The sequence below is a fragment of the Alloyangia pacifica genome (assembly GCF_020524285.1).
GTDB lineage: Bacteria > Pseudomonadota > Alphaproteobacteria > Rhodobacterales > Rhodobacteraceae > Salipiger > Salipiger pacificus_B.
In genome coordinates this window covers 55,480-166,562 of the sequence record NZ_JAIVKX010000015.1, presented here as the reverse complement: position 1 = coordinate 166,562, position 111,083 = coordinate 55,480, and the positions used below count along the sequence as shown (strand labels likewise).

108 protein-coding genes and 1 riboswitch (2 of these 109 only partly in view) are annotated in these 111,083 nt (G+C 67.1%); of the genes, 41 read left to right on the top strand and 67 right to left on the bottom strand.

Features of this window, described 5'->3' with window-relative positions; translation table 11 throughout:
- Positions 1 to 592, bottom strand: the 5' portion of a protein-coding gene (locus LC039_RS19575; RefSeq protein ID WP_226627575.1) for a winged helix-turn-helix transcriptional regulator. It extends 101 nt beyond the left edge of the window; the window shows 592 of its 693 coding nt (coding positions 1-592); the start codon lies at positions 590 to 592; the stop codon falls past the left edge of the window.
- Between the two features lie 97 nt (positions 593 to 689).
- Here LC039_RS19575 and LC039_RS19570 point away from each other — a divergent pair, with 97 nt between their 5' ends.
- Positions 690 to 1,841, top strand: coding sequence for an acyl-CoA dehydrogenase family protein (locus LC039_RS19570; RefSeq protein WP_226627573.1), 1,152 nt, complete (start codon positions 690 to 692; stop codon positions 1,839 to 1,841).
- A gap of 67 nt (positions 1,842 to 1,908) precedes the next feature.
- Here the strand turns inward: LC039_RS19570 and LC039_RS19565 are convergent, their stop codons facing one another.
- Positions 1,909 to 2,766: an epimerase gene (locus LC039_RS19565; RefSeq protein WP_226627571.1), complete on the bottom strand. Its 858-nt coding sequence runs from the start codon at positions 2,764 to 2,766 to the stop codon at positions 1,909 to 1,911.
- Positions 2,767 to 2,855: 89 nt separating this feature from the next.
- On the opposite strand from LC039_RS19565, the gene LC039_RS19560 reads away from it, so the two are divergent.
- The 4 genes from LC039_RS19560 (at position 2,856) to LC039_RS19545 (ending at position 7,347) form a co-directional block, all read left to right on the top strand.
- Positions 2,856 to 3,758 carry a LysR family transcriptional regulator gene (locus LC039_RS19560; RefSeq protein WP_226627569.1) on the top strand — a complete coding sequence of 301 codons (903 nt, stop codon included), beginning with the start codon at positions 2,856 to 2,858 and terminating at the stop codon, positions 3,756 to 3,758.
- A 107-nt stretch (positions 3,759 to 3,865) separates the two neighbouring features.
- Complete coding sequence (locus LC039_RS19555; protein ID WP_226627567.1) at positions 3,866 to 4,660, top strand: class I SAM-dependent methyltransferase; 795 nt, start codon at positions 3,866 to 3,868, stop codon at positions 4,658 to 4,660.
- A gap of 205 nt (positions 4,661 to 4,865) precedes the next feature.
- On the top strand, positions 4,866 to 5,885 hold the full coding sequence (locus LC039_RS19550; protein ID WP_226627566.1) for an LLM class flavin-dependent oxidoreductase: 1,020 nt from the start codon (positions 4,866 to 4,868) through the stop codon (positions 5,883 to 5,885).
- A gap of 184 nt (positions 5,886 to 6,069) precedes the next feature.
- Positions 6,070 to 7,347, top strand: a complete 1,278-nt coding sequence (locus LC039_RS19545) for a solute carrier family 23 protein (RefSeq protein WP_226627564.1) — start codon at positions 6,070 to 6,072, stop codon at positions 7,345 to 7,347.
- 78 nt (positions 7,348 to 7,425) lie between these two features.
- Here the strand turns inward: LC039_RS19545 and LC039_RS19540 are convergent, their stop codons facing one another.
- The 17 genes from LC039_RS19540 to LC039_RS19450 all read right to left on the bottom strand — a co-directional run bounded on the left by LC039_RS19540 (position 7,426) and on the right by LC039_RS19450 (position 25,937).
- A complete protein-coding gene (locus tag LC039_RS19540) occupies positions 7,426 to 8,256 on the bottom strand; it encodes a carbohydrate ABC transporter permease (protein ID WP_226627562.1) in 831 nt (276 codons plus the stop codon).
- Complete coding sequence (locus tag LC039_RS19535; protein ID WP_226627560.1) at positions 8,253 to 9,140, bottom strand: carbohydrate ABC transporter permease; 888 nt, start codon at positions 9,138 to 9,140, stop codon at positions 8,253 to 8,255. The genes LC039_RS19540 and LC039_RS19535 overlap by 4 nt, the downstream gene beginning before the upstream one ends.
- A gap of 79 nt (positions 9,141 to 9,219) precedes the next feature.
- Complete coding sequence (locus LC039_RS19530; protein ID WP_226627558.1) at positions 9,220 to 10,506, bottom strand: extracellular solute-binding protein; 1,287 nt, start codon at positions 10,504 to 10,506, stop codon at positions 9,220 to 9,222.
- 68 nt (positions 10,507 to 10,574) lie between these two features.
- Positions 10,575 to 11,648, bottom strand: a complete 1,074-nt coding sequence (locus LC039_RS19525; protein ID WP_226627557.1) for an ABC transporter ATP-binding protein — start codon at positions 11,646 to 11,648, stop codon at positions 10,575 to 10,577.
- 3 nt (positions 11,649 to 11,651) lie between these two features.
- A complete protein-coding gene (locus LC039_RS19520) occupies positions 11,652 to 13,157 on the bottom strand; it encodes an alpha-N-arabinofuranosidase (protein WP_226627555.1) in 1,506 nt (501 codons plus the stop codon).
- Between the two features lie 320 nt (positions 13,158 to 13,477).
- Positions 13,478 to 14,452, bottom strand: a complete 975-nt coding sequence (locus LC039_RS19515; protein ID WP_226627553.1) for a class 1 fructose-bisphosphatase — start codon at positions 14,450 to 14,452, stop codon at positions 13,478 to 13,480.
- A gap of 122 nt (positions 14,453 to 14,574) precedes the next feature.
- Positions 14,575 to 15,045 carry a 6,7-dimethyl-8-ribityllumazine synthase gene (locus LC039_RS19510; protein ID WP_226627551.1) on the bottom strand — a complete coding sequence of 157 codons (471 nt, stop codon included), beginning with the start codon at positions 15,043 to 15,045 and terminating at the stop codon, positions 14,575 to 14,577.
- Positions 15,046 to 15,111: 66 nt separating this feature from the next.
- Positions 15,112 to 15,242: riboswitch (FMN riboswitch) on the bottom strand.
- Positions 15,243 to 15,375: 133 nt separating this feature from the next.
- The gene (locus LC039_RS26890; protein WP_319003735.1) at positions 15,376 to 18,036 is read right to left on the bottom strand and encodes a Hint domain-containing protein; all 2,661 of its coding nucleotides are present in this window, start codon (positions 18,034 to 18,036) and stop codon (positions 15,376 to 15,378) included.
- Between the two features lie 173 nt (positions 18,037 to 18,209).
- Positions 18,210 to 18,593 (bottom strand): RidA family protein, encoded by a 384-nt coding sequence (locus LC039_RS19490; RefSeq protein ID WP_226627549.1) that lies wholly within the window; start codon positions 18,591 to 18,593, stop codon positions 18,210 to 18,212.
- Positions 18,590 to 19,225, bottom strand: a complete 636-nt coding sequence (locus LC039_RS19485) for a TetR family transcriptional regulator C-terminal domain-containing protein (RefSeq protein ID WP_226627547.1) — start codon at positions 19,223 to 19,225, stop codon at positions 18,590 to 18,592. The genes LC039_RS19490 and LC039_RS19485 overlap by 4 nt, the downstream gene beginning before the upstream one ends.
- Positions 19,200 to 19,844 carry an NAD(P)H-dependent oxidoreductase gene (locus LC039_RS19480; protein WP_226627546.1) on the bottom strand — a complete coding sequence of 215 codons (645 nt, stop codon included), beginning with the start codon at positions 19,842 to 19,844 and terminating at the stop codon, positions 19,200 to 19,202. Before LC039_RS19480 ends, LC039_RS19485 begins: the two co-directional genes overlap by 26 nt.
- Positions 19,845 to 19,861: 17 nt before the next feature.
- Positions 19,862 to 20,872 (bottom strand): ABC transporter substrate-binding protein, encoded by a 1,011-nt coding sequence (locus LC039_RS19475; RefSeq protein ID WP_226627544.1) that lies wholly within the window; start codon positions 20,870 to 20,872, stop codon positions 19,862 to 19,864.
- Positions 20,873 to 20,902: 30 nt separating this feature from the next.
- On the bottom strand, positions 20,903 to 22,294 hold the full coding sequence (locus tag LC039_RS19470; protein ID WP_226627542.1) for an FAD-binding oxidoreductase: 1,392 nt from the start codon (positions 22,292 to 22,294) through the stop codon (positions 20,903 to 20,905).
- Complete coding sequence (locus LC039_RS19465; RefSeq protein WP_226627540.1) at positions 22,291 to 23,460, bottom strand: amidohydrolase family protein; 1,170 nt, start codon at positions 23,458 to 23,460, stop codon at positions 22,291 to 22,293. The genes LC039_RS19470 and LC039_RS19465 overlap by 4 nt, the downstream gene beginning before the upstream one ends.
- 3 nt (positions 23,461 to 23,463) lie before the next feature.
- The gene (locus tag LC039_RS19460) at positions 23,464 to 24,330 is read right to left on the bottom strand and encodes an ABC transporter permease (protein ID WP_226627539.1); all 867 of its coding nucleotides are present in this window, start codon (positions 24,328 to 24,330) and stop codon (positions 23,464 to 23,466) included.
- A complete protein-coding gene (locus tag LC039_RS19455; protein WP_226627537.1) occupies positions 24,311 to 25,126 on the bottom strand; it encodes an ABC transporter ATP-binding protein in 816 nt (271 codons plus the stop codon). The genes LC039_RS19460 and LC039_RS19455 overlap by 20 nt, the downstream gene beginning before the upstream one ends.
- Positions 25,127 to 25,136: 10 nt before the next feature.
- Positions 25,137 to 25,937 carry a creatininase family protein gene (locus LC039_RS19450; protein ID WP_226627535.1) on the bottom strand — a complete coding sequence of 267 codons (801 nt, stop codon included), beginning with the start codon at positions 25,935 to 25,937 and terminating at the stop codon, positions 25,137 to 25,139.
- A gap of 424 nt (positions 25,938 to 26,361) precedes the next feature.
- On the opposite strand from LC039_RS19450, the gene LC039_RS19445 reads away from it, so the two are divergent.
- The 3 genes from LC039_RS19445 (at position 26,362) to LC039_RS19435 (ending at position 31,236) form a co-directional block, all read left to right on the top strand.
- Positions 26,362 to 27,273, top strand: coding sequence for an AraC family transcriptional regulator (locus tag LC039_RS19445; protein ID WP_226627533.1), 912 nt, complete (start codon positions 26,362 to 26,364; stop codon positions 27,271 to 27,273).
- Positions 27,274 to 27,319: 46 nt separating this feature from the next.
- Complete coding sequence (locus tag LC039_RS19440) at positions 27,320 to 29,434, top strand: TonB-dependent siderophore receptor (protein ID WP_226627531.1); 2,115 nt, start codon at positions 27,320 to 27,322, stop codon at positions 29,432 to 29,434.
- A 101-nt stretch (positions 29,435 to 29,535) separates the two neighbouring features.
- The gene (locus LC039_RS19435; protein WP_226627530.1) at positions 29,536 to 31,236 is read left to right on the top strand and encodes an ABC transporter ATP-binding protein; all 1,701 of its coding nucleotides are present in this window, start codon (positions 29,536 to 29,538) and stop codon (positions 31,234 to 31,236) included.
- 170 nt (positions 31,237 to 31,406) lie between these two features.
- Here LC039_RS19435 and LC039_RS19430 read toward each other — a convergent pair whose 3' ends face one another.
- The 4 genes from LC039_RS19430 to fliL are packed head-to-tail and all read right to left on the bottom strand — an operon-like array spanning position 31,407 to position 33,940.
- Positions 31,407 to 32,063 carry a MotE family protein gene (locus LC039_RS19430; protein WP_226627528.1) on the bottom strand — a complete coding sequence of 219 codons (657 nt, stop codon included), beginning with the start codon at positions 32,061 to 32,063 and terminating at the stop codon, positions 31,407 to 31,409.
- Positions 32,064 to 32,068: 5 nt separating this feature from the next.
- On the bottom strand, positions 32,069 to 32,434 hold the full coding sequence (locus tag LC039_RS19425) for a flagellar motor switch protein (protein ID WP_226627526.1): 366 nt from the start codon (positions 32,432 to 32,434) through the stop codon (positions 32,069 to 32,071).
- Positions 32,418 to 33,338 (bottom strand): flagellar motor switch protein FliM, encoded by a 921-nt coding sequence (locus LC039_RS19420; protein WP_226627524.1) that lies wholly within the window; start codon positions 33,336 to 33,338, stop codon positions 32,418 to 32,420. Before LC039_RS19420 ends, LC039_RS19425 begins: the two co-directional genes overlap by 17 nt.
- Positions 33,339 to 33,355: 17 nt before the next feature.
- The gene (fliL, locus tag LC039_RS19415; protein ID WP_226627522.1) at positions 33,356 to 33,940 is read right to left on the bottom strand and encodes a flagellar basal body-associated protein FliL; all 585 of its coding nucleotides are present in this window, start codon (positions 33,938 to 33,940) and stop codon (positions 33,356 to 33,358) included.
- Between the two features lie 147 nt (positions 33,941 to 34,087).
- On the opposite strand from fliL, the gene fliF reads away from it, so the two are divergent.
- From fliF to LC039_RS19390, 5 genes are read left to right on the top strand one after another with little or no spacing between them, the layout of a single operon-like run.
- Positions 34,088 to 35,794, top strand: coding sequence for a flagellar basal-body MS-ring/collar protein FliF (gene fliF / locus LC039_RS19410; protein WP_226627520.1), 1,707 nt, complete (start codon positions 34,088 to 34,090; stop codon positions 35,792 to 35,794).
- Complete coding sequence (locus LC039_RS19405) at positions 35,791 to 36,459, top strand: FliH/SctL family protein (protein ID WP_226627518.1); 669 nt, start codon at positions 35,791 to 35,793, stop codon at positions 36,457 to 36,459. Before fliF ends, LC039_RS19405 begins: the two co-directional genes overlap by 4 nt.
- A 3-nt stretch (positions 36,460 to 36,462) precedes the next feature.
- Complete coding sequence (locus LC039_RS19400) at positions 36,463 to 36,789, top strand: FliM/FliN family flagellar motor switch protein (RefSeq protein WP_226627517.1); 327 nt, start codon at positions 36,463 to 36,465, stop codon at positions 36,787 to 36,789.
- On the top strand, positions 36,786 to 37,637 hold the full coding sequence (gene fliP, locus LC039_RS19395) for a flagellar type III secretion system pore protein FliP (protein ID WP_226627515.1): 852 nt from the start codon (positions 36,786 to 36,788) through the stop codon (positions 37,635 to 37,637). Before LC039_RS19400 ends, fliP begins: the two co-directional genes overlap by 4 nt.
- A 22-nt stretch (positions 37,638 to 37,659) precedes the next feature.
- A complete protein-coding gene (locus LC039_RS19390) occupies positions 37,660 to 38,715 on the top strand; it encodes a flagellar motor switch protein FliG (RefSeq protein WP_226627513.1) in 1,056 nt (351 codons plus the stop codon).
- Between the two features lie 17 nt (positions 38,716 to 38,732).
- On the opposite strand, the gene LC039_RS19385 is transcribed toward LC039_RS19390, so the two are convergent.
- The 7 genes from LC039_RS19385 to LC039_RS19355 all read right to left on the bottom strand — a co-directional run bounded on the left by LC039_RS19385 (position 38,733) and on the right by LC039_RS19355 (position 43,414).
- Complete coding sequence (locus tag LC039_RS19385) at positions 38,733 to 39,554, bottom strand: DUF1217 domain-containing protein (protein WP_226627511.1); 822 nt, start codon at positions 39,552 to 39,554, stop codon at positions 38,733 to 38,735.
- Positions 39,551 to 39,985, bottom strand: a complete 435-nt coding sequence (locus tag LC039_RS19380) for a flagellar biosynthesis repressor FlbT (protein WP_226627509.1) — start codon at positions 39,983 to 39,985, stop codon at positions 39,551 to 39,553. Before LC039_RS19380 ends, LC039_RS19385 begins: the two co-directional genes overlap by 4 nt.
- On the bottom strand, positions 39,954 to 40,391 hold the full coding sequence (gene flaF / locus LC039_RS19375) for a flagellar biosynthesis regulator FlaF (protein ID WP_226627507.1): 438 nt from the start codon (positions 40,389 to 40,391) through the stop codon (positions 39,954 to 39,956). The genes LC039_RS19380 and flaF overlap by 32 nt, the downstream gene beginning before the upstream one ends.
- A gap of 140 nt (positions 40,392 to 40,531) precedes the next feature.
- Positions 40,532 to 41,452, bottom strand: coding sequence for a flagellin (locus LC039_RS19370; RefSeq protein ID WP_226627505.1), 921 nt, complete (start codon positions 41,450 to 41,452; stop codon positions 40,532 to 40,534).
- 112 nt (positions 41,453 to 41,564) lie between these two features.
- On the bottom strand, positions 41,565 to 41,975 hold the full coding sequence (locus LC039_RS19365) for a flagellar protein FlgN (protein ID WP_226627504.1): 411 nt from the start codon (positions 41,973 to 41,975) through the stop codon (positions 41,565 to 41,567).
- Positions 41,972 to 42,289: a hypothetical protein gene (locus LC039_RS19360; protein WP_226627502.1), complete on the bottom strand. Its 318-nt coding sequence runs from the start codon at positions 42,287 to 42,289 to the stop codon at positions 41,972 to 41,974. The genes LC039_RS19365 and LC039_RS19360 overlap by 4 nt, the downstream gene beginning before the upstream one ends.
- Positions 42,290 to 42,301: 12 nt before the next feature.
- A complete protein-coding gene (locus LC039_RS19355; RefSeq protein ID WP_226627500.1) occupies positions 42,302 to 43,414 on the bottom strand; it encodes a flagellar basal body P-ring protein FlgI in 1,113 nt (370 codons plus the stop codon).
- A gap of 183 nt (positions 43,415 to 43,597) precedes the next feature.
- Here LC039_RS19355 and LC039_RS19350 point away from each other — a divergent pair, with 183 nt between their 5' ends.
- Entirely contained in the window at positions 43,598 to 44,362 is a 765-nt protein-coding gene (locus tag LC039_RS19350; protein WP_226627499.1) for a response regulator transcription factor, read from the top strand.
- Here the strand turns inward: LC039_RS19350 and LC039_RS19345 are convergent.
- The 4 genes from LC039_RS19345 to LC039_RS19330 form a co-directional block, all read right to left on the bottom strand.
- Entirely contained in the window at positions 44,330 to 45,388 is a 1,059-nt protein-coding gene (locus LC039_RS19345) for a flagellin (protein WP_226627497.1), read from the bottom strand. The two genes, LC039_RS19350 and LC039_RS19345, sit on opposite strands and share 33 nt — an antisense overlap.
- Positions 45,389 to 45,401: 13 nt before the next feature.
- The gene (gene flgK / locus LC039_RS19340; RefSeq protein ID WP_226627495.1) at positions 45,402 to 46,814 is read right to left on the bottom strand and encodes a flagellar hook-associated protein FlgK; all 1,413 of its coding nucleotides are present in this window, start codon (positions 46,812 to 46,814) and stop codon (positions 45,402 to 45,404) included.
- A 48-nt stretch (positions 46,815 to 46,862) separates the two neighbouring features.
- Positions 46,863 to 48,164: a flagellar hook protein FlgE gene (locus LC039_RS19335; RefSeq protein ID WP_226627493.1), complete on the bottom strand. Its 1,302-nt coding sequence runs from the start codon at positions 48,162 to 48,164 to the stop codon at positions 46,863 to 46,865.
- A gap of 147 nt (positions 48,165 to 48,311) precedes the next feature.
- A complete protein-coding gene (locus LC039_RS19330; protein WP_226627491.1) occupies positions 48,312 to 50,117 on the bottom strand; it encodes a hypothetical protein in 1,806 nt (601 codons plus the stop codon).
- Between the two features lie 144 nt (positions 50,118 to 50,261).
- Here LC039_RS19330 and flgF point away from each other — a divergent pair, with 144 nt between their 5' ends.
- The 5 genes from flgF (at position 50,262) to LC039_RS19305 (ending at position 53,962) form a co-directional block, all read left to right on the top strand.
- Positions 50,262 to 51,008 (top strand): flagellar basal-body rod protein FlgF, encoded by a 747-nt coding sequence (gene flgF / locus LC039_RS19325; RefSeq protein ID WP_226627490.1) that lies wholly within the window; start codon positions 50,262 to 50,264, stop codon positions 51,006 to 51,008.
- A 13-nt stretch (positions 51,009 to 51,021) separates the two neighbouring features.
- Entirely contained in the window at positions 51,022 to 51,807 is a 786-nt protein-coding gene (gene flgG, locus LC039_RS19320) for a flagellar basal-body rod protein FlgG (protein WP_226627488.1), read from the top strand.
- 4 nt (positions 51,808 to 51,811) lie between these two features.
- On the top strand, positions 51,812 to 52,471 hold the full coding sequence (gene flgA, locus LC039_RS19315) for a flagellar basal body P-ring formation chaperone FlgA (RefSeq protein WP_226627486.1): 660 nt from the start codon (positions 51,812 to 51,814) through the stop codon (positions 52,469 to 52,471).
- Entirely contained in the window at positions 52,468 to 53,232 is a 765-nt protein-coding gene (gene flgH / locus LC039_RS19310; protein WP_226627484.1) for a flagellar basal body L-ring protein FlgH, read from the top strand. Before flgA ends, flgH begins: the two co-directional genes overlap by 4 nt.
- Positions 53,233 to 53,317: 85 nt before the next feature.
- Complete coding sequence (locus tag LC039_RS19305; RefSeq protein WP_226627482.1) at positions 53,318 to 53,962, top strand: hypothetical protein; 645 nt, start codon at positions 53,318 to 53,320, stop codon at positions 53,960 to 53,962.
- A 4-nt stretch (positions 53,963 to 53,966) separates the two neighbouring features.
- Here the strand turns inward: LC039_RS19305 and LC039_RS19300 are convergent, their stop codons facing one another.
- From LC039_RS19300 to LC039_RS19270, 7 genes are all read right to left on the bottom strand, one after another.
- Positions 53,967 to 54,641 carry a flagellar hook assembly protein FlgD gene (locus tag LC039_RS19300; RefSeq protein ID WP_226627480.1) on the bottom strand — a complete coding sequence of 225 codons (675 nt, stop codon included), beginning with the start codon at positions 54,639 to 54,641 and terminating at the stop codon, positions 53,967 to 53,969.
- Between the two features lie 15 nt (positions 54,642 to 54,656).
- Positions 54,657 to 55,967: a flagellar hook-length control protein FliK gene (locus tag LC039_RS19295; RefSeq protein WP_226627479.1), complete on the bottom strand. Its 1,311-nt coding sequence runs from the start codon at positions 55,965 to 55,967 to the stop codon at positions 54,657 to 54,659.
- Complete coding sequence (locus LC039_RS19290) at positions 55,964 to 56,704, bottom strand: sigma-70 family RNA polymerase sigma factor (RefSeq protein ID WP_226627477.1); 741 nt, start codon at positions 56,702 to 56,704, stop codon at positions 55,964 to 55,966. Before LC039_RS19290 ends, LC039_RS19295 begins: the two co-directional genes overlap by 4 nt.
- Positions 56,705 to 56,789: 85 nt before the next feature.
- Positions 56,790 to 57,533: a hypothetical protein gene (locus LC039_RS19285; protein ID WP_226627475.1), complete on the bottom strand. Its 744-nt coding sequence runs from the start codon at positions 57,531 to 57,533 to the stop codon at positions 56,790 to 56,792.
- 365 nt (positions 57,534 to 57,898) lie between these two features.
- Positions 57,899 to 58,906, bottom strand: a complete 1,008-nt coding sequence (locus tag LC039_RS19280; protein WP_226627473.1) for a flagellar motor protein MotB — start codon at positions 58,904 to 58,906, stop codon at positions 57,899 to 57,901.
- Between the two features lie 9 nt (positions 58,907 to 58,915).
- The gene (locus tag LC039_RS19275; protein ID WP_226627471.1) at positions 58,916 to 59,362 is read right to left on the bottom strand and encodes a MucR family transcriptional regulator; all 447 of its coding nucleotides are present in this window, start codon (positions 59,360 to 59,362) and stop codon (positions 58,916 to 58,918) included.
- Between the two features lie 145 nt (positions 59,363 to 59,507).
- Positions 59,508 to 59,777, bottom strand: coding sequence for a MucR family transcriptional regulator (locus LC039_RS19270; protein WP_226627469.1), 270 nt, complete (start codon positions 59,775 to 59,777; stop codon positions 59,508 to 59,510).
- Positions 59,778 to 59,894: 117 nt separating this feature from the next.
- On the opposite strand from LC039_RS19270, the gene LC039_RS19265 reads away from it, so the two are divergent.
- Positions 59,895 to 60,578, top strand: a complete 684-nt coding sequence (locus LC039_RS19265; RefSeq protein WP_226627467.1) for a response regulator transcription factor — start codon at positions 59,895 to 59,897, stop codon at positions 60,576 to 60,578.
- On the opposite strand, the gene LC039_RS19260 is transcribed toward LC039_RS19265, so the two are convergent.
- Complete coding sequence (locus tag LC039_RS19260) at positions 60,575 to 61,657, bottom strand: hypothetical protein (RefSeq protein WP_226627465.1); 1,083 nt, start codon at positions 61,655 to 61,657, stop codon at positions 60,575 to 60,577. The two genes, LC039_RS19265 and LC039_RS19260, sit on opposite strands and share 4 nt — an antisense overlap.
- 97 nt (positions 61,658 to 61,754) lie before the next feature.
- Between LC039_RS19260 and motA the strand changes: the two genes are divergently transcribed.
- The 7 genes from motA to LC039_RS19225 all read left to right on the top strand — a co-directional run bounded on the left by motA (position 61,755) and on the right by LC039_RS19225 (position 67,734).
- Complete coding sequence (motA, locus tag LC039_RS19255) at positions 61,755 to 62,621, top strand: flagellar motor stator protein MotA (RefSeq protein WP_226627463.1); 867 nt, start codon at positions 61,755 to 61,757, stop codon at positions 62,619 to 62,621.
- Positions 62,618 to 62,884 (top strand): hypothetical protein, encoded by a 267-nt coding sequence (locus LC039_RS19250; RefSeq protein WP_226627462.1) that lies wholly within the window; start codon positions 62,618 to 62,620, stop codon positions 62,882 to 62,884. Before motA ends, LC039_RS19250 begins: the two co-directional genes overlap by 4 nt.
- A complete protein-coding gene (locus LC039_RS19245; protein WP_226627460.1) occupies positions 62,874 to 63,302 on the top strand; it encodes a flagellar FliJ family protein in 429 nt (142 codons plus the stop codon). Before LC039_RS19250 ends, LC039_RS19245 begins: the two co-directional genes overlap by 11 nt.
- A gap of 110 nt (positions 63,303 to 63,412) precedes the next feature.
- Positions 63,413 to 64,522: an NAD(P)/FAD-dependent oxidoreductase gene (locus tag LC039_RS19240; protein WP_226627459.1), complete on the top strand. Its 1,110-nt coding sequence runs from the start codon at positions 63,413 to 63,415 to the stop codon at positions 64,520 to 64,522.
- Positions 64,509 to 64,817: a (2Fe-2S)-binding protein gene (locus LC039_RS19235; protein ID WP_226627457.1), complete on the top strand. Its 309-nt coding sequence runs from the start codon at positions 64,509 to 64,511 to the stop codon at positions 64,815 to 64,817. Before LC039_RS19240 ends, LC039_RS19235 begins: the two co-directional genes overlap by 14 nt.
- Entirely contained in the window at positions 64,814 to 66,277 is a 1,464-nt protein-coding gene (locus LC039_RS19230; protein ID WP_226627455.1) for an NAD(P)/FAD-dependent oxidoreductase, read from the top strand. The genes LC039_RS19235 and LC039_RS19230 overlap by 4 nt, the downstream gene beginning before the upstream one ends.
- A gap of 272 nt (positions 66,278 to 66,549) precedes the next feature.
- Positions 66,550 to 67,734 (top strand): carbohydrate porin, encoded by a 1,185-nt coding sequence (locus LC039_RS19225; RefSeq protein WP_226627453.1) that lies wholly within the window; start codon positions 66,550 to 66,552, stop codon positions 67,732 to 67,734.
- 283 nt (positions 67,735 to 68,017) lie between these two features.
- Here LC039_RS19225 and LC039_RS19220 read toward each other — a convergent pair whose 3' ends face one another.
- The 8 genes from LC039_RS19220 to uxuA all read right to left on the bottom strand — a co-directional run bounded on the left by LC039_RS19220 (position 68,018) and on the right by uxuA (position 77,234).
- On the bottom strand, positions 68,018 to 69,109 hold the full coding sequence (locus LC039_RS19220) for an NAD-dependent epimerase/dehydratase family protein (RefSeq protein WP_226627451.1): 1,092 nt from the start codon (positions 69,107 to 69,109) through the stop codon (positions 68,018 to 68,020).
- Positions 69,110 to 69,572: 463 nt separating this feature from the next.
- Positions 69,573 to 70,880: a TRAP transporter large permease gene (locus LC039_RS19215; protein ID WP_226627449.1), complete on the bottom strand. Its 1,308-nt coding sequence runs from the start codon at positions 70,878 to 70,880 to the stop codon at positions 69,573 to 69,575.
- Entirely contained in the window at positions 70,877 to 71,377 is a 501-nt protein-coding gene (locus LC039_RS19210; RefSeq protein WP_226627447.1) for a TRAP transporter small permease, read from the bottom strand. The genes LC039_RS19215 and LC039_RS19210 overlap by 4 nt, the downstream gene beginning before the upstream one ends.
- Before the next feature lie 7 nt (positions 71,378 to 71,384).
- Positions 71,385 to 72,350 carry a TRAP transporter substrate-binding protein gene (locus LC039_RS19205; RefSeq protein WP_226627445.1) on the bottom strand — a complete coding sequence of 322 codons (966 nt, stop codon included), beginning with the start codon at positions 72,348 to 72,350 and terminating at the stop codon, positions 71,385 to 71,387.
- Between the two features lie 113 nt (positions 72,351 to 72,463).
- On the bottom strand, positions 72,464 to 73,657 hold the full coding sequence (locus LC039_RS19200; RefSeq protein ID WP_226627444.1) for a LysR family transcriptional regulator: 1,194 nt from the start codon (positions 73,655 to 73,657) through the stop codon (positions 72,464 to 72,466).
- 167 nt (positions 73,658 to 73,824) lie between these two features.
- The gene (locus LC039_RS19195) at positions 73,825 to 74,442 is read right to left on the bottom strand and encodes a GNAT family N-acetyltransferase (protein WP_226627442.1); all 618 of its coding nucleotides are present in this window, start codon (positions 74,440 to 74,442) and stop codon (positions 73,825 to 73,827) included.
- A 123-nt stretch (positions 74,443 to 74,565) separates the two neighbouring features.
- Complete coding sequence (locus LC039_RS19190; RefSeq protein WP_226627440.1) at positions 74,566 to 76,020, bottom strand: mannitol dehydrogenase family protein; 1,455 nt, start codon at positions 76,018 to 76,020, stop codon at positions 74,566 to 74,568.
- Positions 76,017 to 77,234, bottom strand: a complete 1,218-nt coding sequence (uxuA, locus tag LC039_RS19185; protein WP_226627438.1) for a mannonate dehydratase — start codon at positions 77,232 to 77,234, stop codon at positions 76,017 to 76,019. The genes LC039_RS19190 and uxuA overlap by 4 nt, the downstream gene beginning before the upstream one ends.
- 131 nt (positions 77,235 to 77,365) lie before the next feature.
- Between uxuA and LC039_RS19180 the strand changes: the two genes are divergently transcribed.
- The 5 genes from LC039_RS19180 (at position 77,366) to LC039_RS19160 (ending at position 82,040) form a co-directional block, all read left to right on the top strand.
- The gene (locus LC039_RS19180; protein ID WP_226627437.1) at positions 77,366 to 78,064 is read left to right on the top strand and encodes a GntR family transcriptional regulator; all 699 of its coding nucleotides are present in this window, start codon (positions 77,366 to 77,368) and stop codon (positions 78,062 to 78,064) included.
- Between the two features lie 47 nt (positions 78,065 to 78,111).
- Positions 78,112 to 79,089 (top strand): TRAP transporter substrate-binding protein, encoded by a 978-nt coding sequence (locus LC039_RS19175; RefSeq protein WP_226627435.1) that lies wholly within the window; start codon positions 78,112 to 78,114, stop codon positions 79,087 to 79,089.
- Positions 79,090 to 79,196: 107 nt separating this feature from the next.
- Positions 79,197 to 79,697: a TRAP transporter small permease gene (locus LC039_RS19170; RefSeq protein ID WP_226627433.1), complete on the top strand. Its 501-nt coding sequence runs from the start codon at positions 79,197 to 79,199 to the stop codon at positions 79,695 to 79,697.
- 1 nt (position 79,698) lies between these two features.
- The gene (locus LC039_RS19165) at positions 79,699 to 80,976 is read left to right on the top strand and encodes a TRAP transporter large permease (protein ID WP_226627431.1); all 1,278 of its coding nucleotides are present in this window, start codon (positions 79,699 to 79,701) and stop codon (positions 80,974 to 80,976) included.
- Positions 80,977 to 80,987: 11 nt separating this feature from the next.
- A complete protein-coding gene (locus LC039_RS19160) occupies positions 80,988 to 82,040 on the top strand; it encodes an L-idonate 5-dehydrogenase (protein WP_226627429.1) in 1,053 nt (350 codons plus the stop codon).
- A 72-nt stretch (positions 82,041 to 82,112) separates the two neighbouring features.
- Here LC039_RS19160 and LC039_RS19155 read toward each other — a convergent pair whose 3' ends face one another.
- From LC039_RS19155 to pcaD, 6 genes are all read right to left on the bottom strand, one after another.
- Positions 82,113 to 83,324, bottom strand: coding sequence for a M20/M25/M40 family metallo-hydrolase (locus LC039_RS19155; RefSeq protein WP_226627428.1), 1,212 nt, complete (start codon positions 83,322 to 83,324; stop codon positions 82,113 to 82,115).
- Between the two features lie 76 nt (positions 83,325 to 83,400).
- Positions 83,401 to 84,465 (bottom strand): 3-carboxy-cis,cis-muconate cycloisomerase, encoded by a 1,065-nt coding sequence (locus LC039_RS19150; RefSeq protein ID WP_226627426.1) that lies wholly within the window; start codon positions 84,463 to 84,465, stop codon positions 83,401 to 83,403.
- A gap of 85 nt (positions 84,466 to 84,550) precedes the next feature.
- Entirely contained in the window at positions 84,551 to 85,150 is a 600-nt protein-coding gene (gene pcaG, locus LC039_RS19145) for a protocatechuate 3,4-dioxygenase subunit alpha (RefSeq protein ID WP_226627424.1), read from the bottom strand.
- Positions 85,151 to 85,152: 2 nt separating this feature from the next.
- The gene (gene pcaH / locus LC039_RS19140; RefSeq protein ID WP_226627422.1) at positions 85,153 to 85,896 is read right to left on the bottom strand and encodes a protocatechuate 3,4-dioxygenase subunit beta; all 744 of its coding nucleotides are present in this window, start codon (positions 85,894 to 85,896) and stop codon (positions 85,153 to 85,155) included.
- A complete protein-coding gene (gene pcaC / locus LC039_RS19135; protein ID WP_226627421.1) occupies positions 85,893 to 86,276 on the bottom strand; it encodes a 4-carboxymuconolactone decarboxylase in 384 nt (127 codons plus the stop codon). The genes pcaH and pcaC overlap by 4 nt, the downstream gene beginning before the upstream one ends.
- The gene (gene pcaD / locus LC039_RS19130; RefSeq protein WP_226627419.1) at positions 86,277 to 87,059 is read right to left on the bottom strand and encodes a 3-oxoadipate enol-lactonase; all 783 of its coding nucleotides are present in this window, start codon (positions 87,057 to 87,059) and stop codon (positions 86,277 to 86,279) included.
- A 103-nt stretch (positions 87,060 to 87,162) separates the two neighbouring features.
- Here pcaD and LC039_RS19125 point away from each other — a divergent pair, with 103 nt between their 5' ends.
- A complete protein-coding gene (locus LC039_RS19125) occupies positions 87,163 to 88,086 on the top strand; it encodes a LysR substrate-binding domain-containing protein (protein ID WP_226627417.1) in 924 nt (307 codons plus the stop codon).
- A gap of 42 nt (positions 88,087 to 88,128) precedes the next feature.
- Here the strand turns inward: LC039_RS19125 and LC039_RS19120 are convergent, their stop codons facing one another.
- From LC039_RS19120 to LC039_RS19110, 3 genes are all read right to left on the bottom strand, one after another.
- Positions 88,129 to 89,487, bottom strand: coding sequence for an amidase (locus tag LC039_RS19120; RefSeq protein WP_226627415.1), 1,359 nt, complete (start codon positions 89,485 to 89,487; stop codon positions 88,129 to 88,131).
- 93 nt (positions 89,488 to 89,580) lie between these two features.
- On the bottom strand, positions 89,581 to 90,486 hold the full coding sequence (locus LC039_RS19115; RefSeq protein WP_413463851.1) for an NAD(P)-dependent oxidoreductase: 906 nt from the start codon (positions 90,484 to 90,486) through the stop codon (positions 89,581 to 89,583).
- Positions 90,487 to 90,696: 210 nt separating this feature from the next.
- Entirely contained in the window at positions 90,697 to 91,197 is a 501-nt protein-coding gene (locus tag LC039_RS19110; protein WP_226627412.1) for a MarR family winged helix-turn-helix transcriptional regulator, read from the bottom strand.
- A 216-nt stretch (positions 91,198 to 91,413) separates the two neighbouring features.
- Between LC039_RS19110 and ectA the strand changes: the two genes are divergently transcribed.
- From ectA to LC039_RS19080, 6 genes are all read left to right on the top strand, one after another.
- The gene (gene ectA / locus LC039_RS19105; protein WP_226627410.1) at positions 91,414 to 91,950 is read left to right on the top strand and encodes a diaminobutyrate acetyltransferase; all 537 of its coding nucleotides are present in this window, start codon (positions 91,414 to 91,416) and stop codon (positions 91,948 to 91,950) included.
- Positions 91,951 to 92,006: 56 nt separating this feature from the next.
- Positions 92,007 to 93,296 carry a diaminobutyrate--2-oxoglutarate transaminase gene (ectB, locus tag LC039_RS19100; protein WP_226627408.1) on the top strand — a complete coding sequence of 430 codons (1,290 nt, stop codon included), beginning with the start codon at positions 92,007 to 92,009 and terminating at the stop codon, positions 93,294 to 93,296.
- A gap of 4 nt (positions 93,297 to 93,300) precedes the next feature.
- A complete protein-coding gene (locus LC039_RS19095) occupies positions 93,301 to 93,693 on the top strand; it encodes an ectoine synthase (RefSeq protein WP_226627406.1) in 393 nt (130 codons plus the stop codon).
- 3 nt (positions 93,694 to 93,696) lie between these two features.
- Positions 93,697 to 95,124, top strand: coding sequence for an aspartate kinase (locus LC039_RS19090; RefSeq protein WP_226627405.1), 1,428 nt, complete (start codon positions 93,697 to 93,699; stop codon positions 95,122 to 95,124).
- Between the two features lie 251 nt (positions 95,125 to 95,375).
- Entirely contained in the window at positions 95,376 to 96,467 is a 1,092-nt protein-coding gene (locus LC039_RS19085) for a carboxynorspermidine decarboxylase (RefSeq protein WP_226627403.1), read from the top strand.
- A 42-nt stretch (positions 96,468 to 96,509) separates the two neighbouring features.
- Positions 96,510 to 97,745 (top strand): saccharopine dehydrogenase family protein, encoded by a 1,236-nt coding sequence (locus LC039_RS19080; RefSeq protein WP_226627402.1) that lies wholly within the window; start codon positions 96,510 to 96,512, stop codon positions 97,743 to 97,745.
- A 389-nt stretch (positions 97,746 to 98,134) separates the two neighbouring features.
- Here LC039_RS19080 and LC039_RS19075 read toward each other — a convergent pair whose 3' ends face one another.
- From LC039_RS19075 to LC039_RS19060, 4 genes are all read right to left on the bottom strand, one after another.
- Positions 98,135 to 98,296: a hypothetical protein gene (locus LC039_RS19075; protein ID WP_226627400.1), complete on the bottom strand. Its 162-nt coding sequence runs from the start codon at positions 98,294 to 98,296 to the stop codon at positions 98,135 to 98,137.
- A 462-nt stretch (positions 98,297 to 98,758) separates the two neighbouring features.
- The gene (locus LC039_RS19070) at positions 98,759 to 99,454 is read right to left on the bottom strand and encodes a sugar transferase (RefSeq protein ID WP_226627398.1); all 696 of its coding nucleotides are present in this window, start codon (positions 99,452 to 99,454) and stop codon (positions 98,759 to 98,761) included.
- A gap of 727 nt (positions 99,455 to 100,181) precedes the next feature.
- Positions 100,182 to 100,940, bottom strand: a complete 759-nt coding sequence (locus LC039_RS19065; protein ID WP_226627396.1) for a metallophosphoesterase family protein — start codon at positions 100,938 to 100,940, stop codon at positions 100,182 to 100,184.
- A gap of 129 nt (positions 100,941 to 101,069) precedes the next feature.
- Positions 101,070 to 102,167, bottom strand: coding sequence for a transglutaminase-like domain-containing protein (locus LC039_RS19060; RefSeq protein WP_226627395.1), 1,098 nt, complete (start codon positions 102,165 to 102,167; stop codon positions 101,070 to 101,072).
- Between the two features lie 213 nt (positions 102,168 to 102,380).
- Between LC039_RS19060 and LC039_RS19055 the strand changes: the two genes are divergently transcribed.
- Positions 102,381 to 104,900: a cation:proton antiporter gene (locus LC039_RS19055; protein ID WP_226627393.1), complete on the top strand. Its 2,520-nt coding sequence runs from the start codon at positions 102,381 to 102,383 to the stop codon at positions 104,898 to 104,900.
- 104 nt (positions 104,901 to 105,004) lie between these two features.
- Here the strand turns inward: LC039_RS19055 and LC039_RS19050 are convergent, their stop codons facing one another.
- Positions 105,005 to 106,087 (bottom strand): ParB/RepB/Spo0J family partition protein, encoded by a 1,083-nt coding sequence (locus LC039_RS19050; RefSeq protein ID WP_226627392.1) that lies wholly within the window; start codon positions 106,085 to 106,087, stop codon positions 105,005 to 105,007.
- Positions 106,087 to 107,490 carry an AAA family ATPase gene (locus LC039_RS19045; protein WP_226627390.1) on the bottom strand — a complete coding sequence of 468 codons (1,404 nt, stop codon included), beginning with the start codon at positions 107,488 to 107,490 and terminating at the stop codon, positions 106,087 to 106,089. Before LC039_RS19045 ends, LC039_RS19050 begins: the two co-directional genes overlap by 1 nt.
- Before the next feature lie 614 nt (positions 107,491 to 108,104).
- Here LC039_RS19045 and LC039_RS19040 point away from each other — a divergent pair.
- Positions 108,105 to 109,322, top strand: a complete 1,218-nt coding sequence (locus LC039_RS19040) for a replication initiation protein (RefSeq protein WP_226627388.1) — start codon at positions 108,105 to 108,107, stop codon at positions 109,320 to 109,322.
- A gap of 4 nt (positions 109,323 to 109,326) precedes the next feature.
- On the opposite strand, the gene LC039_RS19035 is transcribed toward LC039_RS19040, so the two are convergent.
- Together LC039_RS19035 and LC039_RS19030 are read right to left on the bottom strand one after the other, a co-directional pair.
- Complete coding sequence (locus LC039_RS19035) at positions 109,327 to 110,565, bottom strand: MFS transporter (RefSeq protein ID WP_226627386.1); 1,239 nt, start codon at positions 110,563 to 110,565, stop codon at positions 109,327 to 109,329.
- 161 nt (positions 110,566 to 110,726) lie between these two features.
- Positions 110,727 to 111,083, bottom strand: the 3' portion of a protein-coding gene (locus tag LC039_RS19030; RefSeq protein WP_226627384.1) for a sugar transferase. It continues 333 nt past the right edge of the window; 357 of the gene's 690 nt are visible here — the last part of the coding sequence; its start codon lies beyond the right edge, outside the window; it ends in the stop codon at positions 110,727 to 110,729.

Genomic DNA, 111,083 nt, shown 5'->3' with positions numbered 1-111,083 from the left:
CGTCGGTCTCGTCGCGCAGCTTGGTCAGCCCCATCCACACCGAGGTCATCGCCCGCAGATCGGCGGTCACCAGGATGTCGACCTCGTAGCCGGGGTCGAACTTGCACAAATCGGTGTCGTCGGTGCCGACGACCAGCCACCAGTCGCGCAGGTTTTCCCCGATTTCCGGGTACAGAAACTGAATCGTGCAGCGGCTGTCAGGGCGTGGATCCGGCTCGAAATTCCGCCGGATGTCCCACATCAGCAGCGAGGGATCGAGATTGCGCAGCGACAGGCGCGACTCGACCCAGCGCTGCCCCCAGTTGCCGATGCCCATGACGATCGGGCGCAGCTCCTCTCCGGCGGCGGTGAGGTGGTACTCCTGCGTGCCGCGCTCGGTCTGCACGGTACGGATCACGCCGGCCAGCTCCAACTCCTTGAGGCGTTTGGACAAAAGGCTGGGCGACATCTTCGGCACGCCCTTGCGGATGTCGTTGAACCGGGTCGATCCGCAGAGCAGTTCGCGCACCACGAGCGGCGTCCAGCGCGTGCAGAAGACCTCGGACGCCATCGAGACCGGGCAGAACTGCCCATAGAGGTTGGTGATCTCCATGCGCGGGAGCATAGCAGAGCCGATTCATTTCCTGAACTATCGCTCTGTGTCGACTCTGTCATGCTGGAAGGACGACAGGGAATGAAAGGACCACGAGATGACCGAGATCGAGACACTCGACCGCCCGGCGGCGCGGGACTTCACCGCCATCGCCGAGCAATTCGCCGAGGAATGTGCCAAGCAGGCCATGGCCCGCGACGACGACGACAGTTTCGTTGCCGAGAGCTACCAGAGGGCCAAGCAGGCCGGGCTCATCGACGCCGGCGTGCCGGCGGAGCTGGGCGGCGGCGGCGCCGATGTCCGCGCGCTCTGCGACATGCTGCGCCGGGTGGCGCATGGCTGCTCGTCCACCGCGCTGGCGCTGTCGATGCACACCCATCAGGTCGCCTTCCCGGCCTGGCGCTGGCACCACCAGCAGGCGACGCGTGACAAGACCGAGCCGTTGCTGAAGCGGATCGCCGCCGAGAAGCTGGTGCTGTTGTCGTCCGGCGGCGGCGACTGGATCGGCGGGTCCGGCAAGGCCGAGCCGGTCGAGGGCGGCTACCGGATCACCGCCCGCAAGATGTTCGTCTCGGGCGCGCCCGCGGGGGACCTGTTGATGACCAGCGCGATCTCGCCCGAAGAGGGCGGAACCATCCTGCACTTCCCCTGCCCCATGTCCGCCGCCGAGGTCTCGGTGCTCGACACCTGGCACACGCTCGGGATGCGCGGCACCGGCAGCCACGACGTGATGATCGAGGGGCTTTTCGTGCCCGCCGAGAAGGTGGCGGTGAAGCGTCCGCAGGGAAAGTGGCATCCGCTCTTCTTCATGCTGGGCACCATCGCCTTTCCGCTCATCTACGCGGTCTACCTCGGCGTCGCCGAGCGGGCGCGCGATCTCGCGGTGGAGATTGCCGCGCGGCGTCCCGCTTCGCGCCTGCTGCGCGACCGCGCCGGACGGATGGAGACGGCGCTTCATACGGCCCGGCTTGCCCATGCGGACATGGTAGCGACCTGCGAGCTGAATACGCCCTCGGCCGAGACCGTCGGGCAGGTGATGACCGGCCGGCGGCTGGTCGAGGAGAACGCGATCAAGACCGTCGAGTTGGCCATGGAGCTGGCAGGCGGCGCGGGCTTCTACCGCAAGGCAGAGCTCGAGCGGCTGTTCCGCGACATCCAGGCCGCGCGCTACCACCCGCTGCAGAAGGAGATGCAGGCGGAGTACGTGGGCGCGTTGACGCTCGGCCAGCCGATCGACGAGATCTACTGAAGACAGGCGGGCTCCGGAGGCCACCCCTCACCGGGGCCCGGCGCGGGCCTGCCGTTGAACAGCGTCCTCACGCTGGCGTAGGCAGGTGACCCGCGACGACTTCCTCGAAGGGTGTCGGGGCAAAATCCGGAAGCGCCGCGGCCAGCGCCGCCCCGTCGAGGCTGTGTGGGTGCTCGAAGAGATAGCGCATCTCGGTCAACTCCCGCGCAAGCTCCCAGGCCGGGGAGGCCAGCCGCAGCGCCCACCAGGGGAACCGGGTGATCCGCAGGGATCGCCCGGTTTGCCGTGTGATCTCGGCGGCAAAGTCGCTCAGGCTGAAGGTGTGCCCCGGGAACGGGAACTCGGCAAAGTCTGGCAGGTCCTGCTTGTGCGACAGCGCCACGGCGGCGCGGGCGAAATCCGGCAGGTAGGCATAGGCGCGCGGCACCTCCGGCGGGCCGAGGGCCGTGATCCGCCCCTTCGGCAGCGACTTCAGCATCACCCGACCCATCATCAGCCCCGGCTTGCTGCCATCGATGAAATCCCCGGCCCGCAGAATGGTCACCGGCAGGCCAGAGGCGCGCCACGCGGCCTCCATCTCGTCCCGCACGCGCCCCTTGCGGCTGCAGGGGCGATGCGGCGTCTCGGCGGACCAAGGCGCGGGCTGGCGGCCGTAGACGTAGACGTTGCCCGGGATCAGCACCCGCGCGCCGCTGGCGCGGGCGGCCTGCATGGTCAGTTCGGTGATCTGCGGGATCTGCCGTGCCCAGTCGTGGTAGTCGGGCGGGTTCATCGCGTTGATGATCAGCGCGCAGCCCTGCGCCGCCTTCGCGGGATCGCTGCCGCGTTGAAAGCGGTGCACCTGCCAACCGTCCTCGGCGAAGGCATGGGCGAAGGCGCTGCCGGAATGTCCCGATGCGCCGAGGATGAGAACCTTGCGTGCCATGGTGGCCTCCTGTCTGGTTGCCGCAAAGGTGCCATGGAAAGTTTCGCATGGGGATTGCGAATATCTGCAGGTTGGCCATTCATCGATGAATGGACATGCCGCCCCTCGACTGGTCCCTTCTGCAGAGCTTCCTGCGCGTCGCCGCGGCGGGCTCGCTCTCGGCTGCCGCGCGGGCGAACGGTGTCAGCCAGCCCACGCTCGGCCGGCACATCCGCGCGCTCGAGGCGGCGCTCGAACAGCCGCTCTTTCTGCGCCGCCCCGAGGGGCAGGCGCTGACCGCCATGGGCCACCGTCTGCTGGCCCATGCGCGCGACATGGAAGAGGCCGCCGCCCGGATCTCGCTCACCGCCGCCGGGGCCAGCGCGCGGCTCGAAGGCACGGTGCGGATAACCGCCGCGCGGGTCGTCTCGCATTGGCACCTGCCCCGGCTGCTGGCGCGACTGCGGGAGCAAGAGCCGGGCATCCGCATCGACCTCGTGGCCTCGGACGTGCCCGAGAACCTGCTGCACCGCGAGGCCGACATCGCGCTGCGCATGTTCCGCCCCGAGCGCGGCGACCTTGTGGCGCAGAAGGTCGCCGAACTGCCGCTCGGGCTCTACGCCGCCCGCAGCTACCTCGACCGGGTGGGCCGGCCGGAAACGCTTAAGGAGCTGCAGGCGCTGGACTTCGTCGGCTACGGGCGCTCGGACATGATGCAGCGGGTGATGGCCGAGAACGGCTGGCAGGCCGGACGCGAGACCTTCCCCGTACGCTGCGAGGACCAGCTGGTGAACTGGGCCCTGGTCTGCGCGGGCTGCGGCGTCGGCGGTTTCCAGAGGGTGATCGCGGATGCCGACCCACGGGTCGAGCGCATCGCCGGTTTGGTGCGCCTGCCGGTGCTATCGGTCTGGCTGGTTGTGCCCGAGGCGCTGCGGCAGGTGCCGCGCGTGGCCCGCGTCCGGCAGGCGCTGGCCGCGGAAATGGCCCGGATCGGCGCGGTGTCCCGGGATTGATGGCGCGGCCTGCGCCCGGAATTCTTGACCGTCGCCGCAATGCCTGCCCCCTGCCCTGTGCTATACTCGGCGCATCGATGCTCCGAGGACAGGAGGAGGTCATGGGCATGGAAAAAGCCGACGCCGCCACGGGCCAGATCACGGCAGAGGCGGCAAGGGTCTACGAGTCGTTCTTCGTTCCGGCGCTCTTCGGGCAATTCGCCCCCTGGCTGGTCGAGGCGGCGGGCATTCGGGGCGGCGGCCGGGTGCTCGACGTGGCAACGGGAACCGGCATCGCGGCGCGGGCGGCGCTCAAGCGGGGCGCAAGCGTGTGCGCGGTGGATATCAACGAGGGCATGCTGACCGTGGCGCGCGAACTGGAGCCGCACGTGAATTTCCAGCGGGCCCCGGCCGAGGCGCTGCCCTTCGACGACGATGCCTTCGATGCGGTGACCTGCCAGTTCGCGCTGATGTTTTTCGACGACCGGGTGCAGGCCCTGCGCGAGATGCGGCGGGTGTGCCACCCGGGCGGGCACGTGGCGGTCTCGGTCTTCGACGCCTGGGAGGACTCGCCGGGTTATCGCGATCTCATCCCGCTGCTCGGCGAGATCATGGGCGCGGAGGCCGCGGAGGCGCTGAAGGCCCCCTTCTGCCTCGGCGGCGAGGGCGTACTCGCGGCCTTGCTCGAGGAGGCGGGGTTGGGCGGCGCGCAGCGGGTCCACAAAACAGGGCAGGTCCGGCATGCCTCGCTGGAGGCCTGGCTGGACACGGAAATCGGCGGCTGGACCTTGGCCAGCATGGCGACCCCCGAGATCATGAGCGCGCTCAAGGCGGCGGCGGAGGACAGGCTCGGGCAGTATCGCAACGCCGACGGCACCGTGTCCTTCGAGGCGCCCGCGGTCTTTGCCATCGCCGAAGTTTGAGCCAGCGGCAAGGGCAGGCGCCGGCCCGCGGGGTTCCGCGCGCGGCTGAACGGGGTGCCGCCGCCGGGGCCGCCCGCGCACAGAACCTGCGCTTGGGCAAACAGCCGCGCCGCTTGCGGGGTGCCCCCCCGAATGACTAGCTATGCGCCAAACGGGCCCGGCAGCGGGAGCTTTCCGCTGCGGCCGCAGCCCGAGGAGTATCGCTATGAAGAACATCGGCTTTCTGTCCTTCGGACATTGGTCCCCGCAACGCGGGTCGGCCACCCGCACCGCCTCCGACGCCCTGCTGCAGGCCATCGACCTGTCGGTCGCCGCCGAGGAACTGGGGCTCGACGGCGCCTATTTCCGTGTCCACCACTTCGCCCGTCAGCACGCCAGCCCCTTCCCGCTGCTGGCGGCCGTCGGCGCGCGCACCTCGAAGATCGAGATTGGCACCGGCGTCATCGACATGCGCTACGAGAACCCGCTCTACATGGCCGAGGACGCCGGCGCCGCCGACCTGATCAGCCAGGGCCGGCTGCAGCTCGGCATCAGCCGTGGCAGCCCCGAGCAGGTGATCGAGGGCTGGCGCTACTTCGGCTACGGCCCGGCCGAGGACGAGACCGACGCCGACATGGGCCGCCGCCACGCGCAGGTCTTCCTGCAGATGCTCGAGGGCCATGGCTTCGCCGAGCCGAACCCGCGCCCGATGTTCCCCAACCCGCCGGGCAAGCTGCGGCTCGAGCCACATTCCGAGGGCCTCCGGGACCGCATCTGGTGGGGCGCCGGCTCGAACAAGACCGCCGAATGGGCCGCCATGCTGGGCATGAACCTGCAAAGCTCGACGCTGAAGGACGACGAGACCGGCGAGCCCTTCCACCTCCAGCAGGCGCAGCAGATCCGCGCCTACCGCGAGGCGTGGAAATCGGCCGGCCATTCCCGCAAGCCGCGGGTCTCGGTCAGCCGTTCGATCTTTGCCATCACCAGTGACGAGGACCGGATGTACTTCGGTTCGGGCGGCAAGGAACAGGACTCGGTGGGCTTCATCGAACAGCAGCGCTCGATCTTCGGCCGTTCCTATGCCGACGAGCCCGACAAGCTGATCGAACAGCTGAAGGGCGACGAGGGCATCAGGGAGGCCGACACGCTGCTGCTGACCATCCCGAACTCGCTGGGGGTCGACTACAACGCCCATGTGATCGAGAACATACTCACCCATGTCGCCCCGGCCCTCGGCTGGCGCTGACACCGGCAGGGACATGAGGCATCCGGCAGACACGCCGGGTGCCTCATCTTTCGCAACGCCGCCCTGCGCGGCGCCTGCACATCGGCGCCGCCCTGCGCAAGCCGATCCTCCCTCGCTGACCCCCTGACATCTGCTGCCAAATCGAGCTATGGCGGCGCGCAGAGAGTCTTCCCAGGAGAGAGCGATGTCATATTTCCCGAGGTGGCGCGTGGGCACGGGCCAGGTGATCATGCCGGACGAGCGCCTGCCCGGCGCCGGATCTCTGCCGATGGGCATCCAGCACCTGCTGGCCATGTCCGGCTCGACCATCGTCGCGCCGATCCTGATGGGCTTCGACCCCAACGTCGCGGTGTTCTTCTCGGGCATCGGCACGCTGCTCTTCTTCCTCATCACCGCGGGCCGGGTGCCGAGCTATCTCGGCTCCTCCTTCGCCTTCATCGCAGTGGTGCTGGCGGTGCTCGGGCAGGAGGGCGCGACCATCGCCCATGCGCTCGGCGGCATCATCGCCTGCGGCGCGCTCTACGCGCTGATCGGCCTGATCGTCATGGCGGTCGGCTACGGCTGGGTAGAGAAGCTGATGCCCCCCGTGGTGACCGGCACCATCGGCATCGCCATCGGGCTCAACCTCGCGCCGGTCGCGGTGGACCAGCTCAATGCCTTCGGCAACCCGACGCCCTCGCATCTCACCGTGGCGCTGCTGACGGTGCTCTGCATGGCGATGGTCTCCTGCTACGGCACGGCCCGGACCCGGCGGCTGTCGGTGCTGCTGGCGCTGATCTTCGGCTACGCGCTGGTGCTGCTGCTGGGCAATGGCCTCGGGGTCATGCCGGGCATCGACTTCTCGGCCGTCGGCGCGGCGGAGTGGTTCGGCCTGCCGCACTTCCAGAAGCCCGAGTTCCACTGGTCGGCGATCACCCTCATCGCTCCGGTCGCCATAGTGCTGGTCGCCGAGAACCTCGGCCACATCAAGGCTTTGGGGGCCATCACCGGCAAGGACATGGACCCCTATATCGGGCGCGGCTTCTTCGCCGACGGCGTGGCGACCATGGTCGCGGGCTCGGGCGGCGGCACCGGGGTCACCACCTATGCCGAGAACATCGGCGTCATGGCGATGACCAAGGTCTACTCGACGCTGGTCTTCGTGATCGCCGCCGTGGTCGCCATCTGCCTCGGCCTGTCGCCGAAGTTCGGCGCGCTGCTGCAGACCATCCCGGCGCCGGTGCTGGCGGGCCTGTCGGTCGCGGTCTTTGGGCTGATCGCCTCGGCCATGGCGCGGATCTGGATCGAGAACCGGGTGGATTTCTCGGACCCGCGCAACCTTTTCACCGCTGGCATCGCGCTGATCTTCGGGGCCGGCGACTTCACGCTGCAGATCGGGGCGTTCGCGCTTGGCGGCATCGGCACCTCGACCCTCGCCGCGCTGCTGATCTACCAGCTGCTCGGGATCGGCCGGAAAGCCTGATCCCCAAAAAAAGGGCCCCCACCAGAGATGGCGGGGGCTCAGTCCGGGAACAGGGGCTCCCGGGAGGATGGGGTTTGATCAGCCCTTCACGCCCGACGAGATCATCACCGCCTCGGTCACCCGCTTCTGGAAGATCAGGTAGGCGAGCACCACAGGCGCCGCGGCCAGCAGCGCCACCGACATGATCCGCGCGTAGGCCACGCCGAAGGCGTCGTTGACCTGGGTGATGCCGACCGGGATCGTCATCATGTCCTCGGTGGTGATGACGAGGAAGGGCCAGAGGAAGGCGTTCCAGCTCATGATGAAGGTGATGATGCCGAGCGCGGTGGTGATACCCCAGTTGAGCGGCAGGTAGACCTTGAAGAGCAGCGTGTAGTCGCCGCCCCCGTCGAGCACCACGGCCTCCTTCATCTCCTTGGGCACCGCGTCGAAGAACTGCTTGTAGACGATGATCACCACCGGCACGACGAGTTGCGGCAGGATGATCCCGCCCCAGCGGTTGATCAGGTCGAGGTCGTTCATCAGCACGAACTGCGGCACCACCAGCGCCTGCGCCGGGACCATGAAGCTGGCCAGCACGATGCCGTAGAGCAGGCGGCGGCCGGGGAACTGCATCTGGCTCAGCGCATAGGCGCACATCATGCCGGTCAGCAAAACCACGGCGGTGATGATCACCGAGGTGCCGATGGAGTTGATGTACCAGTCGATCAGCGAGGTGTTGAACAGCGCGTCAACATAGGACGAGAGGTTGAACTCGTCCGGAAAGAGCCCCGCCCCCTCCGAGACCACCCGGTTCTCGGAGCGGATCGAGGTGACGAAGGCCCAGTAGAGCGGGAAGATCCAGATCAGCCCCGCGACCAGCGTCGTGCCCGTGAGGGCGAGGTTCTCGAAACGTCTCTGCCGGGTCATTTGTCTTTCCCCCCGATGCGCAGGATCTGGAATTGCAGCACCGAGATCACCACGATGATCAGGAACAGCACCAGCGAGATGGCCGCGGCATAGCCGCCGTTGTTGAGCTGGAAGGCCTCGCGGTAGACCATCAGCAGCAGCACGTAGCTGGAGTTGAACGGGCCGCCCTCGGACAGCAGGTAGACCTGGTCGAAGATCTTCAGCTGCAGGATGAGCTGCAGGGTCAGCACCAGCGCGGTCACCGGCCAGAGCAGTGGCCATGTCACCTTGAAGAACAGCTGTTTGCGGGTCGCGCCGTCGAGCTTGGCGGCCTCGTAGAGCTCTTCGGGGATGTTGCGAAGACCGGCGAGGAACAGCAGCACGTTGAAGCCGTTGGTCCACCAGATCGTCACCACCGCCACGGCGGGCATCACCCAGAAGGGGTTCTTGAAGACCGGCACCGGCTTGCCGGTGAAGAACTCGATGGCCGGCTGCAGGATGCCGAACTGGAAGTCGAGCATCCAGGCCCAGATCTGCGTGACCACCGAGACCGGCAGCACGTAGGGCATGAAGAACATCACCAGCGCCAACGCCTGCATCCGCCCCGACAGACGGTTCACCGCCAGCGCGATGATCAGCGCGATCACGGTTGTCGGGATCACCGTCAGCAGCACGAAGTAGCCGTTGTTGACCAGCGACGTGTAGAACAGCTTGTCGGACAGCAGTCGCGCGTAGTTGTCGAAGCCGACCCACTCGCCGCCACCGATGAGCGGCGCGTCGGTGAAGCTCATGCGGACCACCTCGATCACCGGATAGGCGAAGACCAGCGCGAAGATCGCCACGAAGGGCAGGATCAGCGAATAGGCCACCAGCCTGTGCCGTGACCGGTTCCGGATCATGGCCATGTCGTCAATTCTCCTCCCAGAGGGGTATTCGGCCCCCGCGCGTCTCCTTGCACGCGGGGGCCACGGCGCGGGCTGCGCCTCAGTTCATCTTGCTTTCCAGCTCGGACTTGACCTGCTCGATCGCGTCCTCCGCCGACAGGTAGCCGTGCATCGCGGGCGAGATGATGTTCTGCGCCGCGTCATAGGCGGGCGAGGCCACGCCGGCGACTTCGCTGCGCGGATCATAGGTCGCACCATCGGCCAGCGACGAGTAGGTCGCGTTCGGCTCCATGGTCTTGAACGCCTCGCTCTCGGCCACCGGCTTGTAGGCCGGAATATGGCCCGCGTCGGCCCATTGGATCGCGTGCTTTTCCATCCAGCCGATCACCTGCATGACCGCCTCGCGCTTGGCCGGGTCCATTTCCTCGTCGCCCTGCACCGGGATCGCCCAGGCGTGGCTGTCGGCCCAGGTGGTCCGGGTGTCCATCAGCTTGGGGATCTCCACCGCGCCCCACTCGAAGCCGAGGTTGCCGTTCTTTTCGAGGTCCTTCATCGTCGGCACTTCCCAGACACCATTGAGCTGGAACGCCGACTTGCCAGAGGTGAAGAGCGCGACCGAGGCCTCGTAGAGCGCCTGCTCGGGCTGCCAGCCCTGGTCGTGCCAGTTGGTCATGATCTCGACCGCCTTCACCGCCTTCTCGGCGCTGTCGCCGGGCAGCACTTCGCCGTCATCGGAAATCAGCGTGCCGCCCTGCTGCGAGAGCAGCGTGTAGAACACGCGGTAGGTGCCGCCGTCGTCTCCGGTGGCGTAGGTCACCGGGCTTTCCGAGCCATTGTCGGCAGCGGCCTGCATGGCCTCCTCGAAGTCGGCAAGGCTCTCGATGCCGGTCAGCTGTCCCTCCTCGTCGAGGAAGCGCGTCCCCTCAAGGTAGGACTTGTTGTAGTAGAGCACGATGGAGTGGATATCGAAGGGCACCGCGTAGAGCGACCCGTCCGGCCCCTTGGCGGCATCGAGCGAGCTGGCGAAGAAATCGCCTTCGCTGAGGCCCGCCGCCTCGAGATCGGCGTCGGTGATCGGGGTCAGCACGCCCTCGCTGAGGCCGAGCGGCATGCGCGAGAGGTGATAGGTCATCAGGTCCGGCCCGCGGCCCACGGCGGCGGACGTGCGCACCTTGGTGTAGAAGGGCACGCCCCATTCCAGCGTGGTACCCTCGATCTGCACGTCGGGGTGTTCCTCGTTGAACTGCTCGATCAGCGCCTTCATGCGCACGCCGTCGCCGCCGGCAAAGAAATCCCACCAGGTGACGGTCTGCTGTGCGAAGGCGGGCATGCCGATGCCGGCAAGCGCCGCGATTGCAGAGACCTGTGCCAATGTCTTCAGTTTCATTCGGTCCTCCTCCTTGACCGTGGGGCGAAAGGCGCCCCGTCCTGTCTTGGTCCGCCCTCCAGCAGACCCTAGCGAAGCCTCGCGCCCTCGGGCGTGAAGGCAAAAACCTTGTCCGGCTCCGCGCCGATGCTGAGCCGCTGGCCCTCGAGCCGGTCGCGGCTGCCGCGCCGTTCGAAGACGATGTCGGCGCCCGAGGCCGAGCGGGTGTGCAGGTAGGAATTGCCGCCCAGCTCCTCGGCCACCTCCACCGTCACCGGCAGGCCGCCGGACTCGGTCGGGGCAAGGTGCTCGGGCCGCACGCCCAGAACCACGCGGCTGCCCTCGGCCGGTTTCGGCCCGCTCAGCGCGGCGCGCAGAACGCCCTCCTCGGCCTGCGCGGTGATGGTCCCTCCGTCGCTACCGGTGACCACGGCGTCGACGAAGTTCATCGCCGGAGAGCCGATGAACCCCGCGACGAAGCGGTTGTCGGGATCGTCGTAGAGATGCAGCGGACGGCCGGCCTGCATGACGTGGCCGCCCTTCAGCACGAAGATGTCGTCGGCCAGCGTCATCGCCTCGACCTGATCGTGGGTGACGTAGATCATCGTCGCGCCGATCTGCCGGTGCAGCCGCGTCAGCTCGAGCCGCATCTGCACCCGCAGCTCGGCGTCGAGGTTGGACAGCGGCTCGTCGAACAGGAACACCTCCGGCTCGCGCACGATGGCGCGGCCGATGGCAACGCGCTGGCGCTGCCCGCCCGAGAGCGCCGAGGGCTTCTTGTCGAGGTGATCCGTCAGCTGCAGGATCCGCGCCGCCTCGCGCACCTTTTCCTCGCGCTCGTGGCGCGGCGCGCGGGCGAGGCGCAGCGAGAAGCCCATGTTCTCGGCCACGCTCAGGTGCGGGTAGAGCGCGTAGCTCTGGAACACCATGGCGACGCCGCGCTTGGCGGGCTCGACATGGGTGACGTCACGCCCGCCGATCTCGATGGTGCCGCCGCTGCTTTCCTCCAGCCCCGCGATCATCCGCAGCAGGGTGGACTTGCCGCAGCCCGAGGGGCCGACGAAGACCCCGAACTCCCCCTTCGGGACCTCCAGCGACACATCCTTGATCACATCATGCGCCCCGAAGGACTTCTTCACGCCTGTAAGCTTCACGCCCGACATGGCTTACACCTTGAGCCGGACGACATGGTACGAAAGCGGCGCCAGAGACCCGCCAAGCGTGCCATCCTCGACCCCCACGCCGCGGCCCTGTGCCGGGGCGATGGGCTCCGAGCCTGGCCCGTTGGTGGCGCGCAGGTCGTGGCCTTCCATCACCTGATGCTCGAGCACCGAAGCGCCCTCGAACCCGGTGAGCGCGAGCCGCAGGTCGGCGGCTTCGGTCAGGTGGCGGTTGACGATGAACAGCGTCACCGTGCCGCCCGCCGCGTCATGGGTCGCCGCCACGTCGAGGTATTGCACGTCGTCGGCCACCGCGCAGTCATAGGTCGGCCCGTCCACCGAAACCCGCAGCGCGGTGCCGCGCCCGTAGAGCGAGGCGAGCTGGTAGGGCCAGTAGATCGTCTGTCGCCAGGCCGGGCCGTCCTTCTCGGCGCGGATCGGCGCGATGACGTTCACCAACTGCGCGATGCAGGCGATCTTCACCCGGTCGGAGCGACGGATGAACTCGTTGAGCAGGCAGGCGACGAAGAGCGCATCCTCGAAGTTGTAGTCCTCTTCCAGCAGCGCCGGGGCCTCCGGCCAGTCCCAGCTCTTCCAGTTCTCGGAGTCCTGCTGGCGCTTGTGGTACCAGACGTTCCACTCGTCGAAGCAGATGTAGACGTCGTTCTTGGCGCGCTTCTTGGCCTTCACGAAGTCGATCACCCCGGCGATGGACTGGATGTAGCGCCCGGTCTCCTCGACCTTGCCGAAGAAGTTCAGCGTGTCGTTGCTGGAATTGCCGAAATACTTGTGCAGCGAGATGTAGTCGACGTTCTCGTAGCACTCATCGAGCACGCCGCGCTCCCAGTCGGGATAGGTCGGCATCTCGTCGTTGGACGAGCCGCAGACGATCATCTCGGCGCCGGGGGTGAGCTGGCGCAGCGCCTTGGCGGTCTCGTCGGCGAGGCGGCCGTATTCCTTGGCCTCCTTGTGGCCGATCTGCCAGGGGCCGTCCATCTCGTTGCCGAGGCACCACATCTTCACGCCATAGGGCTTTTCCACGCCGTGGCTGCGGCGCAGGTCGGACCAGTGGGTGCCCGAGGGGTGGTTGACGTATTCCATGAAGTTGCGCGCATCCGAGATGCCGCGCGAGCCCAGGTTGACCGCCAGCATCATGTCGATGCCCAGCTCCTCGGCCCAGATGGCAAACTCGTTGATGCCGACCTGGTTGCTCTCCTTGCTGCGCCAGGCAAGGTCGAGACGAACCGGGCGATCCTCCTTCGGCCCGATGCCGTCCTCCCAGTTGTAGGCCGAGACGAAGTTGCCGCCCGGGTAGCGGATGGCGGGGATCTTCAGGTCCCGAACCATCTGCGCCACGTCCCGGCGGAAGCCGTGGCCGTCGGCCTCCGGGTGGCCCGGCTCGTAGATGCCGGAATAGATGGCCCGGCCCATGTGTTCGATGAATGCCGCGTAAAGCCTGTCGTCGATCTGTGCGATTTCAAACGCGCGATGGATGGCAGCAGTGACCCGCATCCGACTCTCCTCCTAATTTGTCCTACAAAAGAACGGCAAGGCGGCGCGCTGTCAACAGGTGTTCCACCTCGCCGGCAAATCAGCAGCGAAAGGTCCATGTTTCCTGGGGTTTTCTTTCGAGGCCGCCGGCTGCCGAAAGCAAAACCGAGCCCGGGCTCGCGCTGGGGCATCCGGGGAGCGCAAGCGGTCGCAACCTCAGCCGAGGCCGTGGTTGCACAAAAAACAAGCAGCACAGGCAGAGCCCAATGCTGCTTGGTCCGGAGCCCTGTTTATCCACAGCTCCATCCCCCGTGCGTGGGGAGAACTTGGCGGGTCAGCCCTCAGCCGTGATGGGCGATGTAGTCCTCGATCCGCAGCACCTCTTCCTCCGACCCGAAGATCAGCGGGCAGAATCCATGCGGGCTATCGGGGGCCAACTCGAGGATCCGCCGCCGCCCGTCGGTGGCCCGTCCCCCGGCCTGCTCGACCATGAAGGCGATGGGAATGGCCTCGTAGGCGAGGCGCAGACGCCCTTGCTCGTAGCCCTTGCGCCCGTCCTGCGGGTAGAGGAACGCCCCGCCCTTGAGCATGATCCGGTGCAGATCGCCCACCGCCGCCGCCAGCCAGCGCATGTTGTAGTTTTTGCCCAGCGGGCCGTCCTTGCCGGCGCGCATGTCCTGCGCATAGGCCTGCAGCCCCGGTGCCCAGTGCCGCTCGTTCGAGGCATTGACGGCGATCATCGAGGTGGTGGGCTTGAGACGGATGTTCTCGGCGGTGATGCGGAAATCCCCGGCGCGACGGTCGAGCGTGGCGATATGCACGCCGTCGCCCAGCGACCAGGCGAAATCCACCGAATGGCCGAAGCAGGCATAGCCCGCCGCTACCGCCTCGGTGCCCGGGCGGCGGAAGCTGCCGTCCCCGGCCGGATAGATCACGAAGAGCATGCCGAGCAGCGCGCAGATGCCGATCGAGCCGGAGCCGTCGATCGGATCCATGGCCACATCGAAGTCGCCCTCAGGATCGAGCGTCACCACCGCCTCGGCCTCCTCCGAAAGCACGTGGCGCACGTTGCAGCCCGCGAGCGCCTTCAGCATGTACTCATGCGCGCCCACATCCAGCGCCTTCTGCGCGTCGCCGCTCTCGTTGCCGCCGACGATCTGCGCCGGGTCGCCGGTGAGCAGCCCCTCCGCCAACCGGTCGGCCACCGCGGGAAGGGCCTCGGCGATGTGCCGCACGATGCGGGCGGCACCGGTATCGGCAAGCCGTGCGTGCAACTTGTCGCCGCACGGAGAATGGTCGTTGGGGAGGGTCAGCATGGTCGGTCGTCCTGTCAGTGGCCGCGCGGTCCGCGCACGTCCTCCCGATGTAACGCTGTGTGGGGCCGGGGGAAATGGGCCTCGCCCCCGGCACCCCGATTATGATGGGTCTGGGGGTCCGATCAGGCCGCCGCGCTCACGGCCGGACCGAAGAGCTGCGTGTTCAGCTTGGAGACCTGCACCGCGGCATCCGCCGCCTCGCGCCCCTTGTGGACGAAGTGCGCGTGGTAGAAGCTCTCGTGCTCCCCCTTCGGCTGGAAGTGATGCGGCGTCAGCGAGACCGAGAAGACCGGCACGCCGGTGGACATCTGCGCCTCCATGAGCCCCGAGACCACCGCCTGCGCCACGAAGTCATGGCGGTAGATGCCGCCATCCACGACAAGCGCCGCGGCGGCGATGCCGTCGAAGCGGCTGGTCTCGGCGAGTTTCCTGGCCAGCAAGGGCATCTCGAAGGCGCCGGGCACGTCGAAGCTCTCGACCTCGGCGCCGGGCAGCAGCTCGGCGAGACGCTCGGTGAAGCCCGCGAAGGCTTGGTCGACGATCTCGGCGTGCCAGCGGGCCTTGATGAAGGCGAAGTTGGGGGATTTTGTCATGTCTCTGGTCCTTTCCGAATGACAAGATCCCAGAGCACGTCTGCAGGCGCGCGCCGAAGCGCGTGACCACATTCTCTTCCATCCGGACTTTGACCGTCGGCCCCGGGCTTCCACCGGTGTCTGCTGACCCGCCATGAGGGCGGCGCTCGCGGGCTTTCACCGCCGGTGGGGAATTTCGCCCCGCCCTGAGAACACCGCAGGCTTAGGCAGCGGCGGCGGGGGCGTCAAGACGAGGCAAGACTCGGCAAGACAAGGCGAGGGCCGCGGCAACCGCTGCCGCGCAGCACATTCGCGATCATTGGATCCAGGCCGTTCTCGGGCCCTGTGGTGTCAGCCCTTGGCGCGCAGCGCGACGGTTTCCTCGGGCCCCGGCAGCAGCGGCAGCATCGGGCCATGGCCCTCGCGGACCTCGGCGCCCGGCAGCACCGGCAGCGCGGGCGGCCCGTAGAGATCACTGACCGGCTGCGTGCCCCAGATCGCGGGCGCAAGCTGCGGCATGACGCCGGCCAGCTCGATCTGCGCCCGCACTCCGAGCGCGCGCAGCGCGGTCGGCCCGGGCCAGAGACTTTCGACGAGCAGACCGCCGGCGTTGAGCAGACCGTGCGCGGGCAACAGCAGGTGGTGGTAGCCGACACCGCGGGCACCGCGCGCCACGCGCACCCGCGCGCCACGCCGTTCCGCGAGATGGCCCGCGCGCACCAGCGCCGGACGGCCGGAGCCGGGAACGGTCACCGCGATGCAATGCTGACGCGACAGCCGCAGCTCACCGCGGTTGCCGAAGGCGCCGGGCTGGATCACCACGGGGGCGAGCATCTGGTCGGCCTCGATCTCCTCGAGGCTGACGTGGCGCGCCCCGGCCCAGAGGATTGGCTGCGGGCCGGTCTCGGTCGACACCATATCCCCGGCGCGCAGCCCCTCGACCGCGGTCCAGCCGCTCGGCGTGGCGATGAGAGTGCCGGACACGAGGCAGGGCACCCCCATGGCATAGAGCGTCTCGTCCGCGGTGACACTGGCCGGGGAGACGCCGATCAGCACCACGCTCTCGCCGGTGGGGAAGGTCAGCACCGCATTGCCCGAGCCGTCGTCCGAAACGGTGACGTCCCAAGTATTGACCGTCTCGCCATCCGCGTCGAGCAGGGCGCTGGTGTTGAGCTGGTCCGTGGTCCGCCCCGCATCCAGCGTCATGTCGAAGTCGGTGACCGTGTCGGCGCCCCCGCCCGGGGTGAAGACATAGCTGTCGCTGCCGGCACCGCCGGTCAGCGTGTCATTCCCCGCACCGCCCGTGAGCGTGTCGGCCCCGTCCCCGCCGTCGAGGGAATCCGCGCCGCCGCCGCCGGTCAGGCTGTCATCGCCCGCCAGGCCGGAGAGGCTTTGGTCGCTGTCGCTGGCCGAGGCGTCGAGCGTGTCGCTGCCGGAGCCGCCGATCACCTGTTCGATTTCCCAGAACTGTCCGGTCGAGCCGGCGGCCCCGACCTCGTAGCTGCCGTACTCCCAGCCATCGAAGGTCAGCGACACCGGGTCCGTCGCATAGGTGAAATCGAGCGTGTCGATGTCGGAGTTGTCGGTGTCTTCGCCGCCGTAGATGACGTCGAAGTCCTCGGTATTGGTGATGTAGAAGCGGTCGGATCCGCCGTCGCCCCACATCATGTCGTCGCCGGCACCCCCCCAGAACAGGTCGTTTCCGGCCCCGCCGTTCATCGAGTCGTTGCCGTCCTCGCCGAGCAGGGCGTCGTGGCCGTCGCCGCCCCAGATGGTGTCCGCGCCCGCGCCCCCCCAGAGCGTGTCGTTGCCGGTGCCGCCGTCGATCGTGTCGGCGCCGTCCTCGCCGTAGATCAGGTCGGCGCCGCCGCCACCCTTCAGCACGTCGTCGCCGGTGCCGCCCCAGATCTGGTCGTTGCCGAGCCCGCCCTCGATGCTGTCGTTGTCGGCGTCGCCCCAGACCGTGTCGTTGCCGCTGCCGGCGATGATCGTGTCGTTGCCGGTGCCGCCCCAGATGCTGTCGTTGCCGCCCTCGGCGTCGATGCGGTCGGCCCCGGCATCGCCGTAGACCGTGTCTGCGCTGTCGCCCGAGAAGATCGTGTCGTCACCGTCGCCGCCGTGGAACTCGTTGCCGCCGGTGAGTATCGGGCCGGTCTCGTCGTCGATGCGGTCATTGCCGGCACCGCCGTAGACCGTGTTGGAGCCGCTGCCGGCGTCGATCGTGTCGTTACCGTCGCCGCCCTCGATGTAGTCGTCGCCGGCGCCCCCTTCGATCGAGTCGTTGTCGCCCTCGGCGTAGATCGTGTCGTTGCCGTCGCCACCGTAGATGGTGTCGTCACCCCAGCCGCCGTAGATCAGGTCGTCCCCGGCGCCGCCGTAGAGCAGGTTCGCGCCGTAGTATTGCGAGCCGGAGATATCATCGATGTAGTCGTTGCCGGTGCCGCCGTAGACGGTGTCATTGCCCTCGCCGTAGATCAGCGTGTCATTGCCGCCGCCCCCCGAGATGACATCGTCGCCCAGACCACCGTCGAGCGATTCCGAGAAATCGCCGCCGGTCATGGTGTTCGGATCGTCGCGCTCGTAGGCCTGACTATCGAAGCTGCTGTACGCGATCCCGCCGGCCGGCACCGAGCCCGAGCCGACATAGGTGTAGACCACGCCGGGGGTGATCGGCGCATCGGTGACGTAGCCGACCGGGCTGCCGTAGCCCTCGATCCGCATCTCGTAGACGTGGATCGTGCTGCCGTCGGGCGCGGTGACGATGCTGACGCCGCCGATATAAAGCTTGCCGGTGGCGATGACCGCGCCGCTGGCGTCGGTCGCGGTGGCGGTCTGCTGGCTGCCGTCGAGGGCGCCGCCGCCTGCGGAGAGGCTGGTGTCGTCGTCGGTGACCACAATGGTCACACGTTCGGATTGCTCCCACGTGGGGCGGACGTAGGCACCGCCAACCCCATTTTCGACCACCGTCTGGTAGTCGCCCGTGCCAAAGGCACTTAACGTGTAACTCGCCAAAACACTGCCTCTCAACTGGAAGCGCGGCCGCTGTTTCCCGACCGTTACGTCATCCTTTGGCACGCGCTGCGGAAATTCGCAACGTCAGGCAAGGGGACGTTGCCCGCGGCCGCCGTGCCGCGAGGGGCATGTTGCACGAAAGTGTCTAATGCCGCCTTAAGATCAGGCGGCGGTCAGTTCCGGCGCAGCGCCAGCGCCTCGACCTCCACGAGGAACTCCGGCCGGGTGAAGCCCGAAACGATCATCAGCGTCGAGGCGGGCTTCACCGAAAGTTCGGCACAGGCGCGGTCGCGGGCGGCCATGTAGCCCTGCATGTCCTCGCGCCGCGTGACGAAGGCCGAGAAGCGCAGCACGTCCGAGAAATCCAGCCCATCCTCGGCAAGGATCGCCCGCAGCGCCGCGAAGCAGAAATCGGCCTGCGCCTCGACCCCCTCGGGGATGGTGCCGTCGGGCCGCAGCGCCAACTGGCCCGAGGTCGCCACCACCGGCCCGGCGGCGATGCCATGCGAATACTGCCCGAAAGGGGCGGCGATGCTTTTCGGTGCGAGGGGTTTCATGCCTGGTCCTTGTCGTGGGAGGCTGCCAGTCCGGCGCGGGCGAGAAAGAGCTGCACCGCCTCCGCCGCGATGCGCTCGAAATCCATCTCGGCATCGCCCTCGACCCCGAGGACACGGCGGCTCTGCAACTCGTAGTCCGCGTAGTGCTGGGTCACCGCCCAGATGTTCATCATGAAGAGCAGCGGGTCGACCGGCTTCATCCGGCCCTCGTCGATCCAGCGCTGGATCACCGCCGTGCCCGCCTGCACCGAGGCATGCAGCCCCTCCCACTTGCCGCCCATCTCGGGCGCCCCGCGCCCCAGCTCGTGCAGGAAGAGGCGCGACGCCTCGGGGCAGTCGAGCGACAGCCGCAGCTTGTGCCGGATGTAGCCGGTGATCACCTCGGCCGGATCATCGGAGTCGCCGGAGCCGAAGAAGATGTCGCGCCATTGGCCGATAATCCCGTCGAGCACCTCGCGGTAGAGATCCTCCTTGGAGGAAATGTAGTAGTGCAACTGCGCCTTGGTGATCCCAGCCGCCTTGGCCAGCTGCTGGGTCGAAGTACCCGAGAGCCCGGTGTTGGCGAACTCGCGCAGCGCCGCCTCGCGGATGGCGTCGTGGATTTCCTTACGCTTCAGACGTGCGGCGCTCATCGCCCTTCCCCTTGCTAGCCGGTTCGCCGAACCGGGACAGACGCCTGTCGACCTTCTTGAGAAAAGCCTTCAGGTCCTTTGGCTTGCGGTGGTTCATGTCGTGTAGCTGCAACCAGGTCACCCGGCAACGCGGATGCAGCAGCACGCGAAAGCCGCGGGCGAGCATCGACCGGCCCGGGTCGCGGATCAGCCGCAGCCACCACCAGGGCGAGCCCGAGGTGGTGACCACCGCGAAATGCCGGATGTTTTGCAACCGTCCCGTCGCGCGCTTCTTGTTGGCACTGGCCACCTCGAAGGCGACGCCGGGCAGCCAGACCCGCTCCATCCAGCCCTTGAGGATGGCGGGCGGGCCGTACATCCAGGTGGGGTAGACGAAGACCAGCCCCTCGGCCCGGCGCAGCGCGACCACATGCGGCGCGACCTTGGCGATGAGCCGGTCGGTGTCGGGGATGTAATCGGCCCAGTCCTCGGCAGAGAGGACCGGATCGAAGCCTTCGGCATAGAGGTCGATCACCTCGACCTCATGCCCGGCCCGCAAGAGGCTTTCGCGGGCCGTGGCAAGGAGGGCGGCGCCGTAGCTTTCCCGGCCCGGATGGGCAAAGACGATCAGGACACGCATGGCACCGCCCCTCCGGCTCAGTTGCCTTCGGCGGCGGTCTTGATCTCGATGCCGTGGCGCTTGTTGACGAAGGAGGTGTCGGCCACCTTGGAGAGGTCGAGATCACCCTCTTCGAGGATGCCGCTGTTCACCGCGGTTTCGTAGAAGGCGGCGATGCGCGCGTCGGTCATCGCGCCGATCCCCAGCTCCAGCGCGTCGCCGCTGTCGATGATGCCGAGCTTGGCCATCTGCGCCATCTCGGCGTCCAGCTTCTCGGTGGTCAGCTCGGGGTTGGCCGCGATGATCGCTTCGTAGCCGGCGGTGTGGTCGCCATAGAGGAAGGTGTACCAGCCCTCGATCGAGGCCTCGACGAAGCGTTGCACAACGTCGGGGTTCTCGTCGATCATCTGCTGCCGGGTCTCGATGGTGGTGGCATAGGTGTTCCAGCCGTGGTCCGCCATCAGGTAGGTCGCCACGTCGGCGCCTTCGGCCGCGGCATAGAGCGGCTCGGCGGTGGCATAGGCCTGCTGCACCATTTTCTCGTCGCTGAGGAACTGCGCGAGGTTGTAGCCATAGGGGCGGACCTGCTCGTCGCGGAAGCCGAAGTCCTCGACCATCCACTTCCAGTAGGAGAACTGCCCGTCCTTGGAGAGCAGGATCTCGGGCGCGGTGGTCAGATCCTCCCAGCTCTCGTAGACGCCTTCATGGGCAATCAGCGCCTGCGGGTCCTTCTGGAAGATCGCGGCGACGACGGTGGTTGGGATGCCGTTGCGCACGTTGTCGAACGAGAGCAGCAGGTTACCCGCCATAAGGAAGTCGAGCTTGCCGGCGATTAGCATGGGGCGGTTGTTCACCTGCGGGCCGCCCTGGCGGATTTCGACCTCGAGGCCGTATTTCTCGTAGGTGCCGTCGGCCAGCGCCTGATAGAAACCGCCGTGGCCGCCCTGGGCCAGCCAGTTGGTGCCGAAGACGACCTTGTCGCCGGCGAAGGCGGCAGACGCGGCCAGCGAAGCCGCGAGGGCGGTCAGGGAAATGGAGAGTTTCTTCATGGATTTTGTCCTGTTGGTCGGAGGGTCTTGTTATGCGCTGCGCGCCATTTCGGGGCGCCAGCCCCGGGTCTTGCCCGGGTTCATCAGCCCGTAGGGGTCGGCCAGTTTCTTGAAGTCGATCTGTGCCGTGTCGATCGTTTTCATGCCGCCATCCTCGATGGTGACCACATGCGGGTCGAAGATCGTGCACCCGTCTGCTTCCAGCTCAGCAATGAGAGCGTACATCTCGTCCTTGCCGCGGAAGCGCACCAGCGGCAGCGCGAAGATCTGGATCTCGCCGTCCTGCCGCGCCATCTCGTGGTGCCAGAAGAGCTCGTCGCCGTAGCGGTCCATCTGGCGCATCACCAGATCGATGTCGAAGGGGCGCGGATAGGCGACCTGCAGGTAGGTCCAGCCCTTGTCCACCTTCAGCGCCTGCAGCGTGGTGTGGTTCCAGCCGCATTCATAGGCGGGCTGCAGGCGGTTGGTGTGGATCTCCTCCATGGTCATCGCAAAGGAGATCGTGGCGCCCTCGGCCTCGGCTCTTGCGCGGAAACGGTCCATGTCCGACGGGGCGACCATGGCGAAGACGGCGTCGCGATCTTCGGGGAAATAGCCCTCGAACTTGCGGTAGTAGGGCGCGAAGCGGCGCTCGACCGGGGTCAGCAGGTAGCAGTCGAGCCCGTCCTCCTGCGCGGCGGTGGCAAAGCGCAGCGCCTTGTCGTAGCCATCAAAGAGCGCGGCGGTGTGCAGCCAATCGGTCGAGGGGGTGAGTGCGAGGCCGACCTCCAGCACGATGCCGTTGGTGCCATAGGCGTGGTGCACCTTCTGCACATCGGCGCCGCGCAGTTCGATCACCTGCGGCTCTTCCTCCAGCGTCAGCACCTTGAGATATGTGAGGTTCCCCTCGTCGCGCAGCATGCCGTGGCGCAGCGAGCCGATGCCCCCCGAGCCGCCCGCGATGAAGCCGCCGATGGTGGCGAGGCTGCGGGTCGAGGGGTACATGGTCAGCTCCTGCCCGGTCTCGCGCGCCGCATCGTCGAGCTTCGACATGCGGATTCCCGCCTCGACATGGGCATGGCCGGGGGTGATCTCGAGGATCCGGTTGAGGCGCGTCAGGTCCACGACCAGCCCGCCGTCGAGCGGCACGCATTGCCCGTAATTGCCGGTGCCGCCGCCGCGCAGGGTGACCGGCACCCTGTGGCGCGCGGCGGCAGAGGCGACGCGGATGACCTCGTCCTGGTCCTGCGGGATCACCACCAGCTCGGCACGCTTGTCCTTCAGTTCGGCGTCGAGGATCTGGCTGTACCAGAAGTAATCCTTAGAGCGCGCCTCAAGCGCGCGTTCGTCGTCATAGAAGCGCAGGCCTTCGAGCTCCTGCCGCAAGGCGGCGAGCGCCTCGGCGTGGCGGCCCTGCGGTTCGGCCAGTTGCGTGTCGGTCATGCGAGGTCTCCGGGGGTCTCGGGGATGGGGGCGCCATCGCGCCAGACGGTGCGCACCGCGCGGGGGCGGTTCAGCGCATCGTCGAGGCCGGTGGCGGCGATATGGATGAAATCGGCGGGGGCGCCGGTCTTGATCTCGACGTCCTGGCCGAGCCACTGCGCCGGGGTTTCGGTGACGCTGGACAGCCAGCTTGCCGGGTCGAGGTGCCCGGCGAGCACGGCCATGCGGTAGACGTCGAAGAGGTCGTAGTCGCCCTGCGGGTAGAAGGGGTCGCACACGTTGTCCGAGGCCAGCATCACCGGCATCCCCGCTGCGCGCGCCTCGTGCACCGGCGCCAGCCCGCGCAGCCGCGGAGTGCGGCCGGGGGTGGCGTCCTGCAGGAAGGCGTTGGTTGTGGGCAGGGTACATAGGGCCATACCGGCCTCCCCTGCCCGGCCCAGCAGATCGGCCACCGCACCCTCGGGGCGCACCGAGAGCGAACAGCAGTGCCCCACCAGCACCCGGCCCGCCATGCCACGCGCCTCGGTCTCGTGCAGGATCGCGTCGAGCCCCTGCGCTTCCGGTTCCAGACCCTCGTCCACGTGGAAGTCGAGCTGCAGGTCGTGCTTTTCGGCCAGATCAAAGACCCTGCGCAGCTTTCCGGGGATATCGTCGTTGCGGTAGACGAAGGCGCCCAGCACGGCGCCGGTCCCGGCGATCTCCTCCGCGATCCGGCCGCCAATCTCGGCGAAGGCATCCAGCGGCGTCAGCGTGGCAAGCTGAAGATCGACACTGCCGCGCCACTCTTCGGCCAGCCCGCGCAGCACCGGCAGCGCCTCGGGCATCTCGGCCTCGGTCCAATCCACGTGGGTGCGCATCGCTTTGGTGCCATTGCCAAAGGCGCGGCGCAGCCCGCGCGCCGCGCGCTGGCGCAGGTCGTCCGTCGTCCAGTTCGGTTTATCCCCGGCCATCAGCTCGATCGCCTCGTGCAGCGATTGCGGACGGCTCGGCACGCGGGCGGCGGTGAAGGTCTTGTCGAGATGGACGTGCGCGTCGGCGAAGCAGGGCAGCAGCAGGCCCCCCGCCTTCCCCTCCGACGGGGTGAGCGCGCCAATCCGCGCGCCCTCCAGCGTCACGTCCCAATGCCCCGCGCGCCCGGCGAGGGCGACCCCGTTCAACGTGGTCATCGCTCAGCCCTGCCGCTTGATTTCGCTCTCGTGCCAATGACCGAGCACGGCGCGTGAAAGCCAGGAGGTGGCGAGGAAGATCGCGATGCCCAGCATCGACACCAGCAAGAGCGCCGCGAACATCCGGGGGATCTCGTTGCGGAAGCTGGACTCGAGGATGCGCGAGGCCAGACCGGTGTTCTGCCCGGCTGTGCCGGCGACGAACTCGGCCACCACCGCGCCGATCAGCGCGAGCCCCCCGGCGATCTTCAGCGCGGCCATGAAGTAGGGCAGCGCCGAGGGGATCAGCAGGTAGCGCAGGCGCTGCCACTTGGTCGCGCCGTAGAGCGTGAAGAGGTCGCGCAGATTGTGGTCGGCGCTGCGCATGCCGATGGCGGTATTCGACAGGATCGGGAAGAAGGCGACGATCCACGCGCAGATCAGCAGCGCCGCGAAGGTGCTGTCGACATAGATCAGGATCAGCGGCGCGATGGCGACGACCGGCGTCACCTGCAGGATCACCGCGAAGGGAAAGAGGCTCATCTCGATGGTGCGCGAGAGGGCAAAGACCATCCCCAGCGCCACGCCGCCGATGATCGCAAGGCCGAGCGAGAGCAGCGTCAGCTTGACGGTGAACCACGCGCTCGACAGCAGCGACGGGCCATCGGTCCAGAGCGTCTTGGCAATCAGGCTCGGGGCCGGGATCAGGTAGTGCGGGATCTCGTTGTAGCGCACGAGGAACTCCCACAGCCCGAGCGCGGCGAGCAGCGCGATGCAGGGCATGAGGATGCGCATCCGGCGCTCGCGGCGGGCGGCGCGCAGCGCGGGGTCTTCCGAGGCGGGGGCGCTCTGCGCGGCCATGGTCACGGGGTCAGTGGTTGAGGTCGACATCGTCCATGGTCCCTTCGAGTGCATCGGAGACGAGACGGCAGGTCTCGGCGTATTCAGGCGTGGTGCGGTAGTGCGCGTCGCGCGTGGTGGCATCGGGCAGCGCCATGTCGTGCACCACCCGGCCGGGGCGCGGCGCCATGACCACGACACGGCTCGACAGGTAGACGCTCTCGAACACCGAGTGGGTGACGAAGATCACCGTTAGCCCGTTGCGGCGCCAGAGGTTCAGCACGTCGTTGTTGAGCTTGAAGCGGGTCATCTCGTCGAGCGCCGCGAAGGGCTCGTCCATCAGCAATAGCTTCGGCCTGGTGACCATGGCGCGGGCGATCGACACGCGCATTTTCATGCCGCCCGAGAGCTCGCGCGGGTAGCTGCCGCCGAACTTGGCAAGACCCACCATCTCCAGCGCCTCGGTCACCTGCGCCTCGGCCTGCTTGCGGCTCAGGCCGCGCAGCTTCAGCGGCAGGTAAACGTTGTCGAAGACCGTGGCCCAGGGCATCAGCGTCGGCTCCTGGAAGACGAAGCTGACGTCGCCGCCCTGCACGCCTTTCCCGGGCGCGTGGCCGTTGACGGTGATCTGCCCGGACGAGGGCGCGAGCAGCCCCGAGATCATCCGCAGCGCCGTCGACTTGCCGCAGCCCGAGGGCCCGAGCAGGCTGACGAACTCGCCCTGGCGGATGGTGAGGTCCATGTCCTGCAGCGCCAGCGTTCCATTGTCGAAACGCTTGAAGACGTGGGACATCTCGATCTGCGCAGCGCCCTGCACAGGGGATTTCGCGGTGGTGTCGAGGGGCATGGCGGGCTCCTTACCAGTCGGGCTGCGTGTCGAGGCGCGACAGCGGCGCGCGGTCGATCTCGTCGAAGATCGCGTTGAGCTTCTCAACGGCATTGTCGAGCGTCGCCTCACCCTTCTCGGCGCTGGCCAGATGTGCCTCGCCGCAGGCGCCCGCGCTACTGAGATCCTGCGTCAGCCAGGCTGGCTTTGCCGGGCCGGGCAGCGCGATCGAGGGGGTTTCCTGCGCCCAGTTCTCTGCCTGCGAGGGGAAGTCGCGGGCCCGGGACATGTCGACGTTCTCGGGGTCGAGCGCCAGCATGACCGAGGTTTCCATGTCCCCGGCGTGGATGCCGTGGCGCAGCTCGCGCTCAGAGTAGACGCCTTCGGGCATGCCCGCCGCGAACCAGCTCAGGGCAAAGGCCATCATCTTGTGCTTCTCGCGCAGCTCGCGGGCGACGATGTCCATTGCCGGAATATTGCCGCCATGGCCGTTGAGCAGGACGATCTTGCGCACGCCCGAACGGGCGACACAGGCGCCGATCTCGGTCCAGACCCGCAGCAGGGTCTCGGCCGACAGCGTGAGACTGCCGGGATAGGCGCTGTGCTCGTTGCTCTTGGTGACCGCCTGCGTCGGCAGGAAGACAACCGGGCTGCTGCCCGGCAGATCCCTGGCGAGACGGGCGACGAGCCCCTCGACCGTGGCGGTGTCGACGGACATGGGCAGGTGCGGGCCGTGCTGTTCGATGGCCCCGAGCGGCAGCACCGCGATCAGCTTCTCGCGGTCGAGCGCGGCAAACTCCCGGCTGCTGTAGTCCGCCCAGTATCGTTTCATGCCGTCATCCTTCGCCGTCATCCTTCGACTGTCCCCGCCGCGCCGCAGCGATTTCAGTTTCCATAGCAAGCGATCAAATCAATTGGTATGAAAATGGCGGCGCGATGAAGTGGACCTTGGGTCGGCTGAAAATTTCCCGGAAATCATGCCGCCAATTTGTGCATTTTACCGGGACGCACCCGAGAGGACCGCAGGCGCGACGTGTGGCCTGCCGGTCTCCGGCGTCCGGACGATTCGACGCGACCCCCCATTTCCCACCCTCGGGACTTGCTTGACTAAACTAGTCAGCTTTTCTAGAAGAGCGCATTGATCCAGCGTCTCGCTTCGGCGCGCGCAAGGCCATGTCTGCCGTAACTTCCTGCCGGCACCCGGGTCCGCCACGTCCCGCGGGCCGCGCCTCCCTGCCCGATCGACGCGAGCCGCCATGACCTTCATGCCCCGCATGACATCGCAGACCCGAGCCATCCGCCCCACGCGCCCGCTGCGATGGCGGCGTTGGGGCGGTGCGATTGCCGACGTCTGGCACGTGCGCGGCGAGGCCGGGGCGGGCGGTTTCTACCGTTCCCCCGATCCGCGGCTGGTGGTCTTCCTCGGCGCGCGCCCCGCTGCGCTGCGCCTGCGCACCACAACGGACGGGCCGTGGATGGAGGGGATCGGCGCCTTCTACATTCCCGCCGGCATGCCGCTCTGGAGCGCGCTCCCCGAAGAGCGGGACTACGCGCATCTCGACTTTCACCTCGAGGCCGGCCCGCTGGCGCAACGGCTGCGGGCGGCGCGCGGCGCGCGGCGGATCGACGAAGCGCATTTCCTGACTGACGCGCAACGAACCGGCCCGCTCGCTGCGCTGCTGGCCGAGGAGGTGCAGACCCCGACCCGCCCCGACTTGATGCTCGACGGACTGCTGTCGGCGCTGCTCTGCGAGGTGCTCGACCTCGGCGCAACCGAGGCGGAACCACGGCGCGGCGGGCTGCCGCCGCATGTGATCCGCGAGTTGCAGAGCCATGCCACCAAGGCGCTGCACCGGCGGATCGAGGTCGCCGAACTGGCCGAACTGGCGGGCCTGTCGGAAAGCTGGCTGACCCGCGCCTTCAAGCAGAGCCTCGGCACCACGCCGCAGCGCTGGCTGACGCAACTTCGGGTGGAAACGGCGATGGGGCTGATGACCGACACGCCGATGGGCCTTGCAGAGATCGCCGCGGCCACCGGCTTCTCCGACCAGGCCCATCTCACCCGCGCCTTCCGCGCCGCGCAGGGAGAGACCCCTGGCGCCTGGCGCAAGGCAAGAACGCGCGCGATTGCTTCAAATCACGGCGCTCTCATTCAATCGCGGCATTAAATCCCGAGCTAAACACTCGGAAAAATTTCGTATCGTGGGACGTGACATGACAAGTACTCTCCGCCTGACGCTCCTGGCCAGCGCCAGCCTGCTCGCCCTCACCGGGGCGGCGCAGGCGCAATCCACCGCAGACCTCTTCGACCTGGGCGAGATCGTGCTCGAGGGCGAATATGACCCCTCCGACCCGGTCCCGGGCTATGTCGCCACCACCTCGCAGACCGCCACAAAGACCGGCACGCCGATCCTCGAGACGCCGCAGTCGATCTCGGTGATCACCGGCGAGCAGATCGAGGACCAGGGCGCGACCACGCTCGGCGACACGCTGGGTTACACCGCGGGCCTGCTGGCGCAGCCTTATGGCACGGACCCGCGCTTCGACGCGCCGACCGTGCGCGGCTTCGACGGCAGCAACGCGCAATACCTCAACGGCCTGCGGCTGCTGCGCGACTTCGGCGCCCCGGCCTTCGAGATCTATTCGCTGGAGCGGGTCGAAGTGCTCAAGGGCCCGGCCTCGGTGCTCTACGGCGCGGGCATCCCCGGCGGTGTGATCAACCAGATCCAGAAGCGGGCGCAGCTGCTCAGCTTCGGCGAGGTCGGCGTGGGCGCGGGCGATCCCAAGGCGACCGAGGGCTTCATCGACTACAACCACGCCTTCAGCGACACCTTTGCAGCGCGGGTGACCGCGGTCGTGCGCGACAGCGAGGAAGACGTCGAGGATCTCGAGAACAGCCGCAAGTACCTCGGCCTCGCCACGCTTTGGGAGCCGACCGAGCAGACCACGCTGCAACTCCTCGGCTCCTGGCTGAAGGACAATCCGGTCACCCCCGCCGGCATCCCCTACGACCTGATCGGCGACGCCGACGACGAGGACCTGCGCGACTTCTACGCCGGCGACACCAGCGATGACGAAAGCGAGCGCGAGACCCTTAACCTCGGCTTCGAGCTGAACCAGCAGCTCAGCGCGAACTGGGACTTGGACGTGAACTTCCGCTACCAGAAGTTCGACTGGGACTATACCGGCTTCTACGTCAACAACGGCGTCACCGACGGCGACACCATCACCCGCGGTGCAAACATCACCTCGGAAGACAGCTTCACCCAGAACCTCGACGCCCGGGTGACCGGCTCCGTCGACACCGGGCCCGTGGCGCATACGCTGCTCTTCGGCATGGACCTGCGCCGCTACGGCATCGAGGAGTCCACCGGGTTTGCCTATGCCGATGACATCAGCTTCTCGAACCCGTCCTACAATGGCGCCAACCTTTCGGATGCGTGGTACGTCGAGACCAACGACCTGACCCTCGAGCAGTTCGGCATCTACGCGCAGGACGAGATGGCATTTGGCAACTGGCGCGCGTCGCTGGCACTGCGCCACGACTGGGCCAGCCAGGAAGGCACCAACTGGAACAACTTCGGCGGCACGACCGAGATCGACCAGCAGGACGAGGCGACCACCGGGCGCGCGGGCCTGAGCTATCTCTTCGCCAACGGCGTGGCGCCCTATGTCAGCTACGCCACCTCCTTCGATCCCGAGATCGGCGCCGACAACAGCGGCAACACCTACGAGCCGACCAAGGGCGAGCAGTGGGAAGTGGGGGTGAAATACCAGCCGCTCGGCTTCAACGGCTTCTTCAGCGCGGCGCTCTACGACCTCAAGCAGACCAACCTTCTGACCGCGACCACCGACGCGAACGGCGTGGGCGATTACAACCAGATCGGCGAGGCGCGCTCGCAGGGGCTCGAACTCGAGGCCTCGGTCGATCTCGACAGCGGCTGGAACCTGCGCGGCGCCTACAGCTGGAACGTCGCCGAACAGACCGAGGGCGACAACGAGGGCAACGATCTGCCCAATGCGCCCGAGCACAATGCCAGCCTCTGGGCCAACTACGATTTCGCGCAGGGCACCCCGCTTGCCGGGCTGACGCTGGGCGGCGGCGTGCGCTACATCGGCGAGCGCTACGGCGATGCAGCCAATACCTACGAGATGGACGACGTGACCCTGCTCGACCTGCAGGCGGCCTATGCGATCACCGAGGACATGCAGGTCTCGGTCAACGTCAGCAACCTCACCGACGAGGCCTATGTGGCCAACTGCGGCTCCTTCGGCTGCTACTACGGTGACGGCCGGACGGTGCAGGCCCGCCTGACCTACAAGTGGTGATCCCTTTCACCTGACACGCCGGGGCGCCGCGTCTATGGATGCGGGGCCCCTTTCTGCCTTTGCCAGGCAGGATCGCGCCACGACCCTTGGGAGACCGCCATATGCTGCGCCAGTTCTTCGCCTATTACCGCCCGCACATGCGGCTCTTTTGGCTCGACTTCGGGTCGGCCGTCGCCTCGGGCCTGCTCGAGCTGGCCTTCCCGCTGGCCATCGCCGGCTTCATCGACCACCTGCTGCCGGGCGGCGACTGGACGCTGACGCTGCTCGCCGCGATCGGCCTGGTGGCGATCTACCTGGTCAATGCCGGGCTGATGATCGTGGTCACCTACTGGGGCCACAAGCTCGGCATCAACATCGAGACCGAGATGCGCAGCAAGGCCTTCGCGCATCTGACGAAACTGAGCTGGGGCTGGTACGACCGCGCCGAGACCGGCAAGCTGGTGGCGCGGGTGACCCGCGATCTCGAGGAGATCGGCGAGGTCGCCCACCACGGCCCCGAGGATCTCTTCATCGCCATCATGACCTTTGCCGGGGCCTTCGGTCTCATGGCCTGGATCCACCTGCCGCTGGCGCTGATGACGCTGGTGATCGTGCCGGTGATGGTCTGGCTGGTGGCGGTCTACGGTGGGCGGATGACCAAGACCTGGCAGGCGATCTACGGCCGCGTCGGTGCCTTCAACGTCCGCCTCGAGGAAAGCCTCGGCGGCATCCGCGTGGTGCAGGCCTTCTCCAATGAGGCGCACGAGCGCGCGCTCTTCGAGCAGGATAACCGCAGCTACCGCGAGACCAAGCTCGACGCCTACCGCATTCTCGCGAAGCTCACCGCGCTGCACTACAGCGGCATGCGCATGGTGCAGGTGGTGGTCATGGTCGCGGGCGCGGGTTTCGTGTTCAACGGCTCGCTGTCGGAAGGCGGCTTCGTCGGCTTCCTGCTGCTGGTGAACGTCTTCTTCCGCCCGCTCGAGAAGATCGCTGCGGTGATGGAGACCTACCCGCGCGGCATCGCCGGATTCCGCCGCTACACCGAGCTGCTGGCCACCGAGGCCGACATCGCCGACGCCCCCGATGCCAGCGAGGCCCCGAGGTTCCGCGGCGAGATCACCTTCGACAAGGTCAGCTTCGCCTACACCGGCGCGCGCGGGGTGCTGCACGGCGTCTCGCTCGACATCCACCCCGGCGAGACCGTGGCGCTGGTCGGCCCCTCTGGCGCGGGCAAGTCGAGCCTCATGGCGCTGCTGCCGCGCTTTTACGAGCCGACGGGCGGCGAAATCCGCATCGACGGCGTGCCGATCCGTAAGATGACCCTGACCTCGCTGCGCAGCCAGATCGGCCTCGTGTCGCAGGATGTCTTCCTCTTCGGCGGCACGCTGCGCGACAATATCGCCTACGGCAAGCTCGGCGCCTCGGAGGAGGAGATCCTAGCCGCGGTTCGGCACGCACAGCTCGGCCCGCTGATCGAGACCCTGCCCGAGGGGCTCGATACGGTGGTCGGCGAGCGCGGCGTGATGCTTTCGGGCGGGCAGCGCCAACGGGTGGCCATCGCCCGGGTGTTCCTGAAGAACCCGCCGATCCTGCTGCTCGACGAGGCCACCTCGGCGCTGGACCGCACCACCGAGCGCGAGGTGCAGGCGGCGCTGTCGCGGCTGGCGGTGGGGCGCACCACGCTGGTCATCGCGCACCGGCTCAACACCGTGCGCGACGCCGATCACATCGTGGTGCTGGAGCAGGGCCGCGTGGTCGAGCGCGGTAGCCACGACGCGCTGATCGAGGCAAAGGCCGCCTATTACGAACTGGCCAGCTGAGGCGCCCCGGCTTCAATATCGCTAATTAACCCCGGGGGGACCTGCGCAGCAAACAGGGACAGGCCCCCGGGGCGCTGCCCTAAGGTCGCATCGCACCGATTCCGCCCTCCGCAAATGCAAAAGCACCGACCCGCAGATGCGGGCCGGCACTTTCACGAGGGAACTCTAAGTCAGAGACGGATGTCGTCGAGCCGCTGGTCGCCCGGCAGCTTGGAGCGCTCGAGGATGATCTGCGAGATGGCCCGCGCCCGCACCGGGTTCAGCGCCGCCATGATCGGTGCGGCGTCGCGCTCGTTCATCGTGCCCAGGACCATGACCGAGACCTCGATGTCGAGATCGTCCATGATCGTCGCCGCATCCTTGGGTTTCATGTTCCGGTAGAGCGCCACCAGCCGATCGACGTCGGAGGTATGCGCGGCCTTCACCTTCTCCAGCAGGCCGTCGAGCTCCACCTTCAGATCGGTCAGCCGCTGCTGTTCCACCTCCAGCGTCTCGCGCGCCAGGTCGATCTCGGCTTCGCGCTGCGCGAAGCGCTCCTGCTGCGCCACGAGCAGCTCGCGCTCGGCGCGGATCGATGCCAGCAGCTCCTCGGGACCGCCTTCGCAGAGCATTGCCGGATCCGCCGATGCCGTGCTGGCCTCGGCGGCCACCGGAAGCGCCTCGGGCTCCTCGCTGGCCGCGGCCGAGGCCGCGCCGACGAACAGGGTCTGCTCGGTCCGCGGCGGCTCGGTCATCGAGGCAAGCTTGGGCTCGTTGGCAAGGGTCACGCCGATCTTGCCGATCACGGCCACGGCGAGCCCCATGAGCAGGAAGGTGATGGGACGCATCTGGCTCAGGCCTCGCGGTTGCGCACGGTTTCGAAGAAGCCGCGCACCAGCTCCGACTTGCCCGAGACCGACGCCGTGCCGGTCGGCCGGTTCGGCCGCTCGCGCGTGGTGCGGAAGGAGGGCGCATCCCCGCGGCTGAGCTCCGGCTCACGCGCGCGCCGCGCCCGGCCGTCCGCCGCCTGCTCGCTGGCCGTGCGCAGCGCCGAGACGGCGTTTTCCGACTTGTCCACCGCGGCGGAAAAGCTGCCGATCATCGGCTCGAGCTCGCGCAGCGCCGCCATCAGCACACGCACCCGCCGATCCACCACCCAGGCGTAGGTCAGCGTGCCGACGAGAAGCACCAGAATGGCGATGTCAATCAAGAAGGACATGCGGCAATTCCTCTTCTTCGTACAATTTTTCAGAAACCTTTAGGGCGATCTTGCCGTTCTTGCGGCGTCCGACCTCGGCGCGGGCGATGGTCTTGCCGATCACGCTGAGCGTCACCGGGTCGTCCACCTGCATGCCCAGCTCCAGCACCTGCCCGGGAGTCCAGGACAGCACCTCGCGCAGGCTCAACTTTGTCTCTCCCAGCACGGCAGACACCGGGATATTCGTGGTGCCGAGCTTCTCGGTCAGCTTCTTGCGCCACCCGCTGTCGCCGCCGAGCTGGCCGCCGGTGAACTGCTGCGACAGGATATCGCCGACAGCGTCGAGCGCGGTCGTGGGCAGAAGGAAGACCATTTCGCCAACCCGGTCCTCGATCCTGATCTCGAGGATCGCGCGCGCGCATGCGCTGGTCGGCGGCCCCAGCATCAGCGCCTTGGGGTTGGTCTCGAGATGGCTGATCTCGAAGCGCACCGGCGTCACTTTTTCAAAGGCCAGCGACAGTTCCGACAGCGTGCGTTCGCAGAAGGCCTTGCCGATCCGTTTCTCGATGCCGGTGAAGTTGCGCGTGCTTTGCGGTCTCTCCGGCACGGTACGTCCGCCGAAGGTGATCTCGAGGATCGAGAAGAGCAGTTCCGGGCGCAGCGCGGCGCCGATGGTGCCGCTCCATTCCACCGCTTCGGTCACCCCGATCAGCGAGGGCTCGGGCAGCGAGTCGATGGCGTCCTGACAGGTCAGGTAGTCCATCTTGGTCAGCGTCACGTCCACCACCGATCCGAGGTAGGTCTTCAGCGACTGCGACAGCGACAGGGCGAAGCGATCCAGGACAACCTCGAGCAGCGGCAGGCGAGCATAGGACCGCTTGGCGCGCTCGACGATCAGCTCCTCGACCGCCCGGGTGTCGATCATGACTTGGCTCTGCTCGTTCATTGAATGATCAGGTCCGCGATGAGAAATTCCTGGGGGGCGTCGCTGTCGGTGATCGCACGGGCGCGGCGCAGCAGCTCGGCCTTGAGCCGGGCAAGACCGATCGAACCCTGCAGATCGCTCTCGTTGAGCTGCCGCAGGTAGTCCTGAAAACTGTCCCGCATGAAGATCTGCCGGGTTTCGATCGCCGAGGCCCCCAGCAGGCTGTTGTCGTAGACAAGCGCGAGGTTCAGCTTCAGGAAGCGCGAGGTCTGTCGCCCGGTGGCCGTGGTCGCCGTGATGTTTACGATGATCTCCTGGAACGGCAGCACGATGATGTTCTCGGGCGCCCTCGGCATGTCCATGATCTGCTGATAGCTCGACGACCGGGACGACGTCCCGCCGGTGCCGCCATGGGCGGGCGATCCGGCATCGCGCGCGTCGGAGCCGCCCAGCATCGCGCCGAGTTGATCCGGACCGACCGCCGCGACCACCCCGGCCAGCAGCGCCAGGACGCAGGCGAGCGAGATCGCCAGGCCGATGACCAGCTTGCCCCGCGCGCCGGAGCCATTGGTGCCGTTTTCGGTCGTTGTCGCGTCAGCCATGGACCGTCTTTGAGAGTAGCCGTTAATCTTGCCTCACTATGCGTGGAATCTTCATTCTAAGCAAGCAGAACTTCCGGTATAGTTCTTGATGAGCAAGAACAGTTGTGTTTATTCTTGCATTGGGCGACACGACAGGGCGCAGAACACGTGCAGGCGATACTCGAAAACCTAAAATCGCTGGGATGGCGACGACTCTCGGTGCTGGGCGGGACCGGGCTTGCGCTTGTTATCGCTGTGTTTTTTGGCCTTTCAGTGATCACGACCCCGGACTACGTTTCGCTCTACCGCGACCTGAACCCGGCCGATGCCGCCCGCATCGTCGACTCGCTCGAGACCGCGGGCATCCGCAGCCGCACCGACACCGCCGGCACCGCGGTCAGTGTGCCCGCCGAGGACATGGCCCGCGCCCGCATGGAACTGGCCTCGCTCGGCCTGCCCAGCGAGGGCACGCCGGGCTGGGAGCTTTTCGACGAGCAGAGCGGGCTCGGGATGAACAGCTTCATGCAGCGGGTCAACCGGATGCGCGCCATGGAGGGCGAGCTGGCCCGGTCGATCCAGACCATCGACGGCGTCGAGGCCGCGCGCGTTCACCTCGTGCTGCCCGAGCGCGAGCCCTTCTCGCGCGAGCGCCCCACCCCTTCCGCCTCGGTGATTGTGCGCGGGTCGCGGCAGGTCGGCATGCGGCAGGCCCATGCGATTCGCTCTTTGGTTGCATCCGCCGTGCCCGACCTCGCCCCGGCACAGGTGACGGTGCTCTCCGCCTCGGGCGAGACCATCCTTGCCGATGACGGCGAGGCGGGCAGCGAGGCCTCGCTGCAGTCGGCCCGCGCGCAGATTGAGGATCGGCTCAGCCAGCGCATCACGCAGATCCTCTCGGCCCGGGTGGGTGCCGGAAATGCCCGGGTGACGGTGAGCGTGGACCTGTCGAGCGAACGGCAGGTCGTGCGCGAGCAGACCTACGATCCCGACCAGCGCGTGGTGCGCTCGACCGAGACCCGCGAAGAGACCACGCAGGACCAGCGCGCCGCCGGTGGGGAGGTCGGTGTCGCCGACGACGTGCCCGCGGCGCTCGCCGACGCGGTGCCGGGCAGCAACACCAACAGCTCGAACACCAACAACGAGATCGTCAACTACGAGATCGGCGGCACGCAGGTCGAGACGGTGCGCGAACCGGGCGACGTGCAGCGCATGTCGGTGGCGGTGCTGATCAACGGCATCTACAACGTGCAGCCCGACGGCTCGGTCGAATACGAGGAGCGCAGCGCCGAGGAACTCGAGCGGCTGCAGGCGCTGGTGCAGAGCGCGATGGGCTTCGACGAGGCCCGCGGCGACTCCGTCGAGGTGGTGAGCCTGCGCTTCATGGATTATTCGATGGACGTCGGCGAGCCCGCCGACCGCAGCGTGGCGCAGGTGCTCTCCGAAAACCTCGGGACGATCCTGCGCGGGCTCTTCGCCCTCGGTCTGGTGGCCGCGGTTCTGGCCTTCGGGGTCCGCCCGGCGCTGGCCCGGCTGATGGAAGCAAACGAGCCGGGCGCGGACGATGCGCCGGGCGGGCTGCCCGCGCCCCAGGCCGCCGCCGCCCTGCCGGGCTCGCAGGCCGCGCCCGGTCTTCCGGGACAGTCCAACGTGGCCGCGCTTCAGCCCGGCCAGCAGGCAACCGCGCAGCAGCAGGTGCACAGCGGCACCGTGCTCGACCCGCTGCCCGATGGCAGCGAGGAAATGGTCTCCTTCGCCTCGGTGCAGGGCGGCGTGCAGCGCGGCTGGATCAACACCGTCGGTGAGCTGATCGAGAACGAGCCCGACGATGCGATCAAGGTGGTGAAGGGCTGGCTGGCGGAAGGAACCGCGACATGAGTTTCATCTTCGACCGCAACTTCGACGTCGAAGCGGACGCGCAACTCCGCGGCGAACAGGCCAAGATCGGCGCGATCTACACCCGCGCCGAATTCGACGCAGCGGTGGCAAAGGCCCAGGCCGAGGGCTTCGAGGCCGGGCTGGCGCAGGGGCGCGACGAGGCCTCCTCCGCCGCGCAGCAGAGCACGAGCGCCCGCCAGGTGACTGCCGTCGAGGCGATCGCCCCCGCCCTGCAAGCGCTGTTCGCCGACTCCGACCGTCACCACGCGGTGCTGGAGTCGCAGATGGTCGGCTTTGCGCTCTCGGTGCTGCGGCAGGTGGCCCCGGCGGCGACCGCCGCCCTCGCCGAGACCGAGGCGCTTCAGGAGGCGCGGGGCGCCGTGCGGATGGCGCTCGGCGCCGCCGAGCTGAAATTCCACTTCGCCCCCGAGGTCACCGAAAGCAGCGCCGCCGAGGTCCACCGCATCGCGCGGCAGTCCGGCTTCGGCGGGCGCATCGAGGTCAAGCCGGACCCCGCGCTTGCCACCGGCGACGTGCGCGCGGAATGGGACCACGGGGTGATGCACTACAGTTTCAACGACATCTGCCAACGCATCCTCGGCGCGCTCGAGGACAGCAAGGCACGCATCGACGCGACCGTCGGGCAGGATCAGGCAGGAGAATAAGACATGATGGACGAGGCAGAGACCGCGCAGGCGGAAACCGGAGCCGCCGCCGCGGCCCCCAAGACGGCGGAGAGCGGCCAGGGCATCGACGCGATGCTGAACGTCGGGCTGAACGTGCAGATCGTGCTGGGCCAGACCCGCATGCCGATCGCGCAGCTCCTGAAGCTCAGCCGCGGCTCGATCATCGAGCTGGACAAGAGCATCGGCCAGCCGGTGGAAGTGATGATCAACGAACGGCTCGTGGCGCGCGGCGATCTCGTGCGCCTGCCCGACGACAGGCTCGGCGTCTCGCTGATCGAGATCGTCAAGGACTACGTCTCCGAAGAATGAACCACCGATCCGGCCAGTGGGGAGTTGCACTGACCTGCCTGCTTCTGGCGGCGGGGGTGCTCTTTGCGGCCTCCGGCACGGCGCATGCACAATCGGCGGGCTCGGACCTGCTGGGGGCGATTGGCGACGCCCTGAGCAGCGCCCCTGCCGGCTCGGACGAGCGCGCCTCGCTCTCGGGGCGGATCATCCAGCTGATCGCGGCGATGACCGTGCTGTCGCTGGCTCCGGGGCTGCTGGTCATCATGACCAGCTTCACCCGCTTCGTGATCGTCTTCTCGATGCTGCGCTCGGCGCTCGGGCTCAACCAGACGCCGCCCAACATGGTGCTGACGTCCATGGCGCTGTTCATGACCTTCTTCGTCATGCAGCCGGTGTTCGAGGACGCCTGGGAGGGCGGCGTGCAGCCGCTGATGGAGAATTCGATCACCGAGGAACAGGCGCTGGAGCGGATCGGCCAGCCCTTCAAGACCTTCATGTACGCCAACACCCGCGAGAAGGACCTGAGCCTGTTCCACGACATCGCGGCGCGCAGTGACGCGGGAGGCGCCGAGGTCGAGCCCGGGCCGCTGCCCGCCTCGTCCGAGGCCGTTGGCTGGCGCGAACTGGTGCCGGCCTTCATGATCTCGGAACTGCGCCGCGCCTTCTCGATCGGCTTCCTGATCTACCTGCCCTTCCTAGTGATCGACCTGATCGTCGCCTCGGTGCTGATGAGCGCGGGCATGATGATGCTGCCGCCGGTGCTGATCTCGCTGCCGTTCAAGGTGATCTTCTTCGTGCTGATCGACGGCTGGTATATGCTCGCCGGAAGCCTGATGGAAAGTTATCTGCCGCTCTCCGGAGCGGGCTGAAAGACATGATTGGAGCCGCCAGATGGCTGTAGCGAACGTCCAACGTACCACGACGAGCGACCCTGCCCCGCAGGCGCCGCGGCGCAAGCTCACCGGCCCGCAGAAGGCCGCGATCCTGTTCCTCTGCCTTGGCGAGAAGCGGGGCTCGGCGCTGATGCAGCAGCTCGACGACGACGAGATCCAGCGCGTCACCCGCGCCATGTCGGGTCTCGGCTCGATCTCGGCCGAGACCGTCGAGCAGGTACTGTCGGATTTCGTCGAGGACATGACCAACGGCGGCGGCGTGGTCGGCTCCTTTGCCGTGGCCGAGAGCCTGCTGCGCTCGCTGCTGCCCGGCGAGCAGGTCGAGGCCATCCTCAAGGACATCCGCGGCCCGCTGAAGGAGCGCGATCTCTGGGCCCGGTTCAGTGGCCTGTCCGAGAATGTCATTGCCAACTACCTCAAGGGCGAGCACGACCAGACCATCGCGGCGATCCTCACCAACGTGAAGACCGACGTGGTGGCCAAGGTGCTGCCGCTGCTGGGGCCGGAGAAGATGAATAGCGTCGTCGAGCGGATGATCCGCATGGAGGCGGTGCCGCATCACATGATGCGCCAGATCGAGGAATCGCTGCAGAGCGACATCATCAACGCCGGCGCCCAGCCTACCGCAGCCGAGCAGCACCAGCGCATGGCGGATCTGTTCAACAAGCTCGACCGGGGCGCCTTCGATGCCATGGCGCCGGCGCTCGAGACCTCGATCCCCGACGCCTTCGCCGCGATCAAGGCGAAGATGTTCACCTTCGAAGATCTGGTGAAACTGGAGCCGATGGACCTGGCGCGGATCATGCGCGGGGTACCCGGCAACACGCTGCCCACGGCGCTGCGCGGCGCCAGCCAGGATGCGCGCGATGCCTTCCTCGCCGCGCTTCCGGGCCGCTCGCGCGACATGCTGATCGAGGAGATGGAGACCATGGGGCCGGTGCGCCGCCGCGAGGTGACCTCGGCGCAGGCGCTGATGCTCGATTACGCCCGCACGCTCGCGGACGAGGACCAGATCAGCCTGCCGCTCGGCGACGACGAGGACGAGATGTACTGACGGGCGACCCCGGGGGATCAGCGAACGCGGTAGCCGCTGAACCCCTGGATCGCCTCGATGTCGATGGTCACCGGCACGAAGCTGCCCGACGAGCCGCTGGCGGCGCTGGTCATCAGCTGCACCGCGGCGTTGGTCGAGCTCAGATCGCTGGTGGCATCGCTGATCGCGGCGTATTTCTTCACCAGGGTCTCGACGTAGTCGGGATCGCTCAGCATCTCGATGTCGACGCGCGAGGCGAGCAGCGCGGCCTGCTTGTCGATGTCGCCGCTGGCGATCTCGTCGGGCAGACCGAGCGCGGTGCGGATGAACTGCGCCATGTCCGCGTCGGCCAGAAGATCATAGGCGCTGGTCACGTTTGCGGCCTTGCGGCGGAATTCGAGCGCCATGCCCAATGCCTCGTTGTCCTCGGCCTTGGCGTTGACGTAGGTCGTGTCGACATAGGCCGCGACGATCGTCGCCTTCCAGTCGGCGTCGACGGTGTTGAGGTTGGCCATGCCATCCTCGCTGAAGCCCATGGCGTTGTAGAAGGTCTCGAAGCGGTCGTCGGTGAGCTTGTTCACCAGCGCGTCATCTTCCTCGATGTTGCTCTTGAGGATCTTCTCCATCATCGCCTTGCCGAAGATCTGGTCCTCTAGGTCATAGGCCTTCATCACGAAGCTGTAGAGCTTGTAGTCCGCCATCAGGTCGTCGACCGTCTCGACGCTCTCGATGTTCTCCATGAAGTAGTCGATGGCCCGCTTGTGCTCGGCCTCCTCCTGGATCAGCTCGTGCTCCTTGTCCTCGGTCGCATCGACGATGCGCAGGGCAAGGCCGGTGGAAAGGCCCGAAACGGAGATCATGTTGGTATCCTCGGCAGATCGTCGGGGGATGTCGGGTCGAGACCTGCGGGTCCCAGCACTTCGAGTTCCCGCTTCATCAAAGGACGCAGCTCGCGCAGCGCGGTAAAATATTCACGCTGGCTGACATTATTCGCGGCTTCGAACACATGGGCCGCCAGCTCCGGCGTGAACACTGTGGCAAGTTTCGCCAGTTGTTGCTGCGCGGATTTGGTCAGCGCGTCGCGGCGGTCCGGGTAGACCAGCGCGCTCTGGATCAGGAAATAGGCCGCGCGTACCGGTGTCGCGGCGGCCTCGGGCTTCAGCAGATCAGTCTCGCGGATGATGTCGGCGCGGTTCTCGACGGTGAGCGTGGTCTTGCGCCCGCCGTTGCGCATCATGCAGCCGTTGACGACGATCCGTTCAAAGGGCTTGAGAGTAAGATTGAGCGCCATCTTGAGCCATGCCTGTCGAGGCCGGGCGGGCAGCGGCGAGCCCGGCGAGAATGTTCTGGTTCACGTCGATCAGCGCCGGCAGGCCGGGGCCGCCGCCAAGGACCGTGTTGCTCGTGCGGTCGACCCAGAGCGAGATCGACAGAAGGTTGGCGCGCAGCGCCTCGGGCAGCGCGTTGCGCGAGCTTGCGAGGTCGTCGCGCAACTGCCCCCAGAGCTTCTGGTTCTGCGCCACCGCCTCGCGCAGCCCGCCGGAAAGCACCGCGAGCCGCGCGGATTTCTCGGAGTTGGCCGTCCAGGCCTCGGAATGCTGCTGCAGCGCGCCGGTGACGCGGGCGAAGACGCGGGCCTCGATCTGGCGCGGGGACTCGCTTTCGCGGATCGTGCGTTTGTATGCGGAGATGCTCATTGCCGTTCCTGCCTCTGCTCCCCCGACGTGTTGCGGGGTGACTGTAAACCGGGCCCGGTTTGTCCGATGCTCCGACGGAAAGGGGGCGCCCATGGCGCCCCCTCCTTATGCCATCAGACGTTCTGTCACTTCCAGAGAAATTACTGGAACAGCGACAGAATGTTCTGCGGTGCGGAGTTGGCGATCGACAACGACTGCGTGGCCAGCTGCTGCTGAACCTGCAGCGCCTGCAGACGCGCCGCTTCCTCTTCCATGTCCGCGTCGATCATTGCGCCCACGCCGGAGTCGATGTTGTCGGCCACGGCGGTCAGGAATTCTTGCTGACCCTCGATAGTTGCTTCTGCGAGCCCCAAAGCGGTCGCAGAATCAGTGGCAAGGCTAAGTGCCGCTTCCGCCGATTTTAGTGCCCCACTCAGGAAGGTCTCGCCGGTCGCAGCCTCTGCATTGGCTGCAAACCCGGTTGCAATCGCTTTGAAGTCCGCCAGCGTAGAGGCGAGGTCAACCGTATCGACTGCGGTGGTCGTGACTTCGAGCGAGCCCGAGGCACGAGAGACACCGGTAACCACATTGCGCGTTGAAGTAGTCGTTGCTGTCGGGGTGACGACACCGGTCGTCCCGTCGATGGTCGAGGCCGCGATGGTGTCTGCGTTGGCCGCGTTCACCATGTCATCGCCATTGAAGGTCGATTGGGTGATGGTGGTTTCCATCTCTTTGATGAGCTCATTGAGTTCATCTTCGACTTCTTGATAGCCGCCTTTTGCGCCCTGGGCGAATGCAACACGTTCTTGGAACTGCTGAGAAAGATCTTGGAAGCTCTCGGCGCCAAGGCGCGCGGTGGCGATCGAGTTCTTGGTCAGTGTCAGGCCTTCATTGATGGCCTTGTACATCGACGAGTCGCCGGACATCGTTTCCGAGATTTGGAAGTACGATGCGTTGTCTTTTGCCGACTCGACCTTGAGGCCGGTCGAGATGCGGCCCTGGGTTTCCTCAAGCTGCTTGTTGATGCCGCGGAGGGTCGACAGCGCGTTCATCGCGCTTGCATTGGTATTGATGGAAGACATTGTATCTGCTCCGATTTCTATCGTTGTGCTTCGCCTTTCTGGCGAAAACGGTCCTGCCGTGGGGTATCCGTATCACGAGAGATTGGAACCAGAGGTTAAAGAGAGGTTAACGCTAAACCGACTGATCGTAGCGTTGCGCCTGGGTCACGCATTGTGTCGATTTCGTGCCATCCTTGCCATAAACGCCGCGCAAACTCTGGCGCTCGCGGATCCGGTCGATCTCTTTCGCCACCGCGCCGGTCGCCTCGGTCATCCGGCGCAGCAATGCGAGGTCGCCGTGAATCAGCTCGCGCAGCTCGGACAGGCTCTGGCGCAGCTTCGCCGCCGCCGGATCCTCGCCGCCGAGCAGCGGCTCGGGGTCGGCAAAGGCGGCCTCGATCTCGGCCAGCAGCTCCTGCTTGCGCGGAAAGAGTTCCTCCACGCGCGCCAGTTCGCCCTTGCCGATCACGGCAATCTCCTCGCGCAGCAGGCGCGACAGGCGGTCGATCAGCGCATGGGCGCGGGGGCGGGTCATCTCGGTCATGTCTTGTCTCCACGGCTTGCGGCTCCATAGGCCGACATCGCCTGTTCCAGGTTGCGCGCGATGCCCGCGCCGCCCTGCTCTGCCAGCTCATTGCCGAAGGCCTCGGCGAGAAAGTAGCGCCAGTGCTCCTCGGCCTTGCCACCGCCGAAATCCCCGAGGTCGACCTCGCTCAGCATTTCGTTGACCATCTCGGTGAGGAACATCGCCTCGAATTCCCTTGCCGGGCTGGCCGGGGCGCCCGGCGCCACGGCGCCGGGCTGGGCGATCTGCGCACCGGTGACCTGCAAGGCGGCCATGGAGGTCTTCACGTCCATCGGGTCTCTCCTCTAGATGATCTCGAGATCGGCATGCAGCGCTCCCGCGGCCTTGATCGCCTGCAGGATCGATATGGTCTGCGTCGCGGTGAGCCCGATGGCGTTGAGCGCATCGACCAGCCGCTGCAGGCTGACGTCCGCGCCCTCGAGGATGGTGAAATGGGTTTCCTGCTCGTCGACGCCCACCGTGGTGCGCGGCACGACGACGGTGGTGCCGCCGATGGTGATCGGCTCGGGCTGGCTGACCTCGGGATCCTCGCGCACCATGACCGTGAGCCCGCCCTGGCTGACCGCGACGCGGTCGATGCGGACGTCCTCGCCGATGACGATGGTCCCCGAACGCGCGTCGATCACCACCTTGGCGACCGCATCCGGATCGACGCGGATATTCTCGACGTCCGACAAGATGCCCGCCACGTCACCCTTGCCCGCGCCATGCAAGGCGACCTCGACCGTGCCGGGATCGAGCGCCGTGGCGGTGTTGCTGCCCATGCGCTTGTTGATCGCATCGGCCATGCGGGTCGCGGTGGTGAAGTCGGGATTGCGCAGCGCGATCCGGACGGAGGCCAGCGAGGACAGCGAGAACTCGACCTCGTTCTCCACCGTCGCGCCGTTCTCGATCCGCGCCACGGTCGGAACGCCCTCGACCACCGAGGCCGCCATGCCCTGCGCCGCGTAGCCCGCCACCGCGATCGGCCCCTGCGCCACCGCATAGACCTCGCCATCGGCGCCGGTCAGCGGGGTTACGATCAGCGTGCCGCCGCGCAGCGAGGTGGCATCGCCGAGCGAGGACACCACCACGTCGATCGGCGAGCCGAGCCGTGCGAAGGGCGGCAGCATGGCGGTGACCATGACGGCGGCGGTGTTGCTGGTCTTGATCTGGTCGTCGGACATGTTGCCTACGCCGAGACGCTCGAGCATCGCCTCGATGCTCTTCTCGGTGAACGGGCTGTTGCGCAGGCTGTCGCCGGTGCCGTTGAGCCCGACCACGAGACCATAGCCGACAAGCTGGTTTTCCCGCACGCCCTCGAAGGTCGCGATATCCTTGATCCGGACATCCGACGACGCGGGGAACGCCGCGAAGAGCGCCACGATAGCGGCGCCGAGACAGGCTGCGATACGCATGGGACTCCCTGGGTGCGGTCCTGTGTTTCAAGAATTAAACACCGTATCGCCAATTTCTTCAACGACATTCTCCAAACTAATCATGCTATCCTTGTGTATTGCTTGACCGCTGGAAAAATACTCCTCATGATAAGGCGATCCAGTCATGGATAATGCGTGTCGTCCGGCCATCGGGAGAGCAGTGTGCATATCTATCTTTACGAGCCCCGTTCGAATGCCTTCAGCGGGCTGCTGTCCGAACTGGACGCCGCGCAATGGCAGACGGTCGCGGTCGGCGACGACTTCTTCGAACGCGAACTGGGCCTGCTGAGCGGCGACGGCTACGCGGACAGGCCGGTCCTGCTTTCGGAGCAGCCGCGCACGGTCGAGCACATCTTCCGCCTGCGCAAGTCCGGCTGCCGCAACCCGATCCTGGTGCTGCGCGACCAGCGCGACCCAGAAGCCGCCATGGAGGCCCTGGATGCCGGAGCCGATGACGATATCGTCGGCCCGCTCACCGGCCCCGAGCTGCGTTCGCGGGTGAATGCCATCACCCGGCGCTTCCACGGGCACGCGGCGGGCTCGGTGCAGATCGGCGACATCACGGCCTATTTCGACGGCCGCGATCCGGACGTGGCAGGCACGGCCATGCGCCTGTCGCAGCGCGAGCTGGCGATCTTCCAGCAGATCGCACTGGCCGCGCCGCGCGTGGTGCCGAAATCGGTGATCTACGATGCGGTCTACGGGATGGCCGAGGATCAGCCCTTCGACAAGGTGATCGACGTCTACATCTGCCGCATCCGCAAGAAGATCGAGGAAATGTCGCCCTCTTCGGATCCGCACATCCGCACGATCCGCGGCCGCGGCTACAAGCTGGCGCCCGGCGCGCAAGTCAGCCAGGAGGCCGAGGCACCGCGCCTCAGCCTCGCCAGCACGTCACATGTAGTTCAGAAAGCTAAGCTGGGATAGGCGCGAGGTGACGGTATAGCTCGCCTCCAGCTGCGCCTGCAGCGAGGTGACGTTGCTCGCCGCCTCGTAGGCGTCCACCCCGTCGAGATCCAGCAGTCGCGTCTTGTAGAGCACCGCGCGATCCGCGATCTGTTCGTTCTCCGTCTCGAGGCGCGACGCGACGTTGGAGACCCGAAGCTCCGCATCCAGCAGCCCCGTCATGCCTTCCGAGAGCGCCTCCACGGCGGCGCCCATCCAGGTCGTATAGGCTTCGCTGTCCCCGATATCTGCCGGATCCTGCGCGACCAGCATGGCCAGGCCCTTGAGCACCTGACGGAACGACTCGTCATTCGCCTGAACGCCGTAGGCAACGCTGACCCCATCCCCGAGGTTCGCACGCTGGCGCTCGTTTCCGACCGATCCGTTGTAGAACAGCGACTCGAAGTTGGTGTCCGGATCGGTGGCGCTGTCGGAGAAGATCGCATCAAGCTCGGCCAACACGGCATCGGCATCAGCTGCGGAGTTGAGCCCGCCGGACAGCAGGTTCGTGAACACATCTGCCGGAGACAGGCTGCTGTCGGATTGCGCCGTCTCCCAGGGCTGCAGGGTATTGGGCGTGTTCACCGTCCCGGAAAATAGCCCCATGCCGGCGTAGGACTGCCCGGCCTGACCGATCAGCGCATCGAGCGCCGCCCGCGCCGCGACCTGGACCCCCGAGACCCCGTTCGCCGAGTACTCGGAGTTGGCGACCGCCATGTCGAGCGCCTCCTGCACCGACTCGCGCATTGCGCCCATGCTCTCGGTCATCATGTCGAGCCGCGACAGCATCAGCGAGTTGGCCGCCGATTGCGCCTCGTCCCGCTCGAGCCGCGCGTTAAGCGCGAGCGCTTCGCTGGCACCAAGACCGATCGACTTGTAGATGTCGCTCTTGTAGCCGGTGGAGAGTTCCTGCTCGGCGCGCGACAGCTCGTTCGACAGGTCCGCGTTCTGGTTCCGGCGCAGGAGGCTCGAGTAGAGCGTCGAGGGGCCTTTGCTGAGATAGATCATGTGGGCTCCGGGATCAGAAGGATTCGAGCAGCGTGTCGAGCATGGACATGACCGTGGTCATGACCTGCGCGTTGGCGGAATAGGCCTGCTCGATGGCCACGAGCTGCTGCAGCTCGTCATCGACGTTGACCCCCATGAAGCCCAATCGGGTTTCCTGCACGGTCATCGCTGCCGCGGCACTTGTCTCGGCCTCGGTCTCGGCGCTGGCGCGGGTGGTGTTCTGGCTGGTGATCAGCGCCGACATGTAGTCCGAGAGCGTGGCGCTCTCGCCCAGACCGAGCGCGCCATCGAAACTGGTCTGCGTCGACATGGCATCGACGAAGGCATTGAGCTGGGTGGTCTCGTTGCTGTCGCCTTGCACGGTCGCCGACATGCCGTCGCGGATGCGCCAGGCAGAGCCCCCTTCGTCGGGCACCGCGGCGCTGTTCACCGCGATCCGGGCGGCGAGCCCCGCGGCGACGGGATCGGTCAGCGCGGCGCCCCCGTCGGTGAACAGGCCTGCCTCACCAGCGGTCAGCGAGGCGTCGGATTCTTCGAAGACGCTGATCAGCGCCCGCGCCACCTCGTCGAGCTGGGCGCTCATCTCGGGGATGATGTCGTTGTAGAGGGTGACCTGGCCGGCCAGCGAGCCCTCGGAAATGCCGCGCACCCCCGACACGCCCGGGGTGATGTCGACGCCGCCCGCGCTCAGCACGCCGGTCTGCGCGTCGAAGCTGATCGTCTCGGCGGTCTCGCCCTGCAGCAGTGCGGTGCCGCCGGTGGTGTAGATCTCCATGCGCCCCTTGGAGTCGGTCCGCATGGTGAAGTCGATCTTCTCGGCGAGTCCGTCGAGCGCGGCGGTAATCTCGTCTCCGAGCGCCAGCTTCTGGCTTTCGCTGAGCTTGCCGCTGGCCAGTTGCTCATTCATGTCGGCCAGATCGGCGAGCGTATCGTTGATGCTCGAGATGTCGTTCCGGGCCGCCGACAGCGCGTTCTCACGCGCATCGACCAGGTCGTTCGACGCGGTATTCAGCGACTGTGCGAGCTCCTGCGCATCGGTGACCGCCCCCTGTTGCAGCGAGCTGTCGGAGGGGCTGGCGACCATCAGGCTCAGCGAGTTCTGGAAGTCGGTCAGCTGGGTGAGCAGCGTGACGTCGCTCTGCGTGTCGCCGAGCTTCGACGTGTAGAGCGACAGGCCCGTGGCCACCGCGTCCTGCGTCGCGGTGCGCGACACCTCGAGCCGGTACATGCTGTCGAGCGAGGTGTTCACCGCCTGGGTGATCTCGCTGATCGTCACGCCGCCGGTGCTCCCGGTCACGATGGTCGGATCGCGCCGCGCATAGGAGGCGGTATTGGCGTTGGCGATATTGTTCGAGGTCGTCTGCGCCCAGCGGGAGGTGACGCTCATCCCGCTGCGTGCCGCGTTGAGGGCCGCGGAAAGGCTCATGGTGCGATCCTATCTGGCAAGTCTGTCACCCGGGGTTCCGCCCGGGGATCAGCGCTTGAGATTGACGGTTTCGTTCAGCATCTCGTCGGCGGTCGTGATGATCTTCGCGTTCGAGGAGTAGGCGCGCTGACGCTGGATGAGGCTGGTGAGCTCCTGTGCGATATCGACGTTGGAGCCCTCGATTCCCCCGGAGGTGAGCGTGCCGGTCTCGCCGGTGCCCGCCGCGCCGAGGTAGAAATCGCCGGACTCGCCCGACACCTGGAAGGTCGAGTTGTTCGAGGTCGCGAGCCCGTTGGCGTTGGCGAAGGTCGCCAGCGGCACCGAGTAGAGCACCTTGCGGGTGCCGTTGTCGAAAACGCCCCACACATCGCCCTGCTCGTCGAACTCGACGCTCGTCAGAACGCCGCTCTCGCTGCCGTCGGCATCCACGTTCATCGGGGTGTAGTCGCCGGCGAACTGGGTCAGCCCGTCGAAGGCGCCGGGCGCACCCAGCGACATGGTCAGCGTCTGCGGCGTGGTGCCGTTGTTGACGGTCAGGGTCATTTCCCCGGTCGCGGCGTCGAAGGCAAAGCCGGCGGGGGCCGCGGCCAGCGAGGTGACGTTCGTGTAGCTCGCCGGGGAGCCCGCGTCCGCGCCGCTGTTGTTGAAGGTCATGGTGACGGAGCCGTAGTCGCCGTCCGGGCCCGAGATGGTAACGTCCCAGGTGTCATCGGTGGCGGTGGGCTGGAACGACAGGGTCAGGCGCTCCGCCTCGCCAAGCGCGTTGTAGAACTCGACCGAGGTGGTGAAGGCGCTGCCCGGGTCGGTGACACCGGTTTCCTGCGACGGAAGCGTGCCGCTGATGCCGACTGCGCTGGTGGCCGAGCCGTTGATCGACTGGCTGGCGATGTTGATCGGCTCGAGATCGGCAAAGCTCGAACGGTCCACCGCACCCAGCTCGCCGTTCGCATCATAGGCAAAGCCCATCAGGTAGAGCCCGGCGCCGTTCACCAGGTTGCCGTCCTCGTCCGGCGCGAAGCTGCCGTCGCGGGTGAACATGTTGCCTGTGGTGTAGCCCGCCTCGATGTTCGAGTTGACCACGAAGAAGCCGCTGCCGTTGATCGTCAGGTTCGAAGACACCGAGGTATCCTGGAAGGTGCCTTGGGTGGTGTTGGAATGGGTGATCGTCGTCGCCACGCCGGCCGAGGTGCCACCGGTCGCGGCGGTCGATCCCGAGGTGATCATCTGCGCGAAGCTCCGGCGGTAGCCGGTCGTGTCCGCATTCGCGATGTTGTTCGAAATGCGCTCGACCGCATTGGAGTTTGCTGTGAGGCCGCTGACCCCGGCCGCCATTGCGCTGGAAATGCTCATGTCCGTCTCGCCCTATTGGTCGCAGTGGATCCCATTGCTTACTGGTCACATAGGAAGACCAGATTTCACCATGGTTAAAACCGCTTTTGTTTGTGAGTTCTCAGCGGAGCCCCGCTGAATCTTGCCTGATCTTGCCAAATGTTCCACTCAATTGAGCCGCTCCGTGTCGGGCAGCCCGTCCAGCGTCTCCTGCGCCCTATCGAGGCGCGCCCGTGCCGTCTCTTCGCGCAGCGGCAACAACGCCGGCGCGTCGGAGGTCAGCCCCCGCGCGATTTCCGCCCAGCCCGGCAGTTCGGTCAGGCTGGGGAAGGCCTCGGCGAGTTCCGCCGCCCGCGCGCTGTCGCCGCTGCGGTGCGCCGACAGAAGGTAGCGGATGGCCGACGGTAGCGGCATGTCGCTGCCCTCCCGTGCGCGCAGCTCTTCGTAGGCCGCGGCTGCGGCCACCCATTCGCCGCGCTCGAAATGCGCCAGCGCCCGGAGGCGGAGGATCTGCGTGCTCGCGCCCTCTCCCCCGGCATCCGCAAGCAGTTCCGCGGTCTGCCCGGTCTCATCGAAGTAGCGGGCCGAAACCAGATCGAAGCGCCGCTTCAGATCGGGATCCGTCAGGGTGACCGGCTGCAACAGCAGCGTGCCCAGGGCCTCGAACTGGCCGCCCGCAAGCAGGGTCTCGGCTTCCTTCACCTTGAGGCGCGCCAATTGCCCCTCGTCCGCGGTGGTGATGCCCAGATCCTGCGCCGCCGTGAGGTAGTCGTGAGTGGTGGCATATTCCTCGGCGGCAACCTTGGTTGCGCCGGCCTTGCGGAACGTGTCGGCAAACAGCTCCGAGGCCAGCGCGAAACTCTGCGTGAAGCGGAAGTATCGCGAGATGCGCGCGTGATCCGTCATGAAGCGGCCTAGCGGGATCTCCCCCTCCGCCCCCTTGCGGTAAAGGTCCTCGATCAGCGCCCGCGCCTTTTGCTGCGCGGCGGTCGCCTGAGGGGTGCCAGCGCGGCGCGACACGATGAGCCCGTAGGTCTCGATCGCGTCGGTCTTGCGACCGGCGATCACCTGCAGCGACGCCATCTCGTCGAGCACCTCTCCCGCCGAGGCGTCGCCGCGCCACATCTCGGATTCCAGCTCGAGCAGCCGGATCGCATCCTTCGTGGACAGCGCGTCATGGGTGAGCCCCAGCCGCACCAGCGCCCGCCGCGCGCGGTGCGCCCAGACGTCCTGTCCGCGCTGCACCTGCGCGTAGCTGTCGAAGGCGGCGAGCGGCTTGTCGACCATCTCCGCCGCCTGGCCGAGCAGATAGTGGTAGGCGGCGCCGTCCTTCAGCTCGGCATGGGCGTCGAAGGACACCGCGAGCCCGCGCGCCAGCGGCCACTGACCGGCGTCAATGGCACACTCCAGCAGGCCGGGCAGCACCCGCGCCTGAACAGCGGCGGGGAAGCGGTCAAGACGCGCCACCGCCCGCGCGAGCAAGGGCGCGGCTTCGGCACAGCGCCCGTCGCGGACATGGGACAGGGCGAGAAAGAGCGGCTGGTCCGGCCAGCCCGCATGCGCCGGAGCGAGCAAGGCCTCCGCCCGCGGGGTGAGCGGCAAGTCCCGCCCGTCGATCAGCCCAAGCGCCAACTCGAAGGCCTGCGCCCGCAGCGCATGCGCGGGCGGGACGGCCTCGCCCTGCACGGCGCTCAGAACCGAGAGCCCCTCGGGGGCCATGGCGTGGGCAAAGAAGAACTCGGCAAGGTCGGTCAGGGCGCGGGCCTGCCCGGGCTGCCGATCTCCCGCCGCGACCACCGCCTCCATGAGATGCGCCCGCTCCTCGAGGAACGGCTGCGCAGCCCGGACACCGAGATAGAGCGCGGGCGGATCGATCACCCGAGGCTCGGACAGCACCGCCGGGGTCATCTGTGCAATCTGTTCCGGCCCGGCACGCTCGGCGGACACCGGACAGGAGAGAAGAAGCAGCGCCATCATCGCCACGGACCCTCCCGCAAATGCACAAGGATAAACCACCTCTTACGCCTGCCTCTTCATCATTATGCTTGCGTTATCTTAGCAAAACCCGCATCATCATCAAGAAAAGAATGATCGAGCAAATATTGACAGGCCGTTTGCATGGATAATTCGATCTACGTCGCGCTTTCCCGGCTGACCGCTCTCGAGCGGCAGATGGACGTGACCTCGAACAATATCGCCAACGCCAATTCCACGGGGTTCAAGGCCGAGCGCGTGCTGTTCGAGACCTACCTGCAGGAGGACGACGCGGCGCTGGCCGGCGAGGGCACCAACTACGTGCTCGACCGCGGCTCCTACGTGGACAACAGCTCGGGCGCAATCATGCCGACCGGCAACGCGCTCGACCTGGCGCTGAGCGGGAACGGCTGGTTCGCCTATCAGACCGCCCAGGGGCAGACCGCCTTTGGCCGCGACGGCGGCTTCGTGCTCGACGCCGAGGGCCGGGTGATCACCGCCAGCGGCGCGCAGGTGCTCGATGCGGGCGGCGCGCCGATGGTGCTGCCGCCGGATCAGGCCTCGACCGTCAGCATCTCGAACGACGGGGTGATCTCGGATGCCGAGGGCGCGGTGCTGGGGCAGGTGGGCGTGTTCACCCTGCCCGATCGCCAGAGCCTCGGGCGCTCGGGCGGCGGCATGTTCGTGCCGCAGGACGGCAATGGCGCGCTGATCGCCGACGAGAGCGGCACCCAGGTGATCCAGGGCGCGATCGAGATGAGCAACGTGCAGGCGGTGACCGAGGTCACCCGCCTGATCGAGATCCAGCAGGCCTACCAGCAGTCGCTGAACCTGGTGCAGCAGGATGACGAGATCAAGAAGGACATGCTGAGCCGGATCCGGAACAGCTGAGGAAGGGACGACCATGAAGGCACTCGGAATCGCCGCAACCGGCATGATGGCGCAGCAGACCAACGTCGACGTCATCTCCAACAACATCGCCAACGCCAACACCACCGGGTTCAAGGCCGCGCGCGCCAGCTTCACCGACCTGATCTACGAAAACATCACCCGCGAGGGCGCGGTGACAGCCGAAGAGGGCAACACCCGCCCCACCGGCCTCGATATCGGCCTTGGTGTGCGCACCGCGGGCACCGTGCGGCTCAACACCCAGGGCGGGCTGGCGCAGACCGAGAACCAGCTCGACATGGCGATCGACGGGCGCGGCTACTTCACCGTGAACATGCCCGACGGCACCCAGGCCTACACCCGCGACGGCTCGTTCCGCCTCTCCGCCGAGGGGCAGATCGTCAACGAGCAGGGCTACGAGATCGACCCGGGCATCGTGCTGCCGGACGACACGGTCTCGATCTCGATCAGCGAGACCGGCATCGTCAGCGCCTACGCGGGCAATGACACCACCCCGGTCGAGGTCGGCCAGCTTACCCTGACCACCTTCGTCAACGACGCCGGCATGCGCCCGCTGGGCAACAATATGCTGCAGGCCACCGTGGCCTCGGGCGATCCGATCCCTGCCGTGCCGGGTGACGAGGGCGTCGGCATCCTGCGCCAGGGCTATCTCGAAAGCTCCAACGTCGACATCATCCGGCAGATTACCGACCTCATCCAGGCGCAGCGCGCCTACGAGATGAACTCCAAGGCGATCGAGACCGCCGACCAGATGATGTCCGCCGCAAACCAGATCCGCTGATCCGATGCGCCACCTCGCTGCCCTTCTCGCCGCGTTGATCGTCCTGCCGCTTGCCGCGCAGGCCGAAGCGCCGGACGTGCTCATCGAAGAGCAGGCCCGGATGAGCTGGGCCGAGGCGCTGCCCGCCGAAGCCAACCTGCGCGTGCGCTTCAAGGGCGCGCTGATCGACGAGGCGGAAACCATCTCGGCCTTCTGGATGGACCGCGACAGCGGCCAGTTCCTCGCCAACGCGGTGACCGCCGAGGGGGTGACCCACCGCCTCCAGGGCTTCATCATCGCCACCCGCAGCCTGCCCGTCCCCACCCGCCGGCTGATGCCGGGCGACCTGATCGGCGGCGCCGACATCAAGACCGTCGAGATGCCGCTGAGCCGCGTCGGCGCCTTCACCGTGGTCGACGAGGAGAAGCTGGAGGGCATGCAGGTGCGGCGGATGCTGGCGCAGGGCCGGCCGGTGATGACCCAATCGGTGATGCAACCGCTGGTGGTTGGTCGCGGCGACAAGGTGAACATTCTCTACGACGACGGCCGGCTGGTGGTGACCGCCCCGGGCCGCGCGCTCTCCGATGCCCACCGCGGGCAGGAAATCCGCATCGTCAATCTCGTCAGCAATACCCCCCTCGTCGCAGTGGCGCGCGAGGCGGGCCTCGTGGAGGTGATCCGATGACCCCGCTCCGCCATGGCCTGATGGCCGCCTCCGCCCTCGCCGTGCTTGCGGGCTGCAGCACCCCGGCCTTCGACCGCGAGCCGGAGGTCAGCCGCGTGGGGCTCGACCCGCAGACCCTGGCCGAGGCGCGCAGCGTGAACATCCCGATGCCGCCACCCAAGCCCGACCGCATCCCCTACCGCGCCGAGGGCGCCTCGCTCTGGGAACGCGGCTCCTCGGGCTTCTTCGGCGACCAGCGCGCAACGCAGATCGGCGACATCCTGACCATCCTGGTGGAGATCGAGGACGAGGCCTCGCTGAGCAATGAATCCGACCGCAGCCGCAGCGGCAGCTCGACCCTGGGCTTCCCCAGCTTCTTCGGCTACGGCACCCAGATCGACAAGATCCTGCCGGGCGTCGGCCCCGAGGACCTGCCGACGGGCGACAACATCGTCGACATCACCTCGCAGACCGGCGCCTCCGGGGCCGGCTCCATCGACCGCGAGGAAACCATCAACCTGCGCATGGCCGCGCTGGTGGTGCAGGAACTGCCAAACGGCAACTTCGTCGTCGCCGGCCGGCAGGAGGTCAAGGTGAACGAAGAGCTGCGCGAACTGCGCGTCACCGGCATCATCCGGCCGCAGGACATCGACCGCACCAATGCCATCCCCTACGACAAGATCGCCGAGGCGCGCATCTCTTACGGCGGGCGCGGATCGGTGAGCCGGCAGCAGACCCGCGGCTACGGCGAGGACGTGATGGACGTTATTCTGCCTTATTGAGCCGAATTCGCGCCCCGATTTGAAGAAACTATCGCCAGAATCGTAGGTCATTACGGAGCCTGACAGAGAAACTGCGGGATTCGTTATGAAGAAATCATACATCGCCCTGGCCGCCCTCCCCCTGATCTTCGGGGCCGTCGGCTACGGCGCCGGCCAGTTGCTGGCTCCCGCGGCGGAACCGGTGGAAGCGAAGGTGGTCGAGACCGGCCCCACCGAGGCCGAGCTGATCCTGGAAGATCTGGGCACCCAGCCGCCCGCGCCGCGCGTCGCCCCCGAGGATGACAGCGAGATCGCCCAGCCCCAGACGCTCGAGCATGCGCGCAACACCCTGCGCCCCGAGACCGAGATTTCGCACGACGCGGGCGCCGCCGCCCCCGGCGTGCTGACGCAGGATCGCCTGAACGACTCGAGCATCGTGTCGCTGGGCAAGATCTCGGTGCCGGTCTACCGCGCCGAGAGCATCACCTACGTGGTGTCGGAAGTCGGCGTGGCGATGCGTGACGTGCCGACCGCGGTGAACTTCAACATTGCGGAGAACGCCTCGCGCCTGCGCGACGCGATCCTCACCTCGATGCACCGCGCCGCCGACGGTCCGAGCATGAAGCGGGTGAACATCGACACCGGCGAGCTGTCCCGCGAGCTGTCCGCCGACCTGAAAAAAGACTTCGGAGACGATGTCTCCGAAGTCCTCTTCCTGTCGCTCGTGAAGGCCGACGTGCCGCGCAGCTGAGCGCTCAGATGATTTCCTCAACGAGGCCCGCAAGCACGGTCTCGCCATTCTCCAGGTGGAGCGTGGCGAGGCCGTCTTCGTAGGTCATGCTCTGCACCTTGAGCGGCGCATAGGTCTGCGAGGCGACCTCGTTGCCCTCGGCATCCACCGCCTGCAGCGTCATGGAATAGCTGCCAGCCGGCAGCGGCAGCCCCTCGTAGTCGAGCCCGTCCCAGACCACGGTGTGCCGAGCGCCTGCGCTGGTATCGAGACCGGTGTAGCTGCGCAGCACGGTGCCATCCTCGGCGGTCACGGTCAGCGTGGCGCTCGCCGCCTCGCCCGCCAGCACGTAGGACATTTCGGTGGAGCCGCCGTCCTCGGCCAGCGCCACCTCATCCGTCGCGGTCACCACCGAGCGGCCGATCAGCGACAGGCCGGTGATTGCGCCCATCGACGCGAGCTGGTCCGAGATGCCCTCGAGGTTGGAATTCGTGGCCACCGATTGCTCCACCTGGCTCAGCTGCGCGAGCTGCGAGATGAAGGTGGTGCTGTCCATCGGCTCCAGCGGGTTCTGGTTCTGGATCTGCGCCGTGAGCAACGTGATGAAGCTCTCGTAGTCCTCCGAAAGCTGGCTCATCGAGCTGCTTGCAGAGCTGGTCGTCGTGCTGACGCCGGTGGTACCGAACGGATCAATGGCCATGCTGGTGGGTCTCCGTCAAATGCTGATGTCCACGCTGCCCGCGGGCAGCAGGCGCGATTGCGTTGTGGCGGCGCCCTCGAGGCCCGGAGCCTCGGTGCTGGCCCGCCCATACGTGGTGAAGCCGCCCGTGCGGCCAGTCCCTTGGTCCTGTCCGCCGTTCTGCGAGCCGCCCTGCGCTCCCATGTCGGAGAAGCTGAGCGCGCCATCCTCGACCGCGTGGCCGGCCTCGCGCAGCAGCGCCAGAAGCCCGTCGCGGTCGGCACGCAGCGACGACAGCACCGCCGCGTGATCTGCCCGCACCACGACCTGAAGCCTGCCTGCCTCATCGGGGCTCAGCGAGACCTCGACCTTGCCCAATCCCTCGGGCTTGAGTTCGACGTTGATTTCGCCGTCGCCGCTGGCGCTGGCGCGGATCTGACCGAGGATATCCTGCCCCTGCACCGCCAGCTGCGGAGAAGCTCCGGCCACCTGTGCGGCCGCAATCGAGCTGGCCGCCAGAGGCGTCGCCGAAACCGGCGCAAGCGGCGTAGCCTGCAGTTGGGGCACGCCCACATCGGAGGCTTGCGCTGTGCCCTGCTGGACCGAGGCAGTGGCTGCGGCGGCGAAAGCTGCGGCCGGGCGTGCGTCCGACCTGTTGCCGCCGCTTTGCTCGGGCGTCTCCGCGGCGGCGTCCACGGCAGGATCCGCCTCTACCGCCGCGTCGTCCGCGGCGACCGACCTCAGGCCCAGAGGGGCCACTTCGGCGCTTTCGGCGTGCTCTACCGTTTCACGCATGGTCCAGGGCGCCGAGAGCAGCTGTCCCAGGCCGGCGACACCCGGCACCACGGGCCGCACCGCATCTTCCGCAACAGCGACCGCCCGCTGCAACAGCGCCGCCAATGCGTCGCCGTCACCGCTCAACTCTTCATCGCCCGCGAGCAAACCCTGCAGATCCGCCAGCCCCTCGGAGAGATCACGCCAGGTCCAGTCGGCCGCAGCCTCCTCGCCGTCCACCAACTCCGCAGACAGGCCAGCGACAAGCGCGTCGACCCTTTCCAGCAGAGCCGGATCAGCCGCGAGCGCGGCCCCCAACTGCGCGACCACAGGGCCGACGATGGCGGCGATTTCCTCCTCCGACAGATCGGGGTCGGCAAGCGCCGCCTCGGCTTCCGCGAGCAGCGCACCAAGGCCGTCTGCCTCCCCGCCGCTGCCCTCGGCGGGAAGCTCTTCGGCACCGCCCAGCAACGCGAGAAGACCGGCGAAGGGCGTCTCCCCCTCGGCCGGCGCATCCGTTGCGGCGCCGGGTGCCGTCGCCGTCCCGCCGAGCGCGGTGAGTATATTGATCATGTCAGCACTGCTCGCGAGAAGCCCTTGTCTATGAGGTTGCGCCGCAGGCGAAGCATGGCGCGTTTTTCGACCTGGCGGAGGCGGTCCTGCGATACGCCGAGGTCGCGCGCGATGGCGCCCAGGGAGTCGGGATCCGCTTGCAGCCGACGGCGGCGGATCACAGCGGCCTCTTCCGGGGTCATCGGCTCGAGCGCTTCCGCCAGAAGACGCGTCAGCATGGCACGCTCGCTTTCCAGCGTGACCAGATCTTCCGGCCCCGGTTCACCGGACACCAAGATGTCCCGCGGGCGCCCGTCCTCTTCATCCTCGCCCCCGTCGAGCGCGATCATCCCATGCGTGGCCATGCGGATCCGTGTGCGCTCCTCGTCCGACAGCTTGCCGGTGTGGGCATCAAGATAGGTCCGCGCCGGGATGTCGATCACCGCCTTGATCCGCGCCAGCGCGCCGGAAATACCGTTCATCACCCACCAGGCCGCATAGGTCGAAAACCTCACCTCCTGCTTGCGGTCGAAGCAGTCGGCCGCCTTGATCAGCCCCAGGATGCCCTCGGCCGCCAGATCCTCCAGGTGCACCGGATTGTCGGTGAAGCGCGCCGCCTGCGACCACGCCTGCCGCGCATGCGAGCGCAGCAGCAACTCAAGGGCCTTGCGATCCCCGCTATCCTGCCAGCTGCAGATGGCGTTGCGTTCCTGATCCACGTCCAGAAACGGCTCGCGCATGGCTGCCTGGTACGTCATGGACATCATGAAGAAACGCCCAACTCATTCTTGCCTGCAAGGATAAGTAAGCACAATTCTTCAACTATCGGAAGAATATAATGATTTACTGAAAGTTAAACCGCGCCGCGACTTCGCTTCCGAGCGGCGCTTCTTCGCGCTCGGGCGCGCCCATGACAGCCCGCAGCATGGTCTCGGTCCGCGCGGCCCAGTCGCTCAGCCGCAGCGGCGCATCCGCGACGGTCAGCAGATCCTCGGGCACCATCAGTGGGTCGGGCGACGAGAAGCCGGGATCGAGCTCGGCCAGGTAGACCGCGAGCTGGCGCTGCCAGAGGAAATCGGAGCGGCGAAACAGCAGCGGATCCGGAAGCAGCGGGCGACGATCGGCCAGCCAGTGCCGCGACAGGCACCGGCCCAGTCCGCGGCAGAAGCCCTGCGACTCGACGTCATGGCCTTCCAGCCCCAGGGCCGCGGCCCGGCGCATGGCAGCATGCGCCATGATGTAGAGCGCATCGGTCTCGTGCTCCATCGGCACGCCGCCAAGGCTCTGCGCCAGCAGCAGCGCCTCGCCGACCGTCTCGCCGAGCAGTTCGGAGAAGGGCGCATCGCTCTCGGGCAACAACACGACCATCGTGCTGTAAGGCAGATCGAGCGGCAGCTCCTCAACAAGAACATCGCCCAGCGGCAGCGCCGGCGCGAGCTCCAGTTCATCGGCCATGACGAGAGGGCGGTCGCAGGCGCCCTTCGCGGCCAGGATCACCACCTCGACCGGCAGAATCGAAGTCAGTGCGGCGTGAAATCTGTTCCGGAAGCGCGCCGCCGGAAGCGTCACGCCATCGCGCCAGATCAAACGAAGTACATCCCCGCTTCGCATATGCTTTACCCGTGCCCCAAGTGAATCTGTCCCCGGGGATCATAGTAAATTTTGCGCGGATCCTCGCAAACCCACCAAATGTAAATCATTTATCAAGATGTAGGGGGCTTGACGTTCGCGTATCCCATATACAGCAACCCGAGTCGCGCCGCGAAAGCCCCGTATTTGCTGGGTTTCGCGGCGCCGGGAAGGCGTGTGGAGCACGCGAGCCCCCAGATCCACACCCTCGGACTCCCTGTAACATGCCGCAAATATCTCGTGGATATACAGGCTCATGCGACAAAGACGCCACTATATGTGGTGAAAATTGCAGCGAAATCCCCAAAGGCCGCAACGTCGCCTTAGGGTTGTATGTCCTGAGAGTATTGCAATGTGACGCTGATTCGTCGGTTCTCCGGAGCCGCCGGGTGCTCGGGGTCGAGCGGCGCGGTATCCGCAAGCCCGGAAATCCGGGTGATCCGGGCCGGGTTCACCCCGGTGTCGACCAGAACGCGGCGCGTGGCGTTTGCCCGGTCGGCAGAGAGTTCCCAGTTCGAATAGGTGCCCGCACGGGTATAGGGGACCGAATCCGTATGGCCGGCGATGGTGATCTCGTTCGGCATGTCCACGATGGCCTCGGCGACGATGCGCAGCAGCTCGCGGGTGCGTGCCTCGATGCGCGCGCTTCCCGTGGCAAACATCGAACTGCTGTTCTTGTCGACGATCTGGATCTCCAGCCCGTCCGCGGTGCGCACGAACAGCAGGTTCTCCTGCATCGCCTGCAGCTCCGGGTCTTCGGAGACGCGCTCGGTGATCGTATCCTCGAGCCGGTCCTGCGTGTCTTCCCACTCCTGCTCGGCGCGTTCGGCAGCCTCTGCATCGGCTTCCGCGTCGGCAGCGGCCTGGGCCGCGGCGACGCCATCGGCCACGCCGTTCTCGCCAGTGTTGATGGTCTGGCTCTCCTGCTCCCCCTCGGGGCGGGAATCGAACTCCACGACAACCCGCGACTCTTGATCACGCAACCGGCTGTCGAAAACCGCGAGGGGGTTCTCCTGACCGAAGCTCGGCAGTTGCACTGGGGTGTGCGGCCCGTCAGTGCCGCTCATCACGCCGTCCTGGCCGAGCACCATGCCGTCCAGCAGCCCTTCGCCACGGCCGCCCGCCTCGGACAGGGAGGGCGTGAAATAGTCGGCGAGCCCGCGCAGCTTCTCTTCGTCGGAGGCCGCGAGAATCCACAGCAACAGGAAGAAGGCCATCATCGCCGTCATGAAGTCCGCGTAGGCGACCTTCCACGCGCCGCCGTGGTGCTGGTGCCCCCCGGACTCCTCGACCCGCTTGATGATGACGGCCTGCTCGTTCCTGCGTGCCATAGTGCCTTCTTACTCCTGCCCCGCCATGACCGTGCGGTCATATCTTCCAAGCCCCGCCTCCTTGGCATGGGCCGCCTTCTTGCGCGAGTAGCTCGGGGCGACCAGCGGAAAGTCTTCTGCGAGATTGAAGGCCGCCCGGTATTGCGCCTCGGTCATCCCGTGCTCGGCGCCGAGGTGGCGTTTGAGCATCTTGAAGCCGCGCCCGCAGCAGAGGCAGTAGACCTTTTCCTCGGTCACCGCCTGCGCCACCGGCAGTGCGGGCTGCAGAGCCCCGGCCGCCCGCTGCCCGGATCCGCTCACCGGCACCGCGACACCCGCGGGCGTCGGCGCGTCCTGAACCTCGCCGGTCAAGCGCCGGTAAAGGTTCACGATCTCATCCGGCGTTACGTCCGGTCTCGACGCGTAGGCCGCAACGATCCGCGCGACCATATCCTGAGATTCATCATGTCCACTCATAATTCTCATCCTGCCGAAGTTGGTTCTGCTTTCGCATCGCCGGAACCAAACGCACTTCTGTCCGTTCTTGCCTGTCCTTGAACAGGCGCGCCCGCCGACGGGGATTGCACTATTACATTACATAGATTCTTGCCCTTTGGGCAATTTAACCTTCCCACTCCATGTTTCGAGCGGCTTCCCGCCGGTCGAGGTAGGATTGCGAAACCAGCGGAGCATCTTTCGGCAGCCGCCATTTCTTGCGGTATTCTTCAGGGGTCATGCCCAGAATCTCCCGCAGATGCCTGCGCAGCAACGGCTTCTGCATCCCCGTCTCGCGGCATGTCAGCATGGAATATGTGTCCTGGATCTGCGGTTCGACGCTCACCCGACGTCGCCCCAGAACACGCAAGAGAAACCCTCGCAACTCTTTACCCATTCCCTCACCTCTTCTTGCTTTTTTTCTTCTCCTGTAGAGGCAGATAGGATTTGAAGGTTAATTCTTGTTGAACATATAAAGTTTACGTCATGTCATGGGAAGAAAATTGACCAAATCTTGTCCAACCACAAGGAAATGACAAATCGCGCCTCCTTTGCAATGGTGGTCGAGCGCGACACCGCGCGACGCAATGCATGGTCGGAGTTGCTCGAGAAGAACGGCCTGCGCCGCGTCTTGCGCCGCGCCCGCCCCACCGAGGCGCGCGAACTGATCACGCCGGGCGCGCCGGTGACGGCCATGCTCGTGGGGCTCTCCGCACATCTGCCGCGCGACAACGACATGCTCGCGCTGATCGCCGAGGTGCGCCGGCTCATGCCTGACGCGGTCATCCTCGTCGTCGACCACGGCAACCAGCCCTGCGGCGCGGCCGAGATCTTTGCCGCCGGTGCAGACGACGCGCTCCGCGCCGATCATCATCCGTCCGAGCTGCAAGCGCGGCTTTCGGTGCGCCTGCAGACGGCGTCGTTGGCGGGACAGAGGGCGGCGCGCCTCGTGCAACTCGGCCTCACGCCGCTCGAAGAGCAAATCCTCGGCTGCCTGAATGCGCGGCGCGGCCAAATCGTCAGCCGCCCCACGCTCGCCTTGGAAGTTGCCGACCTGGAATGGAGCTACGGCGACCGGCGCTTTGACGTTCATATCGCGCGCATCCGCAAGAAGCTGGCCGAGACCTACGGAACTGCACTGCGCGTCCGGACCATCCGCGCCCAAGGCTATGTGCTCGAAGGAGAGGTGCCGCTCTAGTCGCCGTAGGCCATCTCGATGACCGGGGTGTCGAAGGCCACCGGCAGTTCGACCGCGCGCATCATCGTTCCGGTCATCAGCCCGGCGCCCGTGAGCACGGCCAGAGCCACCCGCACGGGCGAGAAAATCCGCCGCGAACGCGGTTTCGCCACGACCTCGGCCAGCGGTTGAGCCTCGGGCTCCGGCGGCTTCAGCGCGGCGCCGGGCGCAACAAAGACCCCGTGATCCGTCACCGTCACCTCGGCCTCGCGCGGGGCCGCGGCGAAACGCTGGCGCAGACCGGACGGAAAACGCCCCTCGGGGATGTCGATGACCAGCGGCACGCCGGGCACCCAACCCTGCACCGCCTTGCGTGGTAGCACGAAGCGCGAGAAATCGTCCCGGAAGCCGACCTGCTCAATCAGGATGGCCCGGGTCTGGATCGTCACCTGTTCCGGGCTCAGCGTCACGCGCACGCCGCGGTGTCCAAGGCTGATCTGCGCGTCGACGAACTGGCAGTCGCTGTCCGAGACCACCTCGGCCGAGGCGTAGCCCTCGGGCATCTCGGCGCGTTTCGGCTTGCGGCGCATCGGTGCTTTCGGGGCGAGCTCGGCAAGGTGCAGCCGCGGCCGCCAGCGAAAGGGCTCGGGCTGGCGCAGCGCGGCGCTGACCTTATCGGCCACCGGATCGGGCTTCGGTGCCGGCGCGGGCCGCGCCTTGCGCTCCTGCTCGAAGCGGTAGTTGATCAGGTAATCCTCGGCCATCTCGGCGAGATCATCCTCGCCGGCGACGATCTTGAGCAGCTTCTGCTCGTCGGAAAACAGCACCCGGCGCGTCGGGTAGCCCTCGACCGGCGGCACGACGGCGAAGTCTCCCTTGGCGCTGTTCAGCACCGCCGCGACCTTGCGCAGAACCGCCCGCCCCTCGTCCACGTGGTGCAGCAGCATCTCGCAGCCGCCCTCCTCGTCGAGGCAAAGCGCAAGCCCGGCGTCTTCCGGCCAATCGGCAAACACCGTCCGAAGCTCACCGGCCTCGAAAAAATATGCGAGCTTTTCGGCGTTCATGATCAGTGGCCTCGAACAGTTCTTCAACTTCTGCATCTATCCTTGTTTATACTTGAACAAAAGTCAAACTTACATATGCTGATCATGACGGCCGGCGCTTTCCGGCAACAAGAGCCAAGCAGAGATTTCCCCCATGACGCTGATCCTCGGTCTCGCCCTTGTCTTCGGCCTGGTCTTCGGAGGCTTCATCCTGTCCGGCGGCAAGATGGACATCGTCCTGCACGCGCTGCCCTTCGAGGGCATGATGATCGGCGGCGCGGCGATCGGCGCCTTCGTCATCGCCAACAGCTTCTCGGTGATCAAGAACTCCGGCAAGGGCGTGGTGAAGGTGATCAAGGGGCCGCGCTGGAAGTCCAAGGACTATGCCGACCTGCTCAACCTGATGTTCGAGCTCTCGCGCATCTACAAGTCCCGCGGCATCCTGGCGCTCGACAGCCACATCGAGTCGCCGAAGGAGAGCGACATCTTCGCGCGCTACCCGCGCATCGCGGCGGACCACTTCGCCATCGACCTGATCCGCGACAGCTTCCGCATGCTCTCCATGCAGTTCGACGACAAGTACCAAACCGAGGACGTGATCAACCGCAAGATCAAGAAGCACCACCACGAGGCGATGGCTTCAGCCCATGCGATCCAGACCATGGCGGACGGGCTCCCGGCGATCGGCATCGTCGCGGCGGTGCTGGGGGTGATCAAGACCATGTCCTCGATCGACCAACCGCCCGAGATTCTCGGCGGGATGATCGGCGGCGCGCTGGTCGGCACCTTCCTCGGCGTCTTCCTCGCCTATTGCATGGTGCAGCCGATCTCGGGCCGCCTGAGCCAGATCGAGGAGGAAGACGCGGCCTTCTACCACATCATCCGCGACATCTTCGTGGCCATGGTGGCCGACCATCCGCCGAGCATCTGCGTCGAGATCGGACGCGGCAACATCCCCACCCGGATGCAGCCCGACTTCTACCAGGTCGAGGCCGCGCAGAAGGAACTGCCCGCGGCATGACGCGCCTCCGCACGATCCCCCTGCTGCTGATCGCCGGCATGGCCTCGGCGGAAAGCGTGCCGACCACCGACGACGACCTGACAAACCTGGGTTACATCTCCGCGGCCCGCCCCGGCACCTACGCGGCGATCCCGCCCTCGGCCAACGGCTTTCCCGACACCATCTTGGCCAACATGCGGATGAAGCTCGGCGGCGAGCGGACGCTGCCGGAAGAGCCCGGCGCGGCGCACGACCAGCCGAAAGCAACCGGCGATGGCCACTGAGGCGGACCGGCGCCGACTGCGCGCGCTCGAGATCATGGAGCGCCTGAAGTCGCTCGAGACCGAGCGGCAGGCCGCAGAGACCGGGGCGATCCGCGCCCGCATGGACAAGCTCGAGGGGGACAAGACGGCGCTCCTCAACAGGCTTTCGGGCGAGTCGCGCACCGAAGGGCTCGAAGGCGCGCCCTACCTCGGCCGCTTCATCCGCTCGATCCGCGCCGAGGTCGACCGCATCTCCAACGACGCCGCCAAACTGGTGCCCGAACTGGCCCGCTCCGAGGAGAAACTGCGCGCCGCGCTGGCCGAGCAGAAGACCTACGAGATCCTCCGCCTCAAGCGCCTCGCCGAGGAACGGGAGGCCAGGGCCAAGCGAGAGGCCGCGGCGCAGGACGAGCTGTCGTTGCTGCGCTGGAACCGCTGAGCGGCTGACCAGGCTTCGCGCGCTCGGGGCTGGACAAGACCCGCGCCGCGTCAGACAAATCGGGCCTGGAACAGGATCGGGCAGCGCCCCAGGCCGCGAGGAAGGATCCCATGGAGACGCACGACATCACGGTGATCGGCGGCGGCCTTGTCGGCAGCGCCCTTGCCCTGGGACTGGCCGAGGCCGGTCAGCGCGTGCTGGTGCTCGACGGCGAGGACCTGGCGCGCCGCGCCTCCCGCGCGAACTTCGGGCTGGTCTGGGTCTCGGGCAAGGGGCTCGGCGCCCCCGACTATGCGCGCTGGTCCTTCGAGTCGGCGCGGCTCTGGCCCGGCTTCGCGCGTGATCTCGAGGCCCGCTCGGGTGTTTCCCTCGCGCTCGACCAGCCCGGCGGCTACAGCTTTGCCCTATCGCCGCAGGAGCTCGACGGAATCGTCACCGACATGACCCGCATCACCGAGGAGACCGGCGGCGACGGCGCCCCTTGGCGCCTCGTTCCCCGCGCCGAGCTGGAACGCGAGATCCCCGGCATCGGCCCCGACGTCGCCGGTGCGGTGCACGGCAGTGCCGACGGCCATCTCAATGCCCTGCGGCTCTTCCATGCGCTGCACCGGGCGGGCGCGGCGGCCGGCGTCACCTACCGGGCGCGCCACACGGTCAGCCATATCGAGCCCGGCGCCGAGAGCTTCCGCCTGCGTGGCGACTGGGGCGAGATCACCACCCCCCGCGTCGTGCTGGCTGCGGGCACCGCGACCGAGGCGCTGGCACCGATGGTCGGCCTCGCCGCGCCGCTGAAGCACAGCCGCGGGCAGATCGTGGTGACCGAGCGGGTCTCGGGGCGCCTGCCCTTCCTCAGCGCGATCATCCGTCAGACCGACGAGGGCAGCGTGATGATCGGCGACAGCGACGAGGGCGACACCGAGGCGCTGTCCGGCAACCCCGAGATCGCCGCCCTGCTCGGTGCCCGGGCGATCCGCGTCTACCCGGCGCTCGCCCGGCTCAACGTGGTGCGCAGCTGGACCGGCTTTCGCGTCAAACCCCGTGACGGCATTCCCATCTACGGCCAATCCACCAGTTGCCCCGGCGCCTACGTGGTGCTCTGCCACAGCGGCGTGACCCTGGCGGCGCAACACGCGCTGCGCATCGCGCCGCAGATCGCCGCAGGCGCGGCCCAGATCGGCCCCTCGGCCTTTTCCTCCGCGAGGTTCCATGTTCCGGCGTGACCCCATCCCCCCGGGCGAGGCCATCGAGATCCTGCTCGACGGCGCCCCCTTCACGGCCCGCCGCGGCGATACCGTGGCCAACGCGCTCCTAGCCGGCGGGATCACCCGCTTCCGCGACAGCGTGGTCAGCGGCGCGCCGCGGGCGCCCTACTGCCTGATGGGCACCTGCTTCGAGTGCCTCGTGACCATCGACGGTACCCCCAACCGGCAGGCCTGTCTGGTGACCGTCGAAGCGGGCATGCGTATCGAGCGCCAGTCCGGTGCCCCTTCCATGCTGCCGGAGTCCAAGGCATGAGCCCGCAGATCCCCGAAGCCGCCGAACTGGTGATCATCGGCGCCGGCCCCGCCGGCATGGCGGCGGCGATCGAGGCACGCGCGGCGGGCACCGAGGTGCTGCTGCTCGACGAGACCTCCGCCGCCGGCGGGCAGATCTGGCGCGCGGTGGGCACCGCCCCCGAGGCGCGCAAGACCCTGCTCGGCAAGGAGTATGCGGCGGGCGCCGCGCTTGTGTCTGAATTCGCCGCCTGTGGCGCGCAGCATGTGTCCGGCGTGTCGGTCTGGGGCGTCATGCCCGACGAGAACGGCCGCCTCCGCATCGGTGTCCGCCATAATTGCGCGGCGCGGCTGATCGAGGCCCGGGCGGTGATCCTTGCCACCGGCGCGCAGGAACGCCCGCTGCCGGTGCCCGGCTGGACCCTGCCCGGCGTCATGGGCGCGGGCGCGGCACAGATCGCGCTGAAGAGCGGCGGACTGCTGCCCGAGGGCCGCTGCGTGCTCGCAGGAGTCGGGCCCCTGCTTTACCTGCTCGCCGACCAGTTTCTGCGCGCCGGCATAATCCCCGCCGCGCTGGTCGAGACACCCTCGCCCCATCGCCGGACCGCCCTGACGCATCTGCCGGGGTTCCTGCGCGCCCCGACCTTCCGCAAGGGCGCCGGGCTGATGGCACGGGTGCGCCGCAAGGTGCCGGTGATCGCCGGAGCCGAGGCCCTCGAGGTGCGCGGCGACAGCAAGGCCAAGGCCCTGCGATACAAGCGCGGCGGCGCCTGGCAGGAGATCGAAGCCGACCTGGTGCTGCTGCACGCGGGCGTGGTGCCGTCGCTGCATCTGTCGGTGGCGGCGGGCGTGCCGACCCGCTGGAACGATGTCTTGCGCTGTTTCGAGCCAGAGACGGATGAGCTTGGCGCAACCGCCATCGCCGGCCTCTACATCGCGGGCGACGGCGCGGGCATCGGCGGCGCCGAGCGCGCCCTGCCCTCGGGCCGCCGCGCCGCGCAGGCGGCGCTAGAGCATCTCGGGCACAATATCGATCCGGCGCGCCGCGACGCGGCCCGCAAGGACTGGCACAAGGCCGACCTCGGCCGCGCCTTCATCGACCGCTGGTTCGCCCCGCCCCCGGCCCTTCTCGCGCCCCGGGGCGACACGCTGGCCTGCCGCTGCGAGGAGGTCACGGCCGGTGCGATCCGCGAGGCAGCCCGGCTCGGCGCCCCCGGCCCGAACCAGCTCAAGACTTACCTGCGCTGCGGCATGGGCCCCTGCCAAGGCCGCATGTGCGCCGCCAGCATCACCGAGATCATGGCCGAGGAAACCGGGCGCACCCCGGCCGAGCTGGGCCATCTGCGCTTTCGTACGCCAGTACGGCCGCTCTCCCTGGGCGAGCTGGCGCAACTGCCCGCGGGCGAGAACGCGCGGCGTGCGGTGCTTGGTGACGCAGAGTTGCCGGACACGCCGCTGCCGCTGCCACCCCGCGCCCGCTAGGCGTCATACGCCGCTTTCCGCTAGGGCAACTTGGACACAGTCGTGGGGCCATTTCTCGCGCTGGTAGATCGCGAATTGCTTTTATCGCCCAGCTATGGAACTCTTATCACAAGGTTTCACGGCACCGTTTCTCGCCGCGAAATCAGCATTTTCGAGACTGCGTTTAACGATCCACCGCTCCGGAGCCGCGCGATGGGTCCGCTCTGGACCAGCGCCTCACCGGGGCCGTGATTTCCCAAGGAACAGCCACCTCCGACACGAGGATTCTTGCCATGCCGCTCCGCCCTTTCCTCCGCCCCACGGTGCTTGCCGCCCTGCTGAGCTCCGCCAGCCTGCCCCTTGCCGCCAATGCGCAGGACAGCGGGCCGCAGCTCAGTTTCGGGCTCACCACCTTCGCGGATGTCCCGACCAGCGGCGACACCGACGACGATGCGCTGTACAACTGGCGGGTCGATGTGAAGCTGAACTACGCGGAGATCTGGTCCGGCGGCTCGATCAGCGGTCACTTCGAATACAATGACGGCGATGGCTACGTGGGACTTGGCGAGGGCGGGCTGGTCTGGCCGACCAACACCTTCGCGACGCTGCCTTCGGTCACCTCGGACAACGAGACCACGCTGTCGCTCACCATGACGCAGCAGTTCAACAACACCACAAGCGTGAGCTTCGGCAAGTTCAACGTCATCGACCTCGCCGAGGCAACGCCGCTTCTGGGCGGTCAGGGCCAGGGCGGCTTCCAGTACCTCGGCATCGGCGCGCCGGGCAACTTCGTGCTGCCACCCTACATCTTCGGCGGCATGCTCACGGTGAACTACGCGCCGATGATCTACACGCTGATGATCTACGACGCCAACAACGCGCAGGGCGAGGAGTTCTGGGACGACCTCTTCGACGAGGGCGTGGTCTACAATGGCACCGCCACCTACACGACCGCAATCAACGGCATGCCCGGCTTCTACAGCTTGAACATCGCGCATTCGACGAAGAAGGGCACCGACTACGAGTCGCTGCTGCTTTCGCCCGAAGACGACGCCTTCCTGAGCACCAAGGACGGGGTCAACTACACCGGCGTCAGCTTCCAGCAATACCTCTGGAGCGATCCGCAGAACCCGATGGCCGGCTGGGGCGTCTTCGGCCAGATCGGCTTTGGCGACGGCAACCCCAACCCGCTCGACGAGATGTTCCTGCTCGGTGTGGGGGGCAATTCGCCGCTCTACGGGCGGCAGGGCGATCGCTGGGGGCTCGCCTGGAGCAAGTACAACTGGTCCGACAAGCTGGGCGAGGCGCTCGGGGCCTACGGCGTGAACCTGCAGGACGAGTCCGCGGTCGAGGCCTTCTACGAGGCGGCGCTCACCGAGAACTGGCGCCTCGGCGGCAACGTCATGTGGGTGAAGCCGAGCTTCGAAAGCTTCGACGACTACACGCAGGTCGGCTTCCGCATCCGCGCGACCTTCTGAGATTACCTTCAGTCCCTAAAGCGCCCGTCCTCCCCAGGGACGGGCACCTTGCTGTCGGCGCCCGAGGCCCCGGAAAGGTTTCCCCAGGTCGCCCGGTTTCATCGTGGCCTTGCTCCTTGGCCGCGGTACCGGTCAGCCTCCTGCGCTCCAGTCCCCGCTGATAGTCACGCCAGAGAACGATGATGAGCCAGTCCGCCTCGCGACGCTCCCCGCCAAAAGCAACTGCCGCGCCCGGGGAGGAGCGCGGCAGGGGAGGGTTGAACCGGTGAGAGGCGTGTGAGCCTTATTCGGCCACTTGCGCAGGCTTCATGGTGCCGGCGTACTCGTTGTGGAAGTAGGTCATCGTATCAAGCAGGACGTCCTCGAGCGCGATCTTCGGCTCCCAGCCCAGCAGTTCCTTGGCCTTGGAGATGTCGGGCATGCGGCGGTCGCAGTCCTCGTAGCCCTCGCCGTAGAACTCTTCCGAGCTGACCTCGATGATCGGGTAGTCCTCGTAGGAGGGATCGCCGGTGATCTTCGCGTAGGTCTTGCGCATCAGGTCCGCCAGCTCGGCCATGGTGACCTCGTTGTTGCGGTTGCCGATGTTGAAAGCGTGACCGTTGGCCTTCTCGGGGTTGTCGAGCATGCGGCAGATCGCGTCCACGGCCTCGTAGATCGACACGATGGTGCGGCGCGCGGCACCGCCGTCCACCAGTTTCATCGGCTCGCCGTTCAGCAGCGCGCCCATGAAGCAGGCCAGAACGCGCGGCACGCCATCGCCGTCACGCTGCGGGATGTAGTCCATGCGCGGGCCGAAGAAGTTCAGCGGGCGCACCACGGTGAACGGCAGGCCGTCTTCCTTGTGGTGGGCATAGACGAGGCGCTCGACCATTTGCTTGGCGCAGGCGTAGGTCCAGCGCTGGTTGACGATCGGACCCATGATGAGCGGGGTCTCGTCTTCCTTCAGCTCGTAGAGATCGGGGTTTTCATAGGTGGTGTCGCCGACATAGCTCGACAGCGTCCGACCGTAGCACTCACTGGTCGAGAAGCTGATCAGCCAGCGCTTGTGTTCGACGCAGAGCTCGACGATCGGGTAGACGTCGAACAGGTTGGATTTGATCACGCTGATCGGATTGGTGTTGTATTCCGACGGGTTACAAATCGCAGCGAGGTTGATCACCACGTCGCCGTTGGCCACGGCGTCACGCAGGTCCTGCTGCGTATCGGGATCGTCCACGTAGCGCTGATGGAGCGTGAAATTCGGATTATCCAGGTGCTTCCGAATTTTCGAGCTCTCCGGGTCCCATCCAATGATCTTGTGATCGGTGGTGGTGAGCAGGCGGTCCAGCAGATGGCTGCCGATAAAGCCCCCGCATCCAAGGATAACAATATTCATCGGATTCTCCGTTCCAATTCGCATATAAAAAGCACCTCCGACAAGGACCCGCGAAAATTGCCGGGGCCCGCAGAAAATATTGACATAAAAATCTGTAGCTTGCGCGTGGGATCATTCTTAACTACCCGAATCCTATTACACGAAAATTGCCGGCATGACCACGCTTTGAACGCCCATGGCGGGACTGTTGGCGCAACCCGATGCCATTCCTGGGCGAAAACTTGGCAGCAAATCGCCGCATCTGCCCCGATCTGCGCCACTTCCCGCACGCGCCCCTCTCCGCGGTTGCGACACGGCGCCCCGGAGCCGCGCCCACCGCGCCGGACCCGGCGGCGATTCGCCAATTGCCGACAGTCGCGAAGGCGACACTCCGCGCGACCAAGCGAAGGGCCCCGCCGATCACTCGACGGGGCCTCCCCTCTGCACAGTCCCTCGTGCGGGCCGGTCGTCCCGGCTCTTGGATTTAGTCGAACATCGTGTTCGGCAGAAGCGTGGCGATCTGCGGGAACAGGATGATCAGCACCAGCCCGACGATCATCGCGAGCAGGAAAGGGGTCACCCCGCTGAACACCGTGGTCAGCGGCACACCCGGTCCGGCCACGCCGCGCACGACGAAGACGTTCATGCCCACCGGCGGGGTGATCATGCCCATCTCGATGACGATCACCGCAACCACGCCGAACCAGATCGGATCGAAGCCGAAACCGGTGATCACCGGGAAGACGATGGGGATGGTGATGACCAGCATCGACAGCCCGTCCATGAACATGCCCAGCACCACGTAGGCCAGCAGGATCACGATCAGCGTGCCATAGGCGCCGAGCCCCAGGGTCTCGAGCTGCGTGCCGAGCGTCGCCGGGATGTGGGTGATGGCAAGGAAGGGGTTCAGCACATTCGCCCCGATCACCACCATGTAGAGCATGGCCGAGGTCTTCAGCGTGTCGAGCACGGCACCCTTGAACCCGCTCCAACCCAGCTTGCGCTGCAGCAGCGCCAGCAGGATCACCAGCCCGGCACCGATGCCCGAAGCTTCCACCGGCGTGAAGACGCCAAGGTAGATGCCGCCGATCGACACAAGGATGACACCGAACAGCGGCCAGGCCTCCGAGGAGATGCGCAGCTTGTCCATCCAGCCGATCTTCTCGCCCTGCGGACCGTCCTCGGGGCGCAGCGTAGCCTGCAGCCAGATCACCCCCATGAAGAGCGCGCAGAGCAGGATGCCCGGCAGGATGCCCGCCATGAACAGCCGGCCGATCGATTCCTCGGTGAGGATTGCGTAGAGCACGAAACCGGTCGAGGGCGGGATCAGGAAGCCCAGCGTGCCGCCCGCCGCCACCGATCCGGTGGCCAGGCTGTCGGCATAGCCGAGGCGCTTCATCTGCGGCAGGGCGACCTTGCCCAACGTCACGGCGGTGGCCACCGACGAGCCCGAGACCGCCGAAAAGGCGGCGCAGCCGATCACCGAGGCCGAGGCCAGCCCGCCCTTGAACCGGCCGACCCAGGCGTAGGCGGCATCATAAAGACCGCGCGAGTAGCCCGCGACCGAGGCAATGTTGCCCAGCAGCACGAACATCGGCACGACGATCAGCGAATAGGAAGAGACGGCCGAGTAACTCTCGGTCATCAGCATGGCGCTGGCGCTGCGGAAACCCGACAGACCCCAGTAGCCGAAGAACCCAACGAGCAGCATGGCAAAGGCCACCGGCGTGCGCAGGATCATCAGAAGGAAAAGCGCGGCAATGCCGACCAGCCCGGCGGAGACTTCACTCATTGTTCTTCTCCGAGCACGAGCACCTTCAGGATCTGCAGCGCGAAGACCAGCACGCAGAAGCCGCAGCCAAGGGCGAGAATTCCGTAGAAGGGCCAGAGCGGCAGGCCCAGCATGTTGGTGGTGTCGCCGAACTCGGCGGCATCCAATGCCTTGTAATAGGCACGGTGGGCCAGGACCCCCAGCGCATAGCCCGAGAGCAGCCGCGCCAGCACGTCACCCGCCCGGCGGCCGAAGCGGCCCAGCACGCCGTCGAAGACGTCGACACTGACGTGACCGTTCAGATGGGTACAGTAGGGCAGCGCGGACATCACCAGCGCCACGGCGGCCAGCTGGATGATCTCGTTCGAGCCGAGGATCGGCTGGCCGAAGGCGTAGCGCAACACCACGCCCGAGAAGATCAGCACCACCAGGGACAGCAGGGCAAGCCCGCCCACAACGGCCAGCAAGGCGGTGGCCCTGTCGGTGAAGACCGACAGGGCAGTGGTTGCACGGCGCATCATGCGCTCAGTGGGCCAGAGCGTCGACGATGGCCTGGGCGTTGCCCCCGGTCTCGGCGACGACCTTCTCGGTGACCGGTGCGGACAGCGCGTTGAAGGCGGCGGCTTCCTCTGCGGTCAGCTCGATGACCTCCCGGCCCTCGATCTCGGCAAAGGCCTCGACACCGCCGGCGGCAACCGCGAGCTGCACCTTGTTGGCGGTGACCGACGCCTCCTTGCCGGCGTCGAGCAGGGCTTGCTGCTGCGCGTCGTCGAGGCTGTTGAAGGCATCCCGGTTGGCGAGGATGAAGAACGGCGAGTTCGTCGTGTCCATGCCGATGGTCAGGTAGTTCGCCACTTCACCGAGGCGGAAGGCGCGGGTCGCGGTGGTGTCGATCATCGCACCGTCGATCACGCCGGTCTGCATGGCGTTGTAGATCTCGCTCACCGGCATCGACACCGGGGTCGCGCCCCAGGCTTCGACCAGCAGGCCGGTGTTGCGCGACGGCACGCGGATCTTCATGCCCTCGATGTCGGCCGGGCTGCGCACGGCCTTGTCGCGGGTGTAGAGCTGGTTCGGCGCCGAGGACCACAGGCTGACCAGGATGGCGCGGCGGTATTCGGGCTGGAACAGCTCGATGTTGTTCCAGATGTCGGCGGTGCCGGTTTCGGTGTCCAGCACGCCCGGCAGTTCCGCGACCAGCGTCAGCGGGAACGTCGAGGCGGTATAGCCCGGCAGCGAGACGGCCAGTTCGGCCACGCCGTCGAGCACGCGGCTGTATTGCTCCGCCGGGCCCGGGCCCAGTTCGCCGCCGTTGTAGATGGTCACCGACAGGTCGCCGCCGGAGTTTTCCGCCACCTTTTCGGCGAAGGGATCGAAGGCGCCCTCGACGTAGGGGTGGGTCGGCGCGAAGAAGCTGGCGAATTTGAAGTCTTCTGCAAAGGCAGCGGTCGAGGCGAGGCCGAGAGCCGCGGCGAGAATGACAGAACGCATGGTAATCCTCCCGAGATCACACCTGCCCGTTCGGCAGGCCATGTGCCGCACAGGTCTGCAACCATCGCCGGGAGGGTTCCAATAGATTCGGCGCATGACGCCATAAGTTCTTGCTATACGTCTGGCAATCCCTTGGCTGCGCCGCGCATGCAGTCGAGCATCAGCCGCTGCCCGCGCGTCGGCAGCCAACCCGATCTCAGAGTCATGCCGATCTCGCGGAGCGGCAGTTTTTTCGCAAGCGGAAGCTGAACCAGGTGCCTGCGGTCCAGCTCCGGCGCCGCCTGACGCCCCGAGGTGAACGCCAGGGCGTCGCTCAGATCGAGGTAATCGCGTATAAGCAGAATGAACCCCGCCTCGATCAGACTATCGGGAGGTAACAGACCTTCGCCGCGGAAAAGCCCCTCGAACTGGCGCCTTAGCTGGGTGCCCGGGCCAGGGACCACCCAAGGGAAACACCGCAGTTGAGAGGTCTGCAGCGGACCTTTCCCCGCGAGCGGGTGCCCCGGTCGGGCGACCACGGCGAACCGATCCTGAAACAGCGGCTCCTGCACCACGTCCGGCGCCGGGGTCTCGCTGCGCAGCGCCCCGAGCATGATGTCGACATCCCCCCGGCGCAGCGCCGCCAACAGCACCTCATGCGTTCCGTCGAGCACCGAGATCAGCGTCTTCGGCCGCGCCTGCCGGAACGCCGCCAGCGCCCGCGGCAACAGCACGGTGCGTGACAACGGCAGGGTGCCGATCACGATGCGGCCGGTCTCCGTGCCATCGAAATCGCCGAGTTCCATGTCGGCCTGGTCGAGCTCGCTCAGCGCCAGGCGCGCCCGCGGCACCAGCGCGCTGCAGGCCCGGCTCGGACTCAGCCCGTGGGCCGTGCGCTCGAAGAGCTGTGCGCCGACCTCCTGCTCGAGCTGGCTGACCGCGCGGTGCACCGTCGGTTGCGCCCGGCCAAGCGATCTGGCCGCCAATGTGAAGCTGCCCGTGTCATGCACGGCGATCAACCCCTGCAGCTGCCCGCTGGTCGCCAGCCCGGGCAGGCGCGGCGAGATCGCCCCCAGCGCCGCGTCGAGCTGCGCAAAGGCCCGCCGCAGCCGCGCCGCCAGCACCGTGCCGCGCTCGCTGAGCACGAAACCGCGGCTGGTCCGGCTGAACAGCGCGCCGCCCGCCTGCGCCTCGAGCTTACCGAGCATCTGGGTGACCGCCGGCTGCGACACCTTGAACCGCTCCGCCGCGCCGGTCACCGACGCCTCGTCCGCCACCGCGAGAAACACCCGCAAATGCCGGAGGTTGCGGGAAATCATGCTGCTCATCCCCTGACCTGCCTGCTCCGCAAAGGGTTATAGCGCCGGGACGGAGCCGGGGTCCATGGGCAGCCGTGCCGGAAAGACCGGGGGCGCTGCCCCCGGACCCCCTGGATATTGAGCCCTAGAAGAAAGACAGGCGACGGTCTGCACCGCCGCCGGTTGGCCCGCCGGGCCTAGGATCTGCCGTGATGATCCAGCGGCGAGCGCGGAATGCGGAACATCGCGCCCGGGGTCAACTCGTGATGCTGGAAGCCGTGCCGGTTGTAGAAGGCCTCGAGCGCGGGCTTGTCGAGCCCCTCCGCGCCGAAGGGTTCATGGTGCAGCTCTATGCCCAGCTCGGCCTCATCCGCCGCTTCCACCAATTGACGCAGGATGCGATGCGCCACGCCCTTGCCGCGAAAGGGCGGCGCCACCCAGATACCACTGAGGATGAACCGCTTGTTCCAGAGCGAATGCTCGATATAGGCGACGTTTTCCTCGGCGTTGCGGTAATAGGTCCGCTCACCGGTCTCGCCGGTCGAGGCCATCAGCCCCGGAACCCGCGCCAGCCGTTCCATGATATAGGCATATTTGACCTCGGCGCGCTGGCCCGCACGTTCAAGCCCCGCTTCCAGTTCCCGTGTCAGCTCCGGATGGCGAATCTCGCAATAGTCGCGCATTCCGTGTTGCAGGGCGACCGCCACAAATGCGCGTAACTCATTCTCAAGACGGGTGATTTCGGCCCGCTCCTCGGAGAGTCTCCGAGGGGTGCTGAACGGCCGGGACCCGCGTGCAAAGTCGGTATATGGCATGGTGTCCTCCCACGCCGATATTACATCGACATTTGCGACAGGACAGCAAATCCCGGCCCCCTGTTGGCGCAAACAGTTGCCTGCGCGGCCGCCCGCCTGTTGCGCGGGCGGCAAATGCGGCGCTCAGGCGGCGGCTTCCCGGACGATCACGTCCCGCATCGGCTCGAAAAGCATCTCCGCCAGCAGCCCCGCGACCTCGTCCCAATAGGCGTCGTCGGCGGACAGGGCGGCGGGCACGAAGGCGGCCTGGCGCAGCGCCGCGACGATCTCGTCGGCCTCCTTGCCCTCGGCCATGGCATGCAGCTCGGCGGCGCGGGGGTCCCGCAGCGCGTAGGCATCGCAGTCATGGGTGGCGCCGCTCAGGTGCCGCAGCCAGGCTGCCGTGGCAAAGGTGAAGGCGCGGCAGTCGATCCCCTTGGCCCGCGCATCCGCCACCGCCGAGAAGATGCGCTGCGGCATCTTTTCCGAGCCGTCCATGGCGATCTGGAAGGTCTCATGCGCGATTTCGGGGTTTTCGAACCGCCTGGCCAGCGCTTCGGCATAGGCGGCGGTGTCGATCCCGGGGATCTCCGGCAGAGTCGCGGCGGCGGCGGCGAGGTGGCGGCGCACCAGCTTTGCCAGCGGCCCCGCGGCCATCACGTCCCGCACGAAGGGGCAGCCCGCGTGGAAGCCCGCGTAGGCCAGCATCGAATGGCTGCCGTTGAGCATCCGCAGCTTCATCATCTCGAAGGCGGTCACAGCATCGGTGAAGATCGCCCCGGCCTTTTCCCAGGCCGGGCGACCCTGCGGGAAATTGTCCTCGATCACCCACTGGAAGAAGCTCTCGGTCTCGATCGCGCCGAGGTCTTCGCAGCCGATGAGCGCCGCGGCTTCGGCCAGCGTCGCGGGCGTAGCGGCGGGGGTGATGCGGTCGACCATGGTCGAGGGAAAGGCGACCTCGGCGGCGATCCATTGCGACAGCGCGGGGTCGATACGGCGGGCGAAATCCACCACCGCACCGCGCAGAAGCACGCCGTTTTCCGGCAGGTTGTCGCAGCAGAGCACGGTGAAGGGCGCCAGCCCCGCGGCCCGGCGGCGGCGCAGCGCCTCGGTCAGCAGACCGAGCACGCCCTGCGGTGCCGCGGGGCTGGCGAGGTCGGCGGCGACGGCGGGATGCGCCGGGTCGCAGCCATGGGCGGCGCGGTCGAGGCCATAGGCCTTTTCGGTCACCGTCAGCGAGACGATCTTCGTGCCTTCGGCCGCCATGGCCGCCAGCGCCGGCTCGGGGTCGCCCGCCGAGCAGATGGCATCGGCAATGGCGCCGATGACCCGCGCCGAGGTGCCCTCGGCGCCTTTCTCGATCAGCGTGTAGAGCCCGTGCTGCGGGTGCAGCTCGTCCGACGCCTTGGGCGAGCGCAGCGACACGCCGAGGATGCGCCAGTCGCCGCCCTCCGCCGCCAGCGCCAGATCGGTCAGCGCCGCCTGGTGCGCCTTGTGGAAGGCGCCGAGGCCGAGATGGACGATGCCCACCCCATGCGCCTGCGGATCATACGCGGGACGCAGCGCCTCGGGCACCTGCGAGAGAGATGTCAGCCTCATGCCGCCCCCGTCACCAGCTCGTGCTCGAAGGCCCGGTAGAGGCCGCGCAGCTCGGCGAGCCCCTTGAGACGCCCGATCGCCGGGTAGCCCGGCTGCGCCTCGCGGCCGATGTCGTCGAGGATGTCCTGCCCGTGGTCGGGACGGAAGGGGATCGACCAGTCGGCCCGGCCCTCGCCCTTGCGGCGGCGTTCCTCGGCGACCACGGCGGCGACCATGGCGACCATGTCGGTGTGCCCCGAAAGGTGCTCGTCCTCGTAGAGCGAGTTCATCACCTCGGTGCCCTCGATGCTGACGTTGCGCAGGTGCAGGAAGTGCACCCGGTCGGCCAGCGCCTTGAAGATCTCAACCGGGTTGTTGTCCGGCCGCGCGCCGAGCGAGCCGGTGCAGAGCGTCACGCCGTTGGCGCGCAGGTCCACCGCGTCGAGGATCTTGCGATACTGCGCCTCGGTCGACATGATGCGCGGCAGGCCGAGCAGCGGGAAGGGCGGATCGTCCGGGTGGCAGCACAGGCGCATGCCCAGGTCCTCGGCCAGCGGCGTCACTTCCGACAGGAAGTCGATCATGTGCTGCTGCAGCTGCGCTTCCGAGATGTTGTCGTATTCCGCGAGGTGCAGCTTCACGTCCGCGAGGCTGAACTTCTCCGCTGCGCCGGGCAGGCCGAAGACCACGTTGCCGGCAAGCTGCTCCTTGCGCGCGTCGTCCATCTTGGCAAAGCGCTCGGCGGCCTCGGCGACCACGTCCTCGGGGAAGCTCTCGGCGGCGCCGGCGCGTTCGAGGATGTGGATGTCGAAGGCGGCGAAATCGATCAGGTCGAAGCGCATGCAGCGCGCGCCGCTCGGGCGTTCCCAGGCGAGGTCGGTGCGGGTCCAGTCAAGCACCGGCATGAAGTTGTAGCAGATAGTCTCGAGCCCGGCCTCGGAGAGGTGACGCATTGAGGTTTTCCAGGTCTCGATATGCGCCTTCCAGTCGCCCTTTTGCTTCTTGATGTCCTCGGAGACCGGCAGCGATTCCACCACGTCCCAGACCAGCGACGAGGCGCGGCCGTCCTTGCGGGTGGCGATTTCCTGCTGCCGCTGCGCGATTTCCTCGGGGGTCCAGACCGCGCCTGTGGGCACGTGGTGCAGCGCCGAAACAACGCTTTCTACGCCTGCCTGCATCATGTCGTCGATGCTCACGCGGTCTTTCGGACCGAACCAACGCCAGGTCTGACGCATCGGTATCCCTCCCTCATGTCTGCTGCGCGGGACGGAATCCCGCTCCTCGGTGGTCACGGGATGCATAGCAGCCGATTCAAATGTTGACTAGTATGGAAGTATGGAGCAGGTTGCCGCCACGGAGGAGAGCCATGGGAATCGAGACAATCCAGATCGAGCAGGTCGACCAGTCGGCGCCCGTCGGGCCGCAGCTGATCCGCGCCCTGCGTCAGGCGATCGTGCAGAACCAGCTCGAACCCGGCACAAGGCTCTCCGAGGCAGAGATCGGCGCGCGCTTCGGCGTCTCGCGCCAGCCCGTGCGCGAAGCCTTCATCAAGCTGGCCGAAGAGGGCCTGCTGGAAATCCGCCCCCAGCGCGGCTCCTTCGTGCGCAAGATTTCCGTCGGCGCGGTGCTCGATGCGCGTTTCGTCCGCGAGGCGGTCGAGGCCGATATCGCCAAGGCCTGCGCCACCGCCCGTCCCGAGGGCCTCGTCGAGGAGCTGCGCGCGCAGATCGCGACGCAGGCGCGGCTCGTCGACCACCACCCTGCTGCCTTCGTGCCGCTCGACGACGAGTTTCACCACACGCTGGCGCGGGGCGCCGGGCGCCCCAACGCCTGGGCGGTGATCGTCGGCATGAAGAGCCAGATGGACCGGGTGCGCCAGATGACCTCGGCGCATTTCCCGCTCGAACACCTCATCGCCCAGCATACCGCGGTGGTCGACGCCATCGACGCGGGCGATCCCGAAGCCGCAGAGTCCGCCATGCGCGGCCACCTGCAGATGATCCTGTCGGACCTGCCCGCCATCCGCGAGGCCTTCCCCGACTACTTCGATCCCGATGCCGCGTGAGTGAGTGCGCTGCATCGTCCCCAAGCGACCTTGAAAGGGAGGACACCATGACCGTCGCCAAAACCCTGAAGACCCTGATGCTCTCGGGCATTGCCACCGTCGCCCTCAGCGCCTCGGCCATGGCGGCCGACATGACGCTGAAGCTCGGCCACCCGGCCAACGAGGACAACATCTGGCACAAGGCCTCGGTGAAGTTCGCCGAAGAGCTGGCCACGCTCACCGACGGCCGCATCGAGGTCGAGGTCTACCCGAACGAAACGCTCGGCAAGGAGATGGATGTCATCAACGGCATGCAGCTCGGCACCGCCGACATGACCATCACCGGCGAGTCGCTGCAGAACTGGGCGCCGATGGCGGCGCTGCTGGCCGTGCCCTACGCCTATACCTCGCTCGAGGACATGGACGCCGCCGCCGGTGGCGAGCTCGGCGAGCGCATCGAGGCGCAGATCATCGAGAAGGTGGGCATCCGCCCGATCGCCTACTTCGCCCGCGGCCCGCGCGAGCTGACCTCGAACCGCCCGATCACCTCGCCGGACGAGCTGAACGGCCTGAAGATGCGCGTGCCGAACGTGCCGCTGTTCCTCAACGTCTGGAAGGCGCTCGGCGCGAACCCGACCCCGATGGCCTTCTCCGAGGTCTTCACCTCGCTGCAGAACGGCACCATCGAGGCGCAGGAGAATCCGCTGGCGCTGATCAAGTCGGCGAACTTCAACGAAGTGCAGCAGTACATCAACAAGACCGACCACGTGCGCTCCTGGATCTACCTGACGATCTCGGAGATGGCGTGGAACCAGATGTCCGAAGAGGATCAGGCCAACGTCATGGAAGCCGCCAAGCGCGCCCAGGACTACGAGCGTGAGCTCTTCCTCGCCGACGAAGAGCAGCTGGTGACCCAGCTCGAGGACCTCGGCGTGGAATTCGTCGACGTCGACAACGAGGCCTTCGCCGCCGCCGCCAAGGACGCGGTGCTGAGCTCGGTCTCCGAAGACATCCGGCCCGACGTCGAAGCCCTCTTCGACAACTGAGCCGGAAACGCGGGCCCCTCCCTCCCCTTCTCCCGGGCCCGCTCTCCCGGGCCGGACCCTGCCACTCGGGTCCGGCCCTTCCCGCAATTTCACCGAAGAGCCGTTCCATGCAAAAGGTCGTCACGGTCCTGACCGCCATCGCCCGTATCGCGACGGGGCTCAGCTTTGCCGTCATCATCGCCGCCGTCATCATCCAGCTGCTCGGCCGATCCGGGGTGATCGACTCGGTTGTCTGGACCGAAGAGCTGACCCGCTTTGCCCTGCTGTTCCTTGCCGCCTTCGGCGTCGGGCTGGCCTATCGCTCCGGCGACCTGGTGAACGTCGACATCGTCTGCGAGGCCCTGCCCGGACGCCTGCCCTGGATTCTCCGCCTCGTCTCTGCCCTGATCACGCTCGGCTTCGGCCTGATGCTGATCAAGGCGACCTGGCTCTACGTGTCGATCGGCGTGCGCCAGACCGCGCCCTCGCTCGGCATCCGCATGGACTTCATCCACGCGTCGGTGCTGGTGGCGCTTGTCTCGCTCAGCATTTTCGCCGCCCTGCGGGTCTTCGCCATGCTGACCCGCCGCGAGACCGGCCTTCCCGACAAACCCGAAGAGGAGCTCTGAGATGGAGCTGACCATTCTCCTCGGCTGCTTCCTCGGCGGCCTGATCATCGGCCTGCCGGTGGCGATCACCCTCGGCGTCTCGTCGATGGCCTACATCCTCTTCAAGGGCATGCCGCTCGTGGTCATCCCGCAGAAGATGTACGCGGGCATGGACAGCTTCGTGCTGCTCTGCATCCCGGGCTTCATTCTCGCCGGCAACCTGATGAACGCCGGCGGCATCACCGGGCGCATCGTGCGGCTGGCGCAGGCGCTGGTCGGCTGGATGCGCGGCGGCCTCGGCCTCACCAACGTCGCCGCCTCGATGCTGTTCGGCGGCATCTCGGGCACCGCCGCGGCGGACGCCGCCTCGATCGGCGGCATGATGATCCCCGGCATGAAGAAGGCGGGCTACCCGGCCGATTTCTCCGCCGCGATCACCGCCGCCTCCTCGACCGTCGGGCCGATCATCCCGCCTTCGGTGCCGATGATCATCGTCGGCACGCTCTCGGGCATCTCGGTCGGCAAGATGTTCATCGCCGGCGCCCTGCCCGGCATCATGATGGGCGTGGCGATGATGATCACCGCCTGGATCCTCGCCAAGAAGCACAACTACCCGCGCCAGGAATGGCAGGGCGCGGGCGAGCTCTGGAAGGCCTTCCTCGGCGCCTTCTGGGCGGTCGCGATGACCGGGCTCATCGTCGGCGGGCTGCTCACCGGCTTTGCCACCCCGACCGAGACCGCCATCGTCGCCTCGATCTACGCCTTCGTCGTCGGCGCCTTCGTCTACCGCGGCCTGAAGATCCGCGACGTGCCGAAGATCCTCATCGACAGCGCCGTCTCGGCGGCGGCGATCCTAGTGCTCGTGGGCCTCGCCAACGTCTTCGGCTGGATCCTCGTCTCCGAGCGCATTCCGCAGATGATCGCCGACTCCGTGCTCAGCGTGACCGACAACAAGTTCCTGGTGATCCTGCTGATCAACCTCGTGCTGCTCTTCGTCGGCATGTTCATGGAGACCATCGCCGCGCTGATCATCCTCTTCGGCCCGCTTCTGGCGCTGGCCACCGGCGTCGGCGTCGACCCGCTGCACTTCGCGGTCTTCGCGGTGCTCAACCTGATGATCGGCCTGACCACTCCGCCGGTCGGCGTGTGCCTGTTCATCTGCGCCGGCATCGGCCGGGTCACGCTCTGGGAAGTCACCCGCGCGATCATGCCCTTCATCCTCACCAACATCCTCGTGCTGCTGCTCGTGTCGTACGTGCCGTTCTTCAGCACCTGGCTGCCTTCCTTCCTGTCGAACTAGGACCAAGACCCATGACCAACCGCATCGCACGGCTGCACGGACAGAAAGACCTGCGCGTCGAGACCATCGAGGAGCCCGCCGCCGCGGCGGGCGAGGTGGTGGTCGCGATCGGCGCGGGCGGCATCTGCGGCTCCGACATCCACTACTATGCCGACGGCGGCATCGGCACGATCCGCGTGCGCGAGCCGATCATCATCGGCCACGAGGCGGCGGGCACCGTGGTTTCGGTCGGTGAGGGCGTGACCACCGTCGCCGCGGGCGACGTGGTGGCGGTGAACCCCTCGCACCCCTGCGGCGAGTGCAAGTTCTGCAAGGCGGGCGATCATCAGCACTGCATGAACATGCGCTTCAAGGGCTCGGCGATGTTCCTGCCGCACGAGCAGGGCTTCTTCCGCGATCGCGTCGCGATCGGGGCCGGCCAGTGCTACGAGATCGCGACAGGCGTCCCCATGGCCGAAGCCGCGCTGGCCGAGCCGCTCGCCGTCTGCTGCCGCGCGGTGACCCGCGCCGTGCAGGTGGCAGGTTCCCTCGAGGGCAAACGCGTCCTGGTCACCGGCGCGGGCCCGATCGGCGCGCTCTGCGTGGCGCTCGCCAAGCACTACGGCGCCTCCGAGATCGTCGTCACCGACCTGCAGGACGCGACCCTCGAGGTGGCCAAGCAGGTCGGCGCAACCCGCACGATCAACGTTGCCACCCATGGCGCCGAGCTGGCCGAATACGAGGCCGAGAAGGGCCAGTTCGACCTCTGCTTCGAATGTTCCGCGGCGGGACCGGCGATCCGCTCGGCCATCGCCTGCACCCGCCCGCTCGGCACCATCGTGCAGGTCGGCGTGATGGGCGACACGCCGGTGCCGTTCAACATGCTGGTCTCGAAGGAGATTAACCTCTGCGGCACGCACCGCTTCGATGCCGAGTTCGGCCAGTCGGTCGAGCTGATCAACTCGCGCGCAATGAACCTCGCGCCGATCGTCACCCATTCGCTGCCGGTCGAGGACGCTCAGAAGGCGGTCGAGCTGGCCATGGATCGGGGCAAGGCGGTGAAGGTGCAGCTGACCTTCGGCTGACCCCTCTCGCTCTTGCTCCAAGAGGACCGCGTCGCCCACCGGCGCGGTCCATTTTTGTGTGCTGCGAGGGTCTCAGCCCTCGACCATCCCCACCGTTCCGAGGATCGAGGCCAGCCCGGTGTAGAGCCCGCGCAGCGACAGCTCGGGCGCCACGTCGATCCATTCGTCGACGCTGTGCGCCCGCCCGCCGGTGCCGCCCGAACCGAGGCAGATCGCCGGCACGCCGAGACTCATGGGGATGTTGGCATCGGTGGAACTCTCGCCCGTCGAGGGCGCGAAGCCGAAGGCCGGAAGCGCGGCAAAGGCCGCCTGCACGATGGTGCTGTCGCTTGCCGTCTGCCCCGCCGGGCGGTTGCCGATGCGGGTGATCTCGGCGCGGATCGCCCCGTGGCTGGTGTCACCCCGCGCGTTCTCGCCCGCCACGGCCTCCTCGACCAAGCCATGCAGCGCCGCGTCCAGCTTGCCCAGCTCGCCTGCGTCCACCGAGCGCAGGTCGACCTCGAGCCAGACCTCCTCGGGGATGGCGTTGATCGAGCTGCCGCCGCCCATGACCGAGGCGCAGAAGGTGGTGCGCGGCTCCGCCGGAACCTCGATCCGCGCCATGCCCGCCATCAGCGATCCCAGCGCATAGGAGGGGTTCACCGTGCCGAAGGCGTTGAGCGAATGCCCGCCCGGCCCGCGAAAGGCCACACGGTAGCGCAGCGAGCCGACCGCGCCCGTGGTGATCTGCCCCAGCTCAAGTCCGTCGATGGTGAAGAAACCGGCGATCTTCTCGCGGTAAGCGCCCTCTTCAAACAGATAGCGGATACCGCGCAGGTCGCCCTTGCCCTCCTCGCCCACGTCACCGACGAAGAGAATGTCCTGCTCGGTCTCGATCCCCGCCGCGTCCAGCGCCCGGATGAAGGCCAGCAGCGCCGCCAGCCCCCGCGTGTCATCGCCGACGCCGGGGGCAAAGAGCTTGGTCCCCTCGCGGCGCACGGTCACGTCGGTGCCCTCGGGAAAAACCGTATCGAGATGCGCCGCGACGACCACCACCTGCCCGTTGCCGCGCCCGCGGCGCAGGCCAAGCACATTGCCGATGCCGTCGAGCTCGACCTCCTGCAGGCCCAGAGCGCGGAACTTCTCGACGTAGGCGGCGGCGCGGACCGCTTCCTTGAAGGGCGGCGCGGGAATCTCCGTCAGCTCGATGATCTCGCCCACGAAACGGTCGTGCCCCTGCGCAAGATCCTCCTGCGCGCGCTTGAAACGGTCCGAGGCGATGATCCGGGCGACGTCTTGGGTCATGGGAGGGTCCTGCAACTGGGTCGGGGGAGGGAAACTTCTCCCGACCCAGTTACAGGAGCACCGGCGGGCCCGCCACTCAGTCGGGCGTGCCGATGCGATCGATGTTGCCGACAAGCCCCTGCGCCGTCGCCAGCGCCCGCGCCGTGGCCTGCGCCATCTGCGGCAGGATCATCCACTCCAGCGCCCAGGCCGCGCCCGAGCGTTCCTGCTCGTGGATCAGCGCCTGGTGCATGCCCGAAAGCTGCACCGCGTTGAACCGCGCCAGCGTCACCAGCAGCTCGGCACCCACCGGGTTCTGCTTATGCGGCATGGCGGACGACCCGCCGCCGCCCGAGAGCTTGATCTCGTCCAACCCCTGCTGCGCCATCAGGCAGATGTCCTGCCCGATCTTGCCCAGCGTGCCGGTGATCAGCGACAGCAGCCCGGCGTACTCCGCCACGGCATCGCGCTTGGCGTGCCAGGCGCCATCGGTGCTGGCAAGGCCAAGCTCTGCCGCGACGTGATCCGTCACCGCCTGCGCCTTCTCCCCCAGCGCCTTGCGATCACCCGAGGCCCCGCCGACCTGCACCCTCTCGACCCGCGCCACGACCTCCGACAGCCGCTCGAGATGCGCCGCCAGCGGCTGGTGCCAGGGCCGCAGCCGATCCGAGACGGTGATCTGCGTTGCCGCCTGCATCCGCGTGCGGCCCATCAGCGGAGCCGCACCGCAGCGCGCATCGAGCGCGACCAGCGCCTCCTGCAGCTCCGACAGCCGCCGCGCCAGCAGCGCCGTGCTGTCCTTCAGCACCAGCACCATCGCGCTGTCCACCACGTCCTGCGAGGTGGCGCCCTTGTGCACCGCCGCCACCGCCTCCGGGCCAACCACCGCCTGAAGCTGCTTCACCAGCCGCGGCACCGGCACGCCGTCCTGCGCCATGCCCCCGCGGATGTCCTCGAAGTCGATCCGCGCCGCGGCGATCTTCGCGGCCGCATCCTCGGCCATTGCCGCATCCACCCGGCCACAGGCGCCGAGCGCCCGGCTCCAGGCCGCCTCGAAGGCGAGCATATGCGCCATCTGGCGGTCCGCGGACCAGATCTCTGCCATTTCCGGATCGCCGAACAGCCCTCCCAGCCAGGGGTGATCGAAAACGCTCGCGCTCATCTTGTGCTCTTCCTTCCCTTGGCATCTTGCATGCCGAAGGGGCGGCCTCGCGGCCGCCCCCGGTTCTTTCTGCAATATCCGCGCCTCAGATGTCGAGGAAGACCGTCTCGCCCTCGCCCTGCAGGCGGATGTCGAAGCGGTACTGGCCCTCGCCGGTCTTCTTGGCGATCAGCGTGTCAACGCGCGGGCGCTGCTCGATGCGCGCCAGCAGCGGGTCGGATGAATTGTCCTCGTCCTCGAAGTAGATGCGCGTCTGCAGCCCTATGTTGATGCCGCGGGCGACGACCCAGAGCGAGATATGCGGCGCGCTCTCGACGCCGCCGCGGCCCTTCACCTTGCCCGGCTTGACCGTGCGCAGGGTGAACTCACCGGTCTCGGCATCGGCGGCAAAGCGGCAATGGCCGGAGACCTTGGGATCCGCGCCCTCCTGACCGGGGAACACCCCCTTGGCGTCGGGCTGCCAGCTCTCGATCAGCGCGTCGCGCATCGCCCAGCCGGTGCCGTCGTAGACGGAGCCGGTGATCTCGATGATCTCGCCGTCGCAGCTATCTTCGATGGGGCTGACGCCGATCTCTTCGTCGTAGTAGCCGGGGTTGCCCGCGTAGGTGGGCATCAGGCCGATGTGGACGTAGGGGCCCGCGGTCTGCGAGGCGGTTTCCACGAGGGTGTCGAGTTTCTGCACCATGATCACATGCCCTCCAGCTTGTTCTCGAACATCGACTGACGGCGACCGCGCAACACGATGTCGAACTTGTAGGCGAGGTAGTCGAGCGGGCGCGAATGCGCCAGATCGAGCGGGGCGACCAGCGCGTCGAGCTGGGCGCGGTTCTTGATCGTCGCGGCGATCGGGCAGTGGTCGATCAGCGGATCGCCCTCGAAATACATCTGGGTGATCAGGCGCTGACCGAAGCTGTGGCCGTAGACCGAGACGTGGATGTGCATTGGACGCCAGTCGTTGCCGCGGTTCGGCCAGGGGTAGGCGCCCGGACGGACGGTGAGGAACTGGTAGTAGCCGTTCTCGTCGGTCAGCGTCCGGCCGCAGCCGCCGAAGTTCGGGTCGAGCGGCGCGAGATAGGTGTCTTTCTTGTGGCGGTAGCGACCGCCGGCGTTGGCCTGCCAGATCTCGATCAGCGTGTTTGGCACCGGGCGCGCGTTCTCGTCGAGCACGCGGCCGTGCATCAGGATGCGCTCGCCGACCGCCGGGGCCGCTCCCTTGGTCCAGTTCAGCACGAGGTTGTTGTCGAGCGCGCCGAGCTTGCCGTGGCCGAAGGTCGGGCCGGTCTCTTCCGAGGGCGAGCTTTCCATCGACAGCAGCGGCAGGTTCGGGGAACGGCTGACGCTGGTCTTGTAGCCGGGATCGTAGGCCACCGGGTGAACCTCGCGGTTGCGCGGGATCAGCGGGCCCTTATCTGTGGTGATGAAGTTGCTCATTCGGCTGCCGCCTCCATTTCGGCATAGGTCGCCTTGGCGAGTTTCAGCGCGTGGTTGGCGCGCGGAACCCCGGCGTAGATCGCCACGTGCTGGAACGCTTCCAGCACGTCCTGCTTGCTGGCCCCGGTGCGCGCCGTGGCGCGGATGTGCATCGGGATCTCCTCGAAGTTGCCGGTCGCCGCGAGCAGCGCCAGCGTCAGCATCGAGCGCTCGCGCTGGCTGATCGCGTCCGACGCCCAGACGGTGCCCCAGGCGCTGCGGGTGATCAGCGTCTGGAAGGGCTCGTCAAAGGGGGTCTTGGCCGCCTCGGCGCGGTCCACATGGGCATCGCCCAGCACCGACCGGCGCGTCTTCATGCCCTGTTCGTAAAGATCGTCCATTCAGGCGGTCCTCCTCAGAAAATCATTGATCAGGCGGGCGGTCTCGGCGGGCTGCTCGACGCAGGGGATGTGCCCCGCCCCGTCGATCAGCGCAAACTCCGCGCCGCAAAGCTCGGCAGTGCCGCGCACCAGACCGGGCGGAGTCGAGCCGTCCTCGGCCCCGGCCATGGCCAGCACCGGCAGGCTCAAGCTGCGGGTGCTCTCGGTGTAATCGGCACCCGCGATGGCGGCGCAGCAGCCGACGTAGCCCTCGATCGGGGTGCGCACGAGCATGTTCTTCCACGCCGCGAACTGCGGATCGCTCTCGCGGAAGCCCGGCGTGAACCAGCGCTCGAGAATGGCATCGGCGAGCGAGCCCACCCCGTTCGCGCGGATGCCGTCGATCCGGGTCTGCCACATCTCCGGCGTGCCGATCTGCGCCGCCGTGTCCATCAGCACCAGCGCGGTGATGAGGTCCGGGCGCTTGGCCGCCAGCCCCTGCCCGATGATGCCGCCGATCGACAGGCCGACGAAAGTGACATCCCTGAGCTCCAGCGCATCGCAGATCGCCTCGGCGTCATCGACCAGCGTCTCCATCGCGTAGGGCGCCTCGGGCGCATCCGACAGCCCGTGGCCGCGCTTGTCGAAACGTACCACGCGCAGCCCCTCGGGCAGCAGCGGGATTAGCGCGTCCCAGACCCGCAGGTCGGTGCCCAGCGAATTGGCCAGCATCAGCACGCGGCCGTCTTTCGGACCATCGTCGCGGATGTGCAGGCTGACGCCGGCTACGTTAAGTGTCTGCATGATGCCTCCTCGGGGCCGGTGCGGGCCTTGGCGCTCTTCTGCCATGGCAAACCGCCGGTGAAAAATATAAGTAGAGGCACCACCCATAACTCTGAGGTTATGAATGATCCACCCTCACCTGCGCATGCGGCACCTGCGCGTCTTTCTCGAGACCGCCCGGCTCGGCAGCCTCAGCGCCGCCGCCGAAACCCTGCACGTCAGCCAGCCCGCGGCCTCCAAGACCGTGCGGGAGCTGGAGGATATCCTCGATGCGCAGCTCTTCGACCGCAGCGGGCGGCGGCTGGCGCTGACCCAGGCGGGCAAGATCTTCCAGCAATACGCGGGAACGGCGCTGGCCGACCTCGAACGCGGCCAACGGCTGCTGCACGACCTGCCGCAGCGCCAGAGAAAACTCGCCGTGGGGGTGCTGCCGACCGCCGCCACCGGGCTTTTCCCCGACGCCGCCGCGCGATTCCGCGACGCCCACCCCGACTGCACGCTGCGCGTCTCGACCGGGCCGAACTGGCTGCTGCTGTCGCAACTCCGCGAGGGCGCGCTGGATATCGTCGTGGGGCGCATGCCCGCCACCGGCACCGGCGAGGGCCTCAGCTTCCGCCAGCTCTACTGGGAGCGCGTGGTGCCGGTGATCCGCCCCGGCCATCCGCTCGCCGGGCAGGACTGGGAACCTGCGGAGCTGCTGCGCTACCCGCTGATGCTGCCGCCGGCGGGGGCGGTGATCTCGGGCTCGGTGAGGTCGTTCCTGCAATCGCTCGGGCTGGGCGAGCCGGTCCCCGCCTACGAGAATGTCTCCCACGCCTTCGGGCGGCGGGTGGTGGCGCGCTCCGACACCATCTGGTTCATCTCGGCAGGCGTGGTCCGCGCCGAGCTCGACAGCGGCGAGCTGACCGTGTTGCCGGTGCAGAACGAGCTGCTCGGCGGGCCGGTCGGCATCTCCCTGCGCGACGGCATGCTGCCCGACACGGTGCTGCAGGGGCTGGTCGATGCGCTGGTGAATGTCGCCGCCGAGCATCCCGGCCAAGGCGCATGACCCTGTGCGCATGATCCGGAACACATGGAAAATGGCGCATGATCAGCCGAACGCCATCTCCGGCCAGCGGAAGGGGGGAATGACCGGCTCGGCGATATCCATGAGCCAGCGCTCCGATCCCGGCGCTCCGATCAACTGCATGCCGATCGGCAGCCCCTCCGAGACGGCGGGAAAGGCCAGCGCCGGGAGCCCCGCCGCATTGACCCAGCCGGTGTAGACCGCGTGCCCGCGCGGGCCGACCTCCTGCCCGTCGATCATCTTCGGGTGGCTCTCGGTCGCGGGCCAGGGGTGCGCCGCCGACGCCGGCATGAGGATGGCATCGAACCCCCAGAGGTCGCGCGACGCCTCGCGCAGGGCAAAGACCGCCTCCTGCAGCGCATATAGCTCGATCGCCGCAACCTCCGCGCCGCGCTCCGCCATGGCCCGATACTTCGGAGCCGCCGCCTCGGCGACCGCCGGATCGCGGGCGAAATAGGCGGCGAGCCCGATCTCCGCCACCTGCCCCCAGCGCGCATTGAGCGGGCCCAGATCGTGGGGCAGCGCACCGTGGATCACCTCGTGCCCACTCCCGCGCAGCGCCTCTACCGTGGCGTCGAAGGCGGCAAGGATACCCGGATCGCAGGGCGCCTCTCCCAGTCGGGCCACCGCGAGAATGCGCGACGCCCCGACAGGGCGCGCGTCCGTCTCCCGCCCCGACAGCACCGCATCCAGCAGCCGCAGGTCGCGCAGCGAGCGGGCCACCGGCCCCGCCACCTCGAAATCCAGCAAGAGCTGCGCCAGCCCGCCGCCGCGCGGCACATGACCGATCCCCGGCTTCAGCCCGACCAGCCCGGTGTAGCCCGCGGGCCTGCGGATCGATCCGCCGCCGTCGGTGCCCAGCCCCGCGCAGCCCATGCCCGAGGCCACCGCCGCCACCAGCCCGCCCGAGGAGCCGCCGGGCGTCAGCGCCGGATCGAAGGGATTGCGGCTGGTGCCGAAGGTCAGGTTGTCGGTGTAGCCCTCGACGGCAAACTCCGGCGTATTGCCCTTGCCCACCACCAGCGCCCCCGCCCTGCGCAGCGTGGCCACCGGGCGCTCGTCGGCCCCCGCCACCCGCTGCGCCAGCTCGGCATTGCCCCAGGCGGCGGGCAGGCCGGCGCTGACAAGGTTGTCCTTGATCACCAGCGGCAGCCCGTCGAGCGGCCCGACCGGCGCCCCCTCCTGCCAGCGCAGACTCGCTGCCTCGGCCTCGGCGCGCAGGCTGCCCGAGAGGGCGGAGAAGGCATTGAGCTCCGGCTGCAGCCGCGCCACCTGCGCCAGCACCGCCTCGGCGGCCTGCAAGGGGGTGGCCGCACCGCTGCGGAAGCGCTCCAGCAGGGCGCAGCAGTCGAGGCTCAGGAGGTCATGGCATGACAGGGACATCGGGGCAACCGGCAGCAAGGGACACAGCCGCCCTACCCTGCCCTCCGCGCCGCGCCAGTCAAGCCGCGGCGCGCGCGCGCGCTCACACCGTGCTCATACCGTGGCGGCCAGCGCCTTCATCTCGGGCACCGGCGAGACCAGCGGCTGCCCGGCCTCGAAGGCGGCGATATTGTCGCACATGAGATCGGTCGCCATCTGCTGAACCTCGGGCGCATTGCCCGCCATATGCGGCGTCAGCACCACGTTCTCGAGCGCGCTGAGCGCCGCGGGCACCTCCGGCTCGGTCTCAAAGACATCCAGCCCCGCGCCCTTGATCGCGCCCGACTGCAGCGCCGCGATCAGCGCCTCGGTGTCGACCACCGAGCCGCGTCCGACGTTGAACAGATAGCCCTGCGGCCCCAGCGCCGCGAGCACCTCGGCGTTCACCGCGTGCTGCGTCGCCGCGCCGCCCGGCACGCAGGCCACGAGGTAGTCGACCTGCCCGGCCAGCTCCAGCAGCGAAGGGACGTAGGCATAGGGCAGATCGGGCTTCGGCGTGCGGCTGTGGTAGCTCACCTCGATGTCGAAGGCCGCCGCCCGCCGCGCCAGTGCCGCGCCGATGCCGCCCATGCCGAAGATGCCCATCTTCTTGCGCGAGACCAGCGGGCGCGGCGTCTCGGTGTAGTTCCAGGCGCCCGAACGGGTCAGCCGGTCCTGGTGGGGAATCGCCCGCACCGCCGAGAGCAGCAGCGCCATGGCGTGATCGGCCACCGCCCCGGCGTTCACCCCGGCGCCATGGGTGACCTTGATGCCGCGGTCGATCGCCGCCTGCACGTCGATCCCCTCGTAGCCGGTGCCGACGCAGCAGATCAGCCCGAGGTTCGGCAGCTCGTCCATCTCGGCGCCCTTGGCACCCTTGAACCCGGCGGTGATCAGCACGCGGATCGCGGCGCGCGCCTCGGCGCTCAGATGCGCGTAGCCCTCGGTGCAGTCGTGCAGCGTGAACCGCTCGCCGAGCATGCGGTGGTAGGCCTGGGTCTTGATGTTGATGGCGATCTGCTGCGGCATGAGGCGGCTCCGGTGCGAGGCACGCGCCCGCCCTGCGCCGGGTCGCGTCGTTGAACGCCGGTCCGGCCGCGCGGGCGGCCCCTCCCCAAGGTCGGCGCAGGTCGCCCCATCTGCCCCAAGGTCAGGACCGGATACAAGCGCGAAAGCGCGGGCTTTGCCGGCTCACTGCCCTTCCTGGCGGATGTCGCGGATCGTCAGCACCGGCGAGGCGTCCATCTCGTGCGCATCGAGCATCGAGGCGACCCGTTCGAGCGAGGCGACGAGCTGCGCCTGCTCCCAGTCGAGCAGCCCCTCGAAGCTCTTGACGAACTTCTGCTGCAGCGCGTCGGGCGACTGGCGCACCGCGTCGCGCCCCTTGACCGAGATCGCCACGTCCATCTGCCGCCGGTCCTTTTCCGAGCGCCGCCGCGAGACCATGTCGCGCGCCACCAGCTTGTCGACCAGCGCGGTCACCGTGGCCTGGCTCACCCCCATCTGGGTTGCCAGCGCCTTGGGCGTCGCCGCGCCGTGATCCTTCTTGTCGAGGATCTGCAGCACCCGCAGCTGCGCGGGGCTCAGCCCGGCGGCCTGCGCGAGCTTGCGCTCGTACAGCTCGGTCGCGCGCAGGATGCGGCGCAGGGCGATCAGGCTCTGATCGGTTCGATCGGGTACAGGGTCGGACATGCCAAGGTTTTGGCAGGATTCTGCCGAAGCTTCAATCTACGAAGCAGTTGACCGGGTATTTCAGAAGACTAAGGGGATTTGCTTCATAAAATCTTAGCAAAACCGCTCCAAAATAGCCTCATATGCCGCTATGAGCGTAAAAATTGCTTCGGTGGTTGAAACTTTAGCCCCGGTCGATTAGTTAGATTGACGAACGAAACGGAGGAAGCCAGATCGATGCCGAAAGACATGACACAGCCTGAGACGCGCACCCCGGTGCTGCGTAAGCCCGAAGCAACGGACGGGGCTGCGATCTGGGATCTCGTGCGCGACTGCAAACCGCTGGACGAGAACTCCATGTACTGCAACCTCGTGCAGGCCGAGCATTTCCGCGACACCTGCGTGCTGGCCGAACTGGACGGCGACGTGGTGGGCTGGATCTCGGGGCACATGATCCCGAACCAGGACGCCTTCTTCGTCTGGCAAGTCGCCGTGAGCCCCAAGGCCCGCGGCCTCGGCCTCGGCCGCAAGATGCTGACGCATCTGATCGAGCGCGAGGAATGTGCAGACGCCACTGAACTCAAGACGACGATCACCCGCGACAACGATGCGTCGTGGGGCCTGTTCCGCAGCTTTGCCCGCTCCATCGGCGGCGAGCTCTCGGACGAGCCGCACTACACGCGCGACGAACACTTCGACGGCATGCACGCGACCGAGCACATGGTCACGATCGAGCTGCCCGAAGAGGAAGAGGCGCTGCGCGCCGCGGCCTGATCGCTCCCCTACATCGCTAATCTTATCTTTTTCTAAGTTCTAGAAAGGACTTCGTTATGCCGAAAGACACGTCTAACGGCCCGACTATTTACGCTCGCCGCGAGAGCGAGGCACGCTCCTACTGCCGCTCCTTCCCGGTGAGCTTCACCTCCGCCCGCGGCTCGGAACTGACCGACGATCAGGGCAAGACCTACATCGACTTCCTGGCCGGCTGTTCCTCGCTGAACTACGGCCACAACGACCCGCACATGAAGGCGGCGCTGGTCGAGCACATCATGAGCGATGGCATCGCCCATGGCCTCGACATGCACACCGACGCCAAGGAAGCCTTCCTCGAGACCTTCGAGCGGCTGATCCTCGAGCCGCGTGGCATGGACCACAAGGTGATGATGGTCGGCCCGACCGGCACCAATGCCGTCGAAGCCGCGATGAAGCTCGCGCGCAAGGTCACGGGTCGCACCAACATCATCGCCTTCACCAACGGCTTCCACGGCATGACGGTGGGCGCGCTGGCGGCGACCGGCAACAAGGGCAAGCGCAACGGCGGCGGCATGCCACTGCAGGGCGTGACCCACATGCCCTACGAGGGTGCCTTCGGCCCCGATGTCGACACGCTCGCGCAGATCGAGATGATGCTCGAGAACCCCTCTTCGGGTCTCGACGCCCCCGCCGCCTTCCTCGTGGAGCCGGTGCAGGGTGAGGGTGGCCTCAACGCCGCCTCCGCCGAATGGCTCCGCGGCATCGCCCGCCTCGCCAAGAAGCACGGCGCGCTGCTCATCGCCGACGACATCCAGGCCGGGATCGGCCGCACCGGCACCTTCTTCTCCTTCGAGGAGATGGGCGTCGAGCCGGACATGATCCCGCTGGCCAAGTCGCTCTCGGGCTTCGGCCTGCCCTTCGCCGCGCTTCTGCTGAAGCCGGAGCTGGATGTCTGGAAACCGGCCGAGCACAACGGCACCTTCCGGGGCAACACCCACGCCTTCATCACGGCGCGCGTCGCGCTCGAGAAGTTCTGGGCCGACAATCGCTTCCAGAAGTCGCTCGCCGAGAAGACGCAGCTGATCGAGGACGAGCTGAACACCATCGCCGAGATGATCCCCGGCGCCTACCTCAAGGGCCGCGGCCTGATGCGCGGCGTCGACGTCGGCTCGGGCGAGCTGGCCGGCGCGATCTGCGCCGAGGCCTTCGAGCGCGGGCTGATCATCGAAACCTCGGGCGCCGACGACGAGGTCGTCAAGGTTCTCGCGCCGCTGACCACCCCGGAAGAGACCTTCCGCAAGGGCTTCAGCATCCTGCGCGACGCCACCGCCACGAGCCTCAACAACCACAAGATTGCCGCGGAGTAACATCATGATTGTACGCGATTTCAACGAACTGAAGAAAACCGACAAGCATATTGCCGACGCGCAGTGGACCTCCACCCGGATGCTGCTCGCGCAGGACGGCATGGGCTTCTCGTTCCACATCACCATTCTCGAGGCGGGCTCGGAGCACACGTTCCACTACAAGCACCACTTCGAGAGCGTCTACTGCATGGCGGGCAAGGGCTCGATCACCGATGTCGCCACCGGCGAGACCCACGAGATCAAGCCCGGCGTCATGTACGCGCTGAACCTGCACGACAAGCACATCCTGCGGGCCGAGGAAGAGCTCCACATGGCCTGCTGCTTCAACCCGCCCGTCACCGGCACCGAGGTGCACCGCGAAGACGGGTCCTACGCACCGGCCGAGGAGACGGCGTAAGCCATGACCCATACCGTTGAGAAAATCGGCGGGACGAGCATGTCCCGCCTGAACGAACTGCGCGACACGCTGCTGATCGGCGGCCGCGAGGCGGATGATCTCTACGGTCGTGTCTTCGTGGTCTCCGCCTTCGGCGGCATCACCGACCTGCTGCTCGAGCACAAGAAATCGGGCAAGCCGGGCGTTTACGGCCAGTTCGCCAACTCCGACACCGGCCACGGCTGGCACGACGCGCTGACCGAGGTGTCGAAGGCGATGATCGAGGCGCATGAAGCCGTGCTCGATCATCCCGGCGACGTCGAGCAGGCGACCGACTTCGTGCGCAACCGCATCGAGGGTGCGCGCAACTGCCTGATCGACCTGCAGCGGCTGTGCTCCTACGGGCACTTCCAGCTCTCCGAGCACATGCTGCAGATCCGCGAGCTGCTTTCCGGTCTCGGCGAGGCGCATTCGGCCTATGTCACCGTGCTGATGCTCCAGCGCGCCGGCGTGAACGCGCGCAACGTCGACCTCTCGGGCTGGCGTGACGACGGGCATTACACGCTCGAAGAGCGCATCACCAAGGCGATGGAGGGGGTCGACCCCACCGCCGAGATGCCCATCGTCACCGGCTATGCGCAATGCACCGAGGGTCTGATGCGCGAGTTCGACCGCGGCTACTCCGAGGTGACCTTCTCCAAGCTGGCGGCCCTGACGTCGGCCCGCGAGGCGATCATCCACAAGGAGTTCCACCTCAGTTCGGCCGACCCCAAGCTGGTGGGCGCGGAAAACGTCCGCAAGCTGGGCCGCACGAACTACGACGTGGCCGACCAGCTGTCGAACATGGGGATGGAGGCGATCCACCCCAAGGCCGCCAAGACGCTGCGCCAGGCGCAGGTGCCGCTGCGCGTCACCAATGCCTTCGAGCCGGGCGATCCGGGCACGCTGATCGACGATCAGCCGGCCGAGACCCCGGCGGTGGAGATCGTCACAGGTCTCGACATCGTGGCGCTCGAGGTCTTCGAGCAGGACATGGTCGGGGTGAAGGGTTACGACGCCGCAATCCTCGACGTGCTCACCCGCCACGACGTCCGCATCGTCTCGAAGGTGTCGAACGCCAACACGATCACCCACTACCTGGACAGCTCGCTCAAGACGATGCGCCGGGTGGAGGACGATCTTGCCAAGCTTTACCCGCAGGCCAAGATCAGCTCCCGCACGCTGTCGATGGCCTCGGTCATCGGCCGGGATCTCAGCACCCTCTGCGTGCTGACCCGCGGCCTGCAGGCCATCGCGGAAGCGGGCTACGAGTCGATCGGCGCAACGCAGGGTCCGCGCAACGTGGACGTGCAGTTCATCCTCGAGCGCAACGACCTCGAGCCGGTGATCGCCGCCCTGCACGGCGCGCTCGTGACACCGCAGGCGAAAGAGAAGCTCAAGCAAGCGGCCTGAGCCTGCGCGGTCCGACAGGGACTTCGACCAACTGGGGCGGCCTTTCGGGCCGCCCTTTTTCATCGCCCCCTCCCCCGCACGCCACCTCTTTCCGAAGAGAGGTGCAAAGGCCTTCGAAGGCTTTTGCGCCCGGCCCCGCACCACCGTCACACGGTCGTCAGATACCGCGGGCAACAGGGGGGCATTGTTCTTGCCCGCCTTGCGCTATATTGGCACGGTTTCCCGTGTTCGCTGTCCGGAGGTGACCACCGATGCAGACGCCCTACTACCTGATCGACAAATCGCGGCTCCTGCCCAATCTCGAGAAGATCGCCCACCTGCGCGAGACCTCCGGCGCCAAGGCGCTGCTGGCGCTCAAGTGTTTCGCCACCTGGTCGGTCTTCGACATGATGAGCGAGTACATGGATGGCACCACCTCCTCCTCGCTCTTCGAGGTGAAGCTTGGCCGGGAAAAATTCCCGGGTGAGACCCATGCCTATTCCGTCGCCTGGGCCGACCACGAGATCGACGAGGTGCTGGCGAGTTCGGACAAGGTGATCTTCAACACCGCCGCGCAGCTCACCCGTTTCGAAGAGGTCAGCCGCGGTCACACCCGCGGCCTGCGCGTCAACCCGGGCGTCTCGACCTCGGGCTTCGATCTGGCCGACCCCGCCCGCCCCTTCTCGCGCCTCGGCGAGCATGATCCCAAGGACATCGAGCCGGTGCTCGAGCAGGTCAGCGGCTTCATGTTCCACAACAACTGCGAGAACGACGACTTCGAGCGCTTCGACAATATGCTCGGCTCCATCGAGCAGCGCTTCGGCCACCTGATCCGCCAGATGAAATGGATCAGCCTCGGTGGCGGCATCCATTTCACCGGCGAGGGCTACCCGCTCGACCGCCTCGCCGAGCGTCTGAAGCGTTTTGCTGGCGAAAACGAGGTGCAGGTCTATCTTGAGCCGGGAGAGGCGACGATCACGAACTCGACCACGCTGGAGGTGACGGTGCTCGACACGCTCTTCAACGGCAAGAACCTCGCGATCGTCGACAGCTCGATCGAGGCGCATATGCTCGACCTGCTGATCTACCGCGAGAGCGCCAAGATGAACGAGAGCGGCGACGAGCCCTGGATGATCTGCGGCAAGTCCTGCCTGGCGGGCGATATCTTCGGCGAGTTCAACTTCCCCAAGGCGCTGCAAGCCGGTGACCGGCTCTCGATCCAGGACGCCGCCGGTTACACGATGGTCAAGAAGAACTGGTTCAACGGGGTGCAGATGCCCTCGATTGCCATCCGCGAACTCGACGGCAGCGAACGGCTGGTGCGCGACTTCACCTACGACGATTTCAGCGCCGCGCTCTCCTGAGCGCGCGCAAACCAAGACGGACAAAGACGGAGGTCCAGTGAGTTGAAAAAAGACGTTCTCATCATCGGCGCAGGTGGCGTCGCTCAGGTCGTGGCGCATAAATGCGCTCAGAACAACGATGTGCTCGGCGAGATCCATATCGCCAGCCGGACGCTTTCCAAGTGCGAAGCGATCCTTGAGTCGGTCCGTGAAAAGGGCGCGATGAAGGTAGAGGGCGTCCTCAAGGCTCACCAGGTCGACGCGATGGACACGGCCGCCGTGGCGCAGCTGATCCGCGATACCGGCGCGCAGATCGTGATCAACGTGGGCTCGGCCTTCGTCAACATGTACGTGCTCGACGCCTGCATCGAGACCGGCGCCGCCTATATCGACACCGCGATCCACGAGGATCCGGCGAAGATCTGCGAGACCCCGCCGTGGTACGCCAACTACGAGTGGAAGAAGCGCGACCTCTGCGCCGAGAAGGGCGTCACCGCGATCCTCGGCGCCGGGTTCGATCCGGGTGTGGTCAACGCCTTCGCCCGTTTCGCCATCGACCAGATGGACGAGGTGAAGAGCATCGACATCGTCGACATCAACGCCGGCTCGCACGGCAAGTATTTCGCCACGAACTTCGACCCGGAGATCAACTTCCGCGAGTTCACCGGCACCGTCTACTACTGGGAAGACCAGCAGTGGAAGGAAACCTCGATGTTCGCCTCGGGCCGCGACTGGGACCTGCCCGTCGTCGGCACCCAACGCGCCTATCAGTCGGGCCACGACGAGGTGCACTCGCTCTCGGCCAACTACCCGCAGGCGGACGTGCGCTTCTGGATGGGCTTCGGCGAGCATTACATCAACGTCTTCACCGTGCTGCAATCGCTCGGCCTGCTCTCCGAGCAGCCGGTGAAGACCGCCGAGGGCCTCGAAGTGGTGCCGCTGAAAGTGGTGAAGGCCGTGCTGCCCGACCCCTCCTCGCTGGCGCCCGAGTATACCGGCAAGACCTGCATCGGCGATCTGGTGAAGGGCACGAAGGACGGCGAAGAGGTCGAGATGTTCGTCTACAACGTCGCCGACCACAAGGACGCCTACACCGAGGTGGGCAGCCAGGGCATCTCCTACACCGCCGGCGTGCCGCCGGTCGCCGCCGCGATGCTGGTGGCCTCGGGTGAATGGGACGCGAAGACCATGAAGAACGTCGAAGAGCTCGATCCCAAGCCGTTCTTCACCATCCTCGACGACATCGGCCTGCCGACCCGCGTCAAGGACGCCAAGGGCGACCGCCCCTGGAACGCGTGACCCTGAGCCACATACTCGGCGCATGAGCCGCGGCACGAGGGCCGGAAGCATCCGCTTCCGGCCCGTTTCGCGTGGCCGACGCGTAAGACCAATGGCCTTGCCCCCATGATCGGGCGCGACTTGCAAGTTTCCGTCTGGCTTGCCGTTCCTGCCTGCAGGAAATGCTCTCAGGACCAGCAAGTTAATTCGACTGCATAAACGATGTTCCAAAGGCGTGTGCCGCACTCATCGAGCCCGAAAGGCGCGACACAACCCCGCGGCTCCACGTCGAGGCATAGAACCCCTCCGGCCCCGAGGCGCTCATGGAAAAAGGCCCCGCGCATCTGCGCAAGGCCATCCTTGGCTGACAAGCGACGCGCAGGCCCGGGTCCCCATCGGGCCGGCAGCGTCTAGAGACTCGCCTTCATCTCCGTCTCGCTTTCGCTGTCCTGCGCCGGGAAGGTGCCGTCCTTGGCCTGCAGGATCGTCGGCAGCGTCGCCGCGGCCACCACGCCGCCGGAAAGCAGCAGGGCCACACCGAGGACCGTCCATGTCGGTACCCGGTTGGCCATCTGGGTTGGCTGATAGCAGCTTCCGCATTCATGCGCTCCGAAGCGGAGGCGGTGGTTGCAGTACCTGCACCTGAAATAGCGATGTGCCCTCTTGGACATGATCACTCCCCCTAAAAATATATATTTGAATTCGAGGACGCGATGATCGCGCGTCGTAAAACCTAAACGATTCTCCCAGCAGGATACGCGAAGCCCGCGATTCCGTGGAGAGGAAAGTTTGTCGGTCCGGCGGACCGTCCATATTGCAAATGCGAGCCGCTCGGAATTTCCCGCCGCAGCCCGGCACCAAGCACATCACGCCAGCCAAAGGGCCGGATCGCGCCATAAAGACCTGGCGCTTCCGACGGCTCACCCTCGTCTTGGGGCGCCACGCAAACGCAGCTGTCAAATGGAGGCCGGCCCACCGCGGGGCCCGCTCAAGTTTCCTAAGACCTCAAGGCAGCAACCCTGCCCCGCGTCCGATCAGTAGCCGGTCCGGTTGAACATGGCCGTGACGGTCTTCACCATCAGCTTGATGTCGGTGCCGCAGGACATCGCCTTCTGGTACTCGATGTCCATTGCCACCCGTTCGTCATAGGTCACGTCGTTGCGCCCGGAGACCTGCCAGAGCCCGGTAATGCCAGGTTTCATCGCCAGATAGGCCGCTTGATGCTTGCCGTATTTCTCCAGCTCGGCGACCACGATCGGACGTGGGCCGACGAAACTCATCTCCCCGGTGATCACGTTCCAGATTTGCGGCAGCTCGTCGAGGCTTGTCTGCCGCAGGAACCTGCCGATCGCGGTGATCCGCGGGTCATTGGTCAGCTTGTGGTCGCGCGCCCATTCCGCGGCGGCCTCGGCGTCGCTCGAGAGCAGCGCCTGCAGGCGCGCTTCCGCGTCGGGCACCATGGTCCGGATCTTCCAGCAGCGGAACGCCCGACCGTCCTTGCCGACCCGCTTGTGGCCGAAAAAGCCCGCCGCCCCGTCCGAACGGACGATCATCCAAAGCACGGCGATGACCGGCAGCAGCAACGGCAGCAACATGGCCGCCACGACTAGATCAAAGCACCTCTTAAAGACGCTGGCATAGGCCCCGTCACTGAAACGACGCAGGCCTGCCCGAGAGGAAAAAGCAGCATTCGCGTTTTCATCGCTGGCTCTGAAATCAATCGATCTCATTTACGAATTCCTCCAAACAAAATGGCAAAGCGATTGGTGGCGCCAGGCGAAACCTTGGTCACGTGTAAACACTGGTACATATCTGGTCGGTCATTCTCGAAGCTGAAAACGCAGCTCTAACAAACTTGTAGACACATGAATTTTGATACACGTGCTGCTATGCAGCATCAAGACTGGCTTCCGCGACGATTTCGTAACGAATTTCAGGCGCGAACCGCGCTCCGACGCAGGTTAGCGAACCTTTCACGAAAATTAAGATTGTAATAACAGAGCCTTGAGCGCGCCCGCCCGGAAATCGCCCTGGCCGCATGGCAAGACGAGAATATTTCCGTTGCAAACATTGCGATTTCTTTATTTGTCGCAAAGCATGCCAATTCATGTGGCGCTGCCCAGATTTTTAGCACACTCAGAAGTTGAGTTCCGTCCCGAACTACAAGAATTTCGAATTTTCGGGAAATTTCGCTCGCAAAGCGCCCCCACTGGCCCGACTCATTCGCGCCCGGCGCCCCCGAAACCGTCGGGGTCCGGCGCAGATGGCACCAACCCTCGACAGTAGAAAGCAAAAATTCCCTGCCCGACCGATTGCTGGGAGTGTCACGACGGGCCACCACTGCCCCTCCGAGCGGGCGGAACCACGGGTTCCCGCACCCTGCCAGCGTCCCGCGCCGGATCACGCCGGTCACCGCTGGCGCGCAGCCCCGGCGCGCGCCGGCCCCGAAAAGTCGCGTCAGGTCGAGACGAACTCCACCTTGCCCGAACTCAGCAGCGCGGCGGTGAGCTTGCCCGTCGCATAGGCCCCGGTGTCGACCGGGATGCGGCCGGCGTTCGGACGCGCGCGGTCGGTGATCGTGTGCCCATGCACCACCCATGTGCCATCGCTGCGTGGCGTGGTCTCGAAGCCGGGCGCGCCCCAGATGAGGTCCTTCGAGCGCTGCGCCTCAAGCGGAACCGTCGGGTCGGCGCCGGCGTGGCAGATGAAGACATTGCCGGTGGTCCAGCTTAGCGGCAGCCCGCGCAGCCAGGCCTCGATGTCCGGCGTCATCGCCTCGCGCAAGCGGTCGCGCAGCTTGATCCACTCCGCCTCGGGCGCGGTATGCGACACCCCGGCCAGCTTGTAGCTCGCCAGCGTCTGCAGCCCGCCGTACTTGAACCAGCGCGCCCCGGCGCTGGCCGGATCGTCGAGGAAGTCGATCATCATCTGATCGTGGTTGCCACGCAGGCAGATCACCTGGTCGGCCCCGAGCCGTGCCTGCATCTGCATGAGGCGGCGCAGCACCGCGGCGCTCTCGTCGCCGCGGTCGACGTAATCGCCGACCAGCACCAGCTTGGTCTCGGGCGTCGAGCGCCCCTCGATGCGGCCCAGCAGCTTGGCGAGCAAGGCATCACAGCCGTGGACGTCACCAATAACAATGCACCTGTCGTCGGGGCGGAACGGAGCGTCAAACACCGGCGCGGCCGGCTTACGTCGTTTAAAGAGGAACTTCATGCGGGGTCAGGTAAATACAAAATGTCTTCGAGCCAAGGCGAGACGCAGCGTCTGACACAAGGTCGACCAGCTCCAGCCGGCGGGTGAAGGTCATCCGCGCGCGCCTCCCCCCAGCGCGCGCGGCACGGGTCAGGCGTACAGCTCGGTCGCCGTGATCGAATAGGCGAAGCTGCCCGGATCGAGCTCGTCCTGCTCGACGCCGTCGATCTCCGCCTGCGGGTACATCAGGAAGCCCACCTCGTCGCGCGCCGAACCCGGCAGTGCCACGTCATGCGCGAAGTTGAAGCCGATCCAGTTGCCTTCCCAGGAGCCGAAGAGCGCCGAGCGCACCGCCCGCACCTTGGGATCGTCGAGCGCGAGGTTCTTCGGCGGCTCCTCGAGCATCACCTTGCGCACGTCCGCCGGGTCGACCGCGACCCAGCCATAGTCCGACAGGAAGACCTCGGCGCGGCAGTGCTGCGCCTTGCTGACATCCGACGAACCCGCGCCGAGGCTCTTGTAGCCGAAGGCCGAGGGCGCCACGCGCAGACCGTAGACATCGCGCGCCGGCAGGCCGGCGGCCCGCGCCAGCCCGACGTAGAGCGCATTGAGGTCGGCGCATTTGCCGGTCAGGTCGCCCATCTCCAGCATCGAGGCGACATCGCCGATGCCGCAGCCGCGGGTCTCGGGGTTGCGCTCGGTGCTCTCGACCACCCACTCGTAGATCGCCCGCGCCTTCTCGAGGTCGGCGCCCATCTCTTCGGTGATCATGTCGGCGGTCGCCTTGACGATGCCGTCGGTCGGAATCAGCCGCGTCGGCGCGGTGTAGAGCGCCCGGTCGGCGTCCGACAGCGTGGCCCCCTGCCCCGGCTCCGTCAGGTCGACGGCGCGGTCGCGGGTCGAAACCTCGGCGGCCACCTCCAGCTCGGCGCTCTCCTGCCCGCCGTTCCACACCGCGTGGACGAACTGCGCGCCGCTCTCGGCGTCGGTCACCAGCTCGGCGCTGTCGGCATTGCCGGAGAACCGCGGAGCCTCGGCCTGCATCCAGCCCGCCTCGTTGACCGAGGGCACCGGGATCCAGGCCTGCACCGGCTTGCCGCCCGCCGGCACCGCGACCCGCGTGGTGACCTCGAAGCGGCGCCATTCGGCCGGCGTCGGGGTAAAGGCGGCCCGCGCGCCGCGCGGCAGCAGCGGCGCCAGCGCAAGCGCGGCGCCCGCGGTGATGAAGTGTCTGCGATCCAGGGTCATCGAGTGTCTCCTTGCCATGGGGATCCGCCCTCCCATTGTTGCCGCCGCTGATACCCCGGCTGCCCCCGGTTCTCAAGAAGCAAGCCAAGACATTCGCCGCCCGCGGCCCTCGATCCCGCGCGCGCCCCTGTCGCCGAGGGCAGAGATCCGCAAAGCACGAAAAATTTGACGCTCCGCCGTTCTCCCGACGTCATTTGCAGTTTATCTGGAGCCATGGATGTTGTTCTCGTCACCGCGGTCATCGCGTCGCTCTTTCTCGTCATCGCCGCGGCCGAGCCGCTGGCGGCCCGGCTCCGTCTGCCCTACAGCGCCATCCTCGCGCTTCTCGGCACCTTCATCGGCGCGGCAGCGATCTTCTTTCTGCGCACCGACATCACCGATGCGCTCAATCCCGTGGCCGCGGCGATCATCAATTTCCCCATAAAATCCAACGTCTTCCTCTACGTCTTCCTGCCGACGCTGCTGTTCCAGGCAACGCTCGGCATGAACCTGAGGCGGATGCTCGACGACTGGGTGCCGATCCTCGTGCTGGCGATCGTCGCGGTGGTCGCCGCCACGCTCTTCGTCGGCCTCGCGCTGTCCTGGACCAGTTCGCTGCCGATCATGGCCTGCTTCCTCGTCGGCGCCATCGTCTCGACCACCGACCCCTCGGCGGTGGTCGGCATCTTCCGCTCGATCGCCGCGCCGCGCCGGCTGGTGCGCATCATCGAGGGCGAGAGCCTGCTCAACGACGCCGCCGCCATCGCGCTCTTCGGCCTGTTTATGGGCTTCGTGATGGAGGGCGTGCCCAACCCCACGCCGCTCGGCGCGCTCGCGCAGTTTCCCATGCTGCTCGGCGGCGGCGCGCTGGCCGGCTGGCTGGTGGCGCAGGGGGCGATCGGCGCCATGGCGCTGCTCGAGCGCTACGAGAAGGCGCAGCTCTCGGTCTCCATCGCCCTGCCCTATCTCGCCTACATCGGCTCCGAGCAGGTCTTCGGCGCCTCGGGGGTGATCGCCGTGGTGGTCTCGGGACTCACGCTCAACCTCGTCGGCCCCGGGAAGATCCCGCCCACCGCCTGGGCCAACCTCAAGGACGTCTGGGACATCCTCGCGCATTGGGCCGGGGCGCTGATCTTCATCCTCGCCGCGCTTCTGATCCCGCGGCTGCTCGAGGACGTGCATTTCGGCGACTTCCTCCTGATCCTCGTGGTGGTCGCCGCCGCCATCGCCGCGCGCGGTGCCATCCTCTCCGGCCTGCTGCCGATCCTGCGCCTGCTGCGGCTCTCGCCGAAGATCGAGCGCCCCTACCGCATCGCCATCCTCTGGGGCGGCCTGCGCGGCGCGCTGACCCTCGCGCTGGCGCTGGCGGTCACCGAGAGCTTCCGCGTGCCGATCGAGGTCAAGCGCCTCGTCGGCATCCTCGCCACCGGCTTCACCCTCTGGACGCTGCTGGTGCAGGGCACCACCCTCACCTGGGTGATCCGCAAACTCGGCCTCGACAAGCTCGCCCCGCTCGACCAGGCGCTCTCCAACCAGGTGGTCGCCGTGGCGCTGCAGACCGTGCGCGAGCAGGTCTCGACCACCACCGACACCTACGGGCTCGACCGCGAGATCGTCCGCTCCGAGGCCAAGCGCTTCGGCAAGCGGCTCGACACCGCGGTGAAGGCCGCCGAGGAAGGCGACGAGATCCTCGACCGCGACCGCGTCACCCTCGGGCTCATCGCCCTGGCCGGCGCCGAGCGCGACGCCACCACCGCGCGGATCCGCGAGCGCACCCTGTCGCTGCGCCTCGCACAGCGCGCCCTGTCGGACTGCGACCGGCTGATCGAAGGCGCGCGCAGCGACGGCCGCACCGGCTACCAGCGCGCCGCCCGCGCAAGCCTCGGCTACGGCCCGACCTTCCGCGCCGCGCTGCTCGCCCACAACCGGCTGCATGTCTCCGGCCCGCTCGGGCGCATGACCGCCGACCGCTTCGACCTGCTGCTCTCGCAGCGGCAGATCCTGCGCGACCTCGAAGGCTTCATCGACGGCCGCATCCGCCGCATCCACGGCCGCCGCGTCGCCGAGCTGCTGCGAGAGCTGCTCTCGCGCCGCCGCGAGGCCGCCGAGACCGCGCTCGAGGGTCTGCGTCTGCAATATCCCGGCTACGCCGAGAAGCTCGAACGCCGCTTCATCCGCCGCACCGCGCTGCGGCTCGAAGAGGGCGAATACGACACCATGTACGACGACGGTCTGATCGGAGCCGAGCTCTACACCGCCCTCAAGCAGGATCTGTCCCGCCGCCGCGCCATGGCCGAAGAGCGACCGCCCCTTGATCTCTCTGTGCAGCGCGCCCAGCTCGTTCGGCAGTTCCCGCTCTTCGCCGATCTCGAGGAAAAGGAAATCCGCCCCCTCGCCCGCGCCCTGCGCACCCGCTACGCCGCGCCGGGCGACATCATCATCCGCCGCGACAGCACCGCGCGCTCGGTCTGGTTCATCGCCTCCGGCGCGGTCGAACAGCAGGTCGGCGGACAGAGCTTCCGTCTCGGCCGTGGCGAAATGTGCGGCCAGCTTGCGCTGCTCATGCCCAAGCGCCGCCGCTCCGAGGTCCGCGCCATCGCCCCCTCGACCCTGCTGCGCCTCGACGAGAGCCGCTTCAAACGCCTGCTGAAACGCTCCCGGAAGCTGCGCGAGGCGGTGCGCCAGAGCGCCAAGCGCCGGGGATTGGACGTGTCGGAGATCCTCGGAGAGGAAAAGGAAGCGTCGGAAGCGTAACGCCTGCGCGAACCAGGCCCTGGGCCGCCGGGAAACCGAAAAACGGCGCGACTTTTCCCCAAGTCGCGCCGTTTCGTCTGTTTAATTATTGATAGATAACGATTTTATCTGTCTGGCGCGTCCAGAAGCCGTTCCAGCTCCAGCATCGCCGCCTCCATCAGCTCGCGCCCGACCTGCTTGCCGCGAACCCGGATCACCCAGCCCTGCGCATCCTCGCCAAGCTGAACCGTCAGCCCCGAGGCCAGCGCCTTGGCCGGCGCCGCGGCCTTTTTCGGGCGCCCACCCTTCTTCGGATCCGCCTTCAGCTCGACCCCGTCGAGCGCCGCGGCGATCAGCTCGGCTTCCTCGGCGGCCGTCTCCGGCACACGCTCGGCCAGCGCTTCGCGCAAGCGCACCTCGGCGCCGTCGCGCAGTGCCGCGGCTATGCGCAGCCCGTCCTTCTCCTTCAGCAGATCGGGGAAGGTCAGCATATCGCCCAGCTCCTCGAAGATCAGCGCGAACGACCTGATCTTCGAGCGCTTCGCCTTGGATGCCAGCGGGAACAGCGCGTTCACCGCCTCCTCGGCATTCACGAAGGCCCCCTGCTGCGCCGCGATCACCGCGATGCGCCCGCGCTCGTAATGGCTCAACGAGGCGCGGATCTCGTTCTCCTCGATCATCGCGGCAAAGGTGCCGCCCATGGCCTCGGGATCGCGGAGCACCGCCTTAATCTTTTGGTAACGACTGTCCTTGGTCAGCGCGTAGAGATCGCGGAAGGCTTTCAGCCGCCGGTAGCCCGACAGCAGACCGTAGCTGAACCCCTGCCCGTCTCCCGGCGTCGGAAACACCTCCACCGGCAGCCGTAGCCCGCCCTTGGCGATCGAGGCCTTCAGCTCCTCCATCTCCTCGGCGTCCAGCACCACCCGGTCGCGCACCAGCGCATCGGCGTTGATGTCGTCGATGGCCAGCTCGAGCATCACCAGCCCGCGCCCCTCGGCGTCGCGCAGCCGCTCGGCATCGGACTTGTCCTTCGCCGCCTCCGCCCGCTGCTCCGCCGGCCGCGGGTCATGCAGCGTCGCCGCCTCCGCCGCCACCTGCGCAATCGGCGCCGACATCAGCCCGCGCGAGGAACTCTCGCGGTGGAACTCCTCCTCGTAGCGGCTCAGGTCCTCCGCCGAGGGCGCCTCAAGCTTGCGTCTCTTTGCCATCAGACGGCCTCCCTCTCAGCCTGCTCCATCTGCGCATCGCGCCACCATGTCCCGAGGATCACCTCCTTCACCTCGGCCCAGGTCCGGTCGAAGGTCTCGCGCCCCCGCACGTAGGTGTCGCGGTTGAAGTCGCGGTAATCGGTCTCGTAGATGCCCGAGACCTGCTCCCCTGCCTGCCCGACCATCGCCGTCAGCTCCTGCCGATAGGTGGTCATGAAGTCCCCGAAATAGGCCTGGATGACATTCGCCAGATCGGTCTGCTGCGCCGCGTCGAAGCGCGTCACCAACGCCCGCACCGCGTCCCACTCGAACCGCATCTCCGGCAAGCCGTCGGCCCGCCGCACCCGGTTCTCCCCCTCTTCGATCGAGGCGAAGGTCGAGTAGATCATGTCGAAGAACCGCCCCGTCGAGTCGAACTCGAGGAAGGACGCCCCCAGCGGCACCAGCAGGATGTCCGCCGCCGACAGCGCGTTGATCGTCAGGTAGCCGAGCGCCGGCGGGGTATCGAGCAGGATGATGTCATACTCGTCGAGCATCCCGCCCTCTTCCAGCGCATTGGTCAGCGCGTCCCAGAGCGGCCAGCTCAGCATCTGCATCCGCCAGACCGGCACCTGGAACTCGGCCCAGTAGAGGTTGAGCTGCGCACCGATGAGATCGATGTTCGGCCAGTGCGTCTTCTGCACGAGGTTTCGCGGCGAAACCTCCAGCGCGGCGGTCAGGGTTTCGTCGAACTGGAAGGGTTGCTGCGCCGAGGCCTCGCGCACCTTGTTCTCCTGCTGCAGGTGCAGGGCGTAGTCACGGGCGAGCATCGGGAAGACTGTCTGCCATTCGTCCTCGACCTGGCCGCCCATGATCGAGGTCATCGAGCCCTGGCTGTCGAGGTCGATCACCAGCACCTTGTAGCCGTCGAGCGCGGCGGACATGGCCAGATGCGCGCAGGTCGAGGTCTTGCCGACGCCGCCCTTGAAGTTGGCCACCGCGACGACCTTGGCCGGCAGACCCTCGGGACGCCAGGCGCGGTACTCGCGGTCCTTGGCGCCTTCCTCGGCGAAATGGTCGCGCAGGCGCAGCACCTCTTCGAGGGTGAACCACTTGGAGCCGCCTTCGCCTTCGCCCTGCGGCAGGTCGGGGTTCTGGCGCAGCACCCGGCGCAGGTGGGCCGGGTTGACCGGGATCAGGTAGCGGCAGACTTCCCAGGTCGAGAAGCGCCGCAACCGCTTGGCGCCGTCGGGCGCATAGCCGCGGCGGGCGAGATCGTCGCGGCCGCGCATGGCAAAGGACGCGGCCTTTGCGAAGCGTGCCGTGTCGATCGGATCGGCCAGCTTGGCCGCGGCCGCGGCCGGGTCGATATTGAAATAGGGGGGAAGGTCTGCCTTCGGCGGAGTGCCGGGTTTATGTGCCATGTCGCCTCACCATGTTCGCTGTTTGCCGCGATATCCTGAGAACTATGGCACATGCTGGGGGCAGAGTGGAAGCGTTCGAGCCTCTATCCCTCTCTAAATATGGAAGATACCACACGGACAGGCGGTTTGTTTGAGTTTCTTTGAGTCCTTTTAAGATCTTTAGGCCGAGAAAAATTCAATAAGTACGGGAGGATACGTCGGTTTGGGTGCCCGTACCCGGTTTATTGGGTGCCCCGATACGGGGCCAAAGGCACCCGTTTCCGGGATCAAGGGGTCCGATTCTCGGGGCAACCCAGGGTGATGTGCGCGTTAGAGCCTATTTTTGCCGGATTAGGGTCTCTGCGCAACGAATCGGACTCCGCGCGCGCAGGGCGGATGAGTCGGGATCCCGGAAATGGATACCTTTCTGGACGGCTCCGGATCCACAGGTGCCCGTTTGCGGGAGCGCCCCCGACGGGGGTTGAGGTGCCAGCGCACCTCTTGATAGCGGATACCTTTTCGCGGATCATGCAGGCAACCCGGCCGCAGCGACTCGCCCGTGCGAGCAGCCCGACAAGGCCGGGAGACATGAGGACCGGCAAGTTGGGGCGAGGCCCCGGGAAAGCGAGAGCAGAATGGACGATATTCCGCGTGACCGGCTGAGTGGCCCTTTGCGCCGCGGTGCGGTGAAGAAGCACGTGGCGGCGATCCACGTTTCGGGCAAGCTCACGCTGCTGCAGCGCAAGCTGTCGAACGTGCTGCTGCTCAATGCCTATGACACGCTCACCTCGCAGTCCCGCCACCAGATCGACGCGCGGACGCTGAGCCTGATGATCGGCTACAACTCGAACGACATGGAGACGCTAAAGCAATCCCTGCGCGGGCTCGCGGAGACCGTCGCCGAATGGGACATGCTTGACGAGAAGGGCCAGCAGGAATGGGGCGTCAGTTCGCTGCTCAGCTACGCCAAGCTCAAGGGAGGTGTCTGCGAATACGCCTACTCCCCGGCGCTGGCCGAGAAGCTGCACGACCCTAAGGTCTTTGCGCTGATCAATCTCAATATCCAGCGGCGCTTCACCTCGGGCCATGCGCTGGCGCTCTACGAGAACTGCTACCGCTTCGTGCGCACCGGCTCGACCGGCTGGTGGTCGCTCGACCTGTTCCGCCGGCTGATGGGCGTGGCGGACAGCCCCTATTACGAGGTCTACAAGCAGCTCAACGCCAAGATCATCAAACCCGCGGTGGCCGAGGTGAACAAGACCTCGAACATCCTCCTGACGCCGGAGACCCGGAAGATGGGCCGCACGGTGACGGAGATCCGCTTTCTGATCTCCGAGAACCCGCAGCTGGCGATCCTCGATCTCGACGATGGCGAGGGGCTGCGCAACTCCGAGCTCTACGGGCGGCTGCGCGACCTTGGCGTCTCGGACCGGCTGGCGCGGCAATGGCTGGCGGAACATGGCGAGAGCTATGTCGCCGAGAAGCTCGACTATGTCGAAGGCCAGGAAGGGGTGAAGAACACCGTCGGCTACCTGACCAAGGCGCTGCGCGAGGATTACGCGAAGGGCGAGCCGGCGAAGGCGCCGGAGGTTTCGCGGCGAAACCCTGCGAAACCGTCAACGCTGCGCGCGCGCCGTCTGGAACGTATCCGGGACCTCGCCGCGAGCCGCAAGCCGACCCAGAGGGATGCCGACAAGCTGCTTTTCATTGGCCGGCTGTCGGGCGCGGCGCGGGATGATTTCGAGCGGCACGGCTGGATGTCGGCGCTGAACGCCGAGGCCATCGCCGCCTTCTGGGAGGAGCTGTCGCCCGGCGCCTTCGACGGGCTCGCCGAAGACGCCGAGGCGGACTAGACGCTCAGCGCGCGCCGTGGGCGAGCCGCGTGGCCGAGGGATCTCGGCGCAGGGCGAGCATCGCGAGCGCGCCGATCACCGGGCCGGGCAGCAGCATCAGGAAGGCCCAGTGCCAGCCGCCGATCAGGTTGGCGAAGAGCGGCAGCAGCCAGATCGCCACGACGGTCAGGGCGAAGCCGATGCCGAGCTGCAGTGCCAGGGCGGTGCCGACGAAATGCGGTTCGGAAAGCTCGGTGACCGCGGCGGAGAACTGCGCGCTGTCGCCGATCACGCTGATGCCCCAGATCAGCGCCAGGGCGGCGAGCAACAGCGTCGGGCCCTCGAAGGCGACGCCGATGAGGGCGGCGCAGGCACCGGAGACGATCATCATTCCGGCGCAGGTCAGGCAGCGCCCGATGCGGTCCGACAGCCAGCCGCCGAGCAGGCAGCCGATGACGCCGCTGGCGACCACCACGAAGCTCAGCATCGAGGCGGTGCCGAAGGGGAAGGGCGAGAGGCCGCTTTCCTGCGCCGCCGTGGCGAAGGCGAGGAACCAGGCCCACATGGCGTAGAGCTCCCACATGTGGCCGAAGTAGCCGAGGTTGGCGAGCATCAGCGGGCGGTTGGTGAAGACCGCGAGCGACTGGCGCGGGTCGAAGGCGGCGCGGCCGAAGCCGTGCGGGCCCTCGCGCAAGGTGCCCGCGAACAGGATGGCCGAGGCGAGGGCGGCGGCGGAGGTACCCCAGACCACCGCCCGCCAGTCGATGCCCGAGGTCAGGGCGCGGATGAGGTGCGGCATAGAGGAGCCGAGGGTCAGCGCGCCGATCAGGAAGCCAAGGGCGAGGCCGCGGCCGCGCGAGAACCAGGTGGACATGAGCTTGAGCGCCGGCGGGTAGACGCCGGCCAGCGCGATGCCGGTGACGAAGCGGGCGAGGATCGCCGTGGTCGGTCCGGAGACCAGCAGCGCGGCATTGGCGAGTGCGGCGATCACCGCGGCGGCGGTCATCAGGCGCTTCATCGGCAGGATGTCGGGCAGGTTGACGAGGCTCGAGCCGACGGCGCCGACCACGAAGCCGAGCTGCACGGCGTTGGTCAGCCAGGCGGCCTGGCCGGGGCTGAGCTGCCAATGGGTGATCAGCTCGGGGATGATGGCGGTGGCGGAGAACCAGGTGCAGAGCACGCCGACGACGCCGATGCAGATCAGCGCCAGCATGGACCAGCGGCCCGGGGCAGGGGAGGGGAGGGCGGCGGTCTGGCGGCTCATGCGCGGCTCTTTCGTCTTGGTGGTCTTGAGGCGGCACTGTGCCGGAGCGGCGCGGCCTGCGCAATCGGGCGGAGCGGGCCGGCGGAGCAGGCGGGCGGCAGACAGCAGAAGGCCCCGAACCCTTGCGGGCCGGGGCCTTCTGCTGTCCGGGGTGGGGCGGCTCAGCGCCCGGTGCGGCCGAGCACGCTCTTGGCGGTGAGCAGCAGCAGGCGGCTGTCGGTGGCCAGCGACTGGTCGTTGAGATAGCGCACGTCCATCTCGACGCGCTCGGCGTAGGTGACGTCGTTGCGGCCCGAGACCTGCCAGAGCCCGGTGATCCCCGGCTTCATCAGCAGGTAGGCAGTGCGGTGGATGCCGTATTTGGTGATCTCGGCGCGGACGACCGGGCGGGGGCCGACGAAGCTCATCTCGCCGGTCAGCACGTTCCAGATCTGCGGCAGCTCGTCGAGGCTTGTCTCGCGCAGGAAGCGGCCGAGGCGGGTGATGCGCGGATCGTCGGTGAGCTTGTGGTCGCGCGC

Excerpts from the sequence above, each read along its gene's own strand:
- LC039_RS19180 (WP_226627437.1), top strand. The coding sequence starts at position 77,366 with ATGGGAATCGAGACAATCCAGATCGAGCAGGTCGACCAGTCGGCGCCC.
- LC039_RS19115 (WP_413463851.1), bottom strand. The coding sequence starts at position 90,486 with ATGCTCGGCGAGCGGTTCACGCTGCACGACTGCACCGAGGGCTACGCG.
- fliP (WP_226627515.1), top strand. The coding sequence starts at position 36,786 with ATGAACCACCGATCCGGCCAGTGGGGAGTTGCACTGACCTGCCTGCTT.
- flgK (WP_226627495.1), bottom strand. The coding sequence starts at position 46,814 with ATGAGCCTTTCCGCGGCCCTCAACGCGGCACGCAGCGGGATGAGCGTC.
- motA (WP_226627463.1), top strand. The coding sequence starts at position 61,755 with ATGACGCTGATCCTCGGTCTCGCCCTTGTCTTCGGCCTGGTCTTCGGA.
- LC039_RS19470 (WP_226627542.1), bottom strand. The coding sequence starts at position 22,294 with ATGACCGACACGCAACTGGCCGAACCGCAGGGCCGCCACGCCGAGGCG.
- LC039_RS19425 (WP_226627526.1), bottom strand. The coding sequence starts at position 32,434 with ATGTCCTTCTTGATTGACATCGCCATTCTGGTGCTTCTCGTCGGCACG.
- LC039_RS19550 (WP_226627566.1), top strand. The coding sequence starts at position 4,866 with ATGAAGAACATCGGCTTTCTGTCCTTCGGACATTGGTCCCCGCAACGC.
- LC039_RS19125 (WP_226627417.1), top strand. The coding sequence starts at position 87,163 with ATGATCCACCCTCACCTGCGCATGCGGCACCTGCGCGTCTTTCTCGAG.
- LC039_RS19290 (WP_226627477.1), bottom strand. The coding sequence starts at position 56,704 with ATGACGTACCAGGCAGCCATGCGCGAGCCGTTTCTGGACGTGGATCAG.
- LC039_RS19195 (WP_226627442.1), bottom strand. The coding sequence starts at position 74,442 with ATGCCATATACCGACTTTGCACGCGGGTCCCGGCCGTTCAGCACCCCT.
- LC039_RS19170 (WP_226627433.1), top strand. The coding sequence starts at position 79,197 with ATGCAAAAGGTCGTCACGGTCCTGACCGCCATCGCCCGTATCGCGACG.
- LC039_RS19090 (WP_226627405.1), top strand. The coding sequence starts at position 93,697 with ATGACCCATACCGTTGAGAAAATCGGCGGGACGAGCATGTCCCGCCTG.
- LC039_RS19120 (WP_226627415.1), bottom strand. The coding sequence starts at position 89,487 with ATGTCCCTGTCATGCCATGACCTCCTGAGCCTCGACTGCTGCGCCCTG.
- flgA (WP_226627486.1), top strand. The coding sequence starts at position 51,812 with ATGCGCCACCTCGCTGCCCTTCTCGCCGCGTTGATCGTCCTGCCGCTT.
- LC039_RS19060 (WP_226627395.1), bottom strand. The coding sequence starts at position 102,167 with ATGACCCTGGATCGCAGACACTTCATCACCGCGGGCGCCGCGCTTGCG.
- uxuA (WP_226627438.1), bottom strand. The coding sequence starts at position 77,234 with ATGCGTCAGACCTGGCGTTGGTTCGGTCCGAAAGACCGCGTGAGCATC.
- LC039_RS19150 (WP_226627426.1), bottom strand. The coding sequence starts at position 84,465 with ATGAGCGCGAGCGTTTTCGATCACCCCTGGCTGGGAGGGCTGTTCGGC.
- LC039_RS19245 (WP_226627460.1), top strand. The coding sequence starts at position 62,874 with ATGGCCACTGAGGCGGACCGGCGCCGACTGCGCGCGCTCGAGATCATG.
- LC039_RS19530 (WP_226627558.1), bottom strand. The coding sequence starts at position 10,506 with ATGAAACTGAAGACATTGGCACAGGTCTCTGCAATCGCGGCGCTTGCC.
- LC039_RS19160 (WP_226627429.1), top strand. The coding sequence starts at position 80,988 with ATGACCAACCGCATCGCACGGCTGCACGGACAGAAAGACCTGCGCGTC.
- LC039_RS19220 (WP_226627451.1), bottom strand. The coding sequence starts at position 69,109 with ATGAATATTGTTATCCTTGGATGCGGGGGCTTTATCGGCAGCCATCTG.
- flgG (WP_226627488.1), top strand. The coding sequence starts at position 51,022 with ATGAAGGCACTCGGAATCGCCGCAACCGGCATGATGGCGCAGCAGACC.
- LC039_RS19385 (WP_226627511.1), bottom strand. The coding sequence starts at position 39,554 with ATGATCTCCGTTTCGGGCCTTTCCACCGGCCTTGCCCTGCGCATCGTC.
- LC039_RS19085 (WP_226627403.1), top strand. The coding sequence starts at position 95,376 with ATGCAGACGCCCTACTACCTGATCGACAAATCGCGGCTCCTGCCCAAT.
- LC039_RS19040 (WP_226627388.1), top strand. The coding sequence starts at position 108,105 with ATGGACGATATTCCGCGTGACCGGCTGAGTGGCCCTTTGCGCCGCGGT.
- LC039_RS19215 (WP_226627449.1), bottom strand. The coding sequence starts at position 70,880 with ATGAGTGAAGTCTCCGCCGGGCTGGTCGGCATTGCCGCGCTTTTCCTT.
- LC039_RS19490 (WP_226627549.1), bottom strand. The coding sequence starts at position 18,593 with ATGAAACCCCTCGCACCGAAAAGCATCGCCGCCCCTTTCGGGCAGTAT.
- LC039_RS19045 (WP_226627390.1), bottom strand. The coding sequence starts at position 107,490 with ATGGCACATAAACCCGGCACTCCGCCGAAGGCAGACCTTCCCCCCTAT.
- LC039_RS19270 (WP_226627469.1), bottom strand. The coding sequence starts at position 59,777 with ATGGGTAAAGAGTTGCGAGGGTTTCTCTTGCGTGTTCTGGGGCGACGT.
- LC039_RS19480 (WP_226627546.1), bottom strand. The coding sequence starts at position 19,844 with ATGCGTGTCCTGATCGTCTTTGCCCATCCGGGCCGGGAAAGCTACGGC.
- LC039_RS19305 (WP_226627482.1), top strand. The coding sequence starts at position 53,318 with ATGAAGAAATCATACATCGCCCTGGCCGCCCTCCCCCTGATCTTCGGG.
- LC039_RS19155 (WP_226627428.1), bottom strand. The coding sequence starts at position 83,324 with ATGACCCAAGACGTCGCCCGGATCATCGCCTCGGACCGTTTCAAGCGC.
- LC039_RS19525 (WP_226627557.1), bottom strand. The coding sequence starts at position 11,648 with ATGTCGGGCGTGAAGCTTACAGGCGTGAAGAAGTCCTTCGGGGCGCAT.
- LC039_RS19475 (WP_226627544.1), bottom strand. The coding sequence starts at position 20,872 with ATGAAGAAACTCTCCATTTCCCTGACCGCCCTCGCGGCTTCGCTGGCC.
- LC039_RS19390 (WP_226627513.1), top strand. The coding sequence starts at position 37,660 with ATGGCTGTAGCGAACGTCCAACGTACCACGACGAGCGACCCTGCCCCG.
- LC039_RS19070 (WP_226627398.1), bottom strand. The coding sequence starts at position 99,454 with ATGAGATCGATTGATTTCAGAGCCAGCGATGAAAACGCGAATGCTGCT.
- LC039_RS19260 (WP_226627465.1), bottom strand. The coding sequence starts at position 61,657 with ATGCAGAAGTTGAAGAACTGTTCGAGGCCACTGATCATGAACGCCGAA.
- LC039_RS19465 (WP_226627540.1), bottom strand. The coding sequence starts at position 23,460 with ATGACCACGTTGAACGGGGTCGCCCTCGCCGGGCGCGCGGGGCATTGG.
- LC039_RS19095 (WP_226627406.1), top strand. The coding sequence starts at position 93,301 with ATGATTGTACGCGATTTCAACGAACTGAAGAAAACCGACAAGCATATT.
- pcaG (WP_226627424.1), bottom strand. The coding sequence starts at position 85,150 with ATGGTGCAGAAACTCGACACCCTCGTGGAAACCGCCTCGCAGACCGCG.
- pcaC (WP_226627421.1), bottom strand. The coding sequence starts at position 86,276 with ATGGACGATCTTTACGAACAGGGCATGAAGACGCGCCGGTCGGTGCTG.
- LC039_RS19335 (WP_226627493.1), bottom strand. The coding sequence starts at position 48,164 with ATGAGCATTTCCAGCGCAATGGCGGCCGGGGTCAGCGGCCTCACAGCA.
- LC039_RS19360 (WP_226627502.1), bottom strand. The coding sequence starts at position 42,289 with ATGGACGTGAAGACCTCCATGGCCGCCTTGCAGGTCACCGGTGCGCAG.
- LC039_RS19035 (WP_226627386.1), bottom strand. The coding sequence starts at position 110,565 with ATGAGCCGCCAGACCGCCGCCCTCCCCTCCCCTGCCCCGGGCCGCTGG.
- LC039_RS19430 (WP_226627528.1), bottom strand. The coding sequence starts at position 32,063 with ATGCGTCCCATCACCTTCCTGCTCATGGGGCTCGCCGTGGCCGTGATC.
- fliL (WP_226627522.1), bottom strand. The coding sequence starts at position 33,940 with ATGGCTGACGCGACAACGACCGAAAACGGCACCAATGGCTCCGGCGCG.
- LC039_RS19555 (WP_226627567.1), top strand. The coding sequence starts at position 3,866 with ATGGAAAAAGCCGACGCCGCCACGGGCCAGATCACGGCAGAGGCGGCA.
- LC039_RS19520 (WP_226627555.1), bottom strand. The coding sequence starts at position 13,157 with ATGCGGGTCACTGCTGCCATCCATCGCGCGTTTGAAATCGCACAGATC.
- LC039_RS19225 (WP_226627453.1), top strand. The coding sequence starts at position 66,550 with ATGCCGCTCCGCCCTTTCCTCCGCCCCACGGTGCTTGCCGCCCTGCTG.
- LC039_RS19280 (WP_226627473.1), bottom strand. The coding sequence starts at position 58,906 with ATGGCACGCAGGAACGAGCAGGCCGTCATCATCAAGCGGGTCGAGGAG.
- pcaD (WP_226627419.1), bottom strand. The coding sequence starts at position 87,059 with ATGCAGACACTTAACGTAGCCGGCGTCAGCCTGCACATCCGCGACGAT.
- LC039_RS19485 (WP_226627547.1), bottom strand. The coding sequence starts at position 19,225 with ATGAGCGCCGCACGTCTGAAGCGTAAGGAAATCCACGACGCCATCCGC.
- LC039_RS19370 (WP_226627505.1), bottom strand. The coding sequence starts at position 41,452 with ATGTCTTCCATCAATACCAATGCAAGCGCGATGAACGCGCTGTCGACC.
- flgH (WP_226627484.1), top strand. The coding sequence starts at position 52,468 with ATGACCCCGCTCCGCCATGGCCTGATGGCCGCCTCCGCCCTCGCCGTG.
- LC039_RS19065 (WP_226627396.1), bottom strand. The coding sequence starts at position 100,940 with ATGAAGTTCCTCTTTAAACGACGTAAGCCGGCCGCGCCGGTGTTTGAC.
- LC039_RS19540 (WP_226627562.1), bottom strand. The coding sequence starts at position 8,256 with ATGACCCGGCAGAGACGTTTCGAGAACCTCGCCCTCACGGGCACGACG.
- LC039_RS19330 (WP_226627491.1), bottom strand. The coding sequence starts at position 50,117 with ATGGCGCTGCTTCTTCTCTCCTGTCCGGTGTCCGCCGAGCGTGCCGGG.
- LC039_RS19205 (WP_226627445.1), bottom strand. The coding sequence starts at position 72,350 with ATGCGTTCTGTCATTCTCGCCGCGGCTCTCGGCCTCGCCTCGACCGCT.
- LC039_RS19190 (WP_226627440.1), bottom strand. The coding sequence starts at position 76,020 with ATGAGGCTGACATCTCTCTCGCAGGTGCCCGAGGCGCTGCGTCCCGCG.
- LC039_RS19570 (WP_226627573.1), top strand. The coding sequence starts at position 690 with ATGACCGAGATCGAGACACTCGACCGCCCGGCGGCGCGGGACTTCACC.
- LC039_RS19515 (WP_226627553.1), bottom strand. The coding sequence starts at position 14,452 with ATGCTGACCCTCCCCAACGACCATTCTCCGTGCGGCGACAAGTTGCAC.
- LC039_RS19535 (WP_226627560.1), bottom strand. The coding sequence starts at position 9,140 with ATGGCCATGATCCGGAACCGGTCACGGCACAGGCTGGTGGCCTATTCG.
- LC039_RS19300 (WP_226627480.1), bottom strand. The coding sequence starts at position 54,641 with ATGGCCATTGATCCGTTCGGTACCACCGGCGTCAGCACGACGACCAGC.
- LC039_RS19565 (WP_226627571.1), bottom strand. The coding sequence starts at position 2,766 with ATGGCACGCAAGGTTCTCATCCTCGGCGCATCGGGACATTCCGGCAGC.
- LC039_RS19200 (WP_226627444.1), bottom strand. The coding sequence starts at position 73,657 with ATGAGCAGCATGATTTCCCGCAACCTCCGGCATTTGCGGGTGTTTCTC.
- LC039_RS19545 (WP_226627564.1), top strand. The coding sequence starts at position 6,070 with ATGTCATATTTCCCGAGGTGGCGCGTGGGCACGGGCCAGGTGATCATG.
- LC039_RS19175 (WP_226627435.1), top strand. The coding sequence starts at position 78,112 with ATGACCGTCGCCAAAACCCTGAAGACCCTGATGCTCTCGGGCATTGCC.
- LC039_RS19165 (WP_226627431.1), top strand. The coding sequence starts at position 79,699 with ATGGAGCTGACCATTCTCCTCGGCTGCTTCCTCGGCGGCCTGATCATC.
- LC039_RS19440 (WP_226627531.1), top strand. The coding sequence starts at position 27,320 with ATGACAAGTACTCTCCGCCTGACGCTCCTGGCCAGCGCCAGCCTGCTC.
- LC039_RS19055 (WP_226627393.1), top strand. The coding sequence starts at position 102,381 with ATGGATGTTGTTCTCGTCACCGCGGTCATCGCGTCGCTCTTTCTCGTC.
- flaF (WP_226627507.1), bottom strand. The coding sequence starts at position 40,391 with ATGAGCATCTCCGCATACAAACGCACGATCCGCGAAAGCGAGTCCCCG.
- LC039_RS19110 (WP_226627412.1), bottom strand. The coding sequence starts at position 91,197 with ATGTCCGACCCTGTACCCGATCGAACCGATCAGAGCCTGATCGCCCTG.
- LC039_RS19445 (WP_226627533.1), top strand. The coding sequence starts at position 26,362 with ATGACCTTCATGCCCCGCATGACATCGCAGACCCGAGCCATCCGCCCC.
- LC039_RS19450 (WP_226627535.1), bottom strand. The coding sequence starts at position 25,937 with ATGAAACGATACTGGGCGGACTACAGCAGCCGGGAGTTTGCCGCGCTC.
- LC039_RS19050 (WP_226627392.1), bottom strand. The coding sequence starts at position 106,087 with ATGGCAAAGAGACGCAAGCTTGAGGCGCCCTCGGCGGAGGACCTGAGC.
- ectB (WP_226627408.1), top strand. The coding sequence starts at position 92,007 with ATGCCGAAAGACACGTCTAACGGCCCGACTATTTACGCTCGCCGCGAG.
- LC039_RS19400 (WP_226627517.1), top strand. The coding sequence starts at position 36,463 with ATGATGGACGAGGCAGAGACCGCGCAGGCGGAAACCGGAGCCGCCGCC.
- LC039_RS19295 (WP_226627479.1), bottom strand. The coding sequence starts at position 55,967 with ATGATCAATATACTCACCGCGCTCGGCGGGACGGCGACGGCACCCGGC.
- LC039_RS19560 (WP_226627569.1), top strand. The coding sequence starts at position 2,856 with ATGGACATGCCGCCCCTCGACTGGTCCCTTCTGCAGAGCTTCCTGCGC.
- pcaH (WP_226627422.1), bottom strand. The coding sequence starts at position 85,896 with ATGAGCAACTTCATCACCACAGATAAGGGCCCGCTGATCCCGCGCAAC.
- LC039_RS19250 (WP_226627462.1), top strand. The coding sequence starts at position 62,618 with ATGACGCGCCTCCGCACGATCCCCCTGCTGCTGATCGCCGGCATGGCC.
- ectA (WP_226627410.1), top strand. The coding sequence starts at position 91,414 with ATGCCGAAAGACATGACACAGCCTGAGACGCGCACCCCGGTGCTGCGT.
- LC039_RS19275 (WP_226627471.1), bottom strand. The coding sequence starts at position 59,362 with ATGAGTGGACATGATGAATCTCAGGATATGGTCGCGCGGATCGTTGCG.
- LC039_RS19510 (WP_226627551.1), bottom strand. The coding sequence starts at position 15,045 with ATGACAAAATCCCCCAACTTCGCCTTCATCAAGGCCCGCTGGCACGCC.
- flgF (WP_226627490.1), top strand. The coding sequence starts at position 50,262 with ATGGATAATTCGATCTACGTCGCGCTTTCCCGGCTGACCGCTCTCGAG.
- LC039_RS19460 (WP_226627539.1), bottom strand. The coding sequence starts at position 24,330 with ATGTCGACCTCAACCACTGACCCCGTGACCATGGCCGCGCAGAGCGCC.
- LC039_RS19365 (WP_226627504.1), bottom strand. The coding sequence starts at position 41,975 with ATGACCGAGATGACCCGCCCCCGCGCCCATGCGCTGATCGACCGCCTG.
- LC039_RS19210 (WP_226627447.1), bottom strand. The coding sequence starts at position 71,377 with ATGCGCCGTGCAACCACTGCCCTGTCGGTCTTCACCGACAGGGCCACC.
- LC039_RS19455 (WP_226627537.1), bottom strand. The coding sequence starts at position 25,126 with ATGCCCCTCGACACCACCGCGAAATCCCCTGTGCAGGGCGCTGCGCAG.
- LC039_RS19355 (WP_226627500.1), bottom strand. The coding sequence starts at position 43,414 with ATGCGTATCGCAGCCTGTCTCGGCGCCGCTATCGTGGCGCTCTTCGCG.
- LC039_RS19380 (WP_226627509.1), bottom strand. The coding sequence starts at position 39,985 with ATGGCGCTCAATCTTACTCTCAAGCCCTTTGAACGGATCGTCGTCAAC.
- LC039_RS19420 (WP_226627524.1), bottom strand. The coding sequence starts at position 33,338 with ATGATCGACACCCGGGCGGTCGAGGAGCTGATCGTCGAGCGCGCCAAG.
- LC039_RS19240 (WP_226627459.1), top strand. The coding sequence starts at position 63,413 with ATGGAGACGCACGACATCACGGTGATCGGCGGCGGCCTTGTCGGCAGC.
- LC039_RS19405 (WP_226627518.1), top strand. The coding sequence starts at position 35,791 with ATGAGTTTCATCTTCGACCGCAACTTCGACGTCGAAGCGGACGCGCAA.
- LC039_RS19235 (WP_226627457.1), top strand. The coding sequence starts at position 64,509 with ATGTTCCGGCGTGACCCCATCCCCCCGGGCGAGGCCATCGAGATCCTG.
- LC039_RS19230 (WP_226627455.1), top strand. The coding sequence starts at position 64,814 with ATGAGCCCGCAGATCCCCGAAGCCGCCGAACTGGTGATCATCGGCGCC.
- LC039_RS19435 (WP_226627530.1), top strand. The coding sequence starts at position 29,536 with ATGCTGCGCCAGTTCTTCGCCTATTACCGCCCGCACATGCGGCTCTTT.
- LC039_RS19345 (WP_226627497.1), bottom strand. The coding sequence starts at position 45,388 with ATGATCTATCTCAGCAAAGGCCCCTCGACGCTCTACTCGAGCCTCCTG.
- LC039_RS19075 (WP_226627400.1), bottom strand. The coding sequence starts at position 98,296 with ATGGCCAACCGGGTACCGACATGGACGGTCCTCGGTGTGGCCCTGCTG.